The organism is Paracoccaceae bacterium Fryx2 (assembly GCA_032334235.1).
Taxonomy (GTDB): Bacteria; Pseudomonadota; Alphaproteobacteria; order Rhodobacterales; family Rhodobacteraceae; genus JAVSGI01.
Genome location: JAVSGI010000005.1, coordinates 1189814 through 1301613 on the forward strand (window position 1 = coordinate 1189814; position 111800 = coordinate 1301613).

Consider the following 111800-nt stretch of genomic DNA (forward strand, 5'->3'; position numbering starts at 1 on the left):
TTTCGCCGACTATAGCCACAGTCATATCAGATTAAAAAAAAGCGTTCTCCTCGTTGATCTAACCACCTCTGGGCAGAGAAAGATTGGTATTGATAGGAACGTTTTAGTGACAGGCCCCACATTTACTTATCCGGATACGCGGGCTTGGGCCGAAAAAATCCATGCTGCCTGTCCTACCGCTCAAGGCCTATATTACACATCGCTTCAGAACGGACCGGAGTATGCAGTCGTTCTGTTTGGCGACCGCGTTCCGCAAGATGCGTTCGAGGGGCTCTCCACGCGCACTTTAGTAGAAGAAGAGTGCCATGATGAAATTTGCAGCATCGCCGATAGCCTTTCCATCGACTATGTTGAAGTTTGAGCCTTTGCCTAAACTAAAACCTATCCACAACTCGGTCACACCCCAACTACAAAATCGGCTTACCGCCCAAACTTCTGGAACATCAGCTACCCCGTCAATTACCGCACCGGAGATTTCAGCGAAGGAATCGGGTGGAACCTCAGTATGCGCCGTCCCCGCCCCATAGAGATTTCGCTTGCGGGCGGGATTTCCGGCGCATTCAGCTGATATTTTTGGGGCAGTGAGCACTCAGAACGAGCTCACTGGGGACTCTTGGATGAGCTCATTGTGAGGGGGTGGAGGCCGTGGCGTGTGTCCAAGGCATCAGCGCGTCGATGTCCTTGTCGAGATGACCGTTGGCCAGCTTCGTGAACAGGTCCTTCAGATAGGCGTATGGCTCCACGCCATTCATCTTGCAGGAACCGATCAGGCTGGCGAAGCGGGCCCAGTTCCGACCGCCTTCGTCATGACCGGCAAAAAGCGCGTTGCGGCGATTCATTGCAGGGCTGCGGATGGCATTTTCGACGAGATTGGAGTCGATGTCGACGCGACCATTGTCAAGAAAGAGCCGGAAGCCCTCTTCGCGGCGTAACATGTAAGCCATGGCCTCCCCGAGTTCTGATTTGCGAGAGACACGCGCGGCCTGAGCTGCCAGCCAGGTGAAGAACGCATCCAGCAAGGGGCGGGACTGGCTCTGGCGGACGGCCCGGCGCTGCTCAGGATCCGAGCCACGGATTTGATCTTCAATCTTGTAGAGCGCGGCGATGCGCAACAGCGCCTCGTCCACGATGGGCGAACCCTTCTTGGGCTTGGCCTTGATCAGTTTGCGTCGTCCATGCGCCCAGCAGAACGCCAGACGCAATGGATCGCCGCCCGTGCGTTTTGGCGTGGCAAGGTGAGTATAAGCGCCATAGGCATCGACCTGGATCGTGCCGTTAAAGCCATGCAATATCTCGGCGGCATATTCCCCTTGACGCCCAGGACGGTAGTGGAATACCACACCCGGCGGTGCGGTGCCGTTCCAGCCCCGGTCGTCGCGCAAGACCGCCCAAAGGTAGCCTGTCTTGGTTTTTCCGCGCCCGGGATCCAGCACCGGGGCGGTGGTTTCGTCGACATAAAGCCGCGTGCTCTCCGCCATCAGCCGATTGGCCATGTGATCGACCACGGGTGCAATCAGCGCGCCGGTCCGGCCCATCCAGTCAGCCAGAACCGAGCGGTCGATCGGCACCCCAAGCCGCGCCATGACCACGGCCTGTCGGTTCAGCGGCATGTGTTCGGAATGCTTGGACACGGCAATCTGTGCCAGCAGCGCCTCGGTCGGCCAACTGCCCTCCAGCAGATGCGCTGGGGCTTTGGCTTGCACCACGCCGGTGCGCCCTTTGGGGCAGGCGTATTTCGGGCGGACAGAGACGATCACTTGATAGCTCGCAGGGATATAATCCAGCCGCTCGACCCGGTCCTCGCCGATCTTGACCATGTCGCCACAGCCGCAAGGGCAGGTAATGCTGTCTGGCTCAATCACACGCTCAACACGCGGCAAGCTTTGCGGCAAGGCGCGCGCCTTGCGCTTCTTGCGCGGCACCTTCTTCTCCGGGTCGGTCTCGCTGGCTGCGATCTTTTCCTCGACGGCGGCAATCTGCGCCTGGGTCTCGGCGATGGCCGTCTCAAGATCCTCCAGCGCCAGCTCCAACTGCGCCGGATCCAGTTTTTCCGATTTTGGCCCGAACTTGGTGCGGCGGTAATCCTGAACCTGGCCTTCCAGCTTCTCGATCAACGCCTGTAACTCGGTGATGAAGGCGTCTTTCTCGGCCACCACTGCCTGCTCGTGCTGGCGTGCTGCGCGCTCGACCGACAGCTCGAACTGCGCGGTCTCGAACGCCTTTACGACCTCCGGAGGAAGGTCGGGAAACTGGCTGAGATCGAAGGGCTGCGACATGCGGATTCATAGCCGAGCCGATCAGGAAAGGCCAATAAAATAACGATAAAATCAACCTAATCAGTCATCCTGCGGCAGCTGGTGGCAGCACCCGTTGTGCCACAACCCGCCGCCAGTCCAGACCTTCGAACAAAGCCTCACACTGGGCCCGTGACAGCCGAATCGTCCCGTCCTGAACCTTGGGCCAGGCGAAGCTGCCCTGTTCCAGGCGCTTATACACCATGACCAGTCCGGTTCCGTCCCAGACCAGGATCTTCAGCCGGTCCCCGCGCTTGGAACGGAAGATTACGGTCAGCCCCGAATGTGGATCAAGCCCCAACTCGTTCTGCACGGTAGCCGCCAGACCATCATGGCCGCGCCGGAAATCTACCGGGCGCGTGGCGATCACGATCGGCAACCGCTGGCCCGCGACAATCATCGCTCGCCCCGCAGCGCGCGCACCAGCGCGGCCACCCGCTCCACCATTACATCGCCAGGCACATGCATCACGAGATCTTCACCCAGTCGGATATCGATGCGGCCATCACCGGCTGGGCGCTCCCCAGCCGGTGGCGGATCCTCATCCACGACTGTAATCGGCACAAAACTCGGAACCACTTCAGCAGATTGCCGCTCCATCAACTCTGCAGGCAGAACAAGCAGACCCTCGCGCGCCAGACGCCGCCACCCCGAAATCTGATGCGGGAGGAGATCGTGGCGCCGCGCGACATCAACCACCCGCGCGCCCGGCTGAAAGCTCTCAGACACGATCCGGGCTTTCACATTGTCCGGCCACCGCCGATATCCACGCGTCCGATGCACAACCTCGATACAGCCATCAAACCCATCCCCGCCGTCGATCATCGCAGTCTCCTTCTGAACGTTCAGAAGGAGAATCGCCGATGCATCAGTGCGACGGAACCGCCGTAATCAATGGGGCGGGGACGGCGCATACGAACCTCAGTGGCAATCTCGAGGTGCTGAACATCGCCATCAAGGAATGGGTTGGCAGGTTGGCGTATAGAGTTTCCGCGCGCTGAAACTCACACCGCTCGCAGCTGGTCCGCTCCGACCGCAACCCGCGTCTGGCCACCCATAATCTCCATCAACACCCAGACGCGCCGATCGGGCGCGATCTTCTCGACCTCTGCCACGAAGTTGGCAAATGGCCCTGTGTTCAATGCGACCTGATCGCCCGGTTTGAGAAACCGGCAATAGTGGATTCCCCAATTATTCTTGATTGTACCCATTCGGATTGGCGGATTGCCAACTCCAAGTTGTCCGGCACATGTCATCGATGTCGAGCTTGGCTTTCCATCCGAGAAGGCGCTCGGCTTTGTCTACAGCTGCGAGACTGCGCGCCACATCGCCATCGCGTCGTGGCCCGATTTTATATGGCACTGCGCGTCCTGACGCATGCTCAAAAGCTTTCACCATTTCAATCACTGTGGCACCACGTCCAGTCCCGACATTGATGGCCTCACACCCGGTGGAGGTCGAAGCAAACTCGATGGCCGCCAAATGGGCTCGAGCGAGGTCCTCGACATGGATGTAATCGCGTTCTCCAGTTCCATCTCGCGTGTCATAATCAGCGCCATACACATTCAGGTACTGCAAACGCCCGACTGCCACCTGCGAGATATACGGAACCAGATTGTTTGGAATGCCATTTGGGTCTTCACCAATTCGACCAGACGGATCAGCGCCCACTGGGTTGAAATACCGGAGCAAAACAGCACTTGCGTCTTTCCACGAGGCAGCCCAATCACGAATGATTTCCTCAATAAAATACTTTGTGCGTCCATATGGGTTCGTCGGTTGCAGCGGATGTTGTTCGTCGTAAGGTAGATATTGCGCCTCGCCATAGACCGTCGCCGAGGATGAAAACACGATCCGGCGACAGTCGTGTCGTTGCATGGCCTTCAAGAGCTCAATCGAACCAGAAACGTTTTGCGCAAAATACTCCAGAGGCTTTTCGTTGGATTCCCCTACGGCCTTCAAACCTGCAAAATGGATGACCGATTCAGGCTTAAAATCGCCAAATGCCTCGCTCAACCGGGCCGCATCCTGAATGTCACCTTCACAAATTTCGAAGTCAGCATTTGCAAGTTGTTTCACACGTTTCAGCGCCTCAGGGGAGCTGTTCGCATAGTTGTCAAAAACGAGGACTTCATGCCGCTCGCGCAGAAGCTGCAACAGCGTATGGCTGCCGATATAGCCAGCTCCACCGGTTACCAGAATTTTCATTTATTCTCCGCTCGATCTTTTGGATGTTTGGCGATTGATAGCCTGTGGACCCCGTGCAGCTCAATACACGGTCAAACCGCTCGCAGCTGGTCCGCCCCAACCGCAACCCGCGTCTGGCCACCCATGATCTCCATCAACACCCAGACGCGCCGATCGGGCGCGATCTTCTCCACCTCGGCCACGAAGTTGGCGAACGGCCCTGTGTTCAATGCGACCTGATCTCCAGGTTTCAGCAACTTGGGCGGCAGCACTTTGCCATCAGCGTCGCAGCGCAGCATAATCTGGGACACGAGATCAAGAGGCACCGGCGCCGGGTCTTTGCCAAAGCTCACCAGTCGGGTGATGCCGTAGGTCGAGTTGACGCGGCGCCACAGCCCTTGCGCCACATTGAGCGCCACGAAGATGTAGCCTGGAAACAGCGGCTTGTTGGCCGTTACAAACTTACCGTTGCGCTGACGTGTCTCCTCTTCCATCGGCAGAAACGTCCGGAAGCCCTGGCGACCGAGGTTCTTATCCGCGATCTTGGCGCAGTTTGGCTTCAGCTGCGCCAAAAACCATGTTGTGCCAGGATCGTGAACCATCATCTTGCGCCCTCATCAAACTTTGCGCCCATACATCGCTCAAAGTCGAACAAAGGCAAGCGGATAAGCGGGACAGGGCGGATTCAAATTGCAAGTGCAACGGCTTCATTGAAGGCGGCCATTTCTTCGGCCATGGCTTCGGCGGGTGTTTTCCAACCGAGGGTTTTTCTGGGGCGGTTGTTCATCAGGGCTGCGACGTCGTTGAGCCAGGTTTGGCTGGCATCGCTGAGATCGGTGCCTTTGGGCATGAACTGGCGCAAGAGGCCGTTGGTGTTCTCGTTGCTGCCGCGCTGCCAGGGGGCATGCGGATCGCAGAACCAGATATCGATCTTCAGTCGGCGGGCAAGTTCCGGGTGGCAGGCCATTTCCGACCCACGATCATAAGTCATGCTTTTGCGAAGCGCTGCTGGCAGCCGCTTCATCTGCCGGGTGAAGCTGTCGAGAACCGCCTCGGCCCCATTTCCATTCATTTTGCATAGAACGACGAAGCGGGTCTTGCGCTCAACCAAAGTGCCCACCGAGGAACGATTGAAGGCGCCCTTGATCAAGTCACCTTCCCAGTGGCCGGGTACCAGCCGCGCCTCGATTTCCTCAGGTCGGTTGATAATCCGCAATGTTTCCGGGACCATGGCGCTTCCCGCCAGCGTCGTGCGCCGCCGCCCGCGCACAGGTTTTGCCTGGCGCAGCGCCTCGATCATTGCCGCCTTCAGGCCGCCACGCGGCTGGGCATAGATCGCGGCGTAGATGGTCTCGTGGCTGACGCGGGCAGCAGGGTCATCGGGATGCATGAGCCGCAGTCTGTGCGCAATCTGCTCGGGAGACCAGCGCCGATGAACAAGATGGCTGTGCACGAAGCGATGGGTCGCGTCGCCTTCGATCAGCTTGCGAGCGCGCCGACATCGCGTCCGGCGAACGTCGTAAACCAGCCGCGCCAATTGAGGGCAATAGGTGCCATCGTCCTGACGACCCCGCACCAGTTCCCGGCAAATCGTGCTCGCCGACCGGTCAAGAAGCATCCCGATCGCCTGCTGGCTGCTGCCCCGGTTATGTTCGGCGAGTATCACGCCACGTTCCTCGCTGCTGAGGTGCTTGCTTCGTCTGTCCATCGCAACATCCTATGCCCAAAAGGGCGGCGGTGTTGCACTTGCAACTTGAGCCTAAGCAGTCAGCCGCACGCGCGCGAACATCGTTTCTGCTGAATGATTAGCAAGCCATTGATAGAATGCAACTATCCAGAAGTATCGACTTGATACCCACCCTTACCCACGCAAACGTCCGACCGAACCGAATTGAACGGTGGAGGTTGAGTTGGACGGAAGTGGCGAGATCAGAGAGTTTCGGGCGGCGCTATCCCGCATTCCCCAAGTAATCCGCTGATTTCGCTGTCGTGACCATGGTATTTTCTATATAAATCATAGTGTTGATGGCTTCGAGGGACGGATTTCATGGATCACCCAGAGGGTGCGGGCTTGCAGCGGGCAGATCGGGTAGAATTCGACTCTCGCGTGCGGTTGGAATTCCGCGGCACGCAGCTCAGTTCGGACGGTGACCTTCTGGTGATGCGCGAGTTGGATGACGCGCTTGGGTTGTCTGACCTTGCGTCATCGGCGCTGTGCGACACCCGTCGTGGCAAGAACACGGTCCACCGGCTCGACGGGCTGTTTCGGCAGTCGGTCTATGGACGGCTGGCCGGATACGAGGATGTCAACGATGCTGACCGTCTCGCCCTCGATCCCGTGATGCGTCAGGTCGTGGGCGGCAGGGCAGTCGATGCACAAGCGGCCTCGGCCTCGCAGATGGGGCGGTTCGAGACAGAGACGATGGCCCTGGTCGAAAACCGGGAAGCGCTGGCCGATCTGAATGGCCAATGGATCGACCGGTTTCATGACCGTAACGGGCTGAAGTTCATCGTGCTGGACATGGACAGCTCGGTCAGCCCGACCCATGGTGATCAGGAAGGGTCCGCCTGGAACGGGCATTTCGACTGCACCTGCTATCACCCGAACTTTCTGTTCAACCAGTTCGGCATGCTGGAACGCTGTGCCCTGCGCAATGGCAACGTCCACAGCGCCGACGGCTGGCGGGATGTCCTCGATCCGGTGATCGCTCGGTATGCCAAACGTGACATCCTGCGGTTCTTCCGGGCCGATGCCGCCTACGCGATCCCGGCGATCTATGCGCGGCTCGAAGAGGCAGGCTATTTCTACGCCATCCGACTGCCCGCCAACAGCGTCCTGCGCGAGAAGATCGCACATCGGCTGACCCGGCCGGTGGGGCGGCCTTCGCTGACCAAGGTCAAACGCTTCTTCGAGGATTTCCACTATCAGGCCGCGTCCTGGGACAAGGAGCGCCGCGTAATCGCCAAGATCGAATGGCATCCGGGCGAGCTGTTCCCCCGCGTGGGCTTCATCGTCACCAACCTGCCGATGGAGCCGGACTGGGTGATGGGCTTCTACAACCAGCGCGGCACGGCCGACCAGCACATCAAGGAGGGTAAATATGCCTTTCACTGGACACGGCTGTCATGCAGGAAGTTTCGCGACAACGAGGTCCGACTGCAGCTGCACGCGCTGGCCTACAACCTGGCCACCTTCTTGCGCTGCATCGAACTGCCCGAGGAAATGGCCGACTGGTCGTTGACCAGCCTGCAATTGAAACTGATCAAGATCGGGGCCCGCGTCGTGCGTCATGCCCGCGCCATCACCTTCCAACTGGCCGAAGTCGCTGTCACCGGCCCGATGGTACGCGCCATCCTCGCCCCCATTCGCCGATTGCGAGCGCCAGCGTCATGCACTTGACGGCGAACTAGGCCCGAACTGAACGAAAGCGGCTCCATAGGTCCGTCCGCCGCGCTGAAAAACGTCGCCGCCGGGCACCGACGCGGCCGCTTTGCGGCCAAATCCGCACAACTCCAACCGTCTGCGCGACCACAGACACCGCTCAGGGCGAAAAACACTTGATCAACTGGCCCAATCAAGCGATATTGCCGACAGATCGTATCCCGCATTCCCCAAGTAAATCTATGATTTCGCTGTCCTGAACTCATTATTTCCTATATAAATCATAGTGTTGATGGCTGCGAGGGACGTGTTTTATGGATCACCCAGAGGGTGCGGGTTCGGATCAAGGTCATCGGGTCGATTTCGACCGCCGCGTGCGGCTGGAGTTCCGGGGTGCGCAGATCAGTTCGGACGGCGGTTTGCTGGTGATGCGCGAGCTCGATGACGCGCTCGGGCTGTCGGGCCTTGCGTCAGAGGCGCTACGCGATAACCGCACCGGCAAGAACACCGTCCATCGGCTCGACGGGCTGTTCCGGCAGTCAGTATTCGGGCGGCTGGCCGGATACGAGGACGTCAACGATGCCGACCGTCTCGCGCTCGATCCCGTGATGCGTCAGGTTGTCGGTGGCCGGGCTGTCGATGCGCAAGCGGCCTCAGCAACGCAGATGGGGCGATTTGAGACCGAGACCTTGGCCTCGCCCACGAACCGGGCGGCGCTGGCAGACCTGAACGGCCAATGGATCGACCGCTTCCACGACCGCAACGGGCTGAAGTATATCGTGCTGGACATGGACAGCTCGGTCAGCCCCACCCATGGCGATCAGGAAGGGTCCGCCTGGAACGGCCATTTCGACTGCACCTGTTATCACCCGAATTTCCTGTTCAACCAGTTCGGCATGCTGGAACGCTGCGCCCTGCGCAACGGCAATGTTCACAGCGCCGACGGCTGGCGGGATGTCCTCGATCCCGTCATCGCCCGTTATGCTGGCCGCAACCTTGGTGGCCGCTTCTTCCGCGCCGACGCCGCCTATGCGATCCCTGCGATCTACGCGCGGCTGGAAGAGACGGGCTATTTCTACACCATCCGGTTGCCCTCCAATGCAGTGCTCAAGGAGAAGATCGCGCATCGACTGACCCGGCCCGTAGGCCGTCCGTCGCTGACCAAGGTCAAACGCTTTTACGAGGACTTCGAGTATCAGGCGGCGTCCTGGGACAAGCCCCGCCGTGTCATCGCCAAGATCGAATGGCACCCCGGAGAGCTGTTCCCCAAAGTCGGCTTCATCATCACCAACCTGCCCATGGAGCCAGATTGGGTGGTGCGCTTCTACAACCAGCGTGGCACCGCCGAACAGCACATCAAGGAGGGCAAATACGCCTTCCACTGGACGCGGCTGTCATGCAAGCGGTTCCGTGACAACGAGGTCCGGCTGCAACTGCACGCGCTGGCCTACAACCTGGCAACGTTCCTGCGCTGCATCGATCTGCCCGAGGCCATGGCCAACTGGTCGCTGACATCCCTCCAGCTCAAGCTGATCAAGATCGGGGCCCGCGTCGTGCGTCACGCCCGCGCCATCACCTTCCAACTTGCCGAGGTGGCGGTCACAGGCCCCATGGTCAGAGCCATCCTAACTGCAATTCACCGCCTTCGAGCGCCACCGTCATGTGCGTGACCGCGAACCTGACAGAAACTGAACGAAAGCGGCAGGACAGTTCTGTCCACCGCGCTGAAGAACGGCGATGCTGGGCCAGAATGATGCGAGTTTGCGGCCCGACCCCCCCGCATTCGAACGTTCTGGCGCACGCAAACGCCGCTCAGGGCCCAAAACGCTTGATCGGCAAGCGAGTTTAGGTGATCTTGGCGTCAAACGGCATGCCACTTGGGGAATGTCGGCCAGAATCGATCCCGCCCTTAGCCACAAGAGGTTCAGATCACGTCGTCAGTGCCAAACGCGATTCCCCTGCGTATAGGAATAGGGCCCGGGAGGAACCATGCCGGGGGGGATGCGCCCCGTTTCTTGCATGTGGCAATCTTGCGGCACAACGATTATCGCATCCTTGTCTGGGCTGACCCTGACGGGATCGTTCGCGCAATCAGGCGTTGACCCGGCCCCTTCGAGAGGTTAAAGAGTTTTTTATTCAGAATTGATTTTGGAATATCACATTCTGGTGAACCCTGGTCGGGGGGGTGAGTAATGTATCTGGTTCTTTATTTATTTTGCGCATTCATTGGGTCGCTTTTTTCTGGCTTTATTTTGCTCCGGATCAGGCAGCAACTGAACGGTGTATCAAAGCCGCGTGACGATGGAACCGCCGTCCAATCCTCTCACGTCGGAAACCCGCTGCGTTTAGGTGGATTGGCGGCCGTTGCCGGTCTGGCTTTCGCCGTAGCCCTGCAAATGCTGAACGAGGGCGAAAGCTTCGCGCCGCTGTTGCTTCTGTCGGTTCTTCCGGTCTTCATTACGGGGCTGGCCGAGGATCTCGGCCATCACGTGTCGCCGCGCGGGCGATTTCTGGCGGCGGTATTCTCTGGCGTTGCTGCGGTTGCCCTGTTGGGGGTTTGGGTGCCGAAAGCGGACATACCGGGCATCGACTGGGCTATGGCCACGCCTGCGGTTGCCATCATTCTGACCGTGATCTTTTCGGCCGGGTTTTGTCATGCTGTCAACCTGATCGACGGAATGAATGGTCTGGCAGCGTCGGTGATCACGACATCGGCACTGGGCTGCGCCGCAATTGCTACGCTAGCGTCCTTGCCCGCTGTCACCGGCTTTGCCCTGTTGCTGGTAGCCGCCACAATAGGTTTCCTGTTTCTGAACTGGCCGGTCGCGCGTGTGTTTTTCGGCGATGCCGGTGCCTATGGTCTGGGTCATCTGCTTGTCTTTTTGATGTTCCTGCTGGCATCGCTCTCCAGCGAAGTGGCAGTGCCGGCTTTGCTTTTGGTGATCTTCTGGCCGCTTGCCGACGTGTTCCACACGATCCTGCGGCGCGTGGCCGACAAGGTTTCCATAACACAGCCTGACAGGATGCATCTGCATCAGAAGGTCCGACGCACGCTGGACATCGTCTGGTTCGGATACCGGGGGCGCTATCGGTCCAACCCTTTGACGACGATCATCCTGCTGCCGTTCATCATCGCCCCCGTCGTGACCGGTGTCCTGCTCTGGAACAATCCGGGTGCCGCATGGTTCGCGCTGGGGGGCTATATGCTGGCATTCTCGGCCTGCCATCCATTGACGATACGACTCGCGCGGAGGTTCCGGAGATGGACATCTTACACCCGCAAATCGCACTGACCACGCAAAATATGCTGGCAAGACACCTGTCAGACCGCTAAAGATGGAGTAATGGGCAACCAGTTTGTTGTCCGGGCATTTTAAATGGGTTGAACAGGCCCGATTAGGAAATCGCAAATATATGACAACCACAGCTGCCCACCATGCATCGCTTTTCGGGACCGTGGTCGGTGGTGGCTGGCTTGGCAAGTGGATCCGCGCTTTGATGGGTCTGCTTGCCGTTCTTGTGCTTGTGGCCTGCTCGGACGGTTATGTTGTCTTCCCTACCACGCCCGAAGGTCAGCGCGCACTGGGCGACGATGTCGAGGTGGTTGTCCTAGATGCGACGAACATCGGCAACTACACCAGTCCGGCCCGGGGACATCGTGCATCGTCGCTGCCGGCAGGCCGCCAGTGGATCTATCACGTCGGTCCCGGCGACATCCTGTCAGTGATCGTTTTCAATCACCCCGAACTGACGCTTCCTTCAGGCCCGCAGCGCAGCGCTGCGGAAAGCGGGTTCCAGGTCGGCAGTGATGGGACGATCAACTATCCCTTTATCGGTTCGGTACAAGCTAGCGGTCGATCGGTTGACCAGATCCGCAGCGACATTTCGCAGCGGCTTGCGACGTTCATCCCCGATCCCCAGGTCGAAGTTCGGATCGCGGCCTTCAACGCACAAGCGGTCGTAGTCTCGGGCGAGGTGGAAATGCCGAATCGTCAGCCCTTAACCGCAGTTGCGCTGACGCTGATCGAGGCCATCAACGCCGCCGGTGGCTTCACTGACCAAGCGGATCCGCGCATCGTGAGCGTCCAGCGGGGGGGGCGGGTCTATCATGTCGATGTGCAGGGCTTCCTGACGGGCGGCCTGACGCAGAACAACCCGGTCCTGCGCAACGGCGATGTGGTCAGCGTCCCGCGCCGTCGCGCCGAGGAGGCCTATCTGCTGGGCGAGGTGGCGAGGCCCGATGTCATCGACCTGTCGCTGGAGCCGATCACCCTGACCCAAGCCATCACGCGCCGTGGCGGGTTGCAACAACCCCGCGCCGATGCGCGCGGTGTGCTGGTCTTCCGGGCGGCGGGTGTGCTGACGCGAGTGTTCCAACTCGACACGTCCAGTCCCACCGGGCTGCTTCTGGGTACTCGCTTCGTGCTGGAGCCCGGCGACGTGGTCTATGTCCTGCGATCGCCGCTGCAGCGCTGGAACGACACCATCGTGCGCCTGTTGCCGACCGTGCAGGCGATCGATACCACCAACAGCATTGCCAACTGATGCGGAGGGAAGGCTGCTTGTTTCGTTCGGTTCTCGTCGTTTGTGTCGGCAACAACTGCCGTTCGCCAGTGGGTGAACGGCTTCTGTTGGCGCGGCTGCAGGACCGCGGATATTCGATCTTGGTGTCCTCCGCAGGGATTGGCGCGCTGGTCGGGCACGGTGCCGATGAAACGGCCGCCGCAGTCGCGGCCGAGTATGGCGTCGATCTCGACGGGCATGTCGCGCGGCAATTCAGCCGCGAACTCGGGCTCGATCACGACCTGATCCTGACCATGGAGCCCGGGCATCGGCGCGAGATCATCAAGGCGGCACCCGACCTGTCGGGGCGCGTCATGCTTTTCGACCATTGGCAGGGCGGCAAGGGCATTGCTGATCCCTATCGACGCTCGCGGCAGTTCCATCAGGAAGTCTTCTCCCTGATCGACACGGCGGGTTCGGCTTGGGCGGCAAAGCTCGAGCCTAAGGCAAAGGGATGAGAAGATGGATGGCAAACCTGTGCACGACGTATCGCTTCGCAGCGCGGACGACCCGAACAGGGAGCGGACGAACATGACACAATCTGCGGTGCTCGACGACGACGAGATCGACCTCGGCCAGCTTGTCGTGACCCTCTGGAAGGGCAAAGTCCTGATCGCGCTGACAACGGCGCTCGGGATCGCCGCCGGTGCCTTCTTCATCGCCAACACCAATCCAACCTTTCAGGCCGATGCGCTGTTGCAGCTTGAGGAAAAAACCGGCTCTCTGGCGCTGCCGAGCAGCCTGAACGCGATGGTGGGCTACGACGACCCGCGCAGCGTGACCGAGATAGAGATTTTGCGCTCGCGCATGGTTCTCGGGCAAGCCGTCGCGGACCAGAACCTGGACTGGCGCGTTTCGCCGGACATGGCCCCTGTCATAGGCACAATGCTGTCGCGCTATCGCTTTTCGGTCATTGACACTGTGATCCCGGATCACATCATCCGTCCCGGCGAGCGCATCGCTCTCGATCACCTGGTCGTTCCGCCCGCATGGTTGAACCGCGAAATCGAACTGGTTGTCCTGAGCGCTCAGTCCTATCGGCTGACTTTGCCTGACGGGCACCAGATCGACGGGACCGTGGGCCAGCAAGCCACGCTCGGTGAAACCGGGTTTTCGCTGACGCTGGCATCGATCGACGCACCGCCTGGACGCCGTTTCACAATCCAGCAAGTGGATGAAATCCGGGCCATAGGCGCGTTGAGGGGGCGGATGTCTGTCAGTGAGAGCGGGCGGGCCTCCGGTATTCTCGACATCCGGCTGAGCGGCGAGGATCGTATTGGAAATGTACGGGCGTTAAACGCGATCATTCAGGCGTATCTACGTCAGAACGTCGCCCGCAGTGCTGCCGAGGCCGAAAGCAGCCTCACCTTCATCCGCGAGCAGTTACCGCAAGCCGAACGCAACCTTCGCGAGGCCGAGGCCGAGCTGAATGTCTTTCGCCAGCAGCAGGTCTCCGTTGACCTTACGCTGGAGACCCAGACGATTCTGGGGCAGGTCACCCGGATCGAGGGGGATCTGTCCGAATTGCAGCGGAGCGAGGATGAATTGCGCCAGCGCTATACTCCCGCCCATCCGACCTACAGGGCATTGCTGGATGACCGGCAGCGACTCGAAGCTCGGCTGGCCGAGTTGCGCGAGCAGGTCGGCGCCCTTCCCGAGACACAGCGCCAGATCCTGAACTTGACGCGGGGCGTGGAAGTGGCGCAGGGGATCTACACCGAACTGCTGACCCGCGCGCAGGAAGTCGAGGTTCTGCGCGCCAGCACCATCGGCAATGTCCGCATCGTCGATGCCGCAGCGGCCGGGCCGATGCCAATCGCGCCCCGCAAGGCGTTGATCCTGGAGCTGGCGATGGTGCTCGGGGGGATGGTCGGGATCGCGCTGGTGCTGATCCGCAACTGGATGCGCAAGGGCGTGCAGGACGGCTCTGAACTGGAAAAGCTGGGCCTGCCCGTTTTCGCCACCATCAATTACAACAAGGCCGCCGACACTGATGGCAAGCGCCAGGGCAAGCTGCCGATCCTCGCCCTCGAACAGACGGCGGACCTGACAGTCGAGGCGCTGCGCTCGCTGCGCACCAGCCTGCATTTTGGCATGCTGGACGGGCGCACGCCGACACTCTGCGTCACCTCGGCACACCCCGAGGCTGGGAAGTCGTTCCTCGCGCTGAACCTTGCTGTCGTCGCCGCGCAGTCCGGGCAGCGCGTCTGCCTGATCGACGCCGACCTGCGGCGTGGACAACTGCGCAGATTTTTTGACGTCCCCCGCAACCACCCCGGGCTGGCCGAGGTGCTCGCCGGCGATTTGCCCGCCGATCAGGCCGTGATCCAGGGGCCGGTCGAGAAGCTGTGCTTCCTGCCGACCGGTCGCTATCCGCCCAATCCGTCGGAGATGCTCATGCGGGCAGAGTTCTCACGCCTTGTCGACTGGTGCGGGCAGAATTTCGATCTGGCCATTTTCGACACGCCTGCCGCGCTCGCCGTGACCGACCCTGTCATCGTGGCGCGCAACACCGGAGCCACGATTTTCGTCGCGCGGCACGACGTCACACATCTGGGCGAGGTCGAGGCGACGATCAAGACCTTCTCGGCGGCGGGCCTGCGCCTGTCCGGCGCGGTCTTGAACGGGTTCGACCCAAGAAAGGCGCGCGGGCGGTATGGGTATGGGTATGGGTATGGGTATGGGTATCGTTATGATTACAAGCAGAGAAAGCAATAGGTTGTCACGCATTTGTGCGAAAAAAAGCGCCTGCCGCGCGGTCGTTTGAAATTGGCGTCCGACCTTGCATAGTCTTGCTCCGCTTCCGCCACTCAGTCAGGCCCTGAAAGACATCGACCGGGTTTTCGGCCTGACCCGTGTTCTAAAAATGGGTTCTGAAACAACCATCGACCGCTACTATGCCGCCGCGGCACACGGATATCACTGGGTCCATTCCAGGGACGGATGCATGCATTTGGCGCTCAGCGCCGGGCCCGAGTTCCGAGAAGTGGATTATCTCACGCAGGTTGCCTTCGTCGCGGATCTGATCCACGAAACCGGTGCGAGACGGGTTCTTGAACTTGGCTGCGGGCTGGGCTTCAACATGCTCGAACTGGCGGGGCTGTGTCCGCCGGTCGAGATTGTGGGAACTGATTTGCTCGAACGGCACGTTCGCAAGGCCAGGGCGCGGTCACGACGACACGCCAATGTTTCGGTCCTTGTGGGCAGTCACGACCGGCTTCCCCCCGAAATCGGCACGTTCGACATCATCTTCGCGGTCGAAACCTTGTGCTATGCGACCGACAGGCCAGCCGTCGCAGCCTCCATCGCGCAGGTGCTCGCGCCAGATGGTCTGCTTGTGGTCTTCGACGCCGAGCGTGCGTCCAATTTCTCGGCGCTCTCCAGCGACATGCAGCTGGCCGCGATGCTCTACGAGGCCGTGACAGTGGTCGAGGACGGCTTCAGAGCCGCCGATGCGTGGGGGGACGCATATATGTCGGCCGGGCTGATGACCCAGCGGATCGAGGACATGTCACATGCGACTATCCCTGGATTGCGCAGGCTCCACCGCTATGGGGCTCGTTATTTTTCGGACACGGCGGTCCGTGCGGCCACTGCATTCCTGCCTTGGGCATTGAAAGCCAATGCCGTCGGTGCCTTGCTAGCTCCCTATCTGATCGAAGGGGATTTCGAGAGTGGAGGCGGCAACGTCGGTCCCGCGCTTCATTATCGCCTGCGCGTCTGTAGCAAGCAGCGATCCCGCTGAGACGCTTGCTGGATGGCGTTCGCGGCAGCCTGTGCATGCATCAGAATCGAAGCGAGTCTCGCCATCGGACAGGCAGGGAATCCTCGTAACAGACACTCTCATGTTCTGGTCTCATGGACTTCGCGAATTGACGAATACGCTCACCGCTGCTCCCATGGCCGCACCTTCGGCATCGCTGCCGTCACCTCCACCTCCCGCAACATCCCGCCCGCGATCAGCAAATCCCGCACCCAGTCCATCGCCAGCCACCAGTCGTCATAGGCTTGGCGGGCGGATTCGATCTGCTGCGGGGTGGGGGTAAAGGTGACGGGGCAGGCGCGGACCTCGACGACGCGCCACTTGCCGCTGATCAGCGCGCGTGCGGTGCCGACCACGACACTGACCGCACGGTCGCCGTGCCGGTTGCGCTTAATTTCGACCGGCACACAGCGGGGGATGGCGCCGGGCATCCAGTTGGGCGTTATCCCGGCGCGCGCCAACTCGGCCACACTGATCGCCATGCGGATACCGCCGAGACTGTCAGGCAATCCCGCGACGGTGGCGGCGATCACTTCGGCATCGGCATGGGTATAGCTTCCCATCTTGTGCTGGCCGCCATCCACCTTGCAGCCCAGTGCAGCGCGTTGCATCAGGACATATTCCAGCCCAAAGCCATAGCCTTCCTCAATGACATCCTTTGGTGGGGGCAGTTCCAGCTGCGCTTGTTCAGTTTGAAAAGCCCATTCTAGTAATGCCTGCACGCCCAGCGCGCGTTTCACACGTTCGCCGCCTGTGCGGACGATTCGTCCCTGCATGCTCATGGCTGCAATCCTTCAAAGAGGTTCATCTGCGCTGGTCCCTCCGGCCCCTCGCTCGGCCGCCAGATCCACGGGCCCGAGGCCATGGGCAGCTGCAAGAGAGCGCCACGCATGTGCTGCTGCCAGAGGGTGAACTCCGTTTCCGAGCAGGCGCAGAGCGCGTGCCCGATAGGCCAGCCCATCAGCCATCCGACGAAGAGCGGATTGAGCCGCCGCCGCGCTCGGGCTTTCAGGATGCGCCGCGAGACGACCTGCCTGCGGATTTCGCGGAGAATGGGCGCTGATTTCGCGCGATCGTGGGCACGCGTTTCGCGCCATTCTGGGCAGTCATTTCACGGGATCGTGGGCAGGCTGGCCGACGCTTTCATGGAGTCAGGCTTGAACGATTTGGTCAAGCTTTTTTGTGACGGCGGAGCGCCTGCGCAGGCTTTCACCTGAGAGGGTGAGGCGGTGTGCGTTGTGAACGAGGCGGTCGAGGATGGCATCTGCGAGCGTTGGGTCGCCGATGGCTTCGTGCCACTGGTCAACGGGGAGTTGGCTTGTGACGATGGTGGAAGCGCGGCCGTGGCGGTCTTCGAGGATTTCCAGCAGGTCACGGCGCTCCGGGGCGGTGAGGACGGCGAGGCCCCAATCGTCAATGATCAGCACATCCATGCGGGCGATGGTTTTGAGGATGCGTTCATGGCGGCCATCGCCACGGGCCAGAGCAAGGGCCTCGAACATGCGCGGCGCACGTTGATAGAGGACGGGCCGCCCATCCCGGCACGCCTTGTGGCCAAGGGCGCAGGCGATCCAGCTTTTGCCCAAACCGGTCGGCCCGGTTATCAGCAGGTTCTCGTGCCGGGCGATCCAGCCGCCATCGGCAAGATGCGCCATGACACTGCGGTCAAGACCACGTGGGCTGCGCAGGTCCAGATCCTCGACGCTGGCATCTTGGCGCAGAGCCGCAAACTTGAGCCGGGAGGCCAGTTTCTTGGTGTCGCGCTCTGCAGCCTCGCGGTCGACCAGCAGGCCGAGACGCTCTTCGAACGAGAGGGCGTCGAAGGCGGTTGACCTGCGTTGTTCTTCGAGCGCCGATGCAATGCCGGTCAGGCCGAGCGCCAACAGTCGGTCGTGGGTGGGATGGGTCAGCATTTTAGTCCTTTCTCAATGGTAATAGCTGCCGCCACGAATGTTGGCGTGCTGGAGGGGGGCGACCTCTTCGGAGCCTTCCAGGAAGGCGCGATCGAGGCCGGTCTTGAGGATCGAACGAATGGAGGTGACGGTGCGGGCCCGGATGGTCACACCCCGCTGGCAGGCCGCATCAACGCGCTCCGGCCCATAGGTTTTGACCAAGGCCAGCACACCCAGGCAGGTGCGGAACCCCTGTTCAGGATGGGGGCGGTCAGCCATCACCATCTCGCAAAAGGCGGCGACGGCGGGGCCGGTCTTGGTTGCCTGCGCCAGCATTCTGGCCGGGGTCCATTCGGCAAAGCGACGATGGGCCGATGGCATATGGTCGGCCACGGTGACATGGCTGCGCCGCCCCGGGGTGCGCACGTGGCTCGCAACCCTCTGACCACGATGGAATATCTCGACCGTCTGGCCGCTTGTGCGAACATCGACCTCTTGTTTGATCAGCGCGAAGGGCACGGAATACCATGAGCTGTCGACCTCAACGTGATAGTCGGGTGCCACGCGGGCGCGCTTCCAGCGGGCGAAGACATAAGGTTCGGGCGGTAGGGGCTGAAGATTGGGCCGATCCAAAGTGGCAAACAGATCGGCGCGGCTGGCGCCATAGCCGCGCATCACGCGCATGTTCAACTCGTCCAGCAGCCGCCGGATCGCCACGTTCAACTCGGCCAATGAGAAGAACCGGTGGTTCCGCAGCCGCGCCAGAATCCAGCGTTGTGCCACTTGGACAGCCACTTCCACCTTCGCCTTGTCCCGGGGTTTGCGCGGCCGGGCGGGCAGAACGGCGGTGCCATAATGCGCCGCCATCTCGGCATAGGTCCGGTTCAGCCCCGGATCAAACCGGTCTGCCTTGATCACGGCGGACTTCAGATTGTCCGGAACCACCGCCTTTGGCACGCCGCCCAGAAAGGCGAACATCCGGATATGCGCGAGGATCCAATCTTCCAACCCCTCCGATGCCACCGCCTCGGCATAGGTGTGATTCGATGCCCCCATTGCCGCCACGAACAGCTTCATGGCCCGCGCTTCGCCGGTCGTGGGGTCGATCACGTCGATGGTGTCGCCGGCAAAGTCGACGAACACCTTCTCGCCGCCCACATGTGTCTGGCGCATCGTCGGGCGCACCCGACCCTTCCAAGCCTCGTAATGCGTGCAAAACCAAGTATAGGCAAAACCCCCGGGGTGCGCGGCACGGTATTCTTCCCAGAGCAGCATCCGCGTCACCCCAGGGCGGCGCAACTCGCGGTCAATCTCCGCCCAGTCGGGCACAAGCCGCTCCGCGTCCGGCACCGTGGGCGGGGCTGGAAACAAAAGAAGTTCAAGGCTGTCGTCATCGATCCCCTCCGGCAAGGGCCACGTGAGCCCGGCATGACGCGCCCGTTGGGTGTAGCTTCCGACGCTCCCCTTGCTCAGACCGAGGGAAGCGGCAATGGACCGCTCGCTCAGGCCTTGCCCAAGCTTCAATCGCAAAACATCTCGTATCCGGCGCATGTTCAATCGTCCTGTCGGCATCAAGCCACCCCTTCATTCCTGAAGGCGCAACTATCCTCAATTTGCCGACCAGACCTGCCCGCGATCCCGCGAAATCAGTGCCCAGCTTCACGCGAAATGACTGCCCATGATCCCGTGAAATCGATGCCCACCATCAAGCGAAACACGCACTTCATCTGCCCCGTCCTTCGTTTTGCGGCCGGGCTTCGCCCTTGTGCCGAATTGAACCCTTGCCCGACTGGAAGGGAACAGGCCGCGGCACCCCTGCCGACATCGGTCGGCAAGGCAAGGGCGCCGGTCGGCGCGATGCGGTGGCTTTGTTTCGGTCCCTTCCGGAGAACACCAGATTTAGTGTACCGCCGGGCTACTTCGTCAAACTGTCGTATTTCCGTTCTTGATTCAACGAATAAATTTACCCGGCCGAAAGCTTTTGCGCTTGACCGCCCGGCCGCGCCGGCTGGCCGGGGCCGGGCCTTGATTCACCCCCGGCAGGCAGCCTGTGGATCACTCGGTGGACAAGCGCGGGAGCGGCGGTGGACCATTGCCGGATTCCCCTGACAAGCGCAGCAGTTGCACGGCAGGGTTGCGAAACGGGATGAAGCCGGTTCCGGGCGTGGGCCCGCGCGCCGCGTCTGCGGCCCCTTGGCCCGGCCCGCCCGATGCTGTGACATCAACGCCGCAGCGGCAGAGATTGACGGCAGCGATTCCCGCGACGCGACGCCCCCCGGTCCCGGAAGGAACTGGCCGGGAAAGCACTGGCGATGACGGCCCGAATGTCCTAAACCGCCAAGACCGACACCGGGCCATGGCGCGAGGGGCCTCGCATGACCGAAACCATCATCGCACGCTGCGAGGCCAAGGGCCTGCGCATGACCGACCAACGCCGCATCGTGGCGCGGGTGATCGGGGTGGCCGAAGACCATCCCGATGTCGAAGAGCTTTACGCCCGCGCCGCCGCCATCGACCCGCGCATCTCGATCGCCACGGTCTACCGCACCGTGAAGCTGTTCGAGGAGGCGGGGATTCTGGAACGGCTGGAATTCGGCGACGGCCGCGCCCGCTATGAGGACGCCGAACGCGACCACCACGACCACCTGATCGACATGAACACCGGCCAGGTGATCGAATTCGTCGATCCCGACATCGAGGCGTTGCAGGAACGCATCGCGGCGAAACTGGGCTACAAGCTGATCGGGCACCGGCTGGAGCTTTACGGCGTGCCGGTCAAGAAGGACTGAGGGCGGCCGCGACTCCATGGCGGGCAGGCTTTGCGGCGCGGCACCCTTCCCTTGGCCCCTGCCGCGGGGTAAACAGCGCGCGAACGCACCCCGCCCGCTTCAGGAGGCCATGCAGCCATGAGCACGATCATCGACATCCACGCCCGCGAGATTCTCGACAGCCGCGGCAACCCCACCATCGAGGTGGACGTGACGCTGGAAAGCGGCGCGATGGGCCGGGCCATCGTGCCCTCGGGCGCCTCGACCGGCGCGCATGAGGCGGTCGAACTGCGCGACGGCGACAAGGCGCGCTACAACGGCAAGGGCGTGCTGGAAGCGGTGTCGCATGTCAACGGCGAGATTGCCGAGGAACTGATCGGCTTCGACGCGACCGAGCAGATCGGCATCGACCGCACCATGATCGAGATGGACGGCACCCCGAACAAGGGCCGCCTCGGGGCCAACGCGATCCTCGGCGTCAGCCTGGCGGTGGCAAAGGCCGCCGCCGAATTCACCGGCCAGCCGCTCTACCGCTATATCGGCGGCACCTCGGCCCGCGTGCTGCCGGTGCCGATGATGAACATCATCAACGGTGGCCAGCACGCCGACAACCCGATCGACATCCAGGAATTCATGATCATGCCGACGGGTGCCGGCACGATCCGCGAGGCGGTGCGCTGGGGGTCGGAAGTGTTCCACACCCTGAAGAAGGAACTTCAGGCCGCAGGCCACGGCACCAACGTGGGCGACGAGGGCGGCTTTGCCCCCAACCTGAACTCTGCCCGCGAGGCGCTTGATTTCATTCTGAAATCCATCGAGAAGGCCGGGTTCCGCCCGGGCGAGGACATCCACCTCGCGCTCGATTGCGCCGCGACCGAATACTACAAGGGCGGCCAGTATGTCATGGCGGGCGAAGGCCGCACCCTGACCTCGGCCGAGAACGTCGACTATCTGGCAGCCCTCTGCGCAGACTACCCGATCATCTCGGTCGAGGACGGCTGTTCGGAGGATGACTGGGAAGGCTGGAAGCTGCTGACCGACCGTCTGGGTGCCTCGACGCAGCTGGTGGGCGACGATTTGTTCGTGACCAACCCGCGCCGCCTGGAAATGGGCATCGCGCAGGGCTGCGCCAACGCGATGCTGGTCAAGGTCAACCAGATCGGCACCCTGACCGAAACGCTGGCCGCCGTGGACATGGCGCACCGCGCGCGCTTCACCAACGTGATGAGCCACCGCTCGGGGGAGTCCGAGGATGCCACCATCGCCGACCTGGCGGTTGCCACCAACTGCGGCCAGATCAAGACCGGCTCGCTGTCGCGCTCTGACCGGCTGGCAAAATACAACCAGTTGATCCGCATCGAGGAAATGCTGGGCGAAGTGGCCGAATACGCGGGCGAAAGCATCCTGCGCGGCTGAGGCTTTCATCTTTGCCCAAATATCCCCGCCGGAGGCACCCGGCCCTGCCGTCAGAGCCTCCGGCGGGGATATTTGAAAACAGAAGAATGGGGGGTGCCAGTGACCGAGGCCGAGTGCATCATCGCCCATCTGGGGCTGGCGCCGCATCGCGAGGGCGGCTGGTATCGCCAGACCTGGGCGGCGGAAGGGCCGGGCCGCCCGTCGGGCACGGCGATCCTGTTCCTGCTGAAGGCAGGCGAGCGTAGCCACTGGCACCGGATCGATGCCACCGAGATCTGGCATTTCCACGCCGGGGCACCGCTGATGCTGCGTGTGGCGGCGACGGCGGCGGGGCCTGTGACCGAACTTCTGCTGGGCGCGGATGTGCTGGGCAATCAGGCGGCGCAGGGCATCGTGCCGCCGGGGCACTGGCAGGCAGCGCAGAGCATGGGGGCGTGGTCTCTGGTCGGCTGCACCGTCTCGCCCGGGTTCCGGTTCGAGGGGTTCGACCTGGCCCTGCCCGGCTTCGACATCCCGCGTTGAACGGGGTCAGCCGTTCGGGCGGCTGATCCGGCCGCCGCCGACCAGACCGGCGACACCCGTGGTCGCGGGGCAGGAGGTCGCCATGCCGCGCAGCACGCGCACCGCCAGAAAGGCGAAAGCCTGCGCCTCCAGCATGTCGCCGTCCAGCCCTGCCGCCTCGACCGGGTGCACCGGACAGGGCAGCGCGCGGGCGAGCACCGTCATCAGTGTCGCATTGTGCCGCCCGCCACCGCCGACCAGCACCCGCGCGGCCGGGCTGGGGAAATGTTCGGCCCCGCGGGCCACGGCGCGGGCGGCCGCGGCGGTCAGGGTGGCTGCGGCATCGGCGTCGGACAAGTACGCCACGGCATCCAGCAGGCCGTGAAAATCGTTTCGATCCAGAGACTTCGGCGGCATCCTGAAGAAATAGGGGTGAGCGAGGAAGGCCGCCAGCACCGCCTCGTCCACCGCGCCTGCCGCCGCCAGCGCCCCGCCCGCATCCTGCGCCACACCCAGCCGGGCCTGCATCAGGTCGTTGACCGGGGCATTCGCCGGGCCGGTGTCGAAGGCGAGGCAGGCGCCAGGCGCCTCGGGGCCCGCGTGGCGCGGGTCGACCCAGGTCAGGTTGCCGACGCCGCCAAGGTTCAGGAAGGCCAGCGGCGCCCCGGCCCCGATGTGGCGCGCGCAGGCGAAGTGGTAGAACGGCGCCAGCGGCGCGCCCTGCCCGCCCATCTGCACGTCGGCCGAGCGGAAATCCCAGACCACCGGCAGGCCCAGCACCTCGGCCAGCACGTCACCCGACCCGGCCTGATGCGTGCCGCGCCCGCGCGGGTCATGCGCCAGCGTCTGGCCGTGAAAGCCCAGCACATCCGCGCCGCGAAACCGCGACAGCAGTTCGGCATGGGCGGTTTCCACCACCTCTGCCGCCGCCTCCACCCCGTCATCGCCCGGCCAGCAGCCAAGGGCGGCGCGGATCGTGGCGCGCTCGGCCTCGGAATAGGGCCGGTAGGCAGTGTCGCCGAACTCGAGGATGCGCTGGCCGTCGGTCAGCAGCATTGCCGCATCGACCCCGTCGAGCGAGGTGCCCGACATCGCCCCCAAAGCCCAGACCGGCCCCGTCTTCACCACGCCATCCCCCTTTGACGGCACGCCCGCCCGCCGATATACCGCCCCCATCCTTAAAGCACGAGACCCCGATGACCTACCATGCGAAATCCGACTTCCTGCGCGTGATGATCGAACGCGGCTTCCTGGCCGATTGCACCGATTATCAGGCGCTTGACGAGGCGCTGATCAAGGGGGTGGTGCCCGCCTACATCGGTTACGACGCCACCGCCGCCTCGCTGCATGTGGGCCATCTGTTGAACATCATGATGTTGCGCTGGCTGCAGAAGACCGGGCACCAGCCAATCACCCTGATGGGCGGCGGCACGACCAAGGTGGGTGATCCCAGCTTTCGCGCCGACGAGCGGCCCTTGCTGGCGCACGACCAGATCGACCGCAACATCGCTGGCATGAAGCAGGTTTTCGCAAAGTTCCTGAGCTACGGCGACGGACCGACGGATGCCATCATGCTGAACAATGCCGAATGGCTGGACAAGCTCAACTACCTCGATTTCCTGCGCGACATCGGGCGGCATTTCTCGATCAACCGGATGCTGTCGTTCGAGAGCGTCAAATCGCGGCTGGACCGCGAACAGTCGCTGTCGTTTCTCGAATTCAACTACATGATCCTGCAGGCCTACGATTTCCTCGAGTTGCACCGGCACTACGGCTGCCTGTTGCAGATGGGCGGGTCGGACCAGTGGGGCAACATCGTCAACGGCATCGACCTGACACGGCGGGTGCTGGATGGGGATATCTTCGGGCTGACCTCGCCGCTGGTGACCACATCTGACGGGCGGAAGATGGGCAAGTCGCAGGATGGCGCGGTCTGGCTGGATGCCGGGATGCTGAGCCCCTATGCCTTCTGGCAGTTCTGGCGCAATACCACCGATGCCGATGTCGGCCGGTTCCTGAAGCTTTACACCGAACTGCCGGTGGAGGAATGCGACCGGCTGGGGGCGCTGGAGGGTGCGGAGATCAACGGGGCCAAGATCATCCTCGCCAATGCCGTAACCGGCCTGCTGCATGGCTCCGAGGCGGCGGCGGCGGCGGAAGCCACTGCGCGCGACGTGTTCGAGCATGGCGGGGTGGGCGACGACCTGCCGACCCTGACCGTGACCGCCGAGGAAGTAGGCGCGGGCATCACCATGGCGCAACTGTTCGTGCGCAGCGGGCTGGCGAAATCGGGCAAGGACGCCAAGCGCCTGATCGCCGAGGGCGGCGCGAGGTTGAATGACGATGTGGTGCTGGATGCGGGCCTGTTGATCGGCGCCGGGGCGCTGGCCGACCCGGTAAAGCTGACCGCCGGGCGCAAGCGGCATGCGCTGGTCGTGATGGGCTGACGTTGCATCGGCGGAAAGGCCGGGGGCTTTGCCCCCGGACCCCCAGGGTATTTTCGCCAAAGAGAAACCGCAGAGCGTTCCCGTGTTTCATCTTTGTCCAAATATCCCGGGGGTCCGGGGGCAGCGCCCCCGGCCTGTGCCGGGGCTTACTCGGTCACCGTGACTTTCGCCATGCGGTCGGCCGCTTCGGGCGGCTCGCCGCGGGTGATGGCGTCGACCACCTCCATGCCGTCGACCACGCGTCCGACCACGGTGTATTGCCCATCAAGGAAGGTGCCCGGTGCGAACATGATGAAGAACTGGCTGTTTGCGGAATCGGGGGCGGTCGAGCGCGCCATGCCGACAATGCCGCGATCGAAGCTGATTTCCGAGAATTCGGCGGGCAGGTCGGGAAGGTCTGACCCGCCGCCGCCGGAACGGGGGGTGACGCCGCCCTTGCCGTATTGCACATCGCCGGTCTGGGCCATGAAGCCGTCGATGACGCGGTGGAACACCACGTCGTCATAGCTGCCCGCTTTCGCCAGTGCCACGATCTGCGCCACGTGTTTCGGGGCGACATCGGGCAGCAGGTCGATGACCACCTTGCCCGAGGCCGCGCCCGCGACCTCGATCACCAGATTGGGGCCGGGGCCGTCATCGGCGGCCATGGCGGGCGTCGCGGTCTGGCTGAGCGTCCAGCCGCCCAGCACGGCGAGGCCGAGGGCAAAAATTCCGCCCGCGAGGAAACGGTCACGCGACATCGGCGGCCACCTTGACCGAGATCATCCGGTCCGGGTTCGGCGCGGGTTCGCCGCGGGTGATCTTGTCGACCACGTCCATGCCCGAGATCACCCGGCCGTAGACCGTGTATTGCCCGTTCAGGAAGTCGTTGTCCTTGAAGTTGATGAAGAACTGGCTGTTGGCCGAATTGGGGCTCGACGACCGTGCCGCGCCCAGCGTGCCGCGCGAATGGGGCAGCTTGGAGAACTCGGCCGGAAGGTCGGGCATCGCGGAGCCGCCGGTGCCGGCGCGGCGCAGGTTGAAATCCTTTTCGGCATTGCCGTTTTCCACGTCGCCGGTCTGCGCCATGAAGCCGTCGATGACGCGGTGAAACACCACATTGTCGTAGGCGCCGCTGCGGGCGAGGGTCTTCATGCGCTCGACATGCTTGGGGGCCACATCGGGCAGCAGTTCGATCGTCACGACGCCGTCTTTCAGCGTCATGAGGATGGTGTTTTCGGGATCCTTGATCTCGGCCATGTCGGGTCTCCTTGATTTGCTGGCGGGACAGTAGGGGGCGCGGGGCGCGAGGAAAAGGGCAAACCTGCGTGATCGGTTGACGCGGGCGATGCTTTGCGATGGAACAGGGCAAAGACAATCGGAGGATCGCATGGCCTGGAAGACGCTTGATGACATGGAACTGGCCGGCAAGGTGGTGCTGGTGCGGGTGGATGTGAACGTGCCGATGGAAAACGGCGTCGTGACCGATGCCACCCGGATCGAGAAGATCGTGCCGACGGTGGAGGATGTGCTGCGCGCGGGCGGCAAGCCGGTGCTGCTGGCGCATTTCGGCCGCCCCAAGGGCAAGGTCGTGCCGGAAATGAGCCTTGGGCTGGTGCTGGACGCGCTGCGTGCGGCGCTGCCGGGGCGGCGGGTGGTGTTTGCTGCCGATTGCGTCGGGCCGGTGGCGAAGGCGGCGGTGGATGCCATGGTAGCGGGTGACGTGCTGCTGCTGGAAAACACCCGGTTCCATGCGGGCGAGGAAAAGAACGACGCTGAACTGGCGGCGAAGATGGCGGCGCTGGGTGACGTGTATGTCAACGATGCGTTTTCTGCGGCGCACCGGGCCCACAGCTCGACCGAGGCGATTGCGCGGCTGCTGCCCGCCTGCGCGGGGCGGCTGATGGAGGCGGAGCTGAAGGCGCTGGAGGCGGCGCTTGGCAACCCGGTGCGCCCGGTGGTGGCGGTGGTTGGCGGCGCCAAGGTTTCGACCAAGCTCGACCTCCTGGGCAATCTGGTGGGGCGGGTCGATGATCTGGTGATCGGCGGCGGCATGGCGAACACCTTCCTCGTGGCGCAGGGCATCGAGGTCGGCAAGTCGCTGGCCGAACGCGACATGGCCCCGACCGCGCTGGAGATCATCGAGAAGGCCAGGGCGGCAGGCTGCACCATCCATCTGCCGGTCGACGTGGTGGTGGCGCGCGAGTTCAAGGCCGGGGCGGAATCGGAAGTGGTGGCGGCCGATGCCTGCCCGGCGGATGCGATGATCCTGGACGCGGGGCCTGCAACCGTTGCGGCACTGGCGAAGGTGTTTGCCGCCGCGAAGACGCTGATCTGGAACGGGCCGCTCGGCGCCTTCGAGATCGAACCGTTCGACGCCGCGACCAATGCCGCCGCGTTGCAGGCGGCGGCGCTGACCCGCGCGGGCGGGCTGGTCTCGGTTGCGGGCGGTGGCGACACCGTGTCGGCGCTGAACAAGGCCGGGGCGGCGGCGGATTTCAGCTATATCTCGACCGCGGGCGGCGCGTTTCTGGAGTGGATGGAGGGCAAGGAACTGCCCGGAGTGGCGGCGCTGCACGGCTGAACCGGCGAAAAGCGGCGCGGGCGCAACCTGTTAGCGCCAACGCCGTTGCGGGATGCCACCCTTTTCCCTAGAGGCTTGGTGAGCGGTGACGCCAACCAAGCTGAAAGGGCCATGCCATGCGCGCGACCAAGATCGTCCAGAAAATCCTGAGCCAGTATGAAGGGGAAACCCCCGGCGTAAAGGCGAACCTGTGCCGGATGCTGATGGAGGGCAAGCTGGGCGGGACCGGCAAGATGATCATCCTGCCGGTCGATCAGGGGTTCGAGCATGGCCCGGCACGCACCTTTGCGCCGAACCCGGCCGCCTATGACCCGCACTACCACTATCAACTGGCGATCGACGCCGGGCTGAACGCCTATGCGGCACCCCTGGGAATGCTGGAGGCCGGGGCGGATACCTTCGCCGGGCAGATCCCGACCATCCTGAAATGCAACAGCGCCAACAGCCTGATGTCCGACAGCACCGGCAAGGATCAGGCGATCACCGCCTCGGTCGACGATGCGCTGCGGCTGGGCTGTGCCGCCATCGGTTTCACCATCTACCCCGGCAGCGACTGCGCGCTGGAGATGTTCGAGGAAATCAGCGCGATGCGGCAGGAGGCGGCGGCCAAAGGGGTGGCGACCGTGATCTGGTCCTATCCGCGCGGCGAGGCCATCACCAAGGATGGCGAGACCGGGATCGACGTGGCCGCCTATGCCGCGCAGATCGCGGCGCTGCTGGGCGCGCATGTCATCAAGATCAAGCTTTCGACCGATCACCTGATGCTGGCAGAGGCGAAGAAAGTCTACGAGGCGCAGGGCATCGACATCGCGACGCAGGCGGCCCGCGTGCGGCACTGCATGGAAGCCAGCTTCAACGGGCGGCGGATCGTGGTGTTTTCGGGCGGCGCGAAGAAGGGCGAGGATTCGGTCTATGACGATGCCCGCGCCATCCGCGACGGCGGCGGCAACGGCTCGATCATCGGGCGCAACAGCTTCCAGCGGTCGCGCGAGGATGCGCTGGCGATGCTGGGCAAGCTGGTCGAGATCTACAAGGGCCGGGCCTGACCTGCTGCCACGCTGACAAACCACCCCGCAAACCCTTGCGGGGTGGTGCTTTTTGGGGATTCCCAAAGGTGCCGTGCTGTGGCATGGTCACGCCACCGCCCCCGCGAAACGAGGGGCGCGACAGAGGCAGATGATGAGCACGTCCCCGAACCGCCCCCCCGTGGGCAGCATCCTGATCTTCGTTCTGGCCTTCACACTGGGTGCCTATTTCACCTTTGCCGCCGTGCAGGGCGATTTCGGGGTGTTCCGCCGGGTGCAGATCACCGCCGAGATCGAGGCGCTGAAGGTCGAGCGCGACCGTCTGACGGAGGAGCTGTCGCAGATGGAGAACCGCACGCGGCGTCTGTCCGACGCCTATCTGGACCTTGACCTGCTGGATGAACAGGCCCGCGACGTGCTGGGCTACATCCGTGCCGACGAGATCGTGATCCGCTGAACGCTGCGCCCGGCACAGGTGGCGGAGCCTCCGGCGGGGATATTTTCAAACAGAAGAAGCCAGGCATTCCCGGGCATCCGGATAGTCCGGCGGCGCATGACCTGCGGGAAAAACTTCCTCTCGCCCTTCAATCTTCGATACGCTAGAACTGGTTTAGTATTGAACTATTCCAGATCCGCGACGGGAGGACGCCTGCATGGCCACCAAGAAATCGCCCGAGACATCAAACATATCGAAGGATGAACTGCTGCGCTTCTACCGCGAGATGCTGCTGATCCGCCGATTCGAGGAAAAGGCGGGCCAGCTTTACGGCATGGGGCTGATCGGCGGGTTCTGCCATCTTTACATCGGGCAGGAGGCCGTGGTCGTCGGACTGGAAGCAACGGCCAAGGAAGGCGACAAGCGCCTGACCTCCTACCGCGACCACGGCCACATGCTGGCCTGCGGCATGGACCCCAAGGGCGTGATGGCCGAACTGACCGGCCGCGAGGGGGGCTATTCGCGCGGCAAGGGCGGCTCGATGCACATGTTCTCCAAGGAAAAGCACTTCTACGGCGGCCACGGGATCGTGGGCGCGCAGGTGCCGCTGGGTGCGGGGCTTGCCTTTGCCGACAAGTATCTGGGCAATGACAACGTGACCTTCACCTATTTCGGCGACGGGGCGGCGAACCAGGGCCAGGTCTACGAAAGCTACAACATGGCCGAGTTGTGGAACCTGCCGGTGATTTTCGTGATCGAGAACAACCAGTATGCGATGGGCACGAGCATGAAACGCTCGACCAAGTCGCCGTCGCTGTGGGAACGCGGTGCCGCCTACGGCATCAAGGGCGAGGCGGTCGACGGCATGGACGTGCTGGCGGTGAAGGCCGCAGGCGAAAAGGCGGTTGCCGCCTGCCGTGCCGGAAACGGGCCGTATATCCTCGAAATGATGACCTACCGCTACCGCGGCCACTCGATGTCCGACCCGGCGAAATACCGCACCCGCGAAGAGGTCCAGAAGATGCGAGACGAAAAGGATGCCATCGAGCATGTGCGCGACCTGCTGTTGCAGGGCGGACTGGCCAGCGACGACGACCTTAAGGCCATCGACCGCGAGATCAAGGCCATCGTCAACGAATCGGCGGAATTCGCCAAGGAAAGCCCGGAGCCCGCCCTGTCGGAACTCTGGACCGATATTTACGCCTGAGGGAGGAAAGACATGGCAACGCAGATCCTGATGCCGGCGCTTTCGCCCACGATGGAAGAGGGCACGCTGGCCAAATGGCTGGTAAAAGAGGGCGACACGGTGAAATCGGGCCAGATCCTGGCCGAGATCGAGACCGACAAGGCCACGATGGAATTCGAGGCGGTGGACGAGGGCACCGTCGGCAAGCTGCTGGTCGCCGAAGGCACCGCCGGGGTGAAGGTCAATGCCCCGATTGCCCTGATGATCGAGCCGGGCGAAAGCGCCGACGCAGCCCCGGCCGCCACGGTGGCGACTTCGGCCCCCGTGGCCCGCGTCGAGGCAGCAACCGCAACGGCGCCCGTGACGGTCAAGGTCGCACAGTCGCCCGACTGGCCGGAAGGCACGGCGATGAAGACCATGACGGTGCGCGAGGCCCTGCGCGAGGCGATGGCCGAGGAAATGCGCTGCAATGACCGCGTCTTCCTGATGGGCGAGGAAGTCGGCGAATATCAGGGCGCCTACAAGATCAGCCAGGGCCTGCTGGACGAGTTCGGCCCGAGGCGGGTCGTGGACACGCCGATCACCGAACACGGCTTTGCCGGAATCGCGGTCGGCGCGGCCTTCGGCGGGCTGAACCCGATCGTCGAGTTCATGACCTTCAACTTCGCCATGCAGGCGATCGACCAGATCATCAACTCGGCGGCCAAGACGCTTTACATGTCGGGCGGGCAGATGGGCTGCCCCATCGTGTTCCGTGGCCCCAATGGTGCAGCGGCCCGGGTGGGCGCGCAGCACAGCCAGGATTATGCCGCCTGGTATGCCCAGATTCCGGGGCTGAAGGTGGTGATGCCCTATTCGGCCTCCGACGCCAAGGGCTTGCTGAAGCAGGCGATCCGCGACCCGAACCCGGTGATCTTCCTCGAAAACGAGATCCTCTACGGCAAGTCGTTCGAGGTGCCGGTGCTGGACGATTTCACCATCCCCTTCGGCAAGGCCCGCATCTGGCGGACCGGCAGTGACGTGACCATCGTCAGCTTCGGCATCGGCATGACCTACGCGCTGGAGGCGGCAGACCTGCTGGCGAAGGAGGGCATTTCGGCCGAGGTGATCGACCTGCGCACCCTGCGCCCGATCGACTACGACACGGTTCTGGGGTCGGTCAAGAAAACCAATCGCTGCGTGACCGTCGAGGAAGGCTGGCCCGTGGGCTCGATCGGCAACCACATCTCGGCCACGATCATGCAGCTGGCCTTCGATTACCTCGATGCGCCGGTGCTGAACCTGACCGGCAAGGACGTGCCGATGCCCTACGCCGCCAACCTTGAAAAGCTGGCACTGGTGACCACCGCCGAAGTGGTCGCCGCCGTCAAATCCGTCTGCGACCGGTAAGGAGGGACCATGGCCACGCAAATCCTGATGCCCGCACTTTCCCCGACGATGGAGGAAGGCACGCTGGCGAAATGGCTGGTTAAAGAAGGCGACGCCGTGAAATCCGGCCAGATCCTCGCAGAGATCGAGACCGACAAGGCCACGATGGAATTCGAGGCGGTGGACGAAGGCGTGATGGGCGAGATCCTGATTGCCGAGGGCACCTCGGGCGTCAAGGTCAACACGCCGATTGCCGTGCTGATCGAGGAAGGCGGCAGCGCCGAGGTGCCCCCTCCGGCGGCCAAGGCAGCGGCCCCTGCCCCGGCTGCGGCTCCAGAACCTGCCGCGCAGAAAACTGCCCCTGCCGCTCCGGCACCGAAAGCGGCGGGCGCGCGGGTCTTCGCCTCGCCGCTGGCCCGGCGTATCGCGGCCGAAAAGGGGCTGGACCTGAGCCTTGTTACCGGCTCCGGCCCGCACGGCCGGATCGTCAAGGCCGATGTCGAAGACGCAAAGCCCGTGTCGGCACCCGCCGAAGAAACGCCCGCCGCTGCAAAGGCCGCGTCAACCCCGGCTCCGGCTGCAATGCCGACGGGGGCCTCGGCCGAAGCGGTGATGAAGCTCTACGCCGACCGCGCCTACACCGAAGTCCCGCTGGACGGGATGCGCAAGACCATCGCCGCCCGCCTGACCGAGGCCAAGCAGACCATCCCGCACTTCTACCTGCGCCGCGACGTGCAGCTGGATTCGCTGATGGCGTTCCGCGAAACCCTCAACCGGCAACTCTCGGCGCGGGGGGTGAAGCTTTCGATCAACGATTTCATCATCAAGGCCTGCGCCAACGCCCTGCAGACTGTGCCCGACGCCAATGCCGTCTGGGCGGGCGACCGCATCCTGCGGCTGAAACCGTCGGATGTGGCTGTCGCCGTGGCGATCGAGGGCGGCCTGTTCACCCCCGTGTTGCGCGACGCCCAGCAGAAGTCGCTGTCGGCGCTGTCGGCCGAAATAAAGGATCTCGCGGGCCGCGCCAAGACCCGCAAGCTGGCCCCGCACGAATATCAGGGCGGCAGCTTCGCGATTTCCAACCTCGGCATGATGGGCATCGACAACTTCGACGCCGTGATCAACCCGCCACATGGCTCGATCCTGGCCGTGGGTGCCGGGGTGAAAAGGCCCGTGGTCGGCAAGGACGGGCAGATCACCGTCGCGACAGTGATGTCGATGACGCTCTCTGTCGATCACCGCGTGATTGACGGCGCGCTGGGGGCAGAATTCCTGAAGGCGATCATCGACAATCTGGAAAACCCGATGGCGATGCTGGCCTGATACGCGAACGAAAAGCCCGGGCGCGCTGCCCGGGCTTTCCCGATCAGTTTTCCAGCAACTGGTCCATCGTGACCGATGGCTGCGCGCAACCCGCCTCGCCCACCACCCGCGCCGGAACCCCGGCCACGGTCGAACAGGCGGGCACATCATGCAGCACCACCGACCCTGCCGCGATCCGGCTGCAGCGACCGACATGGATGTTGCCCAGCACCTTGGCCCCTGCCCCGATCATCACGCCATCGCCGATCTTGGGGTGACGGTCGCCATCCTCTTTCCCGGTGCCGCCCAGCGTCACGGAATGCAGCATCGACACGTTGTCGCCCACCACCGCCGTCTCGCCGATCACGATGGAATGGGCGTGGTCGATCATGATCCCGCGCCCGACCTTTGCTGCCGGATGGATGTCGACGCCGAAAACCTCCGACACCCGCATCTGCACGAAATAGGCCAGATCGGTCCGCCCAGTGGTCCACAGCCAATGGCCGACCCGATAGGCTTCAACCGCCTGATACCCCTTGAAGAACAGCATGGGCTGCAAGTAGCGGTGGCAGGCCGGGTCGCGGTCGAACACCGCCATCAGGTCGGCCCGCGCCGCCTGCCCCAGCCCCGCGTCGGACCCGTAGGCCTCGTCGGCAATCTCGCGCAGGATCTGCTCGCTCATCTCGCCCGAGGCGAGCTTCAGCGAAAAGCGGTAGGCCAGCGCGCGGTCCATCGAGGAATGGTGCAGCAGGCTCGAATGGATCAGCCCGCCCAGCAGCGGCTCGTTGCGGATCGCCTCGACCGCCTCGTCGCAGACCCGTTCCCAAACCGGATCGAGCGTGGACACCCGTGCTCTTGTCTCTGCCATGTCGAACCCTCTGATTGAGCCGCCTGAATACCACATAGGCGACCTGGACAAAAGTCCAAGCAATCAGCCGAGCGAGCGCCGCAACAATCCCTCGATCACCACCCGCAGCGCCGCCAGATAGGCCGGGTCCGACGCGCAGGGCTCGCGCGCCTGCGGCAGGGCCGCGGCCCGTGCCATCAGGCTGCCGTTGCCCCACTCGGGATGCGGCCGTCCCAACCGCTTGTGCACATGGTGCGCCACATGCGCCTGATCCAGCATCCGCGCCAGCAGCGGCCCCTGCGCCGCCTCGGGCACCGCGAGCAACGCCCGCGCCGCCGCCACCACATCGCCCAGAAGAACCGTTCGCATCGCGCCCTCACACCACAAGGTCGATGGCCCGGAAGGGCCCCGGCCCGAACCGGTCAGACACCTGGGCCACCTCGATCCGGAACGCCCCGGCCAGCCCGTCCACTGCCTGCATCCCCGCCGGATACACCCACCCCGGCGCGGTCAGCGCCACCTCGCGCAGGATTGTGTCGCGCAGAACGACCCGCAGCAGATAGGCCTCCCGCTCCTCGCCCAGCGGCACTTCCGAGGATTGCCAGCTGTCGCCGTCGATCCGGCTCCGCCGCACCCAGCTCAGCGCCAGATCGCCGCCCTGCCGCCGCGCCTCCAAATGAACCGGCGCAAAGGGCCGCAACCCGATCCCCTGAAAAGCCTCGATCCGGTGCACCACCGCCGGATCGTCATACCCCCGCGCCGCCGCCCCGAAACGGTAGTGCCGCGCCAGCCCCCGGGCCGAGGCCGCAAGGTCGATCTGCTGCACCGCCCCGGTCAGCAGCACCACGATACTGCCCACCGGCCAGACCTGAGGCATCACGCCGTCGCTGCCCGCCTGCCCGCGCAGCCGCCGCCCCAGTTCATAGGTCTGCGGCCCCACCAGCACGGCATCGGCGAACTGAAAGACCTCCCACCGGTCGGAAGACCCATCACCGATCGCCGCCGCATTGGCCCCGTTCATCACCGCGAGGTCCGACGCCGAACTCAACGCCCCCCCGAACACCCGCAGCCGCAACGGCGCACCCCGATCCCACAGGCCCGCCCTTGCCCCAACCAAAGGTGTCTGCGTCACCCCGACAATCGCGGGTGCCACCATCAGCCGGTTCAACTCATACCCGTCATCCTGCGCTGAACTCCACACCCCGATGGACCCCGGCCAGGGTGTCGCCGCCACCGCCACATGCGGCGCGTGCGGCACTTCCTCGCCGGTCAGCAACGGCAGGTCCAGAAACACCGGGAAGGTCGGCACCGGCGCCACGAAGGCCCGCGGCACCACCCGTTCCTCGGCGGCGTCGCTGGGTTCATAGACCCCGGGCTCCACCCGCACCGCGTCGATCAGCAGCGCCTCGGCCTGTTCCACCCGGTCGATCCGGTAAAGCGCCCCTTCCAGCGCCACCACGTCGCCCGCCCCCAGGTCCATTGCCGAACGCGGCAGCGCAAAGCGGGCGCCATCGCGCGCCACCCGTGCCTCGGCCAGCCAGCGTTCCGCCAGCCCCCGCCCTTCTGCCGCCGTCAGCACCAGCGGCAACTCGGATTGCGAAACGCCAAAGCTGACCTCGTCGGGAAAGATCGCCTCGGCCTGCCGCAGATCGAAATTGCCCTCCGCCTCGATATAGCCCAGCCGCACCCGCCCGGCGGTTTCCGCCTCGGGTGCCCGCGCGGTTTCCACCAGCCCGTCCAGCTCGGCACTGACCGCCAGCCTGTCCAGCGCCAGATCGCGCACCGCCCGCGCATCCCGCATTCGGAACTGCAGGACTCCCGCCCGCTCGACCGCTTCGAAACCATAGGCCAGCATCAACGGCTGCAACGCGGCCCGCGCCGCACCGGTCTCGGCCTGGCTGTAACCCCGAACCACACCGTAGAGCCCCGATACGTCGAATGCCCCCACCCCCGACCGCTCGCAGATTTCGGCCACCACCGCCGCCAGCGCCTGCCCCGTGGCACGCCCCGTCAGCCAATGCCCACGCGGGTAGTTGCCCCCGTCGCTCCACAGCCCGGTCGTGTTGGGGAACTGTGGAAATGGCCGCGAGTCCCACGCCCAGACATGCGCCCGTGCCATGTCCACCATCGGCGCACCGTAGCTCTCGGACACCGGGTTGTGCGCCACGTCGCCCCAGTATTCCGCCATCGCCCGCAGATACTGCATCTGCATCAGATCGTCCCGCCGACCGTTCGAAAACTTGGGCAGCAAGGATTCCGACGATTTCGGGTCAAGGAACTTGTTGGGCTGGTTGCAGCCCTTGTCGATCGCGGCGCAGCCGTATTCGGCAAACCGGATCGGCTTGGACCCGGGCACCCAGGGCGAGGCCACCGCCGCCCGCACGCCGTCGATCCGGTCATGGTGCGGCTGCGACCACCAGCCCTTCAGGTCTTTGTAGCGAAACACCCACGGCTCGCCATAGGCTCCGTCGGTGATCGGCTTGCGCACCTGCGCCGCCTCGCCTTCCGGGCTGTCGTAATACCAGTCGTACCCCTCGCCCCCGGCGATGTTCGCCTTCAGATAATCAAGGTTGTAGATCGTGCCCCACCCGGCATCTGCATGGCCCGACCCGTCGCGCCAATCGGAAAGCGGCATGTAGTTGTCGATCCCGACAAAGTCGATGTCCGGGTCGGCCCACAGCGGGTCAAGATGAAAATATACATTCCCATCAGCATGATATCCGAAATACTCCGACCAGTCGGCGGCATAGCTGATCTTCGTGGCAGGCCCCAGGATCGCCCGCACCTCGCCCGCCAGCACCCGCAGCGCCGCCACCGCCGGAAAGCTGTCGCCCGCCCCCCGGATCTGCGTCAGCCCCCGCATTTCCGACCCGATGCAGAAGGCATCGACCCCGCCCGCCAGCGCGCAGAGATGGGCATAATGCAGAATGAACCGCCGGTAGCCCCACTCGTCAGGCCCCGAATAGGCCACCCCATCCCCCGACACCGAAAAGTCGCCGGGTTGCGCCGTGCCGAAGAACGCCGCAACCTCCGCCTCGGCCAGCGCCGACCGGTCCGGCGAGCCCGCCCTCCCCGGCGCCTGCGACAGCGTGATCCGCCCGCGCCACGGCAACACCGGCTGATCCTCCGCGCCGCTCCACGGGTCGGGCAGCGCGTTTCCGGCCAGTTGGTCCATCAGGATGAACGGATAGAACATCACCTCCTGCCCGCCGGCCCTGATCGCCGCAATCGCCTCGATCACCGACCGGTCCGCCGGGGTGCCGCCATAGATCGGCCGCCCCGCATCCTGCACGATACTGACCGCATCCGCCCGCGCCACCCTCGCAACAGACCACGGCATCCCTTCGCCATCGACCGTTGTCTGCTCGACCTTGGGCCGCACCTCGCAGGACGCGCAGCGCAGATCGCCCCCGAACCACGACACGATCAGCGAAACCGAGCCGACGCCGGGCAACTCCTCCCGCAGTTGCCCCAGCGCAGTCGCCAGGTCCGCCTCGCCCGAAGGCGAGTTCACGTTGGCCGACCGGTTCACTCCCGGCCCGTCGGAGTAATGCACCGGCGTCGTCGCCAGCGCATATTCCCCTGAGCCCGGAATCAGTGCCACCGCGGACACCGCGCGCTGCAGGTCCATCACCTGATCGGCAATTCCGCCCTGCGCCGCCCGCACCACCTCGAACGAAAACTGCGGCACCCGGTTGCCGAAAGCCGAAAGCCCCAGGTCCTCGATCACCACATAGGCAATGCCGCGAAACGCCGGTGCCATGCCCGCGCCTTCCACCGCCTCGATCTTCGGGTCGGGCAGTTGCGCCTCATCCCCCGGGTAAAGCCGCAGGTTGACCGACTGCGGCGAAATCTCGACCCCATCGGCCCAGATCCGCCCGACCGAGGTGATGCGCCCCTCACACAGCGCCACCGCAAGGCTGACCGAATAGGAATACTCCGCCGACTTCGGCTTCGGCGCGCCCTTGCCGCCACCCGACCGCGTCACATCCTCCTGAAACCGCGTTGCCCAGATCACCTGCCCGGCAATCCGCACCCGCCCGAACACCCGGGCTACGGCGGTGCCCTCGCTGGCCCCCATCAGGCGGAAGCGGTCCACCCGCCCGATCTCGACGGCCTCCGACCCGGCCCCCATCAGCCGCTGGTCGATCACCCGGCCCAGCGTTGCCCCCACCGCACGGCCGATCACCGCGCCCGAAAGCCCCAGCACCGTGCCGCCAAAGCCCGACCCGATGGCCGCCCCGGCTGCCGACAGAAGAATGGTCGCCATCTATTGCGCTCCCTTCGGAAACTCGAACCTTGCCGCCACCCGCCGCGCCCAGGGGCCCGACAGCGGGCTTTCGATCACGCCATGCCCGGTATAGGCATGGACAAAACTCGGGGTGGCCCCCACTTCCGCCGCGATGCCCAGATGCTTGGCGACGCTGCCGCTCCGCATCCGGAACAGCAGCACGTCGCCGGGCGCGGCATCTGCCAACGCCTTGCGCAACAACCACCGCTCCGCAACAGCCAACAGAACCTCGCGCCCGCCCGGTTCGGCCCAATCCTGCGTATAGGCCGGGGCGACCTCCGGCTCCGGCCCGCACAGCGCCCGCCAGACACCGCGCAGCAGGCCCAGACAGTCCGTCCCGGCCCCCTTCGTCGAGCATTGATGCACATAGGGCGTGCCGATCCAGCCCCGCGCCTCGGCCACAACCCGCGCCCCGAAACCGCTCATCGCGCCAGACTCCCGCCATCATTCATGCCGGCCGACACAGGATAGGTCGTCAGCCAATCTTCACCCGGAATGTAAGGAAAGCCGCGAAAGTTGATGAAATTGTTGAACTTCAGCCGACAGGTCTCTCCCCGCCTGTCACATCCCGCCTCCAGCCGGACCAGATCGCCCGGCCCGATCTGCGGCCCCAGCGACTGCCACAGCTCCACCTCGCGCCCCGCAGCACTCAGCCGGTCGTTCTTGATCACGCCCACCATCCCGACCGCCGCGCCCGACAGCACGACCAGCCGCCCGCGCTCGAACCAGCGGTCGTCGAAGCCGCGAAACTCGGCAAAGCGGAACACCCGGCGGTCCTCGACCAACTCCACCGCCCGCTCGGCAAAATACCCCGGCTGGCCCAGGTCGACCCGGCAGCCGCCGTCACCCAGCACGGCCGAACAATCGCGCTGATACACCCGCCCCTGCGGCTGGTTCAGCGCTTCGGTCAGCCCGCGCAACTCGACCTGAAACGCCCCCCCCGCCCGCACGATCTCGCCGAAGGTGCCGCGGAACTGCAACACCCGGTCCTCGACCGAAGCCCAGTTCACCAGCCAGGCGCGCACCTCGGCCCCGTCGAACCGCCCGGCCAGCAGATCGGCCTCGCTGACCGCCGCATCCGACAGCGCCCCCATCGCCTCCGAGTTATCCACCGACAGCCCGGTGGTCTGCTGCAACGCCCGCGCCGTCAGCCCCGAGTCGGCACGGAAAGCCACACCCTCGAACGCCAGATCGCGGTCATGGTCGGTAAAGCCCAGCACCACCGCGTCCCGCCGCACCACGGCCCAGCAGCGGCAGACGGTTGTGATGCCTCCAGCCAGATGTTCATAGAGCCCCTTCACACCCGCACCTCCACCACCGGCACCGAAGGCACATCCCCCGCCTGGAATGACGCGACCGAGGTCTGGATCCGGTCGGTATCAAACCGCACCGGCACGTCGAACTCGAACCCGGCCGACACCACCACGCCCACATCCGGCGCCACGTCAAAATGCACCTCGCCGCTGGCGGGATCGACCGTGAACTCCAGCCCTTCCACCTTCGGGTCGCCCGCCACCGCCACCCGCACCGTGCCCAGCACCGGCTTCACGATCGGGCGGACATAGCTTGCCCCGCCCGAAACATAGGTCTTGGCCAGCCGGAACACCGTGGCCTCGCCGTCGCCGACCCCGATCTGCTGATCCTCCGGCCCCACCACCCGCGACGCGGCGCAAGACCGGAAATCGGCCCAGTCCTTCCAGCGAAAGCCGAACAACTGCCCGCGCCGCGCCTCGAAAAAGGCGATCAGCGCCTCCACGTCATCCAGCGACCGCAGCCCCACCCCGGCATCATAGCGCCTGCGCGAATGGGCCCAGGGCGTGTTGCGCTCCTCGAACCCGTTGGCAAGCGTCACGATTTCCGTGCGCCGCTCCGGCCCGCCGACCGAGCCGAAGCTCAGGTTGGCCGGAAACCGAACCTCATGAAATCCCATTGCCCGCCCTCACCTGTTCCGCTGTCCGCGCGCCAGCGCCCGGCTGGCCTGCGCCGCAATCTGCCCCTGGCTGCGCTGAAACCCCTGCACATCCGGGGTCGAGATGTTCATCACCACCGTGATCGGCCGCCCGCCGCCGGCACTCTGCACGCCCAGCCGCCCGTCGGCGCCGCGTGCCAGCGGCATGATCGCCTCCGGCCCCGCCTCGCCCATCAGCCCGCGCCCGCCGCGCATCGCAAAACTGGTCGGGGAGGATACAATCCCGCCCCGGGCAAAGGGCATCACCCGGCCCTGCGCGAATGCCCCGCCATCGGCAAACGGCATGGCCCCGCCCAAGAGCGCATTCATACCGTTGGCCAGAAACCCGCCCAGCGCGTTCTGCACCGGCTTCATCGCCACGCCATAGACGGTATCGACCATCGACTTCGCCACCATGCGCAGCGCGTCCTGAAGCTTCAGCCCGTCGAACACCAACCCGTCGAAGGCCCGCCGCAAGCCGCCGCCGATGCCGGTCGAAAGCGTGTTCACCTCGCGCCCGGTGAACACCAGGCTGTCACGCATCCGCGCCAGTTCGCCCTCGAACACCGACACCATGCCCGCCGTGCCGCCCAGCGTCGCCTCAAGCGCCGCCACCTGGTCCTCCAGGCCCTGCAGATCAACCATCGCCCTGTCCTTTCCTCACATCCGGGAATGCCGCCGCCAGTTCCTCCAGCCGCGCCCGCGTCAGGGGGGCGGCGGTCCGCTCCACCCCCAGCATGATGCGCAACTCGACCGGCGAAAGCCGCCAGAACGCATCCGGGGCCAGCCCCAGCCCGTTCAGCCCGGCCCGCATCAGCCCCGGCCAGTCGATGTCGCTCATGTCTCGCCCGGCAGCGCGAAGGCCCGCGCCAGCAGTTCCGCCGCCGCCCGCGCCGCCTCGACCGGCCCGCCGCCAATCTCCACGGTGCGCAGATCGGCGGCGGTGCCCTGCCAGCCGCCGCCCCGCAACCCGGCCACGATCAGCGCCAGAACGTCGCGGGTCGAAAACCGCCCGCCCTCGAACCGTTCCACCAGCGCAATCAGCGACCCGGTCTCCAGCGCCGCCTCCAGTTCCGCCAGCGCCCCCAGCGTCAGCTTCGCCACATGGCGCTGGCCGTCCAGCCAGATCGCCACCTCTCCGGCCCAGGGGTTCGCCATCACAGCGCCACAAAGCTCAGCACACCGGCCGAGGCCAGCGTCAGCTCATAGGTCGCCTCGCCGTTGTGGCTGCCCGCATATTCGATCGCGCTGATCTGGAACGCGCCCTGCACGACTCCGAAGCTGGGGATGATCACCTGAAACGCCGGCACCTCGCCGTCGAAAAAGATCTGCCGCGCCCGCTCGTCGGTATTCGCATCGCGAAACACCCCCGAGCCCGAGATCGAGGCCGATTTCACCCCCGCCCCCGCCAGCAGCTCGCGCCAGCCGCCCGCACTTTCCAGCGAGGTCACATCCACCGTTTCGGCGTTGAAGCTGATCCGCGTGGCGCGCAGCCCCGCGATGGTCTCGAACTGGCCGTCGCCGGTCAGGTCAAGCTTGATCAGAAGGTCCTTGCCGCTCTGCACTGCCATGTCAGTCTCCGATCCTGGAAAGAAGGCGGCACCCGCCGCCAAGGAAAATCACCCTTCAACCCGCGCCCGGAAGGTCATGTCGATCCGCCGCGCGCTGCCCGCATCCAGCCGCCGCGCAGTGGCCCGCACGAAGGTCAGCCCCACCAGCCGCCCCCGCGCCAGCACCAGCCCCGCATCGACCAGCGCATCCGACACCGCCACGGCAATGCCCTTGGCCGCCAGAAACCCCTCCGCATCGCTGATCACGCTGATGACGAAGCGATGCTCCGCCCCCGGCCCGGTCTTGTCGGATAGATCGCGCGCCTCCTCCGGCCCGATCAGCACGAAGGTTCCCGCCCCCGCGCCACCCGGCACGGCGTCATGGACCGGCACGGCCAGCACGCCCGTCAGCCGCTGGTAAACCGCCGCCTGCAAGGCGGCCGCCACGCCATAGCTCATGCCGGCACCTCCTCGCGGGCGAAGCACAGAAGGTATTGCCCGCCCGGATCGCGCTCGGTCACGGCCAGAATGGCGAACACCCGCGCCCCGTCGCGGAACCGCTGTTCCGGCAGGGGCCGCGAGGCCGCCCCCTGCGGTGCCCCCCGCACCGTGATGCGGTAAGGCACCGAGGCGAGCGTCACCTCCTCGCCCGCCACCTCGCGCCCCGCCCCCGGCACCACCTCGGCCCAGAGCGTGCCCAGCGCCACCCAGCTTTCGGCAAATCCGCCCGCCCCATCGGGCACGCGCACCGCACCCTCCAGAACCAGCGCCCGGCTCAGATGCACGTTCATGCCGCACCCCCGCCCAGCACCCGCACCGTGCGCCAGCGTTCGATCAGCGTCACCACGCCGAACGGCAAACCACCGTCGCGCAGCCCCGCCTCGTGCCGCCGCTCGTAATATTCCGCCGCCAGCAGCAGCACCGCTTGCGCCAGATCGGCCGGAACCGCCGCCCATGCCGCGCCGAAACCTGCCTCGAACACCACCTCGACCCGCCCCGCCACCGGCACCAGCGGAAGCAGCGCGCCCGCCGCCGCCAGCTTCGGGCGATGCGTGTCCTGCACCAGCCGATACCGCGCCGGGTCAACCAGCACCGCCACCCCGCCCGCATCGACCAGCGTCACCGACACCACCGCCGCCACCGGCGCCACCGGCAGCGCCTGCTCGCCGCCATGTCGCCAGTCCGGCAAACTCAACTGGAACCGGCGCGCAATCAGCACCTTGCCGATCCGCCCCTCGATCGCCGCCATCGCGGCGCGCAGATAGCTTTCGATCAGCGCATCCTGCATGCCGTCATCGGCAAACCCGGTGCCCAGCCGCAGATGGTCCTTCAGCGCCTGCACCGGCAAGGCGGCGCCCGGCACGCTGGTCTGCTCGATCAACATCATGAAATCTCTCCGAAACCCCTGAAGATCATGGACGCGCGCCCCGCACCGCTCGGACGGAGGGGGAGCAGCTAGACGGCACGGCAAGTCCGGCGCGCGTCCAGGGGACCGGGCTGTTACCCCCGGCCCTTCGCGATGCCGGTCAGGACACCGCGAATTTCAGCAGCTTGATCGCCGCAAAGTCGCTGACATCGCCGCCAACTCGCTTGCTGGCATAGAACAGCACATGCGGCTTGGCCGAGAACGGGTCGCGCAGCACGCGCAGATCGGGGCGTTCCGCGATGGTATAGCCGCTGGCAAAGTCGCCAAAGGCCACAGCATAGGCATTGGCCGCAATGTCAGGCATGTCCTCGGCGATCAGCACCGGATAGCCCATCAGCCGCGCCGGTTCCCCCGCCGCCAGCCCGTCAGACCACAGGAAGCGGCCGTCGGCATCCTTCATCTTGCGCACGGCACCCGCGGTTTTCGAGTTCATCACGAAGGCCGCATTGGCGCGGTAGGTCGCATCCAGCGCATAGACCAGATCGACAATCGCATCCGCCGAGTTGACCGAGGCGAAATCGCCCGCCGCCCCGGTCGCGATGTAACCCAGCCTGCCCCAGGCCCAGACCCCGTCCGCAACCTTGGTGTGGGTCAGAAAGCCCTTGGGCTTGTCGATGCCATCACCCGAAACGAATGCCGACGCTTCGGCCCGGGCGAACTTGTCTGCGATGCGCCCCGCCAGCCAGCCTTCCACGTCGAAGGCGCTGTCGTCCAGCAGGCGCTGGCTCGCCTTCGGCATCGCAGAAAGCTCGTGCAGCACGATGGAAATCCGCTCGATCTGCGGCGTGGCGCTTTCGGTGATCGCCCCGGCCTCGGTGGCCCAGCCCGAACCGACATCCGTATGGTCGATCAGCACATCGAAGCTGGTCGCCTCGACCTGCACCACATTGGCAATCGCCCGGATCGACGAGGTCGACTTCAGCGACGACCGGATCAGATCGGCAGTCTGCGGGTCCACCAGATAGCCGCCCTCGGCCGCAACCGAGGTGTTCAGCGCCTTGCCTTCCAGCACGAGGCCGCGCAGGGCGTCGTCATCGCCCGAACGCAGATAGGCGTCGAACGCCTTGGTGTGAGGCACTTCCACCTCGGCATGGGCCGAAAGTGCGGGGCGCCCGTAGGTCATGGTTTTCCGATCCAGCATGGTCAAACGCTCTTCCTGTTGTTGCAACGCGGTCTTCATCTCGTCCTGAAAGCCCTTGAAAGCCTTCAGAAATCCGGCCATCGCGGATTTCACTTCCGCACCCGGATGCAGGGCCTGGGGCAAAGCCCCACCGGCCCGAGCCTCTCTCTCGGTCATATCGTCTCCTCAAGCTTGGTCGTGAAAGGCCGCCTACAGCCCGGCCATGCCCTGACGCGCATCTTCGAAAAGCTGCGCCAGTTCGCGCCAGTCTTCCGGGCTCTCGCCCTTCGCCGAAACCCGCGCCTCGGGAAGCATCGGAAAGGTCACCAGCGAGACCTCCCAAAGCTCCAGCTCGGCAAGCAGCCGCTGCCCCTTGCCGTCGCGTTCCGCCCGCAGCGTGCGATAGCCGATCGACAAGCCGTCAATCGCCCCCGCCGCCAGCAGGGCCGCAGCCTCGCGGCCCCGTTCCACCTCGCCCAGGATGCGGCCCTTGACGTAAAGCCCGGTCGCATCCTCGCGCACCTCGTCCCACACGCCGATCGGTTGCGCCGGATCATGCTGCCACAGCATCTTGACCCGCCGTCCCTCGGCAATCAGCCGCGCCAGGCTGGCGGCATAGGCCCCCGCCTGCACCACGTCCCCGCCCTGATCGCGCCGCCCGAACAGCGAGGCATAGCCCTCAACCACCCGGCCGTCCGTCACCGTGATCCCGGCCTCGGGCCGGTGGAACTTGCGTTCCGGTGCCCCGAAATCATACCCTTGCAGCATCGCTCACCTCATCGCCGCTTTCAGAACCGCCTCAGCCCCCTGCGCCAGCAGAAAGGCCGCAACCCCGTAAACCCCCAGCCAGATGCGCTTTTCCAGCCGCTCCAGCGCGGCATCGATCTGCCCCAGCCGGTAATCCAGCGCGCCCCAGCGTTCCTCCAGCACGCGCTCGTTGGCCTCGATCCGCGCCTGCGCCGCATCGAAACTGTCGTAGAGGAAACGCGACCCGCCGCCCGAATTGCGCGCGCTCATTCCTCCTCCGCGATCCTCGGCAGGCCCAACAGCGCCCGCTTCTCGGCCACGGTCAGAAACTCCGCCGCGCCCACCCGCGCCCATTGCTGGTCACGCTCGGCCGCCAGTGCCGGCACCTGGTCCAGATCGGCGCGCAGCTCCACCGCCTCGCCGCTGAACCCCGACAGCCAGTGCGACACCGCCGCCGAAACCTTCGCCACCAGCGGCAGCACCGTCAGGCGGTAGAACGCCCGGTTCGCCTCCTGATAGTTGGCATAGGTGGCGTCGCCCGGTATCCCCATCAGCATCGGCGGCACACCGAAGGCGATGGCAATCTCGCGCGCCGCCGCTTCCTTGGTCTTCTGGAACTCCATGTCCGACGGGCTGAACCCCATCGGCTTCCAGTCCAGCCCGCCCTCCAGCAGCATCGGCCGCCCGGCATTGCGCGCGCCCTGATGATGCGCCTCCATTTCCGAGATCAAACGGTCATACTGGTCGTTGCTCAGTGCCGACTGCCCGTCCGCACCCTTGTAGACAATCGCCCCGCTCGGCCGTGCCGCGTTGTCCAGCAGCGCCTTCGACCAGCGCGCCGCCGCCACATGCACATCCACCGCCACCGCCGCCGCCTGCATCGGCGAAAAGCCGTAGTGGTCATCCTGCGGGTGGAAGGTCTTGATATGGCAGATCGGCGCCACGCCCAGCGTCATGTCGAAGCGGTGCTTCCGGCTGCCCACCGTATAGTCATAGGCCACCGGCCAGCCATCCGCCCCCGGCACCAGCGCCATCCGGTCCGACCGCAGCACATGCACCTCGCCCGGCAGGCGCGATGCGCCCGGCACCGCCTCCAGATAGGCATTCCCCGACAGCAGCAACTGCCCGTAGACCGCCTCGAACAGCTCCGCCCGGCCCTGCGCCGGATTGGGCCGCCGCACCAGGTCCAGCACCGGATGCGTCTCGTAGCGCCGGTCGCAATCCTGCAACACCAGCGGCAGCGCCGCCGCCGCCTCGGCAATCAGCTTCACCGCACGAAAGCCGATCGGGTTGCCCAGAAACCCGGTCCTGGTCAGCGACACCGTGTCTCGCGGGCTCCACGCCACCCTGCCGGACCCCCCGGCATAGGCCACCACCGGCCCCGTCGCCGATGCCTTCTGTTCCGGCACCACCGTCTCGGCACGCCGCAGGAAATCGAAAACCATGTCAGGCAACTCCTTTGCGTCAGGCCGCACGGGCCAGGGCCTCGGCCCGAAGGCCGCAACCGATGTTTCCAATTCTGAAAGAACGGGCTTTCATCTTGGCGCAAATATCCCCGCCGGAGGCTCCGCCGCCGGGGGCGGACGCTCCGCGGGGGATATTTAATCCAAGATGAAACTCACAGCGTCCGGATGCCCGGCCTGCGCCAGGTCTGCGCGGGCTCGATCATCAGATCATGCAGCGCCCAGACCAGCGCATCAACCCGGTCGGGGCTGCCGCGCCCCTGATAGCCCTGAACCGTCATGCGGCACATCTGGTCTTCCAGCCGCCCCAGCCCGCGCAGATGCAACACCCGGCCCTGCTCATACAGCGCCGCCACCGGTTCCGCCCGCGCCGCCTTCCCCTTCGAGGCCCGCACCGCGCGAAACGGCACCAGCGGGTCGATCTGCCGGATCACGCTTTCCACCAGATCGCCGCCCTGGTTGACCTCGGCCACCAGCCGGTCGGCGCCGTGCCGGTCCATTGCCGCCAGCGCCGCCCGCGCCCAGGCGTCGGGCGAGGCCGCCGACACCGAGGCATCCTCCAGCACCACCGCGCGCCAGTCCTGCGGCGGCCCGTCGGTGATGGCCCCCACCACCACGATGCCGCATTCATCCGACCCGCCATGCCCGGTCACCGGCGGATCGACCGCCACCACCACCCGGCCCAGCTTCGGCGCGCGCTCCAGCCGGCCCGCCTCAAGCCGCGCCGTGGTCCACAGCGCGCCCTCCGCGTCCTCAAGCAGCATCCCGTCCAGTTCCTGCCGCCCCAGCCGCGTGCCCTCATACCGGGTCCGCACCTCCTCCAGGAACGAGGCCGCCAGATACGCCCGGTTCGCCTCGGTCGGGGAATGGGTCAGCACGGTCGAGGGGTTGTTCAGGATGGACTTCAGCACCGCCACATTGCGCGGCGTGGTGGTGACCACCTGCCGCGGATGCTGCCCCAGCCGCAGCGCGAACTGCAACTGGTCCCAGGTTTCCTCAGCCTTCTTCCACTTCGCCAACTCGTCCACCCAGGCCGCATCGAACTGCGGCCCGCGGAGCGAATCCGGCTCATGCGCCGAAAACACCTGCGCCACCGCGCCATTCGGCCACACCAGCCGCCTGCGCCCCGCCTCCCAATCCGGGCGGCGGTCGGGGGGCGAACAGGCGAGGATGCCGGAGTCGCCGAACACCATCACTTCGCGCACCTGGTCGATGGTTTCCCCCACCAGCGCCACGCGTCTGCCCCGCCCGGGGTCCAGTGGCCCCGCACCTTCCACTTCGGCGCGCACCCACTCGGCCCCGGCGCGGGTCTTGCCCGCCCCGCGCCCCCCCATGATCACCCAGGTCTTCCAGGCGCCATCCGGGGGCAACTGATGCGGCAGCGCCCAGAACTCGAACATCCAGGGCAGCGCCAGCAGACTTGCATCGCTCAAGCCCCCCAGGAACTCATCCACCACCTCCGGCGTCACGGAGGCAAGCCAGGCGGCGCCCGATCTCATCCCGCGCGGCGTCGAAATCGAGCGCGGTATCGTGGACGACCCCGGCAACCTGCTTGCGGAGTTTGTCAACTCTTGTCCTTTCGTCCATGACCATCTGGAACGCGTCCCGCAGATCGCGGACCGCCTGCTTCGCCGCCTTCACCTCGCCGGTCTCGCCATCGCGAACCTTGCGGACCGCGACCACCAGTTCCTGCGCGATCTCGCGATAGAGCTCTTCCGTTGCCGAAAGCAGATCGTTCGGCGTTCCTTCTCCGGCGGAGAAAATCATTGTCATCTAGCTGCGCCCGCCTCTCATGCCTGTCCGCACGAGCGAAATGAAAAAGCGGCGCCGGGTGTCACCCCGTGCCGCTCGCCCACTTCTTCTAGCATGCCCGAAGGTATACCTTGGACCGTTCGCAAAGTCAAGCCGAAAATCCAACAGGATCAGGGGGTTGACCGAACGCCCGGTTAAGGCTTCGCTAACCTAGTTCCCCTGCACCCCGCCCGCATCCTCGACACCCTGCTGCGCCTCGATCGCCCGCCAGCGCGCGACGTTCTCGTTATGCTCGGCAAGGGTCCTGGCAAAGGCGTGGCCGCCCGACCCGTCGGCCACGAAGAACAGGAACTCCGTCGTGTCGGGGTTCAGCGCCGCCTCGATGCTCAGCCGGCCGGGGTTGGCAATCGGCGTCGGCGGCAGGCCGTTGATCACATAGGTGTTGTAAGGGGTTGCGCGGCGCAACTCGCTTTGCCGCAGGCCACGCCCCAGCACGCCCTCGCCCTTGGTTATGCCATAGATCACCGTCGGGTCTGTCTGCAGCCGCATCCCCTGCGCCAGCCGGTTGATGAACACGCTGGCCACCTGCCGCCGTTCACCGGGCACCCCGGTTTCCTTCTCGATGATCGAGGCCATCACCAGCGCCTCGGCCGGGGTGTCATAAGGCAACCCCTCGGCCCGCGCGGCCCAGAGGTCGGCCAGCACCCGGTCCTGCCGCGCGCCCATCTCGGCCAGCAGCGCCGCCCGGTCCGACCCGCGCACCACGTCATAGCTGTCGGGGGCCAGCGAGCCTTCCGCTGGCACCGCCGCGATGGTTCCCGACAGGAACTCGGCCCGCTTCAGGCTTTCCACCACCTGCCAGCTTGTTACCCCTTCGGCCAGCGTCACCCGCCAGCGCATGTCGACATCCTGCGCCGCATCGACATAGGCCGCAGGCGCCGCCTCGGCCGCCGGGTCGAACTTCGCCACCTCGACATAGCGGTTGGTCGCGGGGTCCAGTTCGCGCAGCACCACGTCCGACACCGCCACCCCGATGCGAAAGTTGACCTCGCGCCCGCAGGTGCTCTGTCCGCCCGCCGTCAGGATGTCGAGAATCTCCGCCATCGAGGCCCCCGGCGGCACGAGGTAGCTGCCGAACTTCAGCCCCGTCGCCCTGTCGGAGTAATCCGCCCCGATCCGGAAGATCCGCGCATCCGTCACCACGCCCTGCGCCTCCAGCGACCGCGACACCGCACTCAGCGACGCGCCCCGGTCCACCCTGACACAAACCGCCTCGGCCAGCGGCCCCGGACCGCTGAATTCCTCGCGCCCCCAGGCGAGAATCCCCGCCGCCACGACCAGCAGCACGATGAACAGTGTCAGCGCGTTCGAGGCGACGGATTTCCACATCAGCTTGGTCCCTTGCCGATCACCAGCGACGCATTGGTGCCGCCGAACCCGAAGGAATTCGACAGCGCCACGTTGATGGCCCGGTGCCGCGCCGCGTTCGGCGCCAGGTCCAGCGCCGAATTCACCGCCGGATTGTCCAGATTGAGCGTCGGCGGCGCGATCTGGTCGCGCAGCGCCAGAATGCAGAAGATCGCCTCCACCGCCCCCGCCGCCCCCAGCAGGTGCCCGATGGAGGATTTGGTCGAAGACATCGTCGCCTTCGCCGCCGCATCGCCCATCAGCCGTTCCACTGCGGCAAGCTCGATGGTGTCGGCCATGGTCGAGGTGCCATGCGCGTTGATGTAATCGATCCGGTCGGGGGCAAGACCAGCCCGGCTCAGCGCCATGGCCATCGACCGGAAGGCCCCGTTGCCATCCTCGGCCGGTGCCGTGATGTGATAGGCATCGCCCGACATGCCGTAGCCCAGAATCTCTGCATAGATGTTCGCGCCGCGCGCCTTGGCGTGTTCGTATTCCTCCAGCATCACGACGCCGGCGCCTTCGCCCATCACGAAACCGTCACGCTCGGCGTCATAGGGCCTGCTCGCCCGCTTCGGATCAGCGGCCCACTTCGTTGAAAGCGCCTTGCAGGCGTTGAACCCGGCAATGCCGATTTCCGAGATCGGGCTTTCCGCCCCGCCCGCCAGCATCACCTCGGCATCGCCCCACTGGATCAGCCGCGCCGCGTCGCCAATGGCATGTGCGCCGGTCGAACAGGCGGTGACGACCGAATGGTTCGGCCCCTTGAACCCGAACCGGATCGAGACCTGCCCCGAGATCAGGTTGATCAGCGACCCCGGAATGAAGAACGGCGAGACCCGCTTCGGCCCGCGTTCCTTGATCAGCACCGCCGTCTCGGCAATGGTCGAAAGCCCGCCGATGCCCGACCCGATCATCACGCCGGTGCGCTCGCGGTCATGCTCGGTCCTGGGCTCCCAGCCCGAGTCCCGCACCGCCTGCACCGCCGCCGTCATGCCGTAAAGGATGAAGTCATCGACCTTGCGCCGGTCCTTCGCCTCCATCCAGTGATCGGCATTGAAGGTGCCGTCGCTGCCGTCGCCCAGCGGAACCTCGCAGGCATATTGCGTCACCACGTTCGACGGATCGAACCGCGTGATCGGACCGGCCCCCGATTGCCCCGCGATCAGCCGCGCCCAGGTTTCCTCGACTCCGCAAGCCAGCGGCGTGACCATTCCCAGACCCGTGACCACCACTCGACGCATCCGCAATCCCCTCTCGAACACCCCGACCGGGGCCCCCATCGGCAGTGGTGATACACGCCCTCACCCCGCCACGCAACAACCCCCGGCCGGGCTCCGCCAAGGCCAAGGCCCTGAAACCCCGCAGCAACCGCACCGCGCGGCCGCCGCCCAAGCCGACCCGGCCCGCCGCGCCCATCCCGCACGCCGCCCGAGGCCGACCCGACCCCCGCCGGACTTTCTCGGGTCATCCGCACCCCGCCGCGCCACCAGCCCGATCCCCGGCCAACACCTGCGCCGCCGCCAGCGCACCCCGCCCGTCGATGTCGCGCCCCGGCATGAACCCGGCCTCGCCGAACCCGGCGACCCCCGCCTTTTCCGCCACCGGCTCGCCACCGCCAAAAGCCGCCCCCCGGGCACCGGAATTTTCGTAGAAAATTCGCGCCCCTCAGCCCTGCCGCGCCACCAGCCCCATCACCCCGGCCAGCAGTTGCGCCGCCACCAGCGCCCCCTGCCCGTCGATGTCGCGTTCGGGCATGAACTCGACCAGATCGAACCCGGCGATCCGCGCCTTTTCCGCCACCGCTCCGATCAGCTCCATCACCTGCCAGTAGCCCATCCCGCCCGCCGTCCGCCCGATCACCGCTGGCATCACCGCCGGGTCCAGCGCGTCGCAGTCGAGACAGACGATCACCTCCGACCCTTCGGCAATCAGGTCGACCGCCCGCCAGATGCCGTGCCGCGCCACCTCGCCTGCGGGCACGAACTGCACCCCCCAGTCCAGCGCATCCGCCAGATCCTGCGGCCGCGCCGACCCGATGCCGCGCTGGCCCACCTGCACGATCGCCTCGATGTGCCCCATCTCCGAGGCCCGCCGCATGGTCGAAGACAGCCCCAGCCGCTCGCCGCCGACCTCGTCGCGCCAGTCGATGTGCGCGTCGATCTGCAGCACCGTGAAGCGCCGCCCGCGCGCGCCGAACGCCTCCAGCATCGGAATCGGCACCGAGTCGTCGCCCCCGATCAGCACCGGCACGCCGTCCCGGTCCAGCACCTGGCTGACGGCGCCGAAGATCCGCGCCCGGTTGCCCGGCGCATCCCCTTCGTCCTGCGGCAGATCGCCCGCATCGACGGCCGAGACCCCGCCCGGAAACACCGGCCCGCCCAGATCGAAGTTCACATGGCCCAGATTGGCCGCATAGGCCGCCCCCGCCGCGCGTATCGCCGCAGGCCCGCCCGCGCAGTAGAACCCGACAGACGGATAAGGCGTGCAGCCAGCCGCCCCGATCAGCGCGATCCGCGATTGCAGCCGCCCCAGATCGCGGCAGGCGGGCAGGCCCATGAAGGTCTCGCCCCGCCCCGCCGCCCCGAACATCTCTCCCAGTGTCGCCATGTCCTGCCCTCCTGCGCCCGGCGCAGTAAAGCACGCCCCGCCCCGCAGCCAAAGCCCGACGCCCGACGCCCGGCCGCAAAAGCGAAACGGCGCCTTCCCGCAAGGGAAGACGCCGTCCATCACACCCCGTCAGGGGCGAAAGGTCTCAGGCTGCCGAAGAAATGAACTTCACCGCATCGCCGAAGGTCTGGATGGTTTCGGCCGCATCGTCCGGGATCTCGATCCCGAACTCTTCCTCGAAGGCCATGACAAGCTCGACCGTGTCGAGGCTGTCCGCGCCCAGATCGTCGATGAACGAGGCGGTCTCGGTCACCTTGTCTTCCTCGACGCCAAGATGCTCGACGACGATCTTCTTCACGCGATCAGCGATGTCGCTCATGTCACTTCCTCATAGAGTTGCGGGAGGTTTCCCGGTCTTGCTGTCCCTTGCCCCGAGGGGCGGCTTTCCCCCGCGTTGCGGCAGGGCACCGGCGCCTTGGCCTCCGGCGTATCCAGACGCGCCTATAGCAAGGGCGCGCAGGCTTGGCAAACGCTTTCCCGTGCGGCGCAGTGGCCGTTCCGGGGCCGTGTCACAGCATCGCCATGCCGCCGTTCACATGCAGCGTGGCCCCTGTGACATAGGCCGCCTCGACGCTTGCCAGATAGAGCACCGCCGCCGCTATCTCGCCCGGCTCGCCCATCCGCCCGGCGGGCACCTGGGTCAGGATGCGGGCTTTCTGCTCGTCGTTCAGCTTGTCGGTCATGGCGGTGGCGATGAAGCCGGGTGCGACGCAGTTGACCGTGATGCCGCGGCTTGCCACCTCGTAGGCCAGCGATTTCGACATCCCCACCATCCCGGCCTTTGCGGCGGCATAGTTGGCCTGCCCCGGGTTGCCGGTAGCGCCGACGATCGAGCCTACGTTGACGATCCGCCCCCAGCGCGCCTTCATCATGCCGCGCACCACCCCCCGGCACAGCCGGAAGGTCGAGGTCAGGTTGACATCCAGCACCGAGGACCATTCGTCATCCGACATCCGCATGAACAGGTTGTCGCGGGTGATGCCCGCGTTGTTCACCAGCACATCCACCGACCCCATCGCCGCAATCGCGGCCTTGGGCAGAGCTTCCACCGCCGCCGCATCGCCCAGGTCGCAGGGCAGCACATAAGCCCGCTCGCCCAGTTCCGCCGCCAGCGCCTCCAGTGGCGCCACCCTCGTGCCGGACAGGGCGACAGAAGCCCCCGCACCATGCAGCACCCGCGCCACCTCTGCCCCGATGCCGCCCGACGCCCCGGTGATCAGCGCGCATTTTCCCGTCAGATCAAACATGTCCCGTTCCTCATTCACACCCCGGCCCCCGTTCCCGAACGCGGAAACCAACCCGCGCCCCGGCCCATGTCAGCCCGCAACCGCCGCCGCCACGTCTTCCGGCGTGCCGACCGCCCGCGTCGCAACGCCGGGCACGATCCGCTTGATCATCCCCGAAAGCGCCTTGCCCGCCCCGATCTCCCAATAGTCGGTGACGCCCGCCCCTGCCATCCACAGCACGGATTCGCGCCAGCGCACCACGCTGGTCACCTGTGCCACCAGCAGCGCGCGGATGCGGTCGGGCTCGGTCACAGCCTCGGCGCGCACGTTCACCACCACCGGCACGCAGGGCGCATGAATCACCACGGCCGCCAGCGCCTCGCCCATCACCGCCGCCGCAGGTTCCATCAGCGCGCAATGGAAGGGAGCGCTGACCGGCAGCAGCAGCGCGCGCTTGGCGCCGCGCGCCTTGGCGATCACCAGCGCCCGCTCCACCGCCGCGCGATGGCCCGAAACCACCACCTGCGCCGGGTCGTTGTCGTTGGCGGCATGGCAGACCTCGTCGCCCGCCGCTTCTGCCGCAACCTCGACCACGGTCGCATAGTCCAGCCCCAGGAGGGCCGCCATCGCGCCGACGCCGACCGGCACCGCTTCCTGCATCGCCAGCCCGCGCACCCGCAACAGCCGCGCCGTGTCGGCCAGATCCAGCGCCCCGGCCGCACAGAGCGCCGAGTATTCGCCCAGCGAATGCCCCGCCACGAACGAGGCGGTGTCCATTCCCAGCCCCTCGGATTCCAGCGCCCGCAGCGCCGCGATGGATGTCGCCATCAGCGCCGGCTGCGCGTTCTGCGTCAGGGTCAGCTCGTCCGCCATCCCTTCCCAGATCAGCGCCGAGAGCTTTTCGCCCAGCGCCTCGTCAACCTCGTCGAATACGGCCTTCGCCGCCGGGTAGGCTTCGGCGAGGGCCCGCCCCATGCCGATGGTCTGTGCCCCCTGCCCGGGAAATACGAATGCGCGGCTCATGTGTTCTCCAGTTCTCTTTGCCCCGGCATAGCCCGACCCGGCCCCCGAACGCAATCTTGCCGCACAGCGGCTGTGCGACGCGCCCTCTATCGGCCGGGGGTCTGCCGCCCTAGTGTCCGGCAAAACTCCCGAGGACACCATGACATTGACCAACACCCCCCGCAGCTACGGCAGTCTGGCGCGCAGCCTGCACTGGCTGACCGCCCTGCTGATCCTGACCGCCATCGCGCTTGGCCTGATCGCGAACGAGCTGCCCTACGACACGGCCGAGGCGCTGGCGTTCAAGGCGCAACTGTTCTCGCTGCACAAGACGCTGGGCATCGCGACCTTCGGCGTCGCGCTGCTGCGCATCCTCTGGGCGCTGACCCAGCCGCGCCCGGCACCGATGCACCCCGGCCGCCGACTTGAATCGCTGGCCGCCGAGGCGACCCACTGGCTGCTGTATCTCTCGCTCGTGCTGGTGCCGCTGTCGGGCTGGGTGCATCACGCCGCGACCACCGGTTTCGCGCCGATCCTGTGGCCTTTCGGCCAAAGCCTGCCCTTCGTGCCGAAATCTGAAACGCTGGCGCAGTCTGCGGGCGCGCTGCACTGGCTGTTCACCAAACTGCTGATCGCGGCGATTCTGCTGCATATTGCCGGCGCGCTGAAACATGCGCTGATCGACCGTGACGGCACCCTGTCGCGGATGCTGCGCGGCACCCCCGGCGGAACGCCCGCCCGGCACGCCACCGCCCCGGCGTTTCTTGCCCTGCTGATCTATGCCCTCGGGGCCGGCGCCGCGCTGACGCTGGTGCCGCAAGACGCGCCCCCCGCCACGCCCGTCACCGCGACGGCGACGGACACGGCCGGCAACTGGCAGGTCACCGACGGCAGCCTGACTTTCACCGTCAGGCAGATGGGCGCCGAGGTGCAGGGCAGCTTTGCCACATGGAGCGCCGACATCACCTTCGACGAAACCCCGGCGAACGGCGAAAACGGTCGCGTCACCGTCACCATCGCCACCGACAGCCTGACGCTCGGTTCGGTCACCGCCCAGGCCAAGGCGCCCGAGTTCTTCGACACCGCCGCTCATCCGCAGGCCACCTTCGCCGCCACCCTGCGCCCCGCGCCCGAAGGCTACACGGCCGACGGCGCCCTGAACCTGCGCGGCACCCCGCAGCCCGTCAGCCTGCCCTTCACCCTGACAATCGACGACGGCACCGCCCGGATGCAGGGCAGCACCACGCTGGACCGCCGCACCTTCGGCATGGGGCCAAGCTACCCCGACGAGGCGAGCGTCGGCCATTTCGTCACCGTCACCGTGGACCTGACGGCGATCCGGCAACCCTGACCCCGCATGAAAAAGGCCGCCGGAACCCCCGGCGGCCTTTCCCGTCAGAGGGAAGACGAAATCACTCGGCCTTCATCGCCTCGATCGAGATCTGCACCTTCACCTCTTCCGACACGAACGGGGCGAACATGCCCAGCCCGTAATCCGACCGCGCCAGCGTCGTGGTTGCCGAGAACCCGGCCCAGGGCTTGCCCGCCATCGGATGGTCGCCCATCTGGTTCAGCACCGCATCCAGCACCACCGGCTTGGTCACGCCGTTCAGCGTCAGATCGCCGGTGATCAGCGCGGTCTTCTCGCCAGTCACCTCGATGCCGGTGGAAACAAAGGTCACCATCTCGTCGTCGGTCGCATCGAAGAAATCCTTCGACATGAAGTGGTCGAAGCGTTCCTGCCAGCCGGTCAGCATGGTCTTGACCGGGAAGGACACCGAAACGCTCGACTCGGCAGGCGCGGCCGCATCCAGCATGATCTCGCCCGCGAAGCCCGAGAACATGCCGAACCCGGTCGAGAAGCCAAGGTGGTCATAGGAAAACACGATCTGGCTGTGGCTGCTGTCGAGCGTGTATTTTTCCGGCGCGGCAAGGGCGGGGGCGGCAACAAGCGCGCCGATCAGGGCGGCAACGGGAACAAGGCGGTTCATGGGCAAACTCCGGTAAGGAAAGGAAAGGTCGAGTGTTTCGACTGTCATGACAGATGCCCTTCCCGGCCTCAGCGCACAATTGCACAGTCCCGAACAAGACCTGTTCGCCTGCGAACAGTCACACCTGCGTGTGTCGGCGGGGAAGCGGAACTCCTGCCCTCCACCGCCTTGTGGCTTGCATCCCCGCCCGGCCGCGTGTAAGGACGCGCATCCTTCCGCCAACCACGAAACCGGCGCAAACCCTCGTGGACGGGCAGCGGAAGGTCTTTTCGCCCGTCCTATGAAATGCGCTTTGACATGAACGGAGACCACATGCCGCTTTACGAGCATGTTTTCATTGCGCGTCAGGATTTGTCCAACACGCAAGCCGAAGGCCTCATCGAACACTTCTCGACCGTACTTGCGGACAACGGCGGCGCCGTCGTCGAACGCGAATACTGGGGCGTCAAGACGATGGCCTACAAGATCAACAAGAACCGCAAGGGCCACTATGCCTTCCTGAAATCCAACGCCCCGGCGGCTGCGGTTCAGGAAATGGAACGCCTGATGCGCCTGCATGACGACGTGATGCGCGTGCTGACCATCAAGGTCGATGCCCATGTCGAAGGGCCCTCGGTCCAGATGCAGAAGCGTGACGAGCGCGAGCGCGGTGACCGTCCCGACCGTGGCGACCGCCCGGATCGTGGAGACCGCCCCGAGCGCAGCTTCGGCGGTGATCGTGGTGGCGACCGTGGCGGCTTCGGTGGTGACCGTGGCGGCTTCGGTGGCGGCGACCGTCGGCGCTGATCAGGCAGGAAAGGATATATCCCATGGCGAACAAACCGTTTTTCCGCCGCCGCAAGGTCTGCCCGTTCTCGGGCGACAATGCACCGGCCATCGACTACAAAGACACGCGTCTGCTGCAGCGCTACATCTCCGAGCGCGGCAAGATCGTGCCGTCGCGCATCACCGCCGTCTCGGCGATCAAGCAGCGTGAGCTGGCCCGCGCGATCAAGCGCGCCCGCTTCCTCGCCCTGCTGCCCTACGCCGTGAAATAAGGAGCACAAGACATGCAAGTGATCCTTCTGCAACGCGTGGCCAAGCTGGGCCAGATGGGCGAGGTCGTCACCGTCAAGGACGGCTACGCCCGCAACTTCCTGCTGCCGCAGGGCAAGGCGCTGCGCGCCAATGCCTCGAACATCAAGTCGTTCGAAGCCAAGAAAGTGCAGCTTGAGGTCGCCAACCTCGAAACCCGCAAGGAAGCCGAAGTCGTGGCCGAAAAGCTTGACGGCCAGACCTTCGTGGTCATCCGTTCGGCATCGGACTCGGGCGCGCTCTACGGCTCCGTGACCACGCGCGACGCCGCCGAAGCCGCAACCGACGCGGGCTTCACCGTGAACCGCGGCCAGATCGTGCTCGACCGTCCGATCAAGGATCTGGGCCTGCACACCATCACGGTCGTGCTGCACCCGGAAGTGACCGTCAAGGTCACGATGAACGTGGCCCGTTCGGTCGAAGAAGCCGAACTGCAAGCCTCGGGCAAGTCGATCCGCGAGCTGGCAGCCGAGGCCGAAGCCGAAGCCGAGTTCGAGATCGCCGAGCTGTTCGACGAAATGGGCGCAGCCCAGGACGGCGAAGACCTCTGATCCCGACCATTTGGCCGAAACAGACCGCGCAAGGGCAACTTGCGCGGTTTTTTCGTTGCGGCGTTCGCTGCGGCGGGTGCCTTTCCCGGCCCAACATGAAAAAGGCCGCCCCACGGGGCGGCCCTCTGGCATCCGTCAGGAAAAGACGATCACATCTCGTCCAACGCCTCGATGGCCTTTTGCAGGTCGTCCTTGCTGACTTCCTTTTCGGTCACCTGGGCCCCTGCGACGATGTGGTCCACCACCTTGTCCTCGAAGATCGGCGCGCGCAGTTGCTGCTGCATCTGCGGGTTCTTCTGGACGAACTCGAAGAACGCCCGCTCCTGCCCCGGATACTGCCGCGCCTGCGCCAGCACCGCCTGCGTCATCTCGGCGTCGGTCACGGTCACTTCGGCCTTGCGGCCGATCTCGGCCAGCAGCAGGCCAAGACGCACGCGGCGCGTCGCCAGCATCTTGTGCTCCTCGGTCGGCTCGGTGGCGCCGTGGTTGTGGTCGTGCACCTCGGGGTGCTCTTCGTGCCAGAGCTGGTGGGCGATCTGCCCGGCCTCGGCATCGACCAGCGTCGCGGGCAGATCGAAGGACACCAGCGCATCCAGCTGATCCAGCAGCGACCGCTTCATCACCGCGCGTGCGGCACCGCTATACTCGGCCTCCAGCCGCGACGCGATCTGCGTGCGCAGGGCGGCCAGATCCTCGGCGCCGTATTTCTTGGCCAGTTCGTCATCGACCTCGGCCGGCTTCGGGGTCTTGACCGCCTTCACGGTGCAGGCGAACACCGCCGCCTTGCCCGCCAGATTGGCCGCGCCATAGGCTTCGGGGAAGGTCACGTTGACCTCGATCTCGTCGCCGGCCTTGGCGCCCGTCAGCTGTTCCTCGAAGCCCGGAATGAACGAGCCCGAGCCCAGCACCAGCGGATAATCCTCGGCGGTGCCGCCCTCGAAGAAGTCGCCATCGACCGAGCCCTTGAAGTCGATCACGATCTGGTCGCCGTCCTTGGCCTCGGCATCGGCCGCGCCGTCCTCGAACGCCTGGGCCGAGCTTGCCAGATTGGCAAGCGCCTCTTCCACCGCGGCCTCGTCGGCCTTCACCACCAGCCGGTCGAGCACGATGCCCGAGGCGTCGATCTCGGGGATCTCGGGCAGGGCTTCATACACCATCTCGACCACGACATCCTGGCCCTCTTTCCAGGTTTCGCCGCCGACCATCTTGACTTCGGGCTGCATCGCCGGACGGTCGCCCGAGGCTTCGAAATGCCCCTTCATCGCGCCGTCGATCGCATCCTGCATCGCGTCGCCCATCAGGCGCGGGCCATACTGCTTGCGCAGCATAGCCATCGGCACCTTGCCCTTGCGGAAACCCTTCATCTCGATGTCGGGCTGTGCCTCGATCAGCTTTTCCTGGACCTTCTTGTCCAGTTCGGCGGCCGTCACCGTGATGGTGTAGCCGCGCTTCAGACCTTCGTTAAGGGTCGGGGTGACCTGCATCTTGTCGTCCTTCTCGTGTTCTCTGGTGCGGGTGGAGGGACTTGAACCCCCACGCCTCGCGGCGCCAGAACCTAAATCTGGTGCGTCTGCCAATTTCGCCACACCCGCACATCATCCAAGGCGCGGCCCTGCCCTTCCGGCCGAACCGCGCCTTGAAAATCCGCGCCCTTCTAACAAAGCCCCGCGCGGGAAGCGAGAGGAAAAAGACGCCGCCAGTGTGATCGGAAAACCACTCGCTTTTAACAAAGCCTTAACATAAGCTTGGCAAAAGGGCTGACGTCAGATCGGCCGGGGCAGAGCAGGCAAAATCATGACACAGACCGGTTCCGGGCTGGCGCACAGCCACGGAAAACCCACGCCGATTTTCCATCGGATCCGGCTTGTCGCAGGCACGCTGGTCCTGACGCTGGAAGGGGCGCTGCCGGTCGAATTCCTCTCGCCCGGCGACCGCATCATCACCCGTGACGGCGCGCGCAGCCTGTCCGCGCTGTCGGCCGCGCCGCTCGACCGGGCCGACATGGTGCACATCCCTGCCAGCACGCTGGGCCATGGCCGCCCCGATGACGGGCTGATGCTGCCGCCAGACCAGAAACTGCTGATCCGCGACTGGCGCGCCAAGGCCCTGTTCGGCCACCCCCGGGTCATCGTCGCCGCCGCCCGGCTGATCGACGGTCAGATGATCCGGCGCGAGACCGTCACCGCGCTGCGCCTGTTCACCCTGGCTTTCGCCGCGCCGGTGGTGATCTACGCAGGCGGGCTGGAACCCGCCACCAGCCCCCAAAGGCACAGGGTCCCGGCCTGACACCCCCTGCCCGGCCCCCGCGGCCGGGCGCAGGTGCCGCCGGGCTCAGTCCGCCTTCAGAACCGCGCTGATCGGCGCCAGCGCGACCGACGCGCCGCGGCCCTCCACGCTCCATTCCAGCAGGGCGGCCACGGTCTCGGGGCGGGTTTCGCCCAGCACCGTCACCCGCCCGTCCTGCGCCGCCTTGAACGCCGCCCGGTCGAGATAGCGCCGGATCGTCGCCGCTGATTCATCAGCGCCGTCAAGGCGGCGGAAGATCAGCGTCGCAGGCACGCCGTCACGGCGCGCCACCTGATCGGCCGCGTTCAGCCCCTTGTCCCAGGTCACGAGGCCGCGCCCCTGCCCCTTGATCACCGGCACCACCTGCGTTGCCAGCGGACGGTCCGACTGGAACGCCCCGGCCTCGGTATCCAGCACCGCGACCGCTTCCGGCAGGGTGGCGGCAAGGCTCTGGAAGGTCACCTCAAGGTCCGATGCGGTGGCCCCCTGCGGGATGCCCGTGGCCAGCATCAGCACCTCCTGCCCGGCCTCCCGGTAAAGGGCGGCGGCGGTGGCGGCATCGGGGGCGGCGGGGTCGATGGCGAAGGTCACCGGAAACGGCAGCGCGGCCAGCGCCGTGCGGTCCAGCGCCGGTCCGCCGGTGTCGAGCAGGATCACGGCGAACAGCGGCTTCTGCGCCGGGTTCTCGAACGGCCGGGCGTAGCGGTGCAGCGGCGCAAGTTCGGCGGCTGCCGGTTCGGCAGCAGGGGTCGGTTGCGGGGTGCCGATGCGCGGCAGCCGGTCGGCGGTCACGCCGTCGATCGCCCCGCCAAAGCCGGGCGTGGGCAGCGGGGCATCGCCCCGGACCGCCCCGGCCGGAGCGGGCCCGGGGGTCTGGTCGGCGGCCGGGACGGGATCGGCCGGGGCGGGTTTGGACGGGGCTTGCTCGGCCGGGGCGGGGGGGGGCGCGTCGGGGGCGGTGCGCAGCAGCGCCTCTTCCTCGGGGGTCAGCGGCGGCGGCGGCGGCAGGTCGATGGCGGCGGGCGTCTGTTCGGCGGGCGGGGCCGCAGGCCGGGTCGGGTCCGTGGCGGCGCGCACCGGATCGGACGACGGTTCCGGCACGCGGTGCCGGCCCGGGGCCGCCGCTGCTTCCGGCACGGAAAGCCCTGCCGGAGACTGGTCGGGCGTCACCGGCCGCAAGGCGGCCATTGTGTCGGGCTGCGGCGCCTGCACCGCATCGGGCGGGAGGACGGCGGGGGCGGGGCCTTCGGCAAGGGCCGGGTCGGCCGCAGGCAGGATCGGGGCGACATCGGGCCGGGGCCTGGCAAACTCCGACCCCGGGGGTGGCGCCATGCTTTCGGTCACGGCGGCCGAAGGGGTCGCGGCATCGGTTGCGGGCGGGCCGGCCACGCCGGGCTCCCCGGCCTCCGGCACGACCGGGGCCTGCGCGACCGGCGCGGCTTCGGGGGCCTGCGCGACCGGCGGGGCTTCGGGGGCTTGCGGTTCCGGGCGCTGGACGGCGGGTGCCGAAGGCAGGCGCCCCGGCAGCGGGGCCATCTGCGACGCCACGCCCAACCCAAGCACCGCCACCGCGCTGCCCCAGACCATTCCTGAAACGAAACCCCGCACCGGCCTGCCTCCGTCCTGCTGCAACTATGCCGCTTGCGTCGGGGCGGGTTTCCCTTGACGCCCCCCTGCGGCTCTGCCCATCTATAGCGCGACGCCGCGCGGGGTTCACCCCCTAACCACATCAATCCGTCCGGGACCCGCAAGATGCTGCTTCTGATCGACAACTACGACAGCTTCACCTATAATCTGGTGCATTATCTGGGCGAACTCGGCGCCGATGTGCTGGTGCGGCGCAACGACGCGCTGGACGTGCAGGCGGCCATTGCGCTGCGGCCTTCGGCCATCGTGCTGTCACCGGGGCCCTGCGATCCGGCGCAGGCGGGCATCTGCCTGCCGCTGACGCTGGCCGCGGCCGAGGCGAAGATTCCGCTGCTGGGCGTCTGCCTTGGCCACCAGACCATCGGGCAGGCGTTCGGTGGCCGGGTGATCCGCTGCCACGAAATCGTGCATGGCAAGATGGGGGTGATGCATCATTCCGGCGTCGGGGTGTTCGCCGGTCTGCCCTCGCCGTTCCTCGCCACCCGCTATCACAGCCTGATCGTCGAGCGTGCCACCCTGCCCGACTGCCTCGAGGTGACCGCCTGGCTGGAGGATGGCACCATCATGGGCCTGCGCCACCGCAGCCTGCCGATCGAGGGCGTGCAGTTCCACCCCGAAAGCATCGCCTCGGAACACGGCCACCAGCTCTTGCACAATTTCCTCGACGCGGCCCGCACGGAGGCCCCCGCATGAGCGACCGCCTGCGCCCGCTGATCGGGCTTGCCGCCGACCGCCCCCTCAGCCGGGCCGAAGCGCAGACCGCCTTCGAATGCCTGTTCGACGGCGAGGCGACGCCTGCCCAGATGGGCGGGCTGCTGATGGCGCTGCGCACACGGGGCGAGACGGTGGACGAATACGCCGCCGCCGCAAGCGTGATGCGCGCCCGCTGCAACCGGGTGCGCGCGCCCGAGGGTGCGATGGACATCGTCGGCACCGGCGGCGACGGCAAGGGCACGCTGAACATCTCGACCGCCACGGCTTTCGTGGTGGCGGGGGCGGGGGTGGTGGTGGCCAAGCACGGCAACCGCAACCTTTCGTCGAAGTCGGGCGCGGCGGATGCGCTGACCGAGATGGGGCTGAACGTGATGGTCGGGCCCGAGGTGGTGGAACGCTGTCTGGCCGAAGCCGGGATCGGCTTCATGATGGCACCGATGCATCACCCGGCAACGCGCCACGTCGCCCCGGTGCGGATGGAGCTTGGCACGCGGACGCTGTTCAACATCCTCGGCCCGCTGACCAACCCCGCCGGGGTCACGCGGCAGCTGACCGGGGCGTTTTCGGCGGCGCTGATCCGCCCGATGGCCGAGGTGCTGCTGGCGCTGGGGTCGAAGAAGGCCTGGCTGGTGCACGGCGGCGACGGCACCGACGAGATCTCGATTGCCGCGCCGACGCAGGTGGCGGCGCTGGAGGGCGGCAAGGTGCGCGAGTTCGTGCTGCACCCCGAGGATGCCGGGCTGCCGGTGCATCCCTTCACCGCGATCATGGGGGGCACGCCATCCGAGAATGCGCAGGCCCTGCGCGACCTGCTCGACGGGGCGGAGGGCGCCTACCGCGATGCGGTGCTGCTGAACGCCGCGGCGGCGCTGATGGTGGCCGACCGGGTGACCAGCCTGCCCGAAGGCGTGGCGCTGGCGCGCGACAGCATCGGGTCGGGTGCGGCCAAGGCCAAGGTGGCCGCCCTGGCCCGACTGACCAACCGAGGCTGATGCCCCCGATTTTTCTACGAAAAATCCGGCATCCCGTTGCGGGTGGGCGCCTGTTGTCGCCGGATGTGCACCCCCTGCGCCGCGACTCTCTTCCCTTCCCCCCCGCGATTGACTAGGTTTTCCCGCATGAGCACCATTCTTGACCGCATCAAGGCCTACAAGCTGGAGGAGATCGCCTCCCGCAAGGCTGCCCGTTCGCAGGCAGAACTGGAGGAAGCCGCGCGTGCCGCCCCGCCGCCGCGCGGCTTTGCCCGCGCGCTGCAGGAAGCCGCCGCCACCGGCTATGGCCTGATTGCCGAGATCAAGAAGGCCAGCCCGTCGAAGGGGCTGATCCGCGCCGATTTCGACCCGGTGGCACTCGCCCTCGCCTACGAGGCCGGGGGGGCCACCTGCCTGTCGGTGCTGACCGACACGCCGTCGTTTCAGGGGGCCGACGCCTACCTCACTGCGGCCCGGCAGGCCGTCAAGCTGCCCTGCCTGCGCAAGGATTTCCTTTACGACCCGTGGCAAGTCGCCGAAAGCCGCGCCCTCCATGCCGATTGCATCCTGATCATCATGGCAACGGTGTCGGATGCACAGGCGGTCGAACTGGAAGAGGCGGCGACCGCCTGGGGGATGGATGCGCTGATCGAGGTGCATGACCGGACCGAACTGGAACGCGCCGCCCTTCTGAAATCGCCGCTGATCGGCATCAACAACCGCAATCTGAACAGCTTCGAGGTCACGCTGCAAACCACGCGCGATCTGGCGCGGCTGGTGCCCGAGGACCGGCTGATCGTGTCGGAAAGCGGCCTGTCCACGCCGGACGATCTGGCCGATGTGGCCCGCTACGGTGCGCGCTGCTTCCTGATCGGCGAAAGCCTGATGCGGCAGGCCGACGTGACGGCGGCGACGCGCGCGATTCTCCAGGCGCCGCTGACGGCGCAGGGCGGCGTGTGATGTCGGGGCTCTCGCATTTCGACGGCGAGGGCAATGCCCATATGGTCGACGTGTCGGGCAAGCCGGTCACCGACCGCACGGCGGTGGCGCGCGGGTCGGTGCGGATGAGCGGCACCACCCTGGCGCTGATTGTCGAGGGCCGCGCCAGCAAGGGCGATGTGCTGGGCGTGGCGCGTCTTGCCGGCATCATGGCGGCCAAGAGGACCGCCGACCTGATTCCACTGTGTCATCCCTTGCCGCTGACCCGCGTCTCGCTGGACCTGACAGCCGACCCGGCCCTGCCGGGCATCGTGATCGAGGCCACCGTCAGGACCGCAGGCCAGACCGGGGTCGAGATGGAGGCGCTGACCGCCGTATCGGTCGCGGCGCTGACGATCTACGACATGGTCAAGGCGGTCGAAAAATCCATGGTGATCGGCGACATCCGGCTTGTGCTGAAAGACGGCGGAAAATCCGGGCGCTACGAGGCAGGCCCGTGATTTCGGTCGAAGAGGCGCTGGCCCGGGTGCTGGCGCTGGCCGCCCCGCTGGGCGCGGAAGACGTGCCGCTGGGCCTTGCGGCGGGGCGGATGCTCTGCGTGCCCGTCGCGGCGCGGCGCGACCAGCCGCCGTTCGATTCCTCGGCGATGGACGGCTATGCCGTGCCGGGCGAACCACGGGCCGGCGACAGCTTCACCGTGGTGGGCGAGGCCGGGGCGGGCCACGGATGGGCCGGGGCGCTGGCCCCCGGTCAGGCGCTGCGCATCTTCACCGGCGCGCCGCTGCCTGCGGGGGCTGCGCGGGTGATCATCCAGGAGGACGTGACCGCCGCAGGCGACCGCATCACCCTGTCTGCGGTGTCGGGCGGCAGCAACATCCGCCCGGCGGGGCAGGATTTCCGCGCGGGTGACACGGTGTCGCCGCGCCGCCTTGGCCCGAACGACCTGGCGCTGCTGGCCGCGATGAACATCCCGCTGGTGCCGGTGTCGCGCCGCCCGGTGGTGGCGCTGATCGCCACGGGTGACGAGCTGGTGATGCCCGGCGAAGACCCGGGGCCGGACCAGATCATCGCCTCCAATACCTTCGCGCTGAAGGCGCTGGTCGAGGCCGAGGGCGGCGTGGCGCGGATGCTGCCCATCGCCCGCGACACCGAGGCCGACCTGCGCACCGTGCTGGGGCTGGCCGAGGGCGCCGACCTGATCGTGACCATCGGCGGCGCCTCGGTCGGCGACCATGATCTTGTCGCCCGCGTCGCGGAGGGGCTGGGGATGGAGCGGGCGTTCTACAAGATCGCGATGCGCCCCGGCAAGCCGCTGATGGCGGGTCGGCTCGGCGGCGTGCCGATGCTGGGGCTTCCCGGCAACCCGGTGTCGGCCATCGTCTGCGGCCATCTGTTCCTGTTGCCGATGCTGCGCGCCATGCTGGGCCACCCCGACCCCGCGCCACAGCCCCGCCGCGCCATGCTGGCCACCGCTGTCGGCCCGGCCGGACCGCGCACCGACTACATGCGGGCGCACCTGGTGGCCGGAGACGGCCTGCCCGGCATCACCCCGTTTTCCCGGCAGGATTCCGCCCTGCTGGGTGTGCTTTCGCAGGCCGACGCGCTGCTGATCCGGCCGCTGGGCGACGGTCCGCGCGCGGCAGGCGACGAGGTCTGGTATCTTCCGATCTGAGCGACGCAAGATGCTTGACACAAACCGGGAACACGGGCAGAACATTATGTTAACACGAATGCCGCACCTGCCGGAGGATCACCGATGCTGACCCGCAAGCAACTGGAACTGCTCGATTTCATCAAGACGCGGACCGACCGCGACGGCGTTCCTCCGTCTTTCGACGAAATGAAGGATGCGCTGGACCTGCGGTCGAAATCGGGAATCCATCGCCTGATCACGGCGCTGGAGGAGCGGGGCTTCATCCGCCGCCTGGCCCACCGCGCCCGGGCGATCGAGATCGTGAAGCTGCCCGAAGCGATGGAACGCCCCGGCTTTTCGCCACGGATGATCCAGGGCGACAAGGTCGATCCGCCGCAGGGTGCAATGCCGGTGTCGGCGGCCTACGCGCTGGAACTGCCGGTGATGGGCCGGATCGCGGCCGGCGTTCCGATCGAGGCGATCTCGGAAGTGTCGCATCACATCACGGTGCCGGGGTCGATGCTGTCGGGCCAGGGCCAGCACTATGCCCTTGAGGTCAAAGGCGATTCGATGATCGAGGCCGGCATCAACGATGGCGACATCGTGGTGATCCGCGAACAGAGCACCGCCGAGAATGGCGACATCGTCGTGGCGCTGGTCGAGGATCTCGAAGCCACGCTGAAACGCTTTCGCCGCCGTGGCGCGATGATCGCGCTGGAAGCGGCCAACCCGGCCTACGAGACGCGGGTCTATCCCGACCATCAGGTGAAGGTGCAGGGGCGGCTGGTCGGGCTGATCCGCAGCTACTAGGCGGTCATTCCGCCGCCAGCAGCAGCGGCAGGTCGGCGGGCTGTTCCGGGTCGGGCCCCGGCCCGGTCCACAGTCTGCGGGCGCGGAAGGTCGGCTGCAATCGCAGGCCATCGGGCCCGGGCCAGACCGCCAGCGTGCCGGTGCGCAACAGCAGGCCCGCGTCGATCACCTGACACCCCGGCGGGGCGGTGGCGGCCTCGGTCACGATCACCAGATCGGCGCTGGTGCAGGCTTCGGCCACGCGCCCGGCCGATCCCTTGCCCTTCAGCACCACGCCGCGCCAGTCGCCCAGCACGAAGCGCCGCGCACCCTTGTCGCCCTCGAACCCCGGCCGGGCAGCCGCGCTGATCTGGTCGGTCAGGTCGCCGTCGTTTTCCAGCCAGCTTTCGGCGGCGAACCCTGCCCCGCGCGGTGAGGACAGTGCCCGCCCCTCGGGGCCCAGAAGCCCGGCCAGCCCGCCATCCGCGCTGATCAGCAGCGGCGGCCGCTCGGCCATGGCCCACAGCACCAGCGCCGCAACCATCGGCACGATGCCCGCCAGCCGCACCGGCCCGCGCCACAGCACCAGCCACAGTGCCCCCAGCGTCAGCACCGGCAGCACCAGCGGGCCGGGCGCGATGATCCCGGTCAATGCGCCTTCGAAACCTGCGACCCAGCCCGCCGACCACAGGATCCAGGCCGACCCCCGCCCCATGACCCAGAGCGGCAGCGCCTCCAGCCCGAAGGGGGCGGCCAGCGCGGCAACCGTGCCCGCAGGCATCACCACCGCCCCCATCACCGGGACCGTCATCAGGTTGGCCAGCAAGCCGTAGTCGGCCACCCGGTTGAAGGTCGCAGCCCCGTAGGGTGCCGTGGCAAACCCTGCCAGCACCGACGAGAGCACCAGCGTCGCCACCGGCAGCGCCCAGCGCGGCAGCCGGTTGCGCATCACCTGCCCCTCCACCGCACCGAAGCCCGCGATCAGTGCCGTGGTGGCGGCGAACGACATCTGGAAGCCTGGCGACAGCAGGCTTTCCGGCTTGAGTATCAGCAGGATGCAGCCCGAGATTGCCACCGACCGCAGCGACAGCGCCCGCCGGTCCAGCAGCACCGCCCCCAGCATCACCGCGACCATGATGAAGGCGCGTTCGGTCGCGACATTGGCGCCCGAGAGCAGCAGGTAGAACCACGCCACCCCCAGCGACACCAGCGCCGCCAGTTTCTTCGAGTTGACCCGCAGCGCCAGCACCGGCACCAGCGCCAGCCCGTAGCGCAGCGTGGCGAAGACGAAGCCGATCAGGAAGGCCATGTTCATCCCCGAGATCGCCAGCAGATGCGTCAGGCTGGAACCGCGCAGATCCTCGATCGCCTGGAGGCTGAGGCCCGAGCGGTCGCCGGTCATCACGCCAGACGAAAATGCGCCGGGATCGCCCGGCACCGCAGCCTGTATCCCCGCCGACAGCCGGCTTCGCATTCGGTTGACGATTTGCGCCCAGGGTTCGGGCGGGGCCAGCAGCAGGACCGGCGTGCGGGAATAGCCGATGGCCCCCAGCCGCTCGAAATACGCGAGGCGCTGGAAATCGAAGCCCCCGGGCTCGGGCGGGCCCTCGGGGGCGGCAAGATGGCCGGTCAGGATCACCAGCATTCCGGGTTCGGGGGTCAGATATTGCTTGCCGTGCAAGGAGATGCGCACCCGTTCCGGCGTGCGCTCGGGGGAGACGCGGTTCAGAACCACCTGGTCCAGCGTCAGGCGCATGTGGTCGGACGCCGAGCGGTCAACCAGCACCACCCGCCCCTCGATCGCGCCGTAATAGCGGAACGACAGGATCGGGGCGGCTACGCTGTGCGCACGCACCCCCGCCAGCAGCGCGCCCAGCGCCAGTGCCGCCAGCGCCACGGCAAACGGATGGCCATGTTCGGGCCCCCACAGGCGCAGCGCCGTGCCCAGAGCCACCACGGCCAGGGCGCCGGCATAGAACCGCAGCCCCGGCTCGAACGGCAGCGTGAACCACAGCCCGATGCCGATCGCCATGAACACCGGCAGCCAGGGGAACAGGATGCCCCGCGCCTCGGCCAGAGCCTGCAGCGGGGTCCACCGCAGCGATCCGATCAGGAGCCACAGCCTGCCCACCTTGTTTCCTGCCCCGCGATTGCCTAGACAGGCCCGACCCTATCCGCCACGTGGTTTCCAAAAGGTTAAGACGCATGTCCGCGACACCCCAGACTGCCCCCGACAAGCCGGTCGTGACCCGCTTTGCCCCGTCGCCGACCGGGTATCTGCACATCGGCGGCGGGCGGACGGCGCTGTTCAACTGGCTTTACGCGCGGGGGCGGGGCGGCAGGTTCCTGTTGCGGATCGAGGATACCGACCGCGAACGCTCGACCCCCGAGGCCACCGCCGCGATCCTGCGCGGGCTGACGTGGCTCGGGCTCGACTGGGATGGCGAGGTGGTCAGCCAGTTCGACCGCCGCGAGCGCCACGCCGAGGTCGCGCGCGAGATGCTAGCGCGAGGATCGGCCTACAAGTGCTTCTGCACGCAGGAGGAAATCGAGGCATTCCGCGAGGCGGCGCGGGCCGATAACCGCTCGACCCTGTTCCAGAGCCCGTGGCGCGATGCCGATCCCGCCACCCACCCCGACGCGCCCTACGTCATCCGCATGAAGGCCCCGCGCGGCGGCGAGACGGTGATCGAGGATGCGGTGCAGGGCACGGTGCGCTTTGGCAACGACCATCTGGACGACATGGTGTGCCTGCGCTCGGACGGCACGCCGACCTACATGCTGGCCGTGGTGGTCGATGACCATGACATGGGCGTCACGCATGTGATCCGCGGCGACGACCACCTGAACAACGCGGCGCGGCAGACCATGGTCTATCAGGCGATGGGCTGGGACATCCCGGTCTGGGCGCACATCCCGCTGATCCACGGGCCGGACGGCAAGAAGCTGTCCAAGCGCCACGGCGCGCTCGGGGTCGAGGAGTATCAGGCGATGGGCTATCCGGCCGCCGGGATGCGCAACTATCTGACACGGCTGGGCTGGGCGCATGGCGACGCCGAATTCTTCACCTCGGAACAGGCGATGGGCTGGTTCGACCTGTCGGGAATCGGACGGGCGCCGGCCCGACTCGACTTCAAGAAGCTGGAAAACCTGTGTGGCCAGCACATCGCCGCGGGGACCGATGCTGCGCTGCTGCGTGAAATGCGGGCATATCTGGCGGCGGCAGACCAGCCCGCGCTGACCGACGCACAGGCCGACCGGCTGCTGCGGGCGATGTACTGCCTGAAGGACAGGGCGAAGACCTTCCCGGAACTTGTTGAAAAGGCTCATTTTGCGCTGACATCCCGGCCGATCGTCCCCGATGCGGCGGCAGAGAAGGCGCTTGACGCGGTATCCCGTGGTATACTGATTGAATTGACGCCGCGACTGCGAGATGCTAGCTGGTCAAAGGAAGAACTGGAAACCATCCTGACGGAAGTGGCCACGGCCCATGGCCTCGCGTTCGGCAAGATGGCTGCCCCCTTGCGTGCGGCGCTTGCCGGGCGCACCGTGACGCCCAGCGTATACGACATGATGCTGGTCATCGGTCGGGACGAGACGATTGCGCGACTGGAGGATGCCGCGGCCTGACCCGCCGCAGACCCCTCTCGCGTCCGCGGCCCCCTTGGGGCACCACGATTGCCGAGCCCCGCCGGGGCGACCGGCGCGCCAACCGAGAGGGATGACAGATGCCTGCAAAGACCAAATCCGCCACGCTGACCTTCGGCACCAAGGTGATCGACCTGCCGATCCTTTCGCCCACACTGGGGCCGGATGTGCTGGACATCCGCAAGCTTTATGCCGAAGGCGATGTCTTCACCTACGACCCCGGCTTCACCTCGACCGCCGCCTGCGAAAGCGCCATCACCTATATCGACGGCGACAAGGGCGAGCTGCTGCACCGGGGCTACCCGATCGAGCAGCTTGCCGAGCATTCGCATTACCTGGAACTGTGCTACCTGCTGCTTTACGGCCAACTGCCCACCGCGGTGCAGATGGCCGACTTCGAGGGCCGGGTAACGCGGCACACCATGGTGCACGAGCAGATGCACTATTTCTTCCGCGGTTTCCGGCGTGACAGCCACCCGATGGCAACCATGGTCGGCGTGGTCGGCGCGATGAGCGCGTTCTACCACGACAGCCTTGACATCAACGATCCGTGGCAGCGCGAAGTGGCCGCGATCCGCATGATCGCCAAGCTGCCGACGATTGCGGCGATGGCGTTCAAGTATTCGCTGGGCCAGCCGTTCATCTACCCGAAGAACAGCCACGATTACGCCTCGAACTTCCTGCACATGTGCTTTGCCATCCCGGCCGAGGACTATGTGGTGGACCCGATCCTGTCCAAGGCGATGGACCGGATCATGATGCTTCATGCCGACCACGAGCAGAACGCCTCGACCTCGACCGTGCGGCTGGCCGGGTCTTCGGGCGCCAACCCCTTTGCCTGCATCGCGGCCGGGATCGCCTGCCTCTGGGGCCCGGCGCATGGTGGCGCCAACCAGGCTTGTCTGGAAATGCTGCGCGAGATCGGCACCGTGGACCGCATTCCGGAATACATCCGCCGCGCCAAGGACAAGGACGACCCGTTCCGCCTGATGGGCTTCGGGCACCGGGTCTACAAGAACTTCGACCCGCGCGCCAAGGTGATGAAGGAAAGCGCCGACGAGGTGCTGGGGCTGATGGGCATCCACAACAACCCCACGCTTCAGGTTGCCAAGGAACTGGAACGCATCGCGCTGGAAGACGAGTATTTCGTCTCGAAGAAGCTTTACCCCAACGTCGATTTCTATTCCGGCATCATCCTCGATGCGATGGGTTTCCCCACCGCGATGTTCACCCCGATCTTCGCGCTGTCGCGGACCGTCGGCTGGATCTCGCAGTGGCGCGAGATGATCGCCGACCCGACCCAGCGCATCGGCCGCCCGCGCCAGCTTTACACCGGCTCGCCGGCCCGCAACTACATCGACGTGCGTCACCGCTGATCCATCCTTCATGCGACCCCGAACGGCAGCCCCAGCGGCTGCCGTTCTGCTTTGTCATGAAACCTTCACTGGCAGAGTAGGTTCATTTCCAGTATTCATGAATTATGGAAATGAACGCCGCCAACCTTTTCGCCACCCTCGGCCATGACGGCCGCCTCGCGGTGTTCCGCCTGCTGCTGCGCCGCGCCCCGCACGGCGTGCGGCCGGGCGAGATGACCGAGGCGCTGGGGCTGAAGCCCTCGACCCTGTCGGTCTACCTTGCCGCACTGGAGACGGCGGGGCTGGTCACGGCCGAACGGCAGGGGCGAGCGATCCTCTACCGCAGCGACCTGCCGCAGACGGCGCGGCTGGTGGCCTACCTCTTCAACGATTGTGGCCGGGGCCGGGCCGATCTGGCCCCCGACACCCCAACACCGGAGTATGCCATGCCCCGCCCGCTCAACGTGCTGTTCGTCTGTTCGGGCAATTCCGCCCGGTCGATCTTTGCCGAGGCGCTGCTGCGCGACCTTGGGCAGGGCCGCTTTGTCGCCCATTCGGCGGGCACCCGGCCGCAGTCCCAGCTCAACCCAACCGCGCTGGAGGTGCTGGCGCGCAACGGCCACGACATCGGCAGCCTGCGCGCCAAGTCGGTGGCCGAGTATCAGACCGCCGACTCCCCGGTGTTGGATTTCGTGTTCACGGTCTGCGACGCGGCGGCCAACGAAGGTTGCGCCCCCTGGCCGGGCCAGCCGGTAACCGCGCATTGGGGCCTGCCCGACCCCGCGCTGGCCACCGGCACTGCGGCCGAACGCGCGCTGGCCTTCGCCCAGACCTACGCCGCCCTGCGCCGCCGCATCATCGCCTTCACCGCCCTGCCCTTTGCCGAACTGGAAAAGGTGGCGCTGCAAGCCCGCGTCGACACCATCGGCCGCACCGACACCTGAACGACAAAGGACCGCCCATGCCCCGTATCGCCCTGAACGGCCTTGGCCGGATCGGCAAGCTCGCCCTGCGCCGGCTGACCGACCTTGGCCTGCAAGACCGCATCGTGCTGCTGAACGACCCCGCAGGCACCCCCGAGCAGCACGCCCTGCTGATGGAGTTCGACTCGGTGCATGGCCGCTGGCGGGCCGAGATCAGCCATGACGCAGACAGCCTGACCCTGAACGGCCACCGGATGCGCCTGACCGCGCGGAAACGGATCGAGGATCTGCCGCTGGCCGATCCGGGCATCGATCTGGTGATCGACGCGACAGGCGCGTTCAGGACCGCGGCGCAGATCGCGCCCTATTTCGCGGCAGGGGTTAAGAAGGTGCTCGTCGCGGCCCCGGTCAAGGACGGCGGCGCGCTGAACCTCGTCTATGGCATCAACCATCACCTCTACGACCCGGCGACGCACGACCTGGTCACGGCGGCAAGCTGCACCACCAACTGCCTCGCCCCGGTGGTCAAGGTGATCCACGAGGCGCTCGGCATCCGCCACGGCTCGATCACCACGATCCATGACGTGACCAATACCCAGACCATCGTCGACCGCCCGGCGAAGGACATGCGGCGCGCCCGCTCGGCCCTGATGAACCTGATCCCCACCACCACCGGGTCGGCCACCGCCATTTCGCTGATCTACCCCGAGCTTGCGGGCCGACTGAACGGCCATGCGGTGCGGGTGCCGCTGCTGAATGCCTCGCTGACCGACTGCGTGTTCGAGGTCGAGCGCCCGACTGCGGCGGAAGAAGTGAACGCCCTGTTCCGCACCGCCGCCGCCGGGCCGCTGGCGGGCATCCTGGGGGTCGAGGACCGCGCGCTGGTGTCGAGCGACTTCCTGAACGACGACCGCTCGGCGATCATCGACGCGCAATCGACGATGGTGGTCAACGGCACGCAGGTGAAGGTCTACGCCTGGTATGACAACGAATGGGGCTACACCTGCCGTCTGGTCGATGTGGCGCGCATGATCGCGGCCTCGCTGTGACGGCGGCGGGCGATGGCGGCCTGCGCGCCTATGCGGCGGTCACGGCGGCCTACTGGGCCTTCATGCTGTCGGATGGCGCGCTCAGGATGCTGGTGCTCCTGCATTTCAACGCGCTCGGCTTCACGCCGCTGCAACTGGCGTGGCTCTTCCTGCTCTACGAGGTGGCGGGCATCGTCACCAACCTGTCGGCGGGCTGGATCGCCGCCCGCTTCGGGCTGACCCGCACGCTCTACGCGGGCCTCGGGCTCCAGATCGCGGCGCTGATCGGCCTTGCCCAGCTTGATCCGGGCTGGAGCGTGGCGGCCTCGGTCGGCTTTGTCATGGCGGTGCAGGGGGTGTCGGGCGTGGCCAAGGATCTGGCCAAGATGGCGTCGAAATCGGCCGTCAAGGTGCTGGCCCCGTCAGAAGGCGCGCTGTTCCGCTGGGTGGCGGTGCTGACCGGCTCCAAGAACGCGGTCAAGGGGCTGGGCTTCTTTCTGGGCGCGGCGCTGCTGGCGGGCTTTGGCTTCGTGCCGGCCGTGCTGGGCATGGCTGCGGTGCTGGCGGTGATCCTGGCGGCGGTGACGGCCTTCATGCCCGCGGGCCTGCCCACGGGCCGGAAGGGCGCGAAGTTCAGCGCGGTCTTTTCCAAGGATGCCCGGATCAACCGCCTGTCGCTGGCGCGCCTGTTCCTGTTCGGGGCGCGCGACGTGTGGTTCGTGGTCGGCATCCCGGTCTATTTCCAGTCGGTGCTGTCGGATGGCAGCGACGAGGGGCGCCGTGCCGCCTTCTTCCTGATCGGCGGCTTCATGGCGCTGTGGATCATCGCCTACGGCGCCGTGCAGGCCGCAGCCCCCCGCCTGCTGCGCGCAAAGGGCCGCCCGGTGGCCGCACTGGTCCGGTCGGCCGCGACCTGGGTCGGGGTGCTGGCAGTTCTGACGCTGGCTCTGGCCGCCCTGCCGGTGCTGGGCGCCGGAACGTGGCTGACCGCAGCACTGGTGGCGGGGCTGCTGGCCTTCGGCTTCGTCTTCGCCATCAACTCGGCGCTGCATTCCTACCTGATCCTCGCCTTCAGCCAGGCCGAGCGGGTGACGATGGATGTCGGCTTCTACTACATGGCCAATGCGGCCGGCCGTCTGCTCGGCACGCTGCTCTCGGGCCTCAGCTACCAGTTCGGCGGCCTGCCCGCCTGCCTCGCCACCGCCGCCGCCATGGCTGCCCTCAGCTGGCTTGCGGTGCGCCGCATCCCCGCCCCCGCCTGACCCTTTCTTCTGTTTTCAAATATCCCCGCCGGAGGCTCCCGCGCCCGCCCCGCAGTGTGCCCTTTCCCGTCCAGAGCCGGTCCTTCCCCTTCTTCTGTTCTCAAATATCCCCGCCGGATGCTCCCGCGCCTGCCCCGCAGAGTGCCCTTTCCCGTCCAGAGCCCGTCCTTCCCCTTTCTTCTGTTCTCAAATATCCCCGCCGGAGGCTCCCGCGCCCGCCCCGCAGGCCGGCCGTGCCTGCTCGCGCTCACCGTCGGCCCTCCCCTCGACACCGCCGCGCGCGCGGGCGACAAAAGGGCAAAGGAGTCCGCCATGCCCGCCCCCTTCACCGCCCGCAGCCCCGATGACATCGCCGACCGTGCCACGCTTCTGTCGATGTCGGGGCTGGCCTTCATCCGGGCGATGCTCGACGGTCACCAGCCGATGCCCGCGATCGTCGACCTGATGGGCATCCGGCTCGAAGCCGCGTCAGAGGGGCGGGCGGTGTTTCGCGGCACGGCTGCGTTTGCCCATACCAATCCGGTCGGCGGGGTGCATGGAGGCTGGTATGGCACGCTGCTCGACAGTGCGATGGGCTGCGCGGTGATGACCGTCGTGCCGCAGGGGCGCTGGTATACCACGCTGGAATACAAGGTGAACCTGACGCGCGCCCTGCCGCTGGGGGTCGCGGTCCTGTGCGAAGGCGTGGTCGATCACCCCGGCCGCAGCACCGCCGTGGCCCGGGCCGAGATTCGCGGCGCCGAAGACGGCCGACTTTACGCCACCGGCTCGACCACCTGCATCCTGCTGGCCTGACCGGTCCGGCCCGTCACTGCGCCGCGACCTGCGTATCGCCGCCGCGGCGGATGATCGCCGCGACATGTGCGAAGTGATCCGCCAGCGGGTTCGACCTGCGCCAGACCATGCCGATGGCCCGGCCCGGGCGCGGATGGTGCAACCGGGCCACCGATACGGCGGCCGAGCGGGTTTCCATCGCGATGGCCATCTGCGGGATCAGCGTGACCCCGATCCCGGCCCCGACCATCTGCACCAGCGTCGACAGCGAACTGCCCTCCATCAGGTCGCGCGGCACGGCGGGCGTCATCGAGCAGAACGACAGCGCCTGGTCGCGGAAACAGTGGCCTTCCTCCAGCAGCAGCAGGCGCATCCGCCACAGCGCCTCGGGGGTCGGCACCGGCCGGCCCGCGTGATCCAGCGGCCGGACCAGCACGAATTCCTCCTCCAGCAGAGGTTCCTCGTGCAGCGACGGCTCCGACACCGGCAGGGCGACGATCGCCGTATCCAGCCGCCCCTCGGCCAGATCGGCGAGCAGCTTCTTCGTCACCGCCTCGCGCGGCCAGAGGTCGAGCCCGGGGCAGTGCCGCGTCAGATCCTGGATGATGGTGGGCAGAAGGTAAGGCGCCACGGTGGGGATGACCCCGATCCGCAACCGCCCCAGCAGCGGGCTGTGGGTGGCCCGCGCCAGGTCGCCCAGCTCGTCCACCGCCCGCAGGATGGCGCGCGCCCGGCTGGCGAAGGATTCGCCAAGGCTGGTCAGGCGGATCTGCCGCGCCCCCCGTTCGACCAGCGGCGCGCCCAGCATTTCCTCCAGTTCCTTCATCTGCAACGACAAGGCGGGCTGCGAGATCGCGCAATCCTCGGCGGCGCGGCCGAAATGCGCGTGCCGGGCCAGCGCCTCGAAGTAGCGGATGTGTTTCATGGAAATGTTCATCATTTGAAAAACATATCATAGATATTAGAAAATGAAAGTAGCCCAAATCGCGAAACCTTGCTATCTGGCGTTCAGACAGCGAGCGACCGGCCGGGATTCTGCCCGCCCCGGTCGGCCGCGCCCGACCCGATGCAGCAAGCGAAGCCACGAACGGAGAGCGACATGGATGGAATTGCCAATGATACCGCCGGCAAATGCCCGGTGATGCACGGTGGCATCACGACCACCGCCACCACGGCCACGGACTGGTGGCCGAATGCCCTGAACCTCGACATCCTGCACCAGCACGACAGCAAGACCAACCCGATGGGAACCGCCTTCTCCTATCGTGACGAGGTGCGCAAGCTCGACGTTCCCGCGCTGAAGGCCGACCTGCACGCGCTGATGACCGACAGCCAGGACTGGTGGCCGGCCGACTGGGGCCATTACGGCGGCCTGATGATCCGCATGGCATGGCACTCGGCCGGGTCCTACCGGATGGCCGACGGGCGCGGCGGCGGCGGCACCGGCAACCAGCGTTTCGCGCCGCTGAATTCCTGGCCCGACAACGTGAACCTCGACAAGGCCCGCCGCCTGCTGTGGCCGATCAAGAAGAAATACGGCAACAGGCTCAGCTGGGCCGACCTGATGATCCTGGCGGGCAACGTCGCCTATGAATCGATGGGGCTCAAGACCTTCGGCTTTGCCTTCGGCCGCGAGGACATCTGGCACCCCGAGAAAGACACCTACTGGGGCTCGGAAAAGGAATGGCTTGGCGCGACCCGCTATGAAGGCGATGCCCGCGAGTCGCTGGAAAACCCGCTGGCCGCCGTGCAGATGGGCCTGATCTACGTCAACCCCGAGGGCGTGGGCGGCGTGTCGAACCCGCTGCGCACCGCGCAGGACATCCGGCTGACCTTCGCACGCATGGCGATGGACGACGAGGAAACCGTGGCCCTGACCGCAGGCGGCCACACCGTCGGCAAGTGCCACGGCAACGGCAATGCCGCGCTGCTGGGCCGGGAACCCGAAGCGGCTGGCGTCGAGGAACAGGGCCTTGGCTGGCACAATCCGGCCGTTCCGGGCAACGGCCGCCACACCGTCAGCAGCGGCATCGAAGGCGCCTGGACCACGCACCCGACCAAATGGGACAACGGCTATTTCAAGCTGCTGCTCGGCTATGACTGGGAGCTGAGGAAAAGCCCCGCAGGCGCAACCCAGTGGGAGCCGATCAACATCCGCGAGGAAGACAAGCCGGTCGATGTCGAAGACCCGTCGATCCGCGTGAACCCGATCATGACCGATGCCGACATGGCGATGAAGATGGACCCGGCCTACCGTGCCATCTCGGAACGCTATTTCGCGGATCCGGCGCATTTCTCCGAGGTGTTCGCCCGGGCCTGGTTCAAGCTGACCCACCGCGACATGGGGCCGAAGGTGCGCTACATCGGCCCCGAGGTGCCTGCCGAAGACCTGATCTGGCAAGACCCGGTCCCCGCAGGCCGCACCGACTATGACGTGACCTCGGTCAAGGCGCGCATCGCCGCCAGCCGCCTGAGCGTGAGCGACCTTGTCACCACCGCCTGGGACAGCGCGCGCACCTTCCGCGCGTCCGACATGCGGGGCGGGGCCAATGGCGCGCGCATCCGCCTTTCGCCGCAGAAGGACTGGGTTGGCAACGAGCCTGAACGTCTGGCCCGCGTGCTGGGCGTGCTGGAAGGCATCGCCGCAGAAACCGGGGCCAGCGTGGCCGACGTGATCGTGCTGGCGGGCAACACCGGTGTCGAATGGGCGGCGGCGGCGGCCGGTTTCCCCGTCACCGTGCCCTTTACCCCCGGACGCGGCGACGCGACCGACGCGATGACCGACGCGGCCTCGTTCGACGTGCTGGAGCCGATCCACGACGCCTACCGCAACTGGCTGAAGCAGGATTACACCGTCAGCGCCGAAGAGCTGATGCTGGACCGAACGCAGCTGATGGGCCTGACAGCGCACGAGATGACCGCGCTGGTCGGGGGGATGCGCGTCATGGGCACCAACCACGGCAACACCCGGCATGGCGTGTTCACCGACCGCGAAGGCGCGCTGACCACCGACTTCTTCGTGACCCTGACCGACATGGCCAATACGTGGAAGCCGGTCGGCAACGGACTTTACGAGATCCGCGACCGCAAGAGCGGCGCGGTGAAGCATACGGCAACCCGGGTCGATCTGGTGTTCGGATCGAACTCGGTCCTGCGCGCCTATGGGGAAGTCTATGCCCAGGACGACAACAAGGAAAAGTTCGTGACCGATTTCGTCGCAGCCTGGACCAAGGTGATGAACGCGGACCTTTTCGCGGACGCCTGACCCGGAAAGCCGACCCCTGCGGCACCGGAAACGGCGCCGCAGGGACGATGCTGCGAAGCACCTGCCCCCGGCATTCTCAGCGCAGGAGGGTGGGGACAGAGTTGTTGACAAGGTATGCCAACTGTACTTCTGGCGCGGGTATGTCTTTTCCATGGCCGCCGACATGGCAAGTGTGCACGGCCCCCCCGCCCGGTCTGCGGGGGGCAATGCGTTTGCGGGCAGCGCCGGGGGATCGGGGGGAGCACGCGGAACGGGTGCCTGACCGGGGCGTGACACGGCCGCTCCGGACAAGACGGCCGGTCGCGACGGTGCCCAGCGGGCAGAGGGCGTGGTGCGGGCGGTGGCGTGACGGACGGGCGGAGCCGGACACCCTGGCCGAGCCTTGGGTCGCTGGGGCCAAGGTCGGCGGGGCATCTGTCGGCGGACCCCGACGGCGGACCCCGGCCGGAAAGACCCCGGCCGGGGGTGCTGCTGCTTAGAGCTTCAGCGACAGCACGGTGGCCATGCTCAGCTCGCCAAAGCCGTTGAAGCGGGTGTTGGTCACGGTGGAATAGGCGCCCATGCCCTCGAACACCACGAAGTCGCCTTCTGCCACGTCGCCCGCCAGCGTCACTTCGCCGGGCAGACGGTCGACCGAGTCGCAGGTCGGCCCGAAGATGATGCGGTCCTTGGGCGCGCCGTGGCGGCGGTCGCCTTCCGGGGTCAGCACCACCACGCGGTCGATCACGCCGACCAGCGGCAGTTCGGCCAGCGCGCCATAGACGCCATCGTTCAGGAAGACATGGGTGTCGTCGCGCAGCGCCTTGACGCGGGTGGCCAGCGTGAAGGCATCCCCGCACAGGCCCCGGCCCGGCTCGCACACCAGCAGCGGACGGTCGGCGCCGAACGCCTCGCCCGTCACGCGGTCGATCAGCGCAAAGGTCGCCTCAAGCTGCGGGATGACGCCGTGCAGGCGGTGCGACGGGAAGCCACCGCCGACGTTCAGCCGGGCGATGGTGACGCCCGCATCGCGGGCAATCTCGGCCGCGGCGCGGATGTAGGATTCCCAGGCGTGCGGGTCGGTGCATTGCGTGCCGGGGTGGAAGGTGATCGACGGGATGAACCCCGCCGCCGCCACGGTCTTGAGAAGGTCCACCGCGACATCGGCGGTCGCGCCGAACTTGGCGCCGAAGTTGTAGGCCGCCCCGGCCACCGGCAGCTTGAAGCGCACGGTGATCTCGCAGCCCTCGGCGGGCACCAGTTCGATCAGCTTGGCCAGTTCGGACCGCGAATCGACCGACCAGGATTTGACCCCGGCCTCGACCGCCATCGCGATCTCGGCCCGCGAGCGCACCGGGTTGTTGTAGTGCAGCGCCGCATCGGGGGCGAGGCGGCGGATCATGCGGATCTCGTGCGGCGAGGCCACGTCATAGCCGCGAATCCCCGCCTGCGCGAGGTTTTCCACCACGACCTCTTCGGGGTTGGACTTGACCGCATAGGTCACCATGCCCGGAAAGCCGTCGATGAACCGGCGCGCCGCAGCCTGCAACGCGGCGGGCGAGAAGAACAGCACCGGGGTTTCGGGCGCACGGGTGCGCAGATACTCGGTCGGGTTGGTCCAGATCGTTTTCGAGAGTCCCATCAGCGTTTCCTTTTCTGCCAACAAGACGCAAGCCCATTGCCCGACTGCTCTCGGGTAGGCGGCACCTGCGCGGTTCATCCAAACCAGGCCAGGTGCGTATGAGCCGCCCTTTTCCTGAAAACAAGGATGTCGGATATGAGGCACATTTTCACCGATCAAAAGAGTAGATATGTGTGGTATGATCGTTAGAATGACGACAAGGATGGACAAACTGCATGGATGAACTGGATCGCAACATCGTGGGGCTGCTGGGGGCCGATGCGCGGATGTCGGTGGCGACGCTGGCGCGCCGGCTGAAGGTCGCGCGCTCGACCATCCAGGCGCGGCTGGAGAGGCTGGAGACGACGGGCATCATCGCGGGCTACACCCTGAAGCTGGGCGAAGCGGCCCGCCAGGGGCGGCTGCGGGCCTCGGTGCTGATCACCATCGAGCCGCGGGCGCAGGCGGGCATCCTGACCCGGCTGAAGTCGATCGCCGAGGTCGAACGCGCCTTCACCACCTCGGGGCGGTTCGACCTGCTGCTGCAGATCGCGGCGCCGAACACCCAGGTTCTGGACCAGGTGCTGGACCAGATCGGCGCGATGACCGGAGTGAAATCGTCCGAAAGCCTGATCCACCTGTCCACAAGGATCGACCGGGCGGTGTGAGGCAAGGGGCGGCCTCGGGGGGCATCGAGCCCCCGCTCGGCCGCGCTGACGCGTCCCGGCGACCCGAGATTTGCCACGCCGCGGCGGCAGAGGCGCTTGGCCTTCGCGCCCCGATTGGATAGAGAAAGCCAACGCTTTCAGGGATGCCCAAGATGCCGATGGAAAAGACCTTCAACGCCGCCGAAGCCGAGGCACGCCTTTATGCCATGTGGGAGGACGCAGGCGCCTTCAAGGCCGGGGCCAATGCCAGGCCGGGAGCAGAGCCGTTCTGCATCATGCTGCCGCCGCCCAACGTCACCGGCACCCTGCACATGGGTCATGCCTTCAACCACACGCTGATGGACATCCTGATCCGCTGGCACCGAATGCGCGGCTTCGACACGCTGTGGCAGCCGGGACTCGACCATGCCGGGATTGCCACGCAAATGGTGGTGGAACGCGAACTCGCCCGCACCGGCCAGCCTGCTCGCCGCGCGCTTGGCCGCGAAGCCTTCGTCGCCAAGGTCTGGGAGTGGAAAGAGCAGTCCGGCGGCACCATCGTCGAACAGGACAAGCGGCTGGGCGCGTCGATGGACTGGTCGCGGCTGGCCTTCACCATGGATGACGCCTTCCACGACGCGGTGATCAAGGTGTTCGTCGACCTGCACGCCAAGGGCCTGATCTACCGCGGCAAGCGGCTGGTGAACTGGGACCCGCATTTCGAGACCGCGATTTCCGATCTGGAGGTCGAGAACATCGAGGTCGCGGGCCACATGTGGCACTTCAAATACCGCCTCGCGGGCGGTGAGACCTATGAATATGTCGAGAAGGACGAGGATGGCGCGGTGACGCTGCGCGAGACGCGCGACTACATCGCCATTGCCACCACGCGGCCCGAGACCATGCTGGGCGACGGCGCGGTGGCGGTGCATCCGTCGGACGCGCGCTATGCCGGGATCGTCGGCAAGATGGTGCATCTGCCGCTCTGCGACCGCCTGATCCCGATCATCACCGACGAATACCCCGACCCGCTGTTCGGTTCGGGAGCGGTCAAGATCACCGGCGCGCATGACTTCAACGACTACGCGGTGGCCAAGCGCGGCAATATCCCGTGCTACCGCCTGATGGACAGCCGCGCCGCGATGCGCAGCGACGGCGCACCCTATGCGGAAGCCGTGCTCCGCGCCCGCGAGATCGCGGAAGGCGCGCCCACCGACGAGGCGGAAGTTGACAGCCTGAATCTCGTGCCCGAGAAATACCGCGGCCTTGACCGGCTCGCCGCGCGCCAGTTGGTGATCGACGACATCACCGCCCAGGGCCTTGCCGTCACCACGCTGGAAAAGACCATCGACCCCGAGACGGGTTCCGAACACCTGACCCGCGTGCCGGTGGTCGAGGCGAAAAAGATCATGCTGCCGTTCGGTGACCGTTCCAAGGTCGTGATCGAGCCGATGCTGACCGACCAGTGGTTTGTCGATACCGCGAAGATCGTGCAGCCCGCCATTGATGCAGTGCGCAATGGCGACACGGTGATCCTGCCCGAACGCGACGCCAAGGTGTATTTCCACTGGCTGGAGAACATCGAGCCGTGGTGCATCAGTCGCCAGCTCTGGTGGGGGCACCAGATCCCGGTGTGGTACGGCCTGAACCTCGACGCCGAGGGCTTCACCGACGACGAGGGCGACAACGCGCTGGACGAGGTCGAGATCCTCGGCATCCTCGGTGACGGCGGCTACATCGACCGCGAGGCCCGGCACCATTGCGCCGCCGACCTTGCCACGGTGTCGGACCGTTTCCGCGACGATCTGGCCAGCCTGCCCCACCCGCTGAACGCCGCCCGCATCGTTGAAGTCGCCGACCGCCACGCCGCCGTCGAGGCGCTGGCCGCCAGCCTGGCCGACTATGCCGTCAGCCAGGACCCGACGCATCTCGCCTACCCGATCTGGCGCGACGCCGACGTGCTCGACACCTGGTTCTCCTCGGGCCTCTGGCCGATCGGCACGCTGGGCTGGCCGGAGAATACGCCCGAACTGCAACGCTATTTCCCGACATCGACCCTTGTCACCGGGTTTGACATCATCTTCTTCTGGGTCGCCCGGATGATGATGATGCAGCTTGCCGTGGTGGATCAGGTGCCCTTCAGGACCGTCTACGTCCATGCGCTGGTGCGTGACGAGAAGGGCAAGAAGATGTCGAAAAGCCTGGGCAACGTGCTCGACCCGCTGACGCTGATCGACGAATACGGCACCGACGCGGTGCGCTTCACCCTGACGGCGATGGCCGCGATGGGCCGCGACCTGCGGCTTTCGACCCAGCGCATCGCGGGCTACCGCAACTTCGGCACCAAGCTGTGGAATGCCTGCCGCTTTGCCGAGATGAACGGCGTCTGGGAAGGCCACGCCACCTCTGCCCCGCCCGCGCCGCAGGCCACGGTGAACCGCTGGATCATCGGCGAATGTGCCCGGGTGCGCACGGAAGTCGACGCCGCCCTTGCCGCCTACCGCTTCGACGCCGCAGCCAACGCGCTTTACGCCTTTGTCTGGGGCAAGGTCTGCGACTGGTATGTCGAATTCGCCAAGCCGCTGTTCGACGGCGATCAGGCGGCCGAAACGCGGCAGACCATGGCCTGGGTGCTGGACCAGTGCATGATCCTGCTGCACCCGATCATGCCCTTCGTCACCGAGGAGCTGTGGGCCACCACGGGCAAGCGCGCGAAGATGCTGGTCCACACCGACTGGCCGACCTACGGGCCCGAACTGGTCGACGCCCCGGCGATGCGCGAGATGACCTGGGTCACCGGCCTGATCGACGAGGTCCGCTCGGCCCGCGCGCAGATGCATGTGCCGGCCGGGCTGAAGCTCGACATGCTGCAGCTTGATCTCGACGCGGCGGGGCGCGCCGCGCTTGCGGCCAACGAGGGGCTGATCCTGCGGCTTGCCCGGCTCGAGTCGATCACCGAAGCCTTGGCCGCCCCGAAGGGCGCAATCGCGATCCCGGTCGAGGGCGGCAGTTTCGTGATCCCGCTGGCGGGCATCATCGACATTGCCGAAGAACAGGCCCGGCTTTCCAAGACCTTGGAAAAGCTCGAAAAAGACCTGAATGGCCTGCGCGGCCGCCTTGCCAACCCCGCCTTCCTCGCCTCGGCCAAGGAAGATGTGGTGGACGAGACGCGCGAGAAGCTGGAACAGGGCGAGGAAGACTCCGCCAAGCTGAAGGCCGCCCTGAAACGACTGGCCGAGATCGGCTGACCGTTTCTCGTTGGCCCAAATACCCTCGGGGGGAGCCTGTGATGCAATCACAGGCGCGGGGGGCAGACAGCCCCCCGTCCCGCCCCTTGCGCAAAGCCGCCGTTTCGCGTTGAGTTCGCCGATGACCCACACCCGCTACACCGCGCTCGTCGCCGCCCTGCCCGCCTCGGTGCCCTTTGTCGGACCCGAAACGCAGGAGCGTGCCCGGGGCCGCCCGTTCGCCGCCCGGCTTGGCGCGAATGAAAGCCTGTTCGGCCCCTCGCCCCGCGCGGTGGCGGCGATGGCGGCGGCGGCCGCCGACGCCTGGATGTATGGCGACCCGGAGAACCACGACCTGCGGGCCGCGCTGGCCGAACATCACGGGGTGGATGCGGCCAACATCGTGGTGGGCGAGGGCATCGACGGGCTGCTGGGCTATCTCGTGCGCCTGCTGGTGGACCCCGGCGATGCGGTGGTGACCTCGGACGGGGCCTACCCGACCTTCAACTTCCATGTGATGGGCTATGGCGGCGTGCTGCACAAGGTGCCCTACCGGGACGACCATGAAGACCCGCTGGCGCTGGTGGAGCGGGCGCAGAATGTGGGGGCAAAACTCCTCTACATCGCCAACCCGGACAATCCGATGGGCAGCCACCACCCCGCCACCTTGATCGAGGACATGATCGCTGCGATGCCCGAAGGCACCCTGCTGGTGCTGGACGAAGCCTATATCGACCTTGCCCCCGCAGGCACCGCCGCCCGCATCGCGCGCGATGACCCGAGGGTGATCCGGATGCGGACGTTTTCCAAGGGCTACGGCATGGCCGGAGTGCGGGTCGGCTATGCCGTCGCTGCCGAAGGGCTGATTTCCGCCTTCAACAAGGTGCGCAACCATTTCGGGGTCGGGCGGATCGTGCAGGCCGGGGCGCTGGCGGCGCTGGCCGATCAGGATCATCTGGCGGGCGTGTGCGCGCAGGTGGCGGAGGCCCGTGCCGAAATGGGGCGGATCGCGGCGGCCAACGGGCTGGTGGCGCTGCCTTCGGCCACCAACTTCGTCACGCTCGATTGCGGTGCCGATGGCGCCTTTGCCCGGCGGGTGCTGGCCGAACTGATCGCGCGCGACATCTTCGTGCGGATGCCATTCGTCGCACCGCACGACCGCTGCATCCGCGTCAGTCTGGGCGATGCCCCGGCGATGGCGGCCCTTGCGGCGGCGCTGCCCGCAGCACTGGCGGCAGCGCGCGGCTGATCATTCCGCCGCGTGCCCCCGTACCGGACCAAGCGCCGGACCAAGTGCGGGAGCCGAGTTGGCGGCCGGGGTCAGGATCAGCGGCACGGCAGTCGCGGGGGCCTCGGCGCGCAGCGGCATGAACACCGGCGAAACGGCCTCGGCCTCGGCAAGTTCCCGGCGAAACACCAGCATGTTCTGGAAGGTGGACTGCCTGCCGGTCAGGCCCACCCGTTCCTCGCAGGGCAGGGTGTCGGCGCGCTGGTATTCCCAGCCGTCGCGGCCAAGCTCGTTCATCAGCCCGGTCAGGGTCAGGGCGAAACGGTCGGCGGTGGTCTTGCTGCCGCGCACCTTCTCGCCACGCACCGGGGCGGGAATCACCTTGTATTCGTAGCGCGGCATCCGATTCCCTCCGTGACAGTCGGCAGATCATACAAGCCGGTGCCGGGCCGGCCAACCCGGCCCCGGCCCGACTGACGCAGTTGTGTGCGGATTCGTGCTGTTGTGGCGGGGGCCTAGAGCCCCAGCTTGCGCCCCACCATCTCGCCCACCACGGCCGGGTTGGCCTTGCCGCCGGTGGCCTTCAGCACCTGGCCCGTGAACCAGCCTGCCAGCCGCGGGTTGGCGCGGGCCTTTTCGACCTGCGCCGGGTTTGCGGCGATCAGCTCGTCGATCGCGGCCGCGATGGCGGCGGTGTCGGTGACCTGCTTCATGCCGTGGGCGGCCGCCACCTCTGCCGGGTCGCCGCCGGTGGTCCACAGGATCTCGAACAGATCCTTCGCCATCTTGCCCGAGATTTCGCCCGAGGCGATCAGGTCGAGCATCCCGCCCAGCTGCGCCGCCGACACGGGCGACTCTGCGATGCTCAGGCCCTGCTTGTTCAGCCGCCCGAAAAGCTCGTTGATCACCCAGTTCGCCGCCATCTTGCCGTCGCGGCCCGCCGCCACCGCCTCGAAGAACGCGGCGCTGTCCAGATCGGCGGTCAGCACGTTGGCGTCGTAATCGGTCAGGCCGAAACCGGCCATGAAGCGGGCCTTCTTGGCGTCGGGCAGTTCGGGCATTCCGGCCGCGATCTGGTCCACCCAGGCCTGCTCGATTTCCAGCGGCATGAGGTCAGGGCACGGGAAGTAGCGGTAATCATGCGCTTCTTCCTTGGAGCGCATCGAGCGGGTCTCGTTGCGGTCGGGGTCGTAGAGCCGGGTTTCCTGCTGCACCGTGCCGCCATCCTCCAGAATCGCGATCTGGCGGCGGGCCTCGTAGTCGATCGCCAGCTGGATGAAGCGCATCGAGTTCATGTTCTTGATCTCGCAGCGCGTGCCGAGGTGGCCGAAATCCTGCGTCGCCTGATACTTTTCATACTGGCCGGGGCGGCAGACCGAGACGTTGACATCGGCCCGCAGGTTGCCGTGCTGCATGTCGCCGTCACAGGTGCCGAGGTAGCGCAGGATCTGGCGCAGTTTTACCACATAGGCAGCCGCTTCCTCGGGCCCGCGGATGTCGGGGCGGCTGACGATTTCCATCAGCGCGACGCCGGTGCGGTTGAAATCGACAAAGCTCAGCATCGGGTCCATGTCGTGGATCGACTTGCCCGCGTCCTGTTCCAGATGGATGCGCTCGATCCGCACCAGACGCGCGACCCCCGGCCCCATGTCGACGATCACCTGCCCCTCACCCACGATGGGGTGGTAAAGCTGGCTGATCTGATAGCCCTGCGGCAGGTCGGGGTAGAAGTAGTTCTTGCGGTCGAAGGCCGAGGTCAGGTTGATCTGCGCCTTCAGCCCCAGCCCGGTGCGCACCGCCTGTTCGATGCAATACTCGTTGATCACCGGCAACATGCCCGGCATCGCGGCATCGACGAAGGCGACGTTGGCGTTGGGTTCCTGCCCCACCTGCGTCGAGGCGCCGGAAAACAGCTTGGCGTTCGAGGAGACCTGGGCATGGATTTCCATCCCGATCACCAGTTCCCAGTCGTGCTTCGCCCCGGCGATGACCTTGGGTTTCGGGGTGGCAAATGGCAGGTCGAGCATGGCGTTTCCCTTCGGCAATCCCCGCCTTTCTAGGCAGGCGGCGCGCGGGGGGCAAGGGTGGCGCGGGCGGAAATCGGCCGATGCCGGGGCGGCGGGCTTGCCAGAACCGGGGTCGGCCGGGCAAAAGCGGCGCTGACGCCCTGGATGGCGCGGGTCATGTGGACGGTTGCGGATGCGGAAAACGGGGATCTTGCTGGGTTTGATGCTGTCGCTGCCGCTTTCGGCCTGCATGGCGACTCCGTCGGACGAGGCAAGCCGGGCCCGCCCGGTGATGGGCTGGGACCATCGCCCCGAAGCGGCACACTGGACCGAGTCGACGCTGGTCGCGGTATCGACCAAGGACGCAGCGCTGGCCAAGACCGTGCCGCGCGACATCGAAACCTGGTGCCCCGATTACGCCAATGCGACGATGCCCGAGCGCCGGGCGTTCTGGACCGGGATGCTGTCGGCCGTGGCGCGCTATGAAAGCAGCTGGAACCCCAAGGCGGCGGGCGGCGGCGGGCGCTGGATCGGGCTGACCCAGATCTCGCCCCAGACCGCGCGCGGCCATGGCTGCGATGCCACCAGCCCGGCGGCGCTGAAAGACGGCGCCGCAAACCTGTCCTGCGCGGTCGAGATCATCGCGTCGGCCGTCGGGCAGGATGGCATGGTAGTGGGCAACGGCCGTCAGGGGCTGGGCCGCGACTGGATGCCGTTCCGCGATGCGGGCAAGCGCGCCGCGATGGCGGCCTGGATCCGAGAACAAAGCTACTGCCAGTAGCGCAGGGCTACCGGCAGTAGCCGGTCAGGCCAGACTCGGCGGTGCGGCTGCACCGCTTTTCGTCAGGCCCGACCAAGGGGTCACATGACCGACTTCATCGCGTCGATTGCCAGCATATCGGGGTTCTTGCCGCATTCGATGGCGGTTTTCGACATGATTTCCATCATGTTTTCCGGGGCGTCGGCGCCGCCGGTGTTGTCGTTGGCCATGGTCTCGCCTTCGACGGTCACCGGTTCCGCATCGCCTGCCGGAAGGGTCACGGCTGCCGAACCGGGGGCCGCTGCGACGCCGCCGGTATTGTCGTTCGGCTGAACCTCGGGGGTCACGAGCGCGCCTGCCCCCGGATCGCTGGGCACGGTCAGGGTGACAGCGGCCGGCTCGGGTGCCTGGAAGGCAATGGCGACGCGCATCTGGTCATTGGCGCTGAGCGCCGAATACTGCGAGCAGGTCAGGGTGGCGGAATCCATCACGGTATCTTGCGCGAACAGCGGTGCGGCAAGCGTGCCTGCGACAGCGGCGGTGACGGCGAGTTTCATGAAGTTAACCATTTGATACCTCTTTCGGGAATTCACGCCATCCGTATCGGCGTTGCCAGACAACGCCGGGTGCGCGAATTGGTTCCCGCCAGATCGCGTCGCGCCGGGCGCGCGATCAGTCGCCACGCATCCGCCCCGCCATCTCGCCCAGATCGCGGCTGAGGCCCGGCGTGGCGAGAATCCGCGCCAGTTCCTGCCGGATCATCCCCTGCCGGTCGGCATCGTAGCGCGACCAGCTGTCGAAGGCGGTCGACATCCGCGCCGCCGTCTGCGGGTTCACCGGGTCGAGCCGGATCAGCCAGTCGGCCAGCAGCCGGTAGGCCGCACCGCCGGCATGGTGAAAGCCCGCGTGGTTGCCCGACAGCGCCCCGATCACCGCGCGGAAGCGGTTGGGGTTCTTCCAGTCGAAGGCCGGATGGCGGGTCAGCCGGTCGGTCAGCGCCGCCGCCTGCGCCGGGGCGGCATAGGCGATCTGCAGCGCGAACCACTTGTCCATCACGAGCCGGTCCGCGGCCCAGCGGGTCTGGAAGGTGGCAAGCTGGTCCTGCCCCAGCCCCGCGTCGAGCAGGCAGGACAGCGCGCCGACCTCCTCGGTCATGTTGTCGGCCTGCGCGAACAGGGTGGCGGCGGCTGATCCGCCATCGAGCCGGGTCTGCAAGGCAAGGCAGGCCAGCCGCAAGGCCCGCCTGCCCGCCGCGCGGGCGTTGGCGCTGAAGGGCCCCGGTTCGGCCAGACTGGTCATCAGCGCCGAAAGCTGCGGGGCCAGCCGCACGGCAAGCGCCTGCGCCATGCGGGTGCGGGCGTCGTGGATGCGCTCGGGGTCGGGCACATGGCCTGCGGCGTGCAGGGTCGCGGCCATGTCGTCCTCGCCGGGCAGGCGCAAGGCCAGCGCGCGGAACGCGGGGTCGAGGCTTTCGTCCACCGCCACGCGGGCCAGCGCATCCAGCCAGTCCGGCGCGGGGGCGGCATCGTCGGTGACGATGCGGCCCATCACGTCCTTTGCCAGCGCGCGCCCGGCCTCCCACTTGTTGAAGGGGTCGGTGTCATGCGCCAGAAGGAAAGCGCGTTCCTCGGCCGAGGTCGGCCGGTCCAGCACCACGGGCGCCGAAAACCCGCGCAGCAGCGACGGGATCGGGCGGCTGGCCAGGCCGGGGAAGCGGAAGCTCTGCCGGGCCTCCGTCATCTCCAGCACGGTGGTCGGCAGCACTTCGTCGCCATTGGGGTTCAAGAGCCCCAGCGCCACGGGAATCACCTTGGGCGCCTTGACCGGCTGGCCGGGGGTGGCGGGGTTTTCCTGCTCCAGATGCAGGGTCCAGGTGCCATCCTCCCAGTCTTCGCTGACCTTCAGCCGGGGGGTGCCCGCCTCTGCATACCAGAGCTTGAACTGGGTCAGATCGCGCCCCGTCGCATCCTCGAACACCGCCAGCCAGTCCTCGATGGTGGCCGCCTCGCCGTCGTGCCGGGTGAAGTAGAGGTCAAGCGCCTTTGCATAGCCCGCATCCCCCACCAGCCGCTTCAGCATCCCGATCACCTCGGCGCCCTTTTCATAGACGGTGGCGGTGTAGAAGTTGTTGATCTCGACATAGCGGTCGGGGCGCACCGGATGGGCCAGCGGGCCGCCATCCTCGCGGAACTGCCGGGCGCGGAGCGTCAGCACATCCTCGATCCGCTTCACGGCATGGCTGCGCATGTCGCCCGAGAACTGCTGGTCGCGGAACACGGTCAGCCCTTCCTTCAGGCAAAGCTGGAACCAGTCGCGGCAGGTGATGCGGTTGCCGGTCCAGTTGTGGAAGTATTCATGCGCGATGATCGCCTCGATCCGGGCGAAGTCGTCGTCCGTCGCGGTTTCGGGCAGGGCAAGGACGTAGCGGGAGTTGAAGATGTTCAGCCCCTTGTTCTCCATCGCGCCCATGTTGAAATCATCGACCGCGACGATGTTGAACACGTCGAGATCGTATTCGCGGCCATAGGCGGTTTCGTCCCAGCGCATCGAGCGGATCAGGCTGTCCATCGCATAGGCGCAGCGGTCCTGGTCGCCGGGGCGGACCCAGATGTTCAGCGCGACGGGGCGCGCCGACATGGTGGTGAAGGCGGCGGAATGGGCAACCAGATCGCCCGCCACCAGCGCGAACAGATAGGCGGGCTTGGGCCACGGGTCATCCCATTCCGCCCAGCACGGCCCCTGCCCCACCGGGTTGCCGTTCGAGAGCAGCACCGGCAGGTCTGATTCGACGCGGACCCGGAAGCGCGCCATCACGTCGGGCCGGTCGGGGTAGAAGGTGATCTTGCGGAAGCCTTCGGCCTCGCACTGCGTGCAATACATGCCGTTCGACATGTAAAGTCCCTCCAGCGCGGTGTTGGAGGCGGGCGAGATTTCGACCTCGGTTTCCAGCGTGAAGGGGCCGTCGGGCAAGAGGTCGGCGGCAAGCGTCAGGCCGGTGTCGTCGGGCGTGGCGGTGACCGGGCGGCCGTCGATGGCGGCGCGGATCAGCGCCAGGTTCTCGCCAGCCAGCCGCAGGTCGGGGCGGCCCGCGCGGTCGGGGTTGGGCGCCATGTGCAGGCGGGCCACGACCCGCGTCGCGGTCGGGTGCAGCCGGAAGGTCAGTTCGACCCGATCGACGCGGTGGCTGGGCGGCAGGTAGTCGGCAAGCAGGATCGCGGCGGGTTGGGTCATCGGGGTCTCCTTCTTGGCCCTACACTAGGCGGCGCGCGCGCGGGTGCAAGCGGGGGCTTTACCTTTCCGCCCCGATGGCTAGAAGTTTGTTCCATGAATGTTCTCGTCTGGTTCAAGCGCGATCTGCGCACGGTGGATCATCCGGCCCTGGCCCTGGCCGCCGGGCTTGGCCGGGTGTTGCCGCTTTACGTGGTCGAGCCGGAGTATTGGGCGCTGCCCGACACCTCGGCCCGGCACTGGGCCTTCACGGCGGAATGCCTGGAGGATCTGCGCGCGGCGCTGGCGCAGATCGGCGCGCCGCTGGCGGTGCGGGTCGGCGATGCGGTCGAGGTGCTGGAAAAGACCTGCCGCGCCAACGGCATAACCCGGATCGTCAGCCACGAGGAAACCGGCAACCTGTGGACCTGGGGCCGCGACCGGCGCGTGGCGGCTTGGGCGCGCGCCGCGGGGGTCGACTGGGTGGAACTGCCGCAATCGGGCGTGGTGCGCCGGTTGCAGAGCCGGGACGGCTGGGCCGGGCAGCGCGATGCCTTCACCGGGGCGGCGCTGGCCGAGGTGGAAGGATTGTCGGCGGTGCCGGGGGTGCTGCCCGGGCTGATTCCCGGCGCGCGCGCCCTGCGGATGGCCGAGGACCGCTGCCCGCACCGGCAGGCCGGCGGGCGGGCGCGCGGTTTGCTGGAGATGGAAGGCTTTCTGCGCGTGCGGGGGGAACCCTACCGCGCCGCCATGGCCTCGCCCGTCACCGGAGAACGGGCCTGTTCGCGCCTGTCGCCCCATCTTGCACTGGGAACGCTGTCGGGGCGCGAGGTGGCACAGGCCACGGCGGCGCGACAGGACGAACGGCCCGCGGGAAACTGGGGCGGGTCGCTGCGGTCGTTCCAGAGCAGGCTCGCCTGGCGCGACCATTTCATGCAGAAGCTGGAGGATCAGCCGTCGATCGAGACGCGCTGCCTGCATGCCGCAGCCGAAGGTCTGGCGCGCGGCAGCGATGCGGCGCGCCTTGCGGCCTGGGCGGCGGGGGAAACCGGGTTGCCGTTTCTCGATGCCTGCATGCGTTACCTTGCGGCGACCGGCTGGTTGAACTTCCGGATGCGGGCAATGGTGTCGGCCGTGGCGTCGTATCACCTGTGGCTCGACTGGCGGCCCAGCGGGACGCATCTGGCGCGGATGTTCACCGACTATGAGCCCGGCATCCACTGGCCGCAGGTGCAGATGCAATCGGGCACCACCGGCATCAACACGCCGCGCATCTACAACCCGGTGAAACAGGGGCTGGAGCAGGACCCGGCCGGCACCTTCACCCGGCGCTGGGTGCCGGAACTGGCCACCGTGCCCGACGCCTTTCTGCAAGAGCCGTGGAAATGGCCGGGCGCGCAGGGTCTGCTGGGGCGGCGCTACCCCGAACCCGTGGTCGATGTCGCCGCCGCCGCCCGCGCAGCACGCGAGGCGGTGTTCGGTCTGCGGCGAAGTGCAGGCCACGCCGCCGAGGCCGCCGGGATCGTGGCGCGCCATGCCAGCCGCGCCGACGGCAGCGGCCGCTTCGTGAATGACCGAAAACCCGCACCGCGCAAACCGCGCCCGGCGGCGGTCGGGCAATTGAGCCTCGATCTGTGATGGCCAGTATGGTGCCCGAGGGCAATTTGCCATCCGGGCCCGCCGCCAATTGCGGCAAGCCTTCCACCCGGGCCGGAAATGGGCCAGAGTCCATGACGGCCCGGCCCCCACCCGCCCCCGTTTGCCCCGAGGATGACATGACCCTGACCAATACCATCGCCCGCCGCATCCTCGATGCAGCCCTTGCCCATGGCCGCGCCCTCGGGCTCAAGCCGCTGTCGGTCGCCATCCTCGATGCGGGCGGCCACCCCTGGCTGTTCGAGCGCGAAGACGGCACCTCGCCGGGCCGGTTCGACCTGGCGCGCGGCAAGGCCTACGGTTGCCTGATGCTGGGCATGGGCGGCGCGGCGCTGGCGGCGCGGGCGCAGGTCCAGCCCAGTTTCGCGCAGGCGATGAACGGGCTTTACGAGGGGCGCTTCGTGCCGGTGCAGGGCGGCGTGCTGATCCGCGACGGGAAAGGCGACGTGATCGGTGCGGTCGGCGTCACCGGCGACACCTCGGAAAACGACGCCGCCTGCGCTGTGGCCGGGATCGTGGCGGCGGGACTGCAAGCCGAGGCCTGACCGGCGGCGCCGTCTGCCGAACAACCCGAAATGGCTTTCATCTTGGCCCAAATATCCCCGCCGGAGGCTCCGCCGCCCGGTCCGGGTGCCCTGCCGGGCGGCGCGAACGACTCAGCAGATTTCCAGCGACAGGGCATGGATGCGCCCCACCAGCGCCGGGCCAAGCGCCGCGTGGACCGCGCGATGCCGGGCCAGGCGGCTCATCGGGGCAAAGGCCGGGGCGCGCAGGATCACGCGAAAATGCGTCTCGCCGCCCTCCTGCCAGCCGCCGTGGCCGCGGTGCTGTTCACTTTCGTCAATGACTTCAAGATGATCGGGCTGAAAGCTTGTCTGCAACCGATCACGAATTTCCTCTGCGGCCCGCATTTTCATCCATGCCCCCTTCTATCCCCTGCCCAATGCCGTAAACTCTCGCCTCCGAGTCGGAAAGGCAAGCCAGATGACCAAACCTCCGTTTGAATTCGACATCCGCGTGTCGGCGGACAAGAAACGGCGCAAGACCGGGCGGCGGGGGATGACGGGTGCGTCGGAAACCTCGACCCGGACCTGCGAATTCCCCGGCTGCCAGGAACAGGGCGCCTACCGCGCCCCCAAATCGCCCGACCTGCTCGACGAGTATTTCTGGTTCTGCAAGGATCACATTCGCGAATACAACCTCAAGTGGAACTTCTTTCAGGGCACCACCGACGAGGAGTTTCAGAAGTTTCTGGAAAAGGATCGTGTCTGGGGCCGCGAGACCGAACCCTTCACCAAGCGCCCCGACGAGGGTCGGGTGTGGTCGCGTCTGGGCGTCAACGACCCGGTGGAGATCTTGGGCAGCAATGCCACCCAGAACCCCGGCCGGGTGCCGACCGGCAACGCGACGCGCAAACTGCCTGCAACCGAGCGCAAGGCGCTGGAGATCCTCGACGCCCGCGACACCTGGACCCGGCCCGAGATCCGCAAGCAATACAAGTCACTGGTGAAAGACCTGCACCCCGACATGAACGGCGGCAACCGCGACGACGAGGACCGCCTGCAAGAGGTGGTCTGGGCCTGGGAGCAGATCAAGGACAGCCGCTACTTCCGCGACTGAGAGTCAGGGCCCTGATTTTTCGTAGAAAAATCGTGCCCGCCGTCACGCCGCCTTGAACGCCAGCGCCACGCCGTTGATACAGTGGCGCTTGCCGGTGGGGGCCGGGCCGTCGTCGAACACATGGCCGAGGTGGCCGCCGCAGCGGCGGCAGTGTTCTTCGGTGCGGCTGCCGAACAGACCGGGATCAACCTTGTTGCGCACCGCATCGGGCAGCGCCTGCCAGAACGACGGCCAGCCGGTGCCGCTGTCGAACTTGTGCTCGGATGAATAGAGCGCCAGGTCGCAGCCCGCGCAATGGTAGGTGCCGGGGGCAAACTGCTTGTCGAGCGGGCTGGTGAAGGCGCGTTCGGTGCCTTCCTTGCGCAGCACGTCAAAGGCTGCGGGCGACAGGCGGGCGCGCCACTCGGCTTCGGTCAGCGTCACCTCGAAGGTGCCGTCGGCGGCATGGGCGCGGCCGCCGCCCAGCGCCATCAGGGCGGTCAGTCCGGTCAGGATCGTTCTGCGGTTCATCGGGTTCTCCGGTTCCGGGCATCGGTGGGGCCCTTGCCCCTGATCGCCCTTATGCCGCAGGAACGGGGCGAAATGGGGCAAAGTTGCAAAGCTCACGCAAACGGGATGGCATGTGAGCAACCGCCTTTCCCTTGCACGCCCCCGTGTTATGTTCCATCAAAGATCGGTTGACGAAACCGGGCGCCCCCAGGCGCGCATCAGGACATGGCGGACCGAATGTTGGACAATGTAGCGAAACCCACCGAAGAAATCGACGTGCGCGATGTGTTCGGCATCGACACCGACATGAAGGTCAAGGGCTTCGCCACCCGTGGCGACCGCGTGCCCGAGATCGACCCGACCTACAAGTTCGACCCCGACACCACGCTGGCGATTCTGGCGGGCTTTGCCTACAACCGCCGGGTGATGATCCAGGGCTATCACGGCACCGGGAAATCGACCCACATCGAACAGGTGGCAGCGCGGCTCAGCTGGCCCTGCGTCCGGGTCAACCTCGACAGCCACATCAGCCGGATCGACCTGATCGGCAAGGATGCGATCAAGCTGCGCGACGGCAAGCAGGTGACCGAATTCCACGAGGGCATCCTGCCCTGGGCGCTGCGCAACCCGGTTGCCATCGTGTTCGACGAATACGACGCGGGCCGGGCCGACGTGATGTTCGTGATCCAGCGCGTGCTGGAGCATGACGGCAAGCTGACCCTGCTCGACCAGAACGAGATCATCACGCCGCACCCGTATTTCCGGCTGTTCGCCACCTCGAACACCGTCGGGCTGGGTGACACCACCGGCCTTTACCACGGCACCCAGCAGATCAACCAGGCGCAGATGGACCGCTGGAGCCTTGTCGCCACGCTGAACTACCTGTCCCACGATGCCGAGGCCGCCATCGTGCTGTCGAAAAGCCCGCATTACAACACCGACAAGGGGCGGCGGATCATCGGCCAGATGGTCACCGTGGCCGACCTGACCCGCACCGCCTTCATGAACGGCGACCTGTCCACCGTGATGAGCCCGCGCACCGTGATCACCTGGGCGCAGAATGCCGAGATCTTCCGCAATGTCGGCTATGCCTTCCGGCTGACCTTCCTCAACAAGTGCGACGAGCTGGAGCGGCAGACCGTGGCCGAATTCTACCAGAGATGCTTTGCCGAAGAGCTGCCGGAATCGGCGGCGAGCATGGCGATGCGCTGATGGGCAAGCGCTGGGGGATCGGTTTCGGTCTGGTTCTGGCGCTTGCGGCCCCGGCCCTGGCGCAGGATCCGCCGGGCCTTTATCCCGCAGGGCTCTGCGCCGCCTTCTGGCAGGGCCGCATTGCCTATGCCGAAAGCTCGGCGCTTCTTGGCAGCGATCCGACCGACCGCAGCCGGGCGGCACGGTTCCGCGACGCAGCCCTGCGGCTGAGCGGGGCAGGCGAAGACGCGGTGGACGCCTATATCGCCGAGCGCAGGGAGATGATGGTCGGCATGTTCGACGCGATGATCGCGCATGACGACGCCGAAAGCCGCGCCCTGCACGACCGCCTGGCCCAGACCTGCGCCAGCTTCGGCGAGACCCAGCCCGAGACACGAGGCTTCAATTGACCAAACCGACCGACAACCCGGCCGATCCGTTCAAGAAGGCGCTGGCAGAGGCCACCAAGACCATGGCGGGCAACCCCGACCTGACGGTGACCTATTCGGTTGATCCGGCGGGGATGACAAAGGACGGGATGCGCCTGCCGCAGGTCAGCCGCCGCATGACGCGCGACGAGGTGCTGCTGGCCCGCGGCACTGCCGACGCCTTCGCGCTGCGGCTGCGCTATCATGACGACGCGACCGCCACGCGCTATGCCCCGACCGGGCCGCTGGCGCGCGAGATCTACGACGCGATGGAAACCGCGCGCTGCGAGGCGGTGGGGGCGCGGACGATGCCGGGCACCGCCGGGAACATCGACGCCAGGATCGGCAACGAGGCCGACCGCAAGGGCTATGCCCAGATCACCCAGTCGGCCGACGCACCGCTTTCGGTGGCGGCGGGCTATCTGGTGCGGCATCTGGCGACAGGGCGGGCGGTGCCCAAGGGTGCCGCCAACGTGATGGACCTGTGGCGCGGCTTCATCGAGGGGCAGGCGGCGGGCACGCTGGAAAACCTCGATCAGGTGCTGGGCGATCAGGCGGCATTTGCACGGCTGGCGCGGCAGGTGATTTCCGATCTTGGGTATGGCGACCAGTTGGGCGACGACCCCGACATGGACGACCCAGATGACGGCGACGACGACACCGAACAGGATCAGGATCAGCCCGAACAGGGCGGCGACGATCAGGACGACAGTGAAGACAGCGACGCCACGCCCGAGCAGAGCCAGGAAGACCAGCAGGACGCGTCGCAGGCGCAGGTCAGCATGGACGACACCTCGGACATGGAGCAGGGCGAAGAGGCCGAACTGCCCGAGGGCGAGGCCCCGCTGGAACCGCCGCCCCCTGCCCCCCATTCCGACGCCGACCCGAACTATGTCGTCTATGTCACGAAATTCGATGAGGAAGTCCGCGCCGAGGATCTGGCCGAACCGGCCGAGCTGGAACGGCTGCGCGCCTATCTCGACCAGCAGCTTGAACCCTTGAAAGGTGCCGTCAGCCGCCTTGCCAACAAGCTGCAACGCCGCCTTCAGGCGCAGCAGAACCGTTCCTGGGAATTCGATCTGGAGGAAGGCACGCTGGATGCCGGCCGTCTGGCGCGGGTGGTGGCCAACCCGACCACGCCGCTGTCGTTCAAGATGGAAAAGGACACCGAGTTCCGCGACACCTGCGTGACGCTGCTGCTCGACAATTCGGGGTCGATGCGCGGGCGGCCGATCTCGATCGCGGCGATCTGCGCCGACGTGCTGGCGCGCACGCTGGAACGCTGTCAGGTAAAGGTCGAGATTCTGGGCTTCACCACCCGCGCCTGGAAGGGCGGCCAAAGCCGCGAGGCATGGCTGGCCGCCGGGCGGCCGCAGCAGCCGGGACGGCTGAACGACCTGCGCCACATCATCTACAAGGGGGCCGACGCACCGTGGCGGCGGGTGCGCAACAACCTGGGCCTGATGATGAAAGAGGGCCTGTTGAAGGAAAACATCGACGGCGAGGCGCTGGAATGGGCGCACCGCCGCATGACTGCCCGCCCCGAGGCGCGGCGCATCCTGATGGTGATTTCCGACGGCGCGCCGGTGGACGATTCGACGCTGTCGGTCAACTCGGCCAACTACCTTGAGAAGCACCTGCGCGACGTGATCGCCATGGTGGAAAAACGCAAGCAGGTCGAACTGATCGCCATCGGCATCGGCCATGACGTGACGCGCTACTACAGCCGCGCGGTCACCATCACCGATGTCGATCAACTGGCCGGCGCCATGACTGAACAGCTTGCCGGGCTGTTCGACAGCGATCCGCGCAAGCGGGCGCGGGTGCTGGGTATGCGGAAGGTCGGCTGATGTTCCAGAGCTTCGAGGCGGCCTCTGATCCGTCGCAGGGTCCGGCCCGGCTGGCGGCGCTGCGCGACCGGTTGGCAGTCGAAGGGCTGGCGGGGTTTCTGGTGCCGCGGGCCGACGCGCATCAGGGCGAATACGTCGCCCCGCGCGACGACCGGCTGCAATGGCTGACCGGCTTTACCGGCTCGGCCGGGTTTGCCGTGGTGCTGCCCGATGTGGCGGGGGTGTTCATCGACGGGCGCTACCGGGTGCAGGTCAAGGGTCAGGTCGATCTGGCCCATTTCACCCCGGTGCCCTGGCCCGATGTGAAGCCCGGCGACTGGATCAGGGCGCATCTGGCGGCGGGGGTGATCGGGTTCGACCCGTGGCTGCATACGGCGGACGAGATCACCAGACTTGGGGCTTCACTTGAAGAAACAGACATAACACTTAGGCCGGGGCCGAATATCGTCGATTCTGTCTGGCCGGATCAACCCGCCCCGCCGCAAGGGCGCGGCTTTGCGCAGCCGCCGGCATTCACGGGCGTCAGCAGCGCCGAGAAGCGCGCGGCGCTGGCCGAAACCCTGCGGGCGGCGGGTCAGGCGGCGGCGGTGCTGACGCTGCCCGACTCGATCTGCTGGCTGCTGAACATCCGTGGCGCAGATGTGCCACGCACCCCGGTGCTGCATGGCTTTGCCGTGTTGCACGACGACGCCCGCCTGACCCTGTTCACCGACCCCGCCAAGATCGACGATGCCCTGCGGCTGCATCTCGGCGGGCAGGTCAGCCTGCGCCCCCCTTCGGCCTTCGTGCCGGCGTTGCGCACCCTGCAAGGCCCGGTGCGGGTGGACCGCGCCACCGCGCCGCTGGCGGTCAGCCTGGAACTGGAGGAGGCGGGAATCGCCGTGGACTGGGGCGACGACCCCTGCCGGCTGCCCAAGGCGCGCAAGACCGGGGCCGAACTGGCCGCAACCCGCGAGGCGCATCTGCGCGACGGGGCGGCGATGGTCGAATTCCTGTGCTGGCTGGACGCCGAGGCACCAAAGGGCGGGCTGACGGAAACTGACGTGGTGCGCGCGCTGGAAGGCTTTCGCCGTGCCACCAACGCGCTGCACGACCTGTCGTTCGACACCATCTGCGGCGCGGGCCCGAATGGGGCGGTGATCCACTATCGCGTCACCACCCAAAGCAACCGGGCGGTGCGGCCGGGCGAGGTGCTGCTGGTCGATTCCGGCGGGCAATATGTCGATGGCACCACCGACATCACCCGCACCGTGGCGGTGGGCGACCCGGGGCACGCGGCCCGCGCTGCCTACACCGCGGTGCTGCAGGGCATGATCGCCATTTCGCGCGCGCGCTTTCCGCGCGGGCTGGCCGGGCGCGACCTCGACCCGCTGGCGCGGCAGGCGCTGTGGCTGGCGGGGCAGGATTACGACCATGGCACAGGGCATGGTGTCGGCGCCTTCCTGTCGGTGCATGAAGGGCCGCAGCGGCTGAGCCGCCTGTCGGAGGTGCCGCTGGAACAGGGCATGATATTGTCGAACGAGCCGGGATATTACCGCGAGGGTGCCTTCGGCATGAGGCTGGAAAACCTGATCGTGGTGCAGGAGGCCCCCGCCCTGCCCGATGGCGACGACCACCGGGCGCAGTTCTGCTTTGAAACCCTGACCTTCGCGCCGCTCGACCGCCGCCTGATCCTGACCGAGCGTCTGTCGCCGGGCGAGCGGGCCTGGCTCGACGCCTATCATGCACAGGTCTGCGACAAGCTGGGGCCGCGGCTTTCGGCCCCCGCAGCGGCGTGGCTGGACCGGGCTGCTGCGCCGCTATGACGCGTGTGTTTTGCCAGTGACGATCTGTTAACTTGCTGCAATGCAGAAACCTGACGTGAGGACGTGGCGATGAGCGAGACCATTCACCTGCGCAAGGCCCCGGGCACCTGGATCGTCCGGGCCGATGGCGCGATCATCGGGCAGACCTCCGATGCCGTCGAACTGACGGAGGGTGCAGCCGAGCCGGTGATCTACATTCCGCGAGCCGACATCGCGATGCAACTGTTCGACCCCAGCGAAACCCGCAGCACCTGCCCGCTGAAGGGCGAGGCGCGCTACTTCACCTTTGTCAGCAACAACGGCACGATCCGCGATGCGGGCTGGTCCTACGAGGCGCCGAAACCCGAACTGGCGGCGATTTCCGGGCATCTGGCCTTCGATCAGAGAAAGACCATGGTGCAGCAGATCCAGGACGGCCCGGCCGGGGACGACTAACCCGCCACCGCCTCGGCCGAAACCTTGCGGATGCGCTCGACCATCGCGCGCACGCCGTTGGACCGCTGCGCCGAAAGGTGGTCGTTCAGGCCCAGCCGCCCCAGTTCCGCGACGGCATCGACCTGCGCCACCTCGGCCACCGACAGGCCGGAGTAAAGCGCGTGGAGCACCGCGATCAGGCCGCGCACGATCATCGCATCCGATTCACCCGCGAAGTCGAACTGGGCATCGGGCCCCTGCCCGGTGACCAGCGGCCTGATCCAGACCTGGCTGGCGCAGCCGTCGACCTTGGTGGCGGGCACCCGGAACGCGGGGTCCAGTGGCGGCATGGCGCGGCCAAGCTCGATCACATGGCGGTAGCGGTCTTCCCAGTCGTCAAGGAATTCGAAGGTTTCGGCGATGTCTTCGAAGGCGGCGGTTGCCATGGCGGGCTCCTGTTTTTCCGTGACCTAGGGCTTTGGCGGCGAAAGGTCCAGACCGCACCCGCAAAACCGGCGTGCCGCGGGCTTTTCAAAGCGGCTGCCATGGGATACCCAAGGGGCGGAACAACGGGGGATCGGGCATGAGACCTGGCTTGAAGGCGGCGCTTGCGGTGACACTGGTGCTGTCGGGGGCGCTGTCGGGTTGCGGGGCGGTTCGCGAGTCGCGGCTGAATCCGTTCAACTGGTTCGGCCGGTCGCAACCCGAACAGACCACGACGCTGGTGGCCACCGCAGCCGAGCAGGACCTGCGGCCGCTGGTCGAACAGGTGGTGGCGATGTCGATCGAGCCGATGGCCGGCGGTGCCATCGTGCGCGCCACCGGCCTGCCCCCGACCCAAGGGTGGTGGGAGGCCGAACTGGTGCCCCGCCCGGTCGAGGACGGCGTGCTGATCTACGATTTCAGGCTGATCCCGCCACTGAAGCCGACGCCCGCCAGCACCGCCCGGTCGCGCCAGATCACGGCGGCGGCCTATCTGTCGGATATCAAGCTTGACGGCATCCGCCAGGTGACGGTGCAGGCCGCAGGCAACGCCCGGTCAAGCCGCCGCTGAACGCGGGTTCACAGCACCACCACACGCACCTCGGTGCCCTTGGCCGACAGGGCAATCTCGCCCCGGCACAGGCGCAGCGCGTCCTCGCCGAACGCCTCCATCCGCCAGCCCTTCAGCGCGGGCACGTCGCGTTCGCCGGCCGCGATGGCGTCCAGATCGGCGGCCGAGGCGATCAGCTTGGCGGCCACGCCAAGGCTTTCCGACTTTGCCTTCAACAGCACCCGCAGCAGGTCGGCCAGGGCCGGGTTGACCTGCAACTGGTCGCGGCTGAGATCGGGTTTCGGCAGGTCGTCGGGCTTCATCTCCAGCCCCGCCTTCACCGCCGCCAGAATGCCGTCGGCAATGTCGCCCCGCCGCCCCTCGCGCAACAGCAGGCGTGAGCGGCCCAGTTCCTCGGTGTTGGTCGGCCGGGTGGAGGCCAGTTCCAGCAGCGCGTCATCCTTCATCACCCGGCTGCGGGGGATGTTGTTGCGCTGCGAATACTCCTCGCGAAAGCGCGCCAGTTCCTTGACCACGCCCAGAAACCGGCCCGAGGTCGTGCGGGTCTTGATCCGCAGCCAGGCCTCGTCGGGATGCACGGTATAGGTGGCGGGGTCGGTCAGGATCGCCAGTTCTTCCTCGACCCATTTCTGGCGGCCGCTTTTCGCGATCTGCGCGGCAAGGCTTTCGTAGATCACCCGCAGGTGGGTGACATCGGCCAGCGCGTAATCCTTCTGCGCCTCTGACAGCGGCCTGCGCGACCAGTCGGTGAAGCGCGAGGTCTTGTCGAGCGGTTCGTGCGCGATCTTCTTGACCAGCGTCTCGTAGCCGACCTGTTCGCCATAGCCGCAGACCATCGCCGCCACCTGGGTGTCGAACAGCGGCGCCGGGAATACGCGACCCTCGACGAAGAATATCTCCAGATCCTGCCTTGCGGCGTGGAACACCTTGACCGTCGCCTCGTGGCGGAACAGATCGTAAAGCGGCTCCATCGACATCGCCTCGCCCTCGACCGGGTCGATCAGCACCGCGTCGCCGGTCTTGCCGGGCAGCGCCATCTGGATCAGGCAGAGCTTGGACCAGTAGGTGCGTTCGCGCAGGAATTCGGTGTCGATGGTGACAAAGGGCTGGGACTTGGCGGCCGTGCAGAACTGAGCCAGGTCTTCGGTCGTGGTAATGGTTCTCATTGGCCGATCCGATACTGTCGCGCGCCGGTTCATCCGGACAATCCCTCATAGGCAATAAAGACCGGGAAGGGAAGCGCCGCAGGGCGTTGCGGCAACGGATGCCGGGAAACGCGGGCCCTGGTCGCCCAATCCATTGCACCAACTTGCTTATCAGGCTAACGCAGAATTAATTTACCGAGTGCGGAGCATCGTCGGCTGGCGGCTTCGTGGCAACAGGAAAGGCGGTGCCAGATCATCGAGGTCTTCATGATGGGCGACGAGATCGGAACCTATTCCGGCCTCAGTGCCTCTGGCAACAACAACGGCATGAAGGTGGAACTGACCGGCGTGCAGCCGCTGGGCAGCGCAACCGACGTGTTCCGGGTGGTGGTGACCCAGGTCAACAGCGGACAGGCCGCGTTCATGAACGGCCAGTTCGTGGCGATCTACGCCTGGCCCGACACGGTGCCGCCGTCGCCGCCGCTCTATTCCTCGCTGAACCCGCAGCATGACCAGTTCCAGGGCCGGGCCTCGTCCAGCACGCACATGATCTTCACCAACCAGAAGGTGTTCTTCGATCTGGATGGCGTGACGGCGGGAACCGCGCAGTTCGGCCCGGGTCTGCATCCGCTCCGCGACACGCAACTGCCCTTTGCCGCCCTGTCACCGACGCCTCCGGCCATACCGTGCTTCACCGCTGGCACCAGGCTGCGCACACCGTCGGGAATGCGGGCGGTGGAAACGCTGCGGCCGGGCGATCCGGTTCTGACGCTGGACCACGGCGCGCAGAGCGTGCGCTGGATCGGCGCGCGTACCGTGGCGGGCACGGGCGCCTTTGCCCCGATACGGATTGCCGCCGGGGCACTGGGCAACCGGCGCGCGCTGCGGCTGTCGCCACAGCACCGGGTGCTGCTGACCGACTGGCGGGCCGACCTGTGGTTCGGCAGCAAGGATGTGCTGGTGGCGGCGCGGCATCTGGTGAACGGCAGCACCATCGTGCAGGAAACGGTGCCACGGGTCACCTACCTGCATCTGGCCTTTGATCGGCACGAGGTGCTCTGCGCCGAAGGCATTCCCTGCGAAAGCCTGCACCTGGGCCGCATGGGCCTGGCCGCGATGGATGCCGCACAGCGCGAGGAACTGCTGGCGCTGTTCCCCGAGCTTGCCAACGGCCTGCCCGCCCCGACGGCCCGCCCCTGCCTGCGTCAGTGGGAGGCGGGGCTGCTGGTGGCCTGAAGCATCACCGGGGTGCGGTCGCCGGCGGCATAGCGGCGCAGCACGGCGGGGTAGAGTCGATGCTCCTCTGCCAGCACGCGGTCGCTGAGCGTCGCCGCCGTGTCGCCCGGCAGGATCGGCACCCGCGCCTGCCCCAGCAGGGGCCCGTCATCCAGCACCGCCGTCACCTCGTGCACCGAACAGCCGGCCTCGGCGTCGCCCGCATCCAGCGCGCGCTGGTGGGTGTGCAGGCCGGTGTATTTCGGCAGAAGCGACGGGTGGATGTTCAGCATCCGCCCCTCGAACCGCGCGACGAAGGCCGGGGTCAGCACCCGCATGAAACCGGCAAGGCACAGGATGTCGGGCTCTGCCGCCAATATCGGCGCCAGCAGGGCCGCCTCGAACGCGGCGCGGTCGCCCCGATAGGGCCGGTGATCGACCGCCGCCGTGGCGATCCCCAGCGCCGCCGCCCGCACCAGCCCCGCCGCCGCCGGATCGTTGGAAGCGACCAGCACCGGGCGCGCCGGATGGTCACCCGTCATGTCGCGCACCAGCGCCAGCATGTTCGAGCCACCCCCCGAAATCAGGATGGCGACCCGTTTCACAGCAGGCGGCCCCGGTAGATCACGCCTTCGCCCGGCACCACGCGGCCCATGCGGATCACGGTTTCGCCTTCAGCCGTCAGCAGGTCGGCCAGCGCGTCGGCCCGGTCTTCCGCCACCGCCAGCATCATGCCGATGCCGCAGTTGAAGGTCTTCAGCAGTTCCGGCTCGGCCATGCCAGCCGTTTCCGCCAGCCAGCGGAACACCGGCGGCAGCGTCCAGGCGCCGAGGTCGATCTCGCAGGCCAGCCCCTCGGGCAGCACCCGCGGCGGATTCTCGGTCAGCCCGCCGCCGGTGATGTGGGCCAGCGCATGAACCCCCCCGGCCCGCACCGCCGCCAGCGCCTGTTTGACATAAAGCCGCGTCGGCGTCAGCAGCGCCTGCCCCAGCGAGTCGCCGCCGAACGGGCAAGGCGCATCCCAGCCCAGCCCCGACAGTTCCACCACCTTGCGCACGAAGGAATAGCCGTTGGAATGCACCCCGTCCGACGCCAGCCCCAGCAGCACATCGCCCGCGACCACGCCCGCAGGCAGGTCCGACCCGCGCTCCATCGCGCCGACCGCAAAGCCCGCAAGGTCGAAGTCGCCCTTGTGATACATGCCGGGCATTTCCGCCGTCTCGCCGCCGATCAGCGCGCAGCCAGACGCCAGGCAGCCTGCCGCGATGCCCTCGATGATGCTGGCGGCCTGATCGACATCCAGCTTGCCGGTGGCGAAATAATCCAGGAAAAACAGTGGCTCCGCCCCCTGGCACACCAGATCGTTGACGCACATGGCGACAAGGTCGATGCCGATGGTCGAGACAAGGCCGGTGTCGATGGCAATGCGCAGCTTGGTGCCGACACCGTCGGTCGCCGCCACCAGCACCGGGTCGCTGTAGCCCGCCGCCCTGAGGTCGAACAGCGCGCCAAAGCCGCCCAGCCCCGACACCGTGCCCGGCCGCCCGGTGCGCTTGGCAGCAGGCTTGATCCGCTCGACCAGCGCGTTGCCAGCGTCGATGTCGACCCCCGCATCGGCATAGGTCAGCCCGTTCGCAGCCCGCGTCCCGTTGGGAACCTGTGTCATCGCCCGCCCTCTTGATCCTGTCACCCGGTTGCTGCGGCGCATACAGGATATGACCTGCGCCGACAACGTGCCGCGCGGCGCCGGGCCGGAAAAACGCGCGCCCCCTTCCCCTGGCCCGCCCGCATGATGCCCCCTGCCCGCCCCCGCCGCTTGACCTGCCCGCTGCATCTGCTAGGCATCCGGCAGGCCGGGCCTGTAGCTCAATGGTCAGAGCAGGGCGCTCATAACGCCTTGGTTGGGGGTTCGAGTCCCTCCGGGCCTACCACTCCCATTGTTTTCCCCCTTGTTTTCAGGGGTTGGTGGGCGAGAATGCCAGGCCAATGGGACCGGTTTGACAGTTCTTCCGACGATGGCTGCCGACAACCTCGGCCGACCGCAATCCGGCCCGGGTTGTTCAAGGTCGCACCGTGCCGCCATGCGCCTGTCGGCCTTCTTTACGTTGTGCAGGACGGTTTCTCGCTCCGACTGGCCTCAACCTTGCCGTGAATATTTGCGCCCACCTATCACAGATCAGCAAGCGCGATCCCGGCAAATGCCATTCTCTTTCTGGTAGAGCGCCGGGAAGGCGCGCTCTTTGTGCCTTCGGTATTTGGGCCATGCTTCTGGAGCCGTGAATGTCAGGACCAACTCTTGACCAGTGGTGCAGATTGACCCTTGAAGCATTGCCCGACGGGGGGTCGGCCACAGACCTTCCGCGCAGTTCTGCCCGAAAAATTTGTGAATCGGATCAGCGCCTTGACGGAAACACCAGGCAAAAAAGGAACGTGTCATGATGGATTTCGCATCAATGAAGCCGGACCCGCGAGACGACATCGCGGAACATGTGCCAACCTTGCGCGCCTACGCCCTTTGCCTGACGCGCAACAGGGCAGCAGCCGACGATCTGGTGCAGGACGCGATCATCCATGCGTGGACCCGTATCGACACGTTCTGTCCGGGGACCAACATGCGGGTCTGGCTCGTGGCCATCCTGCGAAGCCTCCACTACGCCGACCTGCGCCTGCGCGACGGCGCGTGTCCGGACCCGGAGTGGCCGCAATCCTCCGGGCCCGGCGGAACCCCCGGTGATGCCACGCCGCAGCCAGGGCGAGAGTTCATGGACGCCTACCACCGGCTCTTGCCCCTGCAACGCGAAGCACTGGCGTTGGTCGGCTCGCTCGGGTTCTCGTGTGAAGAGGCCGCCGCGGTGGCGCGCATTGCGGCGGGAACGATGAGGAACCGCGTCAACCGGGCGCAGCGCCTGCTCTGCAAGCGTCTCGGGCCGGAATACGGGCGCGACACGGGCTTTCCCGAGGGCGCCAAGGAAATCGGCCCGGTACGGGCCCGCGCGGCGGATGTTCTCGGATGGGAAATGGAAAACACGTTCCGTGTGGCATGAAGAAGGACCGGATCGCGGACGGAGGCTGCCGCCCGGCGATTGTCGGGCGGCAGTTCGGCACCGGCTTCGACACAATTGCCGGGGATCCGGTGATTGTCGCAAGCGGCGGGGCGGTCACGCGGGCTTGTGCCCGCCCGCGTCAAATGAAACTGGCGCGCACCGGGGTTCGGTGACACACGGTGAACGGCTGCGGAATTTTCCGGCCGTCCGGGTCATGGATTGGCCCGCATCCGTCGGCGCAAGCGGGGTCGCATGAAACACACTGACAAGAATGACCTCGCATGGGGATGCGACGAGTTGCGCGGCGCGATAGACGCGGCCGGCGTGGCCCTGTGGTCGTGGAACGTCGAAAGCGATGATTTCGCAATGGATTCCAGAGGGTACAAGCTCTGGGACATGCTGTCCGATGAGGCCGTCACCTTCGAGCACCTTTCGGAAAAGGTGCTTCCCGCAGACCGGGACCGCGTGAGGGAGTGTTTCTCTGCGACGCGGGCTGTCGCCGGACCCTACGAGATCGACTTCAGGACATTGGCCGGCAAGGAGGTCCGCTGGATCTCGGCGCGCGGCCAGGGCAACGACAACGGCATCAGCAAAGGTGTCATGACCGGCATTTTCCTGGACATCACCGGGCGCAAGCAGGCCGAAGAAGGCAGCGAACTCCTGGCCGGGGAAATGAGCCACCGTGTCAAGAACCTGCTGGCGATCGCGTCAGGGCTTACCCGGATCACCTCGCGGTCTTCGACCTCCATCGAGGATATGGCAATGCAGTTGACGCACCGGCTTACGGCATTGGGCCGGGCGCATGACCTCGTGCGGCCGACACAGGGCCGTCAGGGCGATGCGGCCCTGCTCGCAGACCTCTTTGCGGTCCTGCTGGCCCCTTACGACGACAAGGGTGCATCTTCCGGATGCATCCGCATTGCCGTGCCGCGCATGGGTGTCGGAGAGAGCTCCGCGACCGGTCTGGCGCTCGTCGTGCATGAGCTTGCGACCAATTCGCTGAAATACGGCGCACTCTCGGCTGAGAACGGCACTCTCGATGTCTCCGGCAGCCTGGCAGGGGACGATGTGGAGATCGTCTGGACCGAGCACGGCGGCCCGGAAGTGACCGAACCGCAAGATCGCCCGGGATACGGCAGCACACTGGTTCGGAACACGATCGAGGGTCAGTTCGGAGGATCGATCACCTACGACTGGACGCCGACCGGCGCACTGATCACCCTTCGGATCCGGGCGGAAATGCTTGCCGGTTAGCGGAGCCACGTCCGGCCAGCTTGTCCGTCCGATGTGATCCTGTCCCGCTGCCTGGTCCGGAAGCAAGCCCCCCGCTTGCAGCACCAAGCCGCCGCCTGACCGGACGTTCGGTCATGGCGGCGTCGGTGCCCGCAACCCTCCGCAAGACGGGTCGGGTTCAAGGTGAAAGGCGGCCCGGCAATCAAGGATGCTCGCCAAAGAAGCGCAGCACCTCGGCCGTCGCAGAAATTTCCTGAGTGTTTCCCGCACCTTTTCGATCACTGCCGGGCCAGACGTGCCTGCCGCCCGAAACCGTCATCAGGCGGACCTGCGTCCTGCCCTTGGCGTCGAGATAGTTGTCCTCTGTCACCGACGTTCCATCATTGCGCGCGTCGATCATCCTCGACGTTTTTCTCAACGGGCCGTTGGCCGCCACAAAGGCCCTGATCTGAACCGGAACCGGCGTGAACGCATCGCCGGCGTGTTTGGTTCCGTATTCCGGGCCTTTCAGCCCATATGGCACGATCAGGTCGTCGAGCCCGTGGATGTGCAGCAATGGCACGCGCGCGGCCGGCGTCCTGCCAAGATGGATCGTCCCGGCAACTCCGGCCACGGCCTTTACCGTGCCCGCACGCCGCGCGGCATAAGTCTCGGCCATCACCGACCCGTTTCCCATCCCGGTCAGGTAAACCCGGTTCGAATAAAGCCCGAACCGCTTTGCCGCGTCGGCAATGACAAGATCGAGAAACCTGATGTCCGAAATCTTCTTTTCCTGCGCATATCCGCAGCAGTATAGCCCGTTCCAGCTAGAACCCAGCCCTTCCGGATAGATGACGGCATATCCCTTTGCCAGCGCAGGGCCGCTGAGGCGGATTTTCTGCCTGAACTCTTCAGGGTTTCCCGCAGCATTGTGCAGCGCAAGAATGACCGAGCCGTTCGGCCTGGCAGACAGGTCGATCAGATACGAACGATTGCCGAGAAGTATTTTCTGCTGTTCTGCGACAGACGGCAATGCGAGAAAGCAAAGCACCAACACCAGTTTCCACATGGACAATTTCCCTTGCCAGACACATTGCAAATCCGACGTGGCCGTGGCCGCGCGCGGATTCAAGACAGACGATTTCAGCATTGACCGGATTTCCGGTATCAACGACCATCAGCGGCGACCGGTATTCGCGGCCAGGCCGATGCTTCCCCTTGCTGTTGTTCAGAGTGGCATTTGCGAACGCTCCGATTTTAACCGGGCGGGCAGCGTGTTGTGGATCGCCGTTGCGGCAACGGCGGCCTGGCCCATCGCCACGGCAATCTGGTCAAGCCCGTCCGTGACATCGCCGATGGCATAGACCCGGTCGATGCCGGTTTTCTGCCTTGCATCGACCAGAACATGACCCCCCGTGCCGAGGCGGACACCAAGGCTTGCCGCAAGTGCGGTCCGCGGGGTCGTGCCCAGGGCGACATAGAGCGTGTCGAAGCCCAGGGCCTCGCCGTTTTCCAGCGTCACGACGACCTGCGATTCCGTCAGCGACAGCCCCGCCATCGGCGCGCCCGGAACGCCGACGCCGTCCCGCGCGACAGCCGCAGAACCGTCAGGCGGGATCAGCGTGACCGACGCGGAATAGTGGCGAAGAAATCGTGCCTCCCGAAACCCGTGCGTGCCGCTGCCCAGCACGGCGATTCGCCTGTCGCGGATTTCATAGGCATCACAGACCGGACAATAGCGTATCAACCCCAGCGCCACCCCCCGATCATGGTCGCTGACAGACAGGGGCGGCCGATGGTTGACGACGCCCGAGGCAAAGATGACCGTGCGCGCCGTCTCGGCCCGCCGGTCGGTCGTGACGCGGAACACGTCACCCTGTGCTTCGACCGAGACGACCGTCCCGGTTTCGATCTCGGCACCATGGTGGCCGGCATGAGACCGCATCCGGTCGAGAAGGTCGCGCCCGGAAATGCCGCCCGGAAACGGCGTCAGGTTATGGGTTTCCGGGATCATCCGCGCCCGCCCCTCCTGCGCATCGAACACCGTCACGCTGCGCAGGAACCGGGCAAGATACAGGGCGGCCGTCAGCCCCGCGGGACCGCCGCCCAGGATGATGCAATCCTTCATGTCGGGCTTTCCCCAAACCCGTGACTGTCCGGCCGAACCGGGGAACGCAATGCTCAGCTGCCCGGCCGCAGCACGACCTTGATCACGCCATCCTCCTTGTCGCGGAACTTCCGATACATCTCCGGCGCATCTTCCAGCGAGGTGGTGTGCGTGACGACGAAGCTCGGGTCGATCTTCCCGGCCTCGATCTTCTCGAGCAGCGGCCGGGTGTAGGCCTGCACATGGGTCTGCCCCATCTTGAACGTCAGGCCCTTGTTCATCGCGGCCCCGATCGGGATCTTGTCGCCCATTCCGACATAGACCCCGGGGATCGAGATCGTCCCGCCCTTGCGGCAGCTGAGGATCGCCTCGCGCAGGACATGCACGCGGTCTGTCGCAAGCCCGACCGCGGCCTTCGCCCGGTCGACCACCGCATCGACCGAGCCGTGGCCAGCCGCCTCGCAGCCCACGGTGTAGCGCGTCAACCAGCATGTCCGTGACCG

The 111800-nt window shown here is 66.5% G+C and carries 109 protein-coding genes and 2 tRNA genes (1 of these 111 cut by a window edge); 53 read left to right on the forward strand and 58 right to left on the reverse strand.

The features are described 5' to 3' along the window. Positions 1 to 361, forward strand: the 3' portion of a protein-coding gene (locus tag RNZ50_14875) for an RES family NAD+ phosphorylase (GenBank protein ID MDT8856276.1). It extends 308 nt beyond the left edge of the window; the window shows 361 of its 669 coding nt (coding positions 309-669); the start codon falls outside the window, past its left edge; it ends in the stop codon at positions 359 to 361. A 262-nt stretch (positions 362 to 623) separates the two neighbouring features. Here the strand turns inward: RNZ50_14875 and RNZ50_14880 are convergent, their stop codons facing one another. From RNZ50_14880 to RNZ50_14905, 6 genes are all read right to left on the reverse strand, one after another. Continuing rightward, the gene (locus RNZ50_14880; protein MDT8856277.1) at positions 624 to 2276 is read right to left on the reverse strand and encodes an IS66 family transposase; all 1653 of its coding nucleotides are present in this window, start codon (positions 2274 to 2276) and stop codon (positions 624 to 626) included. Between the two features lie 64 nt (positions 2277 to 2340). Continuing rightward, positions 2341 to 2694: an IS66 family insertion sequence element accessory protein TnpB gene (gene tnpB / locus RNZ50_14885; GenBank protein MDT8856278.1), complete on the reverse strand. Its 354-nt coding sequence runs from the start codon at positions 2692 to 2694 to the stop codon at positions 2341 to 2343. After that, positions 2691 to 3119, reverse strand: coding sequence for a transposase (locus RNZ50_14890; protein ID MDT8856279.1), 429 nt, complete (start codon positions 3117 to 3119; stop codon positions 2691 to 2693). Before RNZ50_14890 ends, tnpB begins: the two co-directional genes overlap by 4 nt. 366 nt (positions 3120 to 3485) lie before the next feature. Further along, on the reverse strand, positions 3486 to 4502 hold the full coding sequence (galE, locus tag RNZ50_14895; GenBank protein MDT8856280.1) for a UDP-glucose 4-epimerase GalE: 1017 nt from the start codon (positions 4500 to 4502) through the stop codon (positions 3486 to 3488). Between the two features lie 71 nt (positions 4503 to 4573). Beyond that, positions 4574 to 5086 (reverse strand): transcriptional activator RfaH, encoded by a 513-nt coding sequence (locus RNZ50_14900; GenBank protein ID MDT8856281.1) that lies wholly within the window; start codon positions 5084 to 5086, stop codon positions 4574 to 4576. An 80-nt stretch (positions 5087 to 5166) separates the two neighbouring features. Next, positions 5167 to 6189, reverse strand: coding sequence for an IS30 family transposase (locus RNZ50_14905; protein ID MDT8856282.1), 1023 nt, complete (start codon positions 6187 to 6189; stop codon positions 5167 to 5169). Between the two features lie 339 nt (positions 6190 to 6528). On the opposite strand from RNZ50_14905, the gene RNZ50_14910 reads away from it, so the two are divergent. The 7 genes from RNZ50_14910 (at position 6529) to RNZ50_14940 (ending at position 16171) form a co-directional block, all read left to right on the forward strand. Next, on the forward strand, positions 6529 to 7881 hold the full coding sequence (locus RNZ50_14910; GenBank protein MDT8856283.1) for an IS1380 family transposase: 1353 nt from the start codon (positions 6529 to 6531) through the stop codon (positions 7879 to 7881). A 296-nt stretch (positions 7882 to 8177) separates the two neighbouring features. Continuing rightward, a complete protein-coding gene (locus tag RNZ50_14915; protein ID MDT8856284.1) occupies positions 8178 to 9533 on the forward strand; it encodes an IS1380 family transposase in 1356 nt (451 codons plus the stop codon). Positions 9534 to 10055: 522 nt separating this feature from the next. Then, complete coding sequence (locus RNZ50_14920; GenBank protein MDT8856285.1) at positions 10056 to 11156, forward strand: glycosyltransferase; 1101 nt, start codon at positions 10056 to 10058, stop codon at positions 11154 to 11156. Between the two features lie 121 nt (positions 11157 to 11277). Beyond that, on the forward strand, positions 11278 to 12408 hold the full coding sequence (locus tag RNZ50_14925; GenBank protein MDT8856286.1) for a polysaccharide biosynthesis/export family protein: 1131 nt from the start codon (positions 11278 to 11280) through the stop codon (positions 12406 to 12408). A 17-nt stretch (positions 12409 to 12425) separates the two neighbouring features. Continuing rightward, positions 12426 to 12884 (forward strand): low molecular weight phosphotyrosine protein phosphatase, encoded by a 459-nt coding sequence (locus RNZ50_14930; protein ID MDT8856287.1) that lies wholly within the window; start codon positions 12426 to 12428, stop codon positions 12882 to 12884. A gap of 4 nt (positions 12885 to 12888) precedes the next feature. Beyond that, entirely contained in the window at positions 12889 to 15144 is a 2256-nt protein-coding gene (locus RNZ50_14935; GenBank protein MDT8856288.1) for a polysaccharide biosynthesis tyrosine autokinase, read from the forward strand. Positions 15145 to 15373: 229 nt separating this feature from the next. Further along, positions 15374 to 16171 (forward strand): class I SAM-dependent methyltransferase, encoded by a 798-nt coding sequence (locus RNZ50_14940; protein MDT8856289.1) that lies wholly within the window; start codon positions 15374 to 15376, stop codon positions 16169 to 16171. A 140-nt stretch (positions 16172 to 16311) separates the two neighbouring features. On the opposite strand, the gene RNZ50_14945 is transcribed toward RNZ50_14940, so the two are convergent. From RNZ50_14945 to istA, 3 genes are all read right to left on the reverse strand, one after another. After that, entirely contained in the window at positions 16312 to 16971 is a 660-nt protein-coding gene (locus tag RNZ50_14945) for a hypothetical protein (protein MDT8856290.1), read from the reverse strand. 369 nt (positions 16972 to 17340) lie between these two features. Then, positions 17341 to 18102 carry an IS21-like element helper ATPase IstB gene (istB, locus tag RNZ50_14950; GenBank protein MDT8856291.1) on the reverse strand — a complete coding sequence of 254 codons (762 nt, stop codon included), beginning with the start codon at positions 18100 to 18102 and terminating at the stop codon, positions 17341 to 17343. 12 nt (positions 18103 to 18114) lie between these two features. Beyond that, entirely contained in the window at positions 18115 to 19653 is a 1539-nt protein-coding gene (gene istA, locus RNZ50_14955; protein MDT8856292.1) for an IS21 family transposase, read from the reverse strand. An 803-nt stretch (positions 19654 to 20456) separates the two neighbouring features. Between istA and RNZ50_14960 the strand changes: the two genes are divergently transcribed. The 3 genes from RNZ50_14960 to RNZ50_14970 all read left to right on the forward strand — a co-directional run bounded on the left by RNZ50_14960 (position 20457) and on the right by RNZ50_14970 (position 22787). Next, positions 20457 to 20870 carry a Fur family transcriptional regulator gene (locus RNZ50_14960; protein MDT8856293.1) on the forward strand — a complete coding sequence of 138 codons (414 nt, stop codon included), beginning with the start codon at positions 20457 to 20459 and terminating at the stop codon, positions 20868 to 20870. Positions 20871 to 20987: 117 nt separating this feature from the next. Then, on the forward strand, positions 20988 to 22265 hold the full coding sequence (gene eno, locus RNZ50_14965; GenBank protein ID MDT8856294.1) for a phosphopyruvate hydratase: 1278 nt from the start codon (positions 20988 to 20990) through the stop codon (positions 22263 to 22265). A 99-nt stretch (positions 22266 to 22364) separates the two neighbouring features. After that, on the forward strand, positions 22365 to 22787 hold the full coding sequence (locus tag RNZ50_14970) for a cupin domain-containing protein (GenBank protein ID MDT8856295.1): 423 nt from the start codon (positions 22365 to 22367) through the stop codon (positions 22785 to 22787). A gap of 6 nt (positions 22788 to 22793) precedes the next feature. On the opposite strand, the gene RNZ50_14975 is transcribed toward RNZ50_14970, so the two are convergent. After that, the gene (locus tag RNZ50_14975) at positions 22794 to 23894 is read right to left on the reverse strand and encodes an anhydro-N-acetylmuramic acid kinase (protein ID MDT8856296.1); all 1101 of its coding nucleotides are present in this window, start codon (positions 23892 to 23894) and stop codon (positions 22794 to 22796) included. A 68-nt stretch (positions 23895 to 23962) separates the two neighbouring features. Between RNZ50_14975 and tyrS the strand changes: the two genes are divergently transcribed. Continuing rightward, positions 23963 to 25213: a tyrosine--tRNA ligase gene (gene tyrS / locus RNZ50_14980; GenBank protein MDT8856297.1), complete on the forward strand. Its 1251-nt coding sequence runs from the start codon at positions 23963 to 23965 to the stop codon at positions 25211 to 25213. Between the two features lie 146 nt (positions 25214 to 25359). Here tyrS and RNZ50_14985 read toward each other — a convergent pair whose 3' ends face one another. Next, positions 25360 to 25953 (reverse strand): peptidylprolyl isomerase, encoded by a 594-nt coding sequence (locus tag RNZ50_14985; GenBank protein MDT8856298.1) that lies wholly within the window; start codon positions 25951 to 25953, stop codon positions 25360 to 25362. Continuing rightward, positions 25943 to 26452 (reverse strand): peptidylprolyl isomerase, encoded by a 510-nt coding sequence (locus RNZ50_14990; GenBank protein MDT8856299.1) that lies wholly within the window; start codon positions 26450 to 26452, stop codon positions 25943 to 25945. Before RNZ50_14990 ends, RNZ50_14985 begins: the two co-directional genes overlap by 11 nt. 130 nt (positions 26453 to 26582) lie before the next feature. Between RNZ50_14990 and RNZ50_14995 the strand changes: the two genes are divergently transcribed. The 6 genes from RNZ50_14995 (at position 26583) to RNZ50_15020 (ending at position 33114) form a co-directional block, all read left to right on the forward strand. Continuing rightward, positions 26583 to 27776: a phosphoglycerate kinase gene (locus tag RNZ50_14995; protein ID MDT8856300.1), complete on the forward strand. Its 1194-nt coding sequence runs from the start codon at positions 26583 to 26585 to the stop codon at positions 27774 to 27776. Positions 27777 to 27892: 116 nt separating this feature from the next. Then, entirely contained in the window at positions 27893 to 28822 is a 930-nt protein-coding gene (locus RNZ50_15000; protein ID MDT8856301.1) for a class I fructose-bisphosphate aldolase, read from the forward strand. 133 nt (positions 28823 to 28955) lie between these two features. Beyond that, a complete protein-coding gene (locus RNZ50_15005; protein ID MDT8856302.1) occupies positions 28956 to 29258 on the forward strand; it encodes a septum formation initiator family protein in 303 nt (100 codons plus the stop codon). 196 nt (positions 29259 to 29454) lie between these two features. Then, positions 29455 to 30444 (forward strand): pyruvate dehydrogenase (acetyl-transferring) E1 component subunit alpha, encoded by a 990-nt coding sequence (pdhA, locus tag RNZ50_15010; GenBank protein MDT8856303.1) that lies wholly within the window; start codon positions 29455 to 29457, stop codon positions 30442 to 30444. A gap of 12 nt (positions 30445 to 30456) precedes the next feature. Next, positions 30457 to 31812: a pyruvate dehydrogenase complex E1 component subunit beta gene (locus RNZ50_15015; GenBank protein ID MDT8856304.1), complete on the forward strand. Its 1356-nt coding sequence runs from the start codon at positions 30457 to 30459 to the stop codon at positions 31810 to 31812. Positions 31813 to 31821: 9 nt separating this feature from the next. Further along, on the forward strand, positions 31822 to 33114 hold the full coding sequence (locus RNZ50_15020; GenBank protein ID MDT8856305.1) for a pyruvate dehydrogenase complex dihydrolipoamide acetyltransferase: 1293 nt from the start codon (positions 31822 to 31824) through the stop codon (positions 33112 to 33114). A gap of 43 nt (positions 33115 to 33157) precedes the next feature. Here the strand turns inward: RNZ50_15020 and cysE are convergent, their stop codons facing one another. The 26 genes from cysE to fabD all read right to left on the reverse strand — a co-directional run bounded on the left by cysE (position 33158) and on the right by fabD (position 54563). Beyond that, the gene (cysE, locus tag RNZ50_15025; protein MDT8856306.1) at positions 33158 to 33961 is read right to left on the reverse strand and encodes a serine O-acetyltransferase; all 804 of its coding nucleotides are present in this window, start codon (positions 33959 to 33961) and stop codon (positions 33158 to 33160) included. Positions 33962 to 34024: 63 nt separating this feature from the next. Continuing rightward, positions 34025 to 34309, reverse strand: coding sequence for a hypothetical protein (locus tag RNZ50_15030; GenBank protein ID MDT8856307.1), 285 nt, complete (start codon positions 34307 to 34309; stop codon positions 34025 to 34027). 7 nt (positions 34310 to 34316) lie between these two features. Further along, positions 34317 to 38210 (reverse strand): glycoside hydrolase/phage tail family protein, encoded by a 3894-nt coding sequence (locus RNZ50_15035; protein MDT8856308.1) that lies wholly within the window; start codon positions 38208 to 38210, stop codon positions 34317 to 34319. Beyond that, complete coding sequence (locus RNZ50_15040; GenBank protein ID MDT8856309.1) at positions 38211 to 38657, reverse strand: peptidase; 447 nt, start codon at positions 38655 to 38657, stop codon at positions 38211 to 38213. Next, positions 38654 to 39532 carry a DUF2163 domain-containing protein gene (locus RNZ50_15045; protein ID MDT8856310.1) on the reverse strand — a complete coding sequence of 293 codons (879 nt, stop codon included), beginning with the start codon at positions 39530 to 39532 and terminating at the stop codon, positions 38654 to 38656. Before RNZ50_15045 ends, RNZ50_15040 begins: the two co-directional genes overlap by 4 nt. Beyond that, a complete protein-coding gene (locus RNZ50_15050) occupies positions 39529 to 40161 on the reverse strand; it encodes a DUF2460 domain-containing protein (protein ID MDT8856311.1) in 633 nt (210 codons plus the stop codon). The genes RNZ50_15045 and RNZ50_15050 overlap by 4 nt, the downstream gene beginning before the upstream one ends. Before the next feature lie 9 nt (positions 40162 to 40170). After that, a complete protein-coding gene (locus RNZ50_15055) occupies positions 40171 to 40824 on the reverse strand; it encodes a phage tail tape measure protein (protein MDT8856312.1) in 654 nt (217 codons plus the stop codon). Then, positions 40817 to 41020, reverse strand: a complete 204-nt coding sequence (locus RNZ50_15060; GenBank protein ID MDT8856313.1) for a phage tail assembly chaperone — start codon at positions 41018 to 41020, stop codon at positions 40817 to 40819. The genes RNZ50_15055 and RNZ50_15060 overlap by 8 nt, the downstream gene beginning before the upstream one ends. Next, entirely contained in the window at positions 41017 to 41337 is a 321-nt protein-coding gene (locus RNZ50_15065; GenBank protein ID MDT8856314.1) for a gene transfer agent family protein, read from the reverse strand. Before RNZ50_15065 ends, RNZ50_15060 begins: the two co-directional genes overlap by 4 nt. Further along, positions 41337 to 41750, reverse strand: coding sequence for a phage major tail protein, TP901-1 family (locus RNZ50_15070; GenBank protein ID MDT8856315.1), 414 nt, complete (start codon positions 41748 to 41750; stop codon positions 41337 to 41339). Before RNZ50_15070 ends, RNZ50_15065 begins: the two co-directional genes overlap by 1 nt. A gap of 48 nt (positions 41751 to 41798) precedes the next feature. Then, positions 41799 to 42188, reverse strand: coding sequence for a DUF3168 domain-containing protein (locus tag RNZ50_15075; GenBank protein ID MDT8856316.1), 390 nt, complete (start codon positions 42186 to 42188; stop codon positions 41799 to 41801). Further along, a complete protein-coding gene (locus tag RNZ50_15080; protein MDT8856317.1) occupies positions 42185 to 42520 on the reverse strand; it encodes a head-tail adaptor protein in 336 nt (111 codons plus the stop codon). Before RNZ50_15080 ends, RNZ50_15075 begins: the two co-directional genes overlap by 4 nt. Beyond that, positions 42517 to 43116, reverse strand: a complete 600-nt coding sequence (locus tag RNZ50_15085) for a hypothetical protein (GenBank protein ID MDT8856318.1) — start codon at positions 43114 to 43116, stop codon at positions 42517 to 42519. The genes RNZ50_15080 and RNZ50_15085 overlap by 4 nt, the downstream gene beginning before the upstream one ends. A gap of 139 nt (positions 43117 to 43255) precedes the next feature. Next, entirely contained in the window at positions 43256 to 44452 is a 1197-nt protein-coding gene (locus RNZ50_15090) for a phage major capsid protein (protein MDT8856319.1), read from the reverse strand. Positions 44453 to 44485: 33 nt separating this feature from the next. Further along, positions 44486 to 45043 (reverse strand): HK97 family phage prohead protease, encoded by a 558-nt coding sequence (locus RNZ50_15095; GenBank protein ID MDT8856320.1) that lies wholly within the window; start codon positions 45041 to 45043, stop codon positions 44486 to 44488. A 3-nt stretch (positions 45044 to 45046) separates the two neighbouring features. Continuing rightward, positions 45047 to 45292, reverse strand: coding sequence for a hypothetical protein (locus tag RNZ50_15100; protein MDT8856321.1), 246 nt, complete (start codon positions 45290 to 45292; stop codon positions 45047 to 45049). Next, positions 45289 to 46467 (reverse strand): phage portal protein, encoded by a 1179-nt coding sequence (locus RNZ50_15105; protein MDT8856322.1) that lies wholly within the window; start codon positions 46465 to 46467, stop codon positions 45289 to 45291. The genes RNZ50_15100 and RNZ50_15105 overlap by 4 nt, the downstream gene beginning before the upstream one ends. A gap of 173 nt (positions 46468 to 46640) precedes the next feature. Then, positions 46641 to 47984 (reverse strand): terminase family protein, encoded by a 1344-nt coding sequence (locus RNZ50_15110; GenBank protein MDT8856323.1) that lies wholly within the window; start codon positions 47982 to 47984, stop codon positions 46641 to 46643. Continuing rightward, positions 47932 to 48258 (reverse strand): hypothetical protein, encoded by a 327-nt coding sequence (locus RNZ50_15115; protein ID MDT8856324.1) that lies wholly within the window; start codon positions 48256 to 48258, stop codon positions 47932 to 47934. Before RNZ50_15115 ends, RNZ50_15110 begins: the two co-directional genes overlap by 53 nt. Positions 48259 to 48447: 189 nt before the next feature. Next, on the reverse strand, positions 48448 to 49626 hold the full coding sequence (gene mltG / locus RNZ50_15120; protein ID MDT8856325.1) for an endolytic transglycosylase MltG: 1179 nt from the start codon (positions 49624 to 49626) through the stop codon (positions 48448 to 48450). Next, complete coding sequence (gene fabF / locus RNZ50_15125) at positions 49626 to 50888, reverse strand: beta-ketoacyl-ACP synthase II (GenBank protein ID MDT8856326.1); 1263 nt, start codon at positions 50886 to 50888, stop codon at positions 49626 to 49628. The genes mltG and fabF overlap by 1 nt, the downstream gene beginning before the upstream one ends. Before the next feature lie 223 nt (positions 50889 to 51111). Beyond that, complete coding sequence (locus RNZ50_15130) at positions 51112 to 51249, reverse strand: hypothetical protein (protein ID MDT8856327.1); 138 nt, start codon at positions 51247 to 51249, stop codon at positions 51112 to 51114. 63 nt (positions 51250 to 51312) lie between these two features. Continuing rightward, a complete protein-coding gene (locus RNZ50_15135) occupies positions 51313 to 52254 on the reverse strand; it encodes an arginase family protein (protein MDT8856328.1) in 942 nt (313 codons plus the stop codon). A 145-nt stretch (positions 52255 to 52399) separates the two neighbouring features. Next, the gene (locus RNZ50_15140; GenBank protein ID MDT8856329.1) at positions 52400 to 52633 is read right to left on the reverse strand and encodes an acyl carrier protein; all 234 of its coding nucleotides are present in this window, start codon (positions 52631 to 52633) and stop codon (positions 52400 to 52402) included. A gap of 190 nt (positions 52634 to 52823) precedes the next feature. Further along, positions 52824 to 53561, reverse strand: a complete 738-nt coding sequence (gene fabG / locus RNZ50_15145) for a 3-oxoacyl-[acyl-carrier-protein] reductase (protein MDT8856330.1) — start codon at positions 53559 to 53561, stop codon at positions 52824 to 52826. A 69-nt stretch (positions 53562 to 53630) separates the two neighbouring features. Beyond that, complete coding sequence (fabD, locus tag RNZ50_15150; protein ID MDT8856331.1) at positions 53631 to 54563, reverse strand: ACP S-malonyltransferase; 933 nt, start codon at positions 54561 to 54563, stop codon at positions 53631 to 53633. Positions 54564 to 54702: 139 nt separating this feature from the next. Between fabD and RNZ50_15155 the strand changes: the two genes are divergently transcribed. Beyond that, positions 54703 to 55893 (forward strand): cytochrome b/b6 domain-containing protein, encoded by a 1191-nt coding sequence (locus RNZ50_15155; protein MDT8856332.1) that lies wholly within the window; start codon positions 54703 to 54705, stop codon positions 55891 to 55893. Positions 55894 to 55954: 61 nt separating this feature from the next. Here RNZ50_15155 and RNZ50_15160 read toward each other — a convergent pair whose 3' ends face one another. After that, the gene (locus RNZ50_15160) at positions 55955 to 56533 is read right to left on the reverse strand and encodes a YceI family protein (protein MDT8856333.1); all 579 of its coding nucleotides are present in this window, start codon (positions 56531 to 56533) and stop codon (positions 55955 to 55957) included. Positions 56534 to 56845: 312 nt separating this feature from the next. On the opposite strand from RNZ50_15160, the gene rpsF reads away from it, so the two are divergent. The 3 genes from rpsF to rplI are packed head-to-tail and all read left to right on the forward strand — an operon-like array spanning position 56846 to position 58158. Then, the gene (gene rpsF / locus RNZ50_15165; GenBank protein MDT8856334.1) at positions 56846 to 57319 is read left to right on the forward strand and encodes a 30S ribosomal protein S6; all 474 of its coding nucleotides are present in this window, start codon (positions 56846 to 56848) and stop codon (positions 57317 to 57319) included. A 23-nt stretch (positions 57320 to 57342) separates the two neighbouring features. Then, complete coding sequence (gene rpsR / locus RNZ50_15170; protein MDT8856335.1) at positions 57343 to 57570, forward strand: 30S ribosomal protein S18; 228 nt, start codon at positions 57343 to 57345, stop codon at positions 57568 to 57570. A 12-nt stretch (positions 57571 to 57582) separates the two neighbouring features. Further along, positions 57583 to 58158, forward strand: coding sequence for a 50S ribosomal protein L9 (gene rplI / locus RNZ50_15175; protein MDT8856336.1), 576 nt, complete (start codon positions 57583 to 57585; stop codon positions 58156 to 58158). 149 nt (positions 58159 to 58307) lie between these two features. Here rplI and tig read toward each other — a convergent pair whose 3' ends face one another. Then, entirely contained in the window at positions 58308 to 59642 is a 1335-nt protein-coding gene (gene tig, locus RNZ50_15180; protein ID MDT8856337.1) for a trigger factor, read from the reverse strand. Positions 59643 to 59665: 23 nt separating this feature from the next. Then, a tRNA-Leu gene (locus RNZ50_15185) sits at positions 59666 to 59750 on the reverse strand. 202 nt (positions 59751 to 59952) lie between these two features. On the opposite strand from RNZ50_15185, the gene RNZ50_15190 reads away from it, so the two are divergent. Continuing rightward, positions 59953 to 60444: a Hint domain-containing protein gene (locus RNZ50_15190; protein ID MDT8856338.1), complete on the forward strand. Its 492-nt coding sequence runs from the start codon at positions 59953 to 59955 to the stop codon at positions 60442 to 60444. A gap of 45 nt (positions 60445 to 60489) precedes the next feature. On the opposite strand, the gene RNZ50_15195 is transcribed toward RNZ50_15190, so the two are convergent. After that, positions 60490 to 62052 carry a divergent polysaccharide deacetylase family protein gene (locus tag RNZ50_15195; GenBank protein MDT8856339.1) on the reverse strand — a complete coding sequence of 521 codons (1563 nt, stop codon included), beginning with the start codon at positions 62050 to 62052 and terminating at the stop codon, positions 60490 to 60492. Between the two features lie 144 nt (positions 62053 to 62196). Between RNZ50_15195 and RNZ50_15200 the strand changes: the two genes are divergently transcribed. From RNZ50_15200 to lexA, 6 genes are all read left to right on the forward strand, one after another. Continuing rightward, entirely contained in the window at positions 62197 to 62784 is a 588-nt protein-coding gene (locus RNZ50_15200; protein ID MDT8856340.1) for an aminodeoxychorismate/anthranilate synthase component II, read from the forward strand. Beyond that, entirely contained in the window at positions 62781 to 63797 is a 1017-nt protein-coding gene (gene trpD / locus RNZ50_15205; GenBank protein ID MDT8856341.1) for an anthranilate phosphoribosyltransferase, read from the forward strand. Before RNZ50_15200 ends, trpD begins: the two co-directional genes overlap by 4 nt. A 126-nt stretch (positions 63798 to 63923) precedes the next feature. Then, positions 63924 to 64736 carry an indole-3-glycerol phosphate synthase TrpC gene (gene trpC / locus RNZ50_15210; GenBank protein MDT8856342.1) on the forward strand — a complete coding sequence of 271 codons (813 nt, stop codon included), beginning with the start codon at positions 63924 to 63926 and terminating at the stop codon, positions 64734 to 64736. Further along, positions 64736 to 65215 carry a cyclic pyranopterin monophosphate synthase MoaC gene (gene moaC / locus RNZ50_15215; GenBank protein MDT8856343.1) on the forward strand — a complete coding sequence of 160 codons (480 nt, stop codon included), beginning with the start codon at positions 64736 to 64738 and terminating at the stop codon, positions 65213 to 65215. Before trpC ends, moaC begins: the two co-directional genes overlap by 1 nt. After that, entirely contained in the window at positions 65212 to 66387 is a 1176-nt protein-coding gene (locus RNZ50_15220; protein ID MDT8856344.1) for a molybdopterin molybdotransferase MoeA, read from the forward strand. Before moaC ends, RNZ50_15220 begins: the two co-directional genes overlap by 4 nt. A gap of 84 nt (positions 66388 to 66471) precedes the next feature. Then, positions 66472 to 67158 (forward strand): transcriptional repressor LexA, encoded by a 687-nt coding sequence (lexA, locus tag RNZ50_15225; protein MDT8856345.1) that lies wholly within the window; start codon positions 66472 to 66474, stop codon positions 67156 to 67158. 4 nt (positions 67159 to 67162) lie between these two features. Here lexA and RNZ50_15230 read toward each other — a convergent pair whose 3' ends face one another. After that, entirely contained in the window at positions 67163 to 69268 is a 2106-nt protein-coding gene (locus RNZ50_15230) for a ComEC/Rec2 family competence protein (GenBank protein MDT8856346.1), read from the reverse strand. 74 nt (positions 69269 to 69342) lie between these two features. Here RNZ50_15230 and gltX point away from each other — a divergent pair, with 74 nt between their 5' ends. The 6 genes from gltX to RNZ50_15260 all read left to right on the forward strand — a co-directional run bounded on the left by gltX (position 69343) and on the right by RNZ50_15260 (position 76148). Beyond that, positions 69343 to 70767 carry a glutamate--tRNA ligase gene (gene gltX / locus RNZ50_15235; protein MDT8856347.1) on the forward strand — a complete coding sequence of 475 codons (1425 nt, stop codon included), beginning with the start codon at positions 69343 to 69345 and terminating at the stop codon, positions 70765 to 70767. 98 nt (positions 70768 to 70865) lie between these two features. Then, a complete protein-coding gene (locus tag RNZ50_15240; protein MDT8856348.1) occupies positions 70866 to 72161 on the forward strand; it encodes a citrate synthase in 1296 nt (431 codons plus the stop codon). A 104-nt stretch (positions 72162 to 72265) separates the two neighbouring features. Beyond that, positions 72266 to 73084 (forward strand): ArsR family transcriptional regulator, encoded by an 819-nt coding sequence (locus RNZ50_15245; protein ID MDT8856349.1) that lies wholly within the window; start codon positions 72266 to 72268, stop codon positions 73082 to 73084. A 17-nt stretch (positions 73085 to 73101) separates the two neighbouring features. Continuing rightward, complete coding sequence (locus tag RNZ50_15250) at positions 73102 to 74112, forward strand: ArsJ-associated glyceraldehyde-3-phosphate dehydrogenase (protein MDT8856350.1); 1011 nt, start codon at positions 73102 to 73104, stop codon at positions 74110 to 74112. Then, positions 74055 to 75353, forward strand: a complete 1299-nt coding sequence (arsJ, locus tag RNZ50_15255; GenBank protein MDT8856351.1) for an organoarsenical effux MFS transporter ArsJ — start codon at positions 74055 to 74057, stop codon at positions 75351 to 75353. The genes RNZ50_15250 and arsJ overlap by 58 nt, the downstream gene beginning before the upstream one ends. Before the next feature lie 312 nt (positions 75354 to 75665). Then, positions 75666 to 76148 (forward strand): PaaI family thioesterase, encoded by a 483-nt coding sequence (locus RNZ50_15260; GenBank protein MDT8856352.1) that lies wholly within the window; start codon positions 75666 to 75668, stop codon positions 76146 to 76148. A 13-nt stretch (positions 76149 to 76161) separates the two neighbouring features. On the opposite strand, the gene RNZ50_15265 is transcribed toward RNZ50_15260, so the two are convergent. Next, positions 76162 to 77067 (reverse strand): LysR substrate-binding domain-containing protein, encoded by a 906-nt coding sequence (locus tag RNZ50_15265; GenBank protein ID MDT8856353.1) that lies wholly within the window; start codon positions 77065 to 77067, stop codon positions 76162 to 76164. A gap of 159 nt (positions 77068 to 77226) precedes the next feature. On the opposite strand from RNZ50_15265, the gene katG reads away from it, so the two are divergent. Further along, positions 77227 to 79392, forward strand: a complete 2166-nt coding sequence (gene katG, locus RNZ50_15270) for a catalase/peroxidase HPI (GenBank protein ID MDT8856354.1) — start codon at positions 77227 to 77229, stop codon at positions 79390 to 79392. A gap of 475 nt (positions 79393 to 79867) precedes the next feature. On the opposite strand, the gene RNZ50_15275 is transcribed toward katG, so the two are convergent. Continuing rightward, positions 79868 to 81013, reverse strand: a complete 1146-nt coding sequence (locus RNZ50_15275; protein ID MDT8856355.1) for a type III PLP-dependent enzyme — start codon at positions 81011 to 81013, stop codon at positions 79868 to 79870. Positions 81014 to 81228: 215 nt separating this feature from the next. On the opposite strand from RNZ50_15275, the gene RNZ50_15280 reads away from it, so the two are divergent. The 3 genes from RNZ50_15280 (at position 81229) to RNZ50_15290 (ending at position 86115) form a co-directional block, all read left to right on the forward strand. Beyond that, positions 81229 to 81660: an Lrp/AsnC family transcriptional regulator gene (locus RNZ50_15280; protein MDT8856356.1), complete on the forward strand. Its 432-nt coding sequence runs from the start codon at positions 81229 to 81231 to the stop codon at positions 81658 to 81660. A 152-nt stretch (positions 81661 to 81812) separates the two neighbouring features. Then, positions 81813 to 84887 carry a valine--tRNA ligase gene (locus RNZ50_15285; GenBank protein ID MDT8856357.1) on the forward strand — a complete coding sequence of 1025 codons (3075 nt, stop codon included), beginning with the start codon at positions 81813 to 81815 and terminating at the stop codon, positions 84885 to 84887. 121 nt (positions 84888 to 85008) lie between these two features. Beyond that, the gene (locus RNZ50_15290; protein ID MDT8856358.1) at positions 85009 to 86115 is read left to right on the forward strand and encodes a pyridoxal phosphate-dependent aminotransferase; all 1107 of its coding nucleotides are present in this window, start codon (positions 85009 to 85011) and stop codon (positions 86113 to 86115) included. Here RNZ50_15290 and RNZ50_15295 read toward each other — a convergent pair whose 3' ends face one another. Together RNZ50_15295 and gatB are read right to left on the reverse strand one after the other, a co-directional pair. Next, on the reverse strand, positions 86116 to 86496 hold the full coding sequence (locus RNZ50_15295) for a DUF4177 domain-containing protein (protein ID MDT8856359.1): 381 nt from the start codon (positions 86494 to 86496) through the stop codon (positions 86116 to 86118). A 113-nt stretch (positions 86497 to 86609) separates the two neighbouring features. Beyond that, positions 86610 to 88121 carry an Asp-tRNA(Asn)/Glu-tRNA(Gln) amidotransferase subunit GatB gene (gene gatB / locus RNZ50_15300; GenBank protein MDT8856360.1) on the reverse strand — a complete coding sequence of 504 codons (1512 nt, stop codon included), beginning with the start codon at positions 88119 to 88121 and terminating at the stop codon, positions 86610 to 86612. 172 nt (positions 88122 to 88293) lie between these two features. On the opposite strand from gatB, the gene RNZ50_15305 reads away from it, so the two are divergent. Then, positions 88294 to 88881, forward strand: coding sequence for a transglycosylase SLT domain-containing protein (locus RNZ50_15305; GenBank protein ID MDT8856361.1), 588 nt, complete (start codon positions 88294 to 88296; stop codon positions 88879 to 88881). 80 nt (positions 88882 to 88961) lie between these two features. On the opposite strand, the gene RNZ50_15310 is transcribed toward RNZ50_15305, so the two are convergent. Next, on the reverse strand, positions 88962 to 89429 hold the full coding sequence (locus tag RNZ50_15310; GenBank protein ID MDT8856362.1) for a hypothetical protein: 468 nt from the start codon (positions 89427 to 89429) through the stop codon (positions 88962 to 88964). Positions 89430 to 89532: 103 nt separating this feature from the next. Beyond that, positions 89533 to 92091 carry an aminopeptidase N gene (gene pepN / locus RNZ50_15315; GenBank protein MDT8856363.1) on the reverse strand — a complete coding sequence of 853 codons (2559 nt, stop codon included), beginning with the start codon at positions 92089 to 92091 and terminating at the stop codon, positions 89533 to 89535. Positions 92092 to 92184: 93 nt separating this feature from the next. Here pepN and RNZ50_15320 point away from each other — a divergent pair, with 93 nt between their 5' ends. Next, entirely contained in the window at positions 92185 to 93705 is a 1521-nt protein-coding gene (locus tag RNZ50_15320; GenBank protein MDT8856364.1) for an FAD-binding domain-containing protein, read from the forward strand. A gap of 137 nt (positions 93706 to 93842) precedes the next feature. Then, the gene (locus RNZ50_15325) at positions 93843 to 94268 is read left to right on the forward strand and encodes a heme-binding protein (GenBank protein MDT8856365.1); all 426 of its coding nucleotides are present in this window, start codon (positions 93843 to 93845) and stop codon (positions 94266 to 94268) included. A gap of 111 nt (positions 94269 to 94379) precedes the next feature. On the opposite strand, the gene RNZ50_15330 is transcribed toward RNZ50_15325, so the two are convergent. After that, entirely contained in the window at positions 94380 to 94634 is a 255-nt protein-coding gene (locus RNZ50_15330; GenBank protein ID MDT8856366.1) for a BolA family protein, read from the reverse strand. Between the two features lie 73 nt (positions 94635 to 94707). Between RNZ50_15330 and RNZ50_15335 the strand changes: the two genes are divergently transcribed. Then, entirely contained in the window at positions 94708 to 95343 is a 636-nt protein-coding gene (locus RNZ50_15335) for a J domain-containing protein (GenBank protein MDT8856367.1), read from the forward strand. A gap of 42 nt (positions 95344 to 95385) precedes the next feature. Here the strand turns inward: RNZ50_15335 and msrB are convergent, their stop codons facing one another. Then, positions 95386 to 95853: a peptide-methionine (R)-S-oxide reductase MsrB gene (msrB, locus tag RNZ50_15340; GenBank protein MDT8856368.1), complete on the reverse strand. Its 468-nt coding sequence runs from the start codon at positions 95851 to 95853 to the stop codon at positions 95386 to 95388. A 204-nt stretch (positions 95854 to 96057) separates the two neighbouring features. Between msrB and cobS the strand changes: the two genes are divergently transcribed. The 5 genes from cobS (at position 96058) to RNZ50_15365 (ending at position 101541) form a co-directional block, all read left to right on the forward strand. Beyond that, positions 96058 to 97044 (forward strand): cobaltochelatase subunit CobS, encoded by a 987-nt coding sequence (gene cobS / locus RNZ50_15345; protein MDT8856369.1) that lies wholly within the window; start codon positions 96058 to 96060, stop codon positions 97042 to 97044. Beyond that, a complete protein-coding gene (locus RNZ50_15350) occupies positions 97044 to 97433 on the forward strand; it encodes a hypothetical protein (GenBank protein ID MDT8856370.1) in 390 nt (129 codons plus the stop codon). The genes cobS and RNZ50_15350 overlap by 1 nt, the downstream gene beginning before the upstream one ends. Beyond that, entirely contained in the window at positions 97430 to 99301 is a 1872-nt protein-coding gene (gene cobT / locus RNZ50_15355) for a cobaltochelatase subunit CobT (GenBank protein ID MDT8856371.1), read from the forward strand. Before RNZ50_15350 ends, cobT begins: the two co-directional genes overlap by 4 nt. Continuing rightward, positions 99301 to 101106 carry an aminopeptidase P family protein gene (locus RNZ50_15360; GenBank protein ID MDT8856372.1) on the forward strand — a complete coding sequence of 602 codons (1806 nt, stop codon included), beginning with the start codon at positions 99301 to 99303 and terminating at the stop codon, positions 101104 to 101106. The genes cobT and RNZ50_15360 overlap by 1 nt, the downstream gene beginning before the upstream one ends. Before the next feature lie 69 nt (positions 101107 to 101175). Continuing rightward, positions 101176 to 101541 (forward strand): DUF427 domain-containing protein, encoded by a 366-nt coding sequence (locus RNZ50_15365; protein ID MDT8856373.1) that lies wholly within the window; start codon positions 101176 to 101178, stop codon positions 101539 to 101541. Here the strand turns inward: RNZ50_15365 and RNZ50_15370 are convergent. Beyond that, a complete protein-coding gene (locus tag RNZ50_15370) occupies positions 101538 to 101966 on the reverse strand; it encodes a SufE family protein (GenBank protein ID MDT8856374.1) in 429 nt (142 codons plus the stop codon). The genes RNZ50_15365 and RNZ50_15370 overlap by 4 nt on opposite strands. A 137-nt stretch (positions 101967 to 102103) precedes the next feature. Between RNZ50_15370 and RNZ50_15375 the strand changes: the two genes are divergently transcribed. Further along, complete coding sequence (locus RNZ50_15375) at positions 102104 to 102574, forward strand: hypothetical protein (GenBank protein MDT8856375.1); 471 nt, start codon at positions 102104 to 102106, stop codon at positions 102572 to 102574. 8 nt (positions 102575 to 102582) lie between these two features. On the opposite strand, the gene rnd is transcribed toward RNZ50_15375, so the two are convergent. Beyond that, positions 102583 to 103740 (reverse strand): ribonuclease D, encoded by a 1158-nt coding sequence (gene rnd / locus RNZ50_15380; GenBank protein MDT8856376.1) that lies wholly within the window; start codon positions 103738 to 103740, stop codon positions 102583 to 102585. A 246-nt stretch (positions 103741 to 103986) separates the two neighbouring features. Between rnd and RNZ50_15385 the strand changes: the two genes are divergently transcribed. Next, a complete protein-coding gene (locus RNZ50_15385) occupies positions 103987 to 104955 on the forward strand; it encodes a Hint domain-containing protein (protein MDT8856377.1) in 969 nt (322 codons plus the stop codon). On the opposite strand, the gene purN is transcribed toward RNZ50_15385, so the two are convergent. Beyond that, the gene (gene purN, locus RNZ50_15390) at positions 104925 to 105539 is read right to left on the reverse strand and encodes a phosphoribosylglycinamide formyltransferase (GenBank protein ID MDT8856378.1); all 615 of its coding nucleotides are present in this window, start codon (positions 105537 to 105539) and stop codon (positions 104925 to 104927) included. The genes RNZ50_15385 and purN overlap by 31 nt on opposite strands. Beyond that, a complete protein-coding gene (gene purM, locus RNZ50_15395) occupies positions 105536 to 106600 on the reverse strand; it encodes a phosphoribosylformylglycinamidine cyclo-ligase (protein MDT8856379.1) in 1065 nt (354 codons plus the stop codon). The genes purN and purM overlap by 4 nt, the downstream gene beginning before the upstream one ends. A gap of 189 nt (positions 106601 to 106789) precedes the next feature. Here purM and RNZ50_15400 point away from each other — a divergent pair. From RNZ50_15400 to RNZ50_15410, 3 genes are all read left to right on the forward strand, one after another. Next, positions 106790 to 106865, forward strand: a tRNA-Ile gene (locus tag RNZ50_15400). Positions 106866 to 107369: 504 nt separating this feature from the next. Further along, complete coding sequence (locus RNZ50_15405; protein ID MDT8856380.1) at positions 107370 to 107978, forward strand: sigma factor; 609 nt, start codon at positions 107370 to 107372, stop codon at positions 107976 to 107978. A 252-nt stretch (positions 107979 to 108230) separates the two neighbouring features. Continuing rightward, entirely contained in the window at positions 108231 to 109232 is a 1002-nt protein-coding gene (locus RNZ50_15410; GenBank protein ID MDT8856381.1) for an HWE histidine kinase domain-containing protein, read from the forward strand. 181 nt (positions 109233 to 109413) lie between these two features. Here the strand turns inward: RNZ50_15410 and RNZ50_15415 are convergent, their stop codons facing one another. The 3 genes from RNZ50_15415 to RNZ50_15425 all read right to left on the reverse strand — a co-directional run bounded on the left by RNZ50_15415 (position 109414) and on the right by RNZ50_15425 (position 111782). Further along, complete coding sequence (locus RNZ50_15415) at positions 109414 to 110259, reverse strand: PHB depolymerase family esterase (protein MDT8856382.1); 846 nt, start codon at positions 110257 to 110259, stop codon at positions 109414 to 109416. A gap of 159 nt (positions 110260 to 110418) precedes the next feature. After that, positions 110419 to 111318, reverse strand: a complete 900-nt coding sequence (locus RNZ50_15420; protein MDT8856383.1) for an NAD(P)/FAD-dependent oxidoreductase — start codon at positions 111316 to 111318, stop codon at positions 110419 to 110421. Between the two features lie 53 nt (positions 111319 to 111371). Beyond that, complete coding sequence (locus RNZ50_15425; GenBank protein MDT8856384.1) at positions 111372 to 111782, reverse strand: hypothetical protein; 411 nt, start codon at positions 111780 to 111782, stop codon at positions 111372 to 111374. Positions 111783 to 111800 lie beyond the last annotated feature (18 nt).

What these genes read in the sequence shown, in the direction of transcription:
- RNZ50_14880 (MDT8856277.1), bottom strand. Translation starts at nt 2,276, where the DNA reads ATGTCGCAGCCCTTCGATCTCAGCCAGTTTCCCGACCTTCCTCCGGAG.
- tnpB (MDT8856278.1), bottom strand. Translation starts at nt 2,694, where the DNA reads ATGATTGTCGCGGGCCAGCGGTTGCCGATCGTGATCGCCACGCGCCCG.
- RNZ50_14890 (MDT8856279.1), bottom strand. Translation starts at nt 3,119, where the DNA reads ATGATCGACGGCGGGGATGGGTTTGATGGCTGTATCGAGGTTGTGCAT.
- galE (MDT8856280.1), bottom strand. Translation starts at nt 4,502, where the DNA reads ATGAAAATTCTGGTAACCGGTGGAGCTGGCTATATCGGCAGCCATACG.
- RNZ50_14900 (MDT8856281.1), bottom strand. Translation starts at nt 5,086, where the DNA reads ATGATGGTTCACGATCCTGGCACAACATGGTTTTTGGCGCAGCTGAAG.
- RNZ50_14905 (MDT8856282.1), bottom strand. Translation starts at nt 6,189, where the DNA reads ATGGACAGACGAAGCAAGCACCTCAGCAGCGAGGAACGTGGCGTGATA.
- RNZ50_14910 (MDT8856283.1), top strand. Translation starts at nt 6,529, where the DNA reads ATGGATCACCCAGAGGGTGCGGGCTTGCAGCGGGCAGATCGGGTAGAA.
- RNZ50_14915 (MDT8856284.1), top strand. Translation starts at nt 8,178, where the DNA reads ATGGATCACCCAGAGGGTGCGGGTTCGGATCAAGGTCATCGGGTCGAT.
- RNZ50_14920 (MDT8856285.1), top strand. Translation starts at nt 10,056, where the DNA reads ATGTATCTGGTTCTTTATTTATTTTGCGCATTCATTGGGTCGCTTTTT.
- RNZ50_14925 (MDT8856286.1), top strand. Translation starts at nt 11,278, where the DNA reads ATGACAACCACAGCTGCCCACCATGCATCGCTTTTCGGGACCGTGGTC.
- RNZ50_14935 (MDT8856288.1), top strand. Translation starts at nt 12,889, where the DNA reads ATGGATGGCAAACCTGTGCACGACGTATCGCTTCGCAGCGCGGACGAC.
- RNZ50_14940 (MDT8856289.1), top strand. Translation starts at nt 15,374, where the DNA reads ATGCATTTGGCGCTCAGCGCCGGGCCCGAGTTCCGAGAAGTGGATTAT.
- RNZ50_14945 (MDT8856290.1), bottom strand. Translation starts at nt 16,971, where the DNA reads ATGAGCATGCAGGGACGAATCGTCCGCACAGGCGGCGAACGTGTGAAA.
- istB (MDT8856291.1), bottom strand. Translation starts at nt 18,102, where the DNA reads ATGCTGACCCATCCCACCCACGACCGACTGTTGGCGCTCGGCCTGACC.
- istA (MDT8856292.1), bottom strand. Translation starts at nt 19,653, where the DNA reads ATGCCGACAGGACGATTGAACATGCGCCGGATACGAGATGTTTTGCGA.
- RNZ50_14960 (MDT8856293.1), top strand. Translation starts at nt 20,457, where the DNA reads ATGACCGAAACCATCATCGCACGCTGCGAGGCCAAGGGCCTGCGCATG.
- eno (MDT8856294.1), top strand. Translation starts at nt 20,988, where the DNA reads ATGAGCACGATCATCGACATCCACGCCCGCGAGATTCTCGACAGCCGC.
- tyrS (MDT8856297.1), top strand. Translation starts at nt 23,963, where the DNA reads ATGACCTACCATGCGAAATCCGACTTCCTGCGCGTGATGATCGAACGC.
- RNZ50_14985 (MDT8856298.1), bottom strand. Translation starts at nt 25,953, where the DNA reads ATGTCGCGTGACCGTTTCCTCGCGGGCGGAATTTTTGCCCTCGGCCTC.
- RNZ50_14990 (MDT8856299.1), bottom strand. Translation starts at nt 26,452, where the DNA reads ATGGCCGAGATCAAGGATCCCGAAAACACCATCCTCATGACGCTGAAA.
- RNZ50_14995 (MDT8856300.1), top strand. Translation starts at nt 26,583, where the DNA reads ATGGCCTGGAAGACGCTTGATGACATGGAACTGGCCGGCAAGGTGGTG.
- RNZ50_15000 (MDT8856301.1), top strand. Translation starts at nt 27,893, where the DNA reads ATGCGCGCGACCAAGATCGTCCAGAAAATCCTGAGCCAGTATGAAGGG.
- RNZ50_15005 (MDT8856302.1), top strand. Translation starts at nt 28,956, where the DNA reads ATGAGCACGTCCCCGAACCGCCCCCCCGTGGGCAGCATCCTGATCTTC.
- pdhA (MDT8856303.1), top strand. Translation starts at nt 29,455, where the DNA reads ATGGCCACCAAGAAATCGCCCGAGACATCAAACATATCGAAGGATGAA.
- RNZ50_15015 (MDT8856304.1), top strand. Translation starts at nt 30,457, where the DNA reads ATGGCAACGCAGATCCTGATGCCGGCGCTTTCGCCCACGATGGAAGAG.
- RNZ50_15020 (MDT8856305.1), top strand. Translation starts at nt 31,822, where the DNA reads ATGGCCACGCAAATCCTGATGCCCGCACTTTCCCCGACGATGGAGGAA.
- cysE (MDT8856306.1), bottom strand. Translation starts at nt 33,961, where the DNA reads ATGGCAGAGACAAGAGCACGGGTGTCCACGCTCGATCCGGTTTGGGAA.
- RNZ50_15030 (MDT8856307.1), bottom strand. Translation starts at nt 34,309, where the DNA reads ATGCGAACGGTTCTTCTGGGCGATGTGGTGGCGGCGGCGCGGGCGTTG.
- RNZ50_15035 (MDT8856308.1), bottom strand. Translation starts at nt 38,210, where the DNA reads ATGGCGACCATTCTTCTGTCGGCAGCCGGGGCGGCCATCGGGTCGGGC.
- RNZ50_15040 (MDT8856309.1), bottom strand. Translation starts at nt 38,657, where the DNA reads ATGAGCGGTTTCGGGGCGCGGGTTGTGGCCGAGGCGCGGGGCTGGATC.
- RNZ50_15050 (MDT8856311.1), bottom strand. Translation starts at nt 40,161, where the DNA reads ATGGGATTTCATGAGGTTCGGTTTCCGGCCAACCTGAGCTTCGGCTCG.
- RNZ50_15055 (MDT8856312.1), bottom strand. Translation starts at nt 40,824, where the DNA reads ATGGTTGATCTGCAGGGCCTGGAGGACCAGGTGGCGGCGCTTGAGGCG.
- RNZ50_15060 (MDT8856313.1), bottom strand. Translation starts at nt 41,020, where the DNA reads ATGAGCGACATCGACTGGCCGGGGCTGATGCGGGCCGGGCTGAACGGG.
- RNZ50_15065 (MDT8856314.1), bottom strand. Translation starts at nt 41,337, where the DNA reads ATGGCGAACCCCTGGGCCGGAGAGGTGGCGATCTGGCTGGACGGCCAG.
- RNZ50_15070 (MDT8856315.1), bottom strand. Translation starts at nt 41,750, where the DNA reads ATGGCAGTGCAGAGCGGCAAGGACCTTCTGATCAAGCTTGACCTGACC.
- RNZ50_15075 (MDT8856316.1), bottom strand. Translation starts at nt 42,188, where the DNA reads ATGAGCTATGGCGTGGCGGCCGCCTTGCAGGCGGCGGTTTACCAGCGG.
- RNZ50_15080 (MDT8856317.1), bottom strand. Translation starts at nt 42,520, where the DNA reads ATGAACGTGCATCTGAGCCGGGCGCTGGTTCTGGAGGGTGCGGTGCGC.
- RNZ50_15085 (MDT8856318.1), bottom strand. Translation starts at nt 43,116, where the DNA reads ATGATGTTGATCGAGCAGACCAGCGTGCCGGGCGCCGCCTTGCCGGTG.
- RNZ50_15090 (MDT8856319.1), bottom strand. Translation starts at nt 44,452, where the DNA reads ATGACCGAGAGAGAGGCTCGGGCCGGTGGGGCTTTGCCCCAGGCCCTG.
- RNZ50_15095 (MDT8856320.1), bottom strand. Translation starts at nt 45,043, where the DNA reads ATGCTGCAAGGGTATGATTTCGGGGCACCGGAACGCAAGTTCCACCGG.
- RNZ50_15100 (MDT8856321.1), bottom strand. Translation starts at nt 45,292, where the DNA reads ATGAGCGCGCGCAATTCGGGCGGCGGGTCGCGTTTCCTCTACGACAGT.
- RNZ50_15105 (MDT8856322.1), bottom strand. Translation starts at nt 46,467, where the DNA reads ATGGTTTTCGATTTCCTGCGGCGTGCCGAGACGGTGGTGCCGGAACAG.
- RNZ50_15110 (MDT8856323.1), bottom strand. Translation starts at nt 47,984, where the DNA reads ATGAGATCGGGCGCCGCCTGGCTTGCCTCCGTGACGCCGGAGGTGGTG.
- RNZ50_15115 (MDT8856324.1), bottom strand. Translation starts at nt 48,258, where the DNA reads ATGACAATGATTTTCTCCGCCGGAGAAGGAACGCCGAACGATCTGCTT.
- mltG (MDT8856325.1), bottom strand. Translation starts at nt 49,626, where the DNA reads ATGTGGAAATCCGTCGCCTCGAACGCGCTGACACTGTTCATCGTGCTG.
- fabF (MDT8856326.1), bottom strand. Translation starts at nt 50,888, where the DNA reads ATGCGTCGAGTGGTGGTCACGGGTCTGGGAATGGTCACGCCGCTGGCT.
- RNZ50_15135 (MDT8856328.1), bottom strand. Translation starts at nt 52,254, where the DNA reads ATGGCGACACTGGGAGAGATGTTCGGGGCGGCGGGGCGGGGCGAGACC.
- RNZ50_15140 (MDT8856329.1), bottom strand. Translation starts at nt 52,633, where the DNA reads ATGAGCGACATCGCTGATCGCGTGAAGAAGATCGTCGTCGAGCATCTT.
- fabG (MDT8856330.1), bottom strand. Translation starts at nt 53,561, where the DNA reads ATGTTTGATCTGACGGGAAAATGCGCGCTGATCACCGGGGCGTCGGGC.
- fabD (MDT8856331.1), bottom strand. Translation starts at nt 54,563, where the DNA reads ATGAGCCGCGCATTCGTATTTCCCGGGCAGGGGGCACAGACCATCGGC.
- RNZ50_15155 (MDT8856332.1), top strand. Translation starts at nt 54,703, where the DNA reads ATGACATTGACCAACACCCCCCGCAGCTACGGCAGTCTGGCGCGCAGC.
- RNZ50_15160 (MDT8856333.1), bottom strand. Translation starts at nt 56,533, where the DNA reads ATGAACCGCCTTGTTCCCGTTGCCGCCCTGATCGGCGCGCTTGTTGCC.
- rpsF (MDT8856334.1), top strand. Translation starts at nt 56,846, where the DNA reads ATGCCGCTTTACGAGCATGTTTTCATTGCGCGTCAGGATTTGTCCAAC.
- rpsR (MDT8856335.1), top strand. Translation starts at nt 57,343, where the DNA reads ATGGCGAACAAACCGTTTTTCCGCCGCCGCAAGGTCTGCCCGTTCTCG.
- rplI (MDT8856336.1), top strand. Translation starts at nt 57,583, where the DNA reads ATGCAAGTGATCCTTCTGCAACGCGTGGCCAAGCTGGGCCAGATGGGC.
- tig (MDT8856337.1), bottom strand. Translation starts at nt 59,642, where the DNA reads ATGCAGGTCACCCCGACCCTTAACGAAGGTCTGAAGCGCGGCTACACC.
- RNZ50_15190 (MDT8856338.1), top strand. Translation starts at nt 59,953, where the DNA reads ATGACACAGACCGGTTCCGGGCTGGCGCACAGCCACGGAAAACCCACG.
- RNZ50_15200 (MDT8856340.1), top strand. Translation starts at nt 62,197, where the DNA reads ATGCTGCTTCTGATCGACAACTACGACAGCTTCACCTATAATCTGGTG.
- trpD (MDT8856341.1), top strand. Translation starts at nt 62,781, where the DNA reads ATGAGCGACCGCCTGCGCCCGCTGATCGGGCTTGCCGCCGACCGCCCC.
- trpC (MDT8856342.1), top strand. Translation starts at nt 63,924, where the DNA reads ATGAGCACCATTCTTGACCGCATCAAGGCCTACAAGCTGGAGGAGATC.
- moaC (MDT8856343.1), top strand. Translation starts at nt 64,736, where the DNA reads ATGTCGGGGCTCTCGCATTTCGACGGCGAGGGCAATGCCCATATGGTC.
- lexA (MDT8856345.1), top strand. Translation starts at nt 66,472, where the DNA reads ATGCTGACCCGCAAGCAACTGGAACTGCTCGATTTCATCAAGACGCGG.
- gltX (MDT8856347.1), top strand. Translation starts at nt 69,343, where the DNA reads ATGTCCGCGACACCCCAGACTGCCCCCGACAAGCCGGTCGTGACCCGC.
- RNZ50_15240 (MDT8856348.1), top strand. Translation starts at nt 70,866, where the DNA reads ATGCCTGCAAAGACCAAATCCGCCACGCTGACCTTCGGCACCAAGGTG.
- RNZ50_15245 (MDT8856349.1), top strand. Translation starts at nt 72,266, where the DNA reads ATGGAAATGAACGCCGCCAACCTTTTCGCCACCCTCGGCCATGACGGC.
- RNZ50_15250 (MDT8856350.1), top strand. Translation starts at nt 73,102, where the DNA reads ATGCCCCGTATCGCCCTGAACGGCCTTGGCCGGATCGGCAAGCTCGCC.
- arsJ (MDT8856351.1), top strand. Translation starts at nt 74,055, where the DNA reads ATGGGGCTACACCTGCCGTCTGGTCGATGTGGCGCGCATGATCGCGGC.
- RNZ50_15260 (MDT8856352.1), top strand. Translation starts at nt 75,666, where the DNA reads ATGCCCGCCCCCTTCACCGCCCGCAGCCCCGATGACATCGCCGACCGT.
- RNZ50_15265 (MDT8856353.1), bottom strand. Translation starts at nt 77,067, where the DNA reads ATGATGAACATTTCCATGAAACACATCCGCTACTTCGAGGCGCTGGCC.
- katG (MDT8856354.1), top strand. Translation starts at nt 77,227, where the DNA reads ATGGATGGAATTGCCAATGATACCGCCGGCAAATGCCCGGTGATGCAC.
- RNZ50_15275 (MDT8856355.1), bottom strand. Translation starts at nt 81,013, where the DNA reads ATGGGACTCTCGAAAACGATCTGGACCAACCCGACCGAGTATCTGCGC.
- RNZ50_15280 (MDT8856356.1), top strand. Translation starts at nt 81,229, where the DNA reads ATGGATGAACTGGATCGCAACATCGTGGGGCTGCTGGGGGCCGATGCG.
- RNZ50_15285 (MDT8856357.1), top strand. Translation starts at nt 81,813, where the DNA reads ATGCCGATGGAAAAGACCTTCAACGCCGCCGAAGCCGAGGCACGCCTT.
- RNZ50_15290 (MDT8856358.1), top strand. Translation starts at nt 85,009, where the DNA reads ATGACCCACACCCGCTACACCGCGCTCGTCGCCGCCCTGCCCGCCTCG.
- RNZ50_15295 (MDT8856359.1), bottom strand. Translation starts at nt 86,496, where the DNA reads ATGCCGCGCTACGAATACAAGGTGATTCCCGCCCCGGTGCGTGGCGAG.
- gatB (MDT8856360.1), bottom strand. Translation starts at nt 88,121, where the DNA reads ATGCTCGACCTGCCATTTGCCACCCCGAAACCCAAGGTCATCGCCGGG.
- RNZ50_15305 (MDT8856361.1), top strand. Translation starts at nt 88,294, where the DNA reads ATGCGGAAAACGGGGATCTTGCTGGGTTTGATGCTGTCGCTGCCGCTT.
- RNZ50_15310 (MDT8856362.1), bottom strand. Translation starts at nt 89,429, where the DNA reads ATGGTTAACTTCATGAAACTCGCCGTCACCGCCGCTGTCGCAGGCACG.
- pepN (MDT8856363.1), bottom strand. Translation starts at nt 92,091, where the DNA reads ATGACCCAACCCGCCGCGATCCTGCTTGCCGACTACCTGCCGCCCAGC.
- RNZ50_15320 (MDT8856364.1), top strand. Translation starts at nt 92,185, where the DNA reads ATGAATGTTCTCGTCTGGTTCAAGCGCGATCTGCGCACGGTGGATCAT.
- RNZ50_15325 (MDT8856365.1), top strand. Translation starts at nt 93,843, where the DNA reads ATGACCCTGACCAATACCATCGCCCGCCGCATCCTCGATGCAGCCCTT.
- RNZ50_15330 (MDT8856366.1), bottom strand. Translation starts at nt 94,634, where the DNA reads ATGCGGGCCGCAGAGGAAATTCGTGATCGGTTGCAGACAAGCTTTCAG.
- RNZ50_15335 (MDT8856367.1), top strand. Translation starts at nt 94,708, where the DNA reads ATGACCAAACCTCCGTTTGAATTCGACATCCGCGTGTCGGCGGACAAG.
- msrB (MDT8856368.1), bottom strand. Translation starts at nt 95,853, where the DNA reads ATGAACCGCAGAACGATCCTGACCGGACTGACCGCCCTGATGGCGCTG.
- cobS (MDT8856369.1), top strand. Translation starts at nt 96,058, where the DNA reads ATGGCGGACCGAATGTTGGACAATGTAGCGAAACCCACCGAAGAAATC.
- RNZ50_15350 (MDT8856370.1), top strand. Translation starts at nt 97,044, where the DNA reads ATGGGCAAGCGCTGGGGGATCGGTTTCGGTCTGGTTCTGGCGCTTGCG.
- RNZ50_15360 (MDT8856372.1), top strand. Translation starts at nt 99,301, where the DNA reads ATGTTCCAGAGCTTCGAGGCGGCCTCTGATCCGTCGCAGGGTCCGGCC.
- RNZ50_15365 (MDT8856373.1), top strand. Translation starts at nt 101,176, where the DNA reads ATGAGCGAGACCATTCACCTGCGCAAGGCCCCGGGCACCTGGATCGTC.
- RNZ50_15370 (MDT8856374.1), bottom strand. Translation starts at nt 101,966, where the DNA reads ATGGCAACCGCCGCCTTCGAAGACATCGCCGAAACCTTCGAATTCCTT.
- RNZ50_15375 (MDT8856375.1), top strand. Translation starts at nt 102,104, where the DNA reads ATGAGACCTGGCTTGAAGGCGGCGCTTGCGGTGACACTGGTGCTGTCG.
- rnd (MDT8856376.1), bottom strand. Translation starts at nt 103,740, where the DNA reads ATGAGAACCATTACCACGACCGAAGACCTGGCTCAGTTCTGCACGGCC.
- RNZ50_15385 (MDT8856377.1), top strand. Translation starts at nt 103,987, where the DNA reads ATGATGGGCGACGAGATCGGAACCTATTCCGGCCTCAGTGCCTCTGGC.
- purM (MDT8856379.1), bottom strand. Translation starts at nt 106,600, where the DNA reads ATGACACAGGTTCCCAACGGGACGCGGGCTGCGAACGGGCTGACCTAT.
- RNZ50_15405 (MDT8856380.1), top strand. Translation starts at nt 107,370, where the DNA reads ATGATGGATTTCGCATCAATGAAGCCGGACCCGCGAGACGACATCGCG.
- RNZ50_15410 (MDT8856381.1), top strand. Translation starts at nt 108,231, where the DNA reads ATGAAACACACTGACAAGAATGACCTCGCATGGGGATGCGACGAGTTG.
- RNZ50_15415 (MDT8856382.1), bottom strand. Translation starts at nt 110,259, where the DNA reads ATGTGGAAACTGGTGTTGGTGCTTTGCTTTCTCGCATTGCCGTCTGTC.
- RNZ50_15420 (MDT8856383.1), bottom strand. Translation starts at nt 111,318, where the DNA reads ATGAAGGATTGCATCATCCTGGGCGGCGGTCCCGCGGGGCTGACGGCC.